The organism is Mesorhizobium sp. M2E.F.Ca.ET.209.01.1.1, assembly GCF_004010375.2.
In the GTDB taxonomy this organism is placed as follows: domain Bacteria; phylum Pseudomonadota; class Alphaproteobacteria; order Rhizobiales; family Rhizobiaceae; genus Mesorhizobium.
This window is the reverse complement of the sequence record NZ_SADP02000006.1, coordinates 56,216-171,558: the sequence shown is the minus strand read 5'-3', so window position 1 is coordinate 171,558 and position 115,343 is coordinate 56,216. Positions and strand designations below refer to the sequence as shown.

Sequence of the window (115,343 nt, the reverse complement as noted above, 5' to 3'; positions counted from 1 at the left end):
ATTCACCTCGTGAATAATAGAAACCTCGATGTGATCTTGCAGATTTTGGCCGACGCCCGGCAAATGCTTGACCAAATCGACGTCATGCCGCTTGAGATCATCGGCATTGCCCAGTCCAGAAAGCATCAGCAGTTTCGGGGTGTTTATTGCGCCTGCCGTTACGATGATCTCCCGAGCAGCATATAATACAGCTCGGCTGCGCTTGAACTGGACCTCTATTCCCACGGCGCGGTGGCCATTGAAGACGATCCGAAGCACCTTCGCATTGGTTTGCACTTGGAGATTTTTGCGCTTGCGGGCTGGTTTCAGGTAACTGACGGCTGTGCTGCCGCGGCGGCCGTTCCGCGAATTGATTTGATAGAAGCCACACCCCTCCTGCTCTCCAGAGTTGAAGTCGGGGTTGTAGGGCAAACCCGCCTGCTGGCATGCCTGCACCCAGATGCGGCTCATTGGATGCGTATATTCTTGGTCGGATACCGGCAGCGGGCCTTCGGTGCCATGCAGTTCGTTGGCGAACCGGTCGTTGGATTCGCATTTTTTGAAATAGGGAAGAACGTCCTTCCAACCCCAGTTGTCGGCCCCTGCCGCTTGCCACTGGTCATAGTCTCGCGGCTGACCCCGCAGATAGACCATGGCGTTAACGGAGCTGCCGCCACCCAGGACCCGAGCCTGAACCATTGTGGGGTTCGGATCGCCCGTGTGACCAATCTTCGGCGTCCATTGATAGCGCCCGACCAAGCTACCCTGGCCAGTCTTGTAGTAGGTGACGGGTAGATGGATCCAGGGGCTGCGGTCGCTAGGCCCCTCCTCGAGAAGCAGCACTGAGACATTAGGGTCTTCGCTGAGGCGTGAAGCCAAGACGCAGCCCGAGGACCCGCCGCCCACGATGATGAAATCAGCTGTGCGTTGCATTGCCAATAAGGAACTCCCATGCAGAAAGGTCTGCGACACAGGGGCCCACTGCGTTACTCCTTGGCCATCTTGGCCAGCGAGCAAGGTCGCCGCGGTGAAGCCGTATATATTGTCCGCGCATGCCCGAGAATGCTTTCCCGTCTATGCGAGCAACTTCACGACGGTTGAGCGGCTATTGGAGCAGTCAGTCATCAGGGCCGGTTGGTTGCTCGCCGTGCCCCTCGATTCCAATGGCAGTCGCTAGATTAGTTTGAGGTCGGCAAAGATGCTCGGCTCAGATAGTCTCAGAGCTTGCCGGCGGTCTCCAGCGTGGTAAACCTCACAGCATCCGCTACATTGGCCTCGATCCCAAGATCGCCTGCTTCGCCGCCATCCTGAGAACGAATTCTTTCGAAGTGAGGTCACGGCAAAATCCCCCAATGCTTAGCGGCTGATCGGAACCGCATCGGTGTGGCAAGGTCATCGGGCATTCCTCTCATTGGCAATTTCGCACTTCCACTCTTTCTGACGCAGTTAGACGTTGGTTGCCGCTGAAGTGGCGGGCCCGAGCTACCTGGGCATCTCCACGGCAGCTGATACATGGAAGACCTGCGCTGAACGCGGTTGATGGCGGCCGCATCAGGATCAAGCGGCAAACGCGTCAGGTTGCGCCATGTATTGCCAAACTGCGAAATTGAGGTCGAGGTGTAGGTGAAGCAGTCTGACCGGAGCTTCGATTCAACACGGACCGACCAAATCGTTACTGGCCGCAGCGCGGCCTATCGGCTTGCTGACACCGGTGCGCAATTTCGGTGTTTGAGTCATCAGCCACTCTCGCCTCCTGGAGCATGACATGACTGAAGAGAATCGAAGCCGCCGTTTGTCCTTCGACGGCAAGTATATTCAGGCCTCCCTCGTCGAGACAGTACGGGATTACGACGCGAACGGCGTCGTGACGAACCTGTCCAATGAAGCGATGATCGTCGATGGCGGGGTCTCCGCTGTGGTTCCGCCGTGGAAATCGACCATTCTGCGAGGCGGCACGATTGCGAGGGCGGAAAGAGTATCAATCGTCGATGTGCCGGACGCGACGAACCTCGGCGGTATCATGTTCGATGGCTGGGACTGGTTCGGCAATCGCCTGGCCGAGTTCCCGCGCACTACGCCACTTTTTATCTCCAAGCACGATGTGGTCGGCCAGGTAGCCCTCAACCCATGGCGATTTTCCAATCACCCGGAACCGCGTGACGAGACGGTACATTATGACATCCAGCTCAATCTCTGGTGGGCACCGGCCAAGACCGATGCCGTCATCCACAACACCCATTCGTTCCTGGAAATTCACACCCAGATCTTCGGGCTTGGAAGGATTCAGATTTTTCACGACCAGGCGGGCGAAAATCTCTATCGCGAGATTTCGACGGCGCCGGGCGACACACACGATCCGATCGTGAGGGTCGCTGATACACGACACTACACCTATCCCTGGCACCGCGGCTGGACAGACGAGGACTGCGTCTGGATGGCGATCGAACTACACCCGAAGACCGCTTGAAACAGGCTTCAAACTGCCGAATAGGAGAAAAATCAGTTGCAAGAAGCCTATGACTACGTGGTTGTCGGCGCAGGCACGGCCGGTTGCATCCTTGCCAACCGCTTATCGGCGAATCCATCAAACCGGGTGCTTTTGCTGGAGGCCGGCGGGCGCGATAACTGGATCTGGTTCCATATTCCCGTGGGGTATCTCTTTGCGATCGGAAACCCACGCTCCGACTGGATGTTCCGGACCGAGGCGGAAGCCGGGCTGAACGGCCGAAGCCTCGCGTATCCGCGCGGCAAAGTGATTGGTGGGTCTTCGGCCATCAACGCGATGATTGCCATGCGCGGCCAAGCCGCTGATTATGATGGCTGGCGCGATCTCGGCCTCCCGGGATGGGGATGGAGCGATGTCCTCCCGGTGTTTCGCCGTATCGAGGACCATTTTCTGGGTTCGGGACCATACCACGGCACCGGCGGCGGCTTTCGGGTCGAAGCGCCGCGGATATCATGGCCGATCCTTGACGCTGTCCGCCAGGCGGCTGTCGAAATGGGCATACCACGTACTGACGATTTTAACACCGGTGACAATGTTGGCGCCGGATATTTCCATGTCAACCAGAGGCGCGGCCGCCGCTGGTCCTCGGCAAGGGGTTTCCTCAAACCGGTGCTCGGCAGGTCCAACCTTACCGTTGTTACGGGCGTAGTCGTCGACAAGCTGGAGATCTCGGCTAAGCGCGTCACAGGGGTCAGATTTAGAAGGGAAAACGGCACCGTCGAAACCGCGCGCGCAAAGGGCGAGGTCATCCTCAGCGCTGGCGCCATCGGTTCCGTGCAGATACTGCATCGCTCAGGCATAGGCCCCGGGGAATGGCTGCAGAAGGCCGGCATCGATTGTGTTGTCGATCGCCAAGGCGTTGGCCGCAACCTTCAAGACCATCTACAGCAACGGGCAATATACAAGGTCAAGGGTGCCCAAACGCTGAACGACATCTACCCCTCGCTGTTTCGCCGGGGATTGATGGGTCTCGATTACGCCATCCGCCGCCGTGGACCGCTTACCATGGCGCCATCGCAGCTCGGCATCTTCACGCAATCCGATCCGACCCAGCAGCGCGCCAACATCGAATTCCACGTCCAGCCGCTCTCCTTGGACAAATTCGGCGAGCCCCTGCATCGCTTCTCGGCGATCACCGTGGCAGCCTGCAACCTGCGCCCGACCTCTCGAGGAACTGTCGTGGTGAGCTCAGCCGATCCGACAGCGGCGCCAGTGATCAGGCCTAACTATCTGAGCACCGAGGAGGACCGCCAGGTCGCCGCGGACGCTATCCGCGTGACGCGACGCCTGATGAAACAAAATGCCCTGCGTCATCTCCAGCCGGAAGAATACCTGCCTGGCCCCTCCGTCGGCGAGGAGGCGCAGGCGTTAGCCAAAGCGGCCGGCGACATCGGCACCACGATCTTTCACCCGGTCGGGACTGCCAAGATGGGGAGGACCTCTGATCATGATGCGGTTGTTGACGCTTCGCTGCGCGTCATCGGTCTTGATGGCCTGCGGGTCATCGACGCCTCGGTCATGCCGTTGATCGTTTCTGGAAATACCAACACGCCGACCGCCATGATTGCGATGAAAGGTGCCGACATTATCCTAAACCAGCCGGGCGGCGTCCGTGGGTAGCGCGATCAACAGATGTCCTGCGGCCAAAATCAAATTCGACGCGTCCAGTCGAGCTATCGTGCATCACTTGGCGCCAGCAGATCTTGCCAATGTGAGATTGCTGGTGAAGCCGCGGGGTGGAAACCATCTTAGCAACGTCGGCAACCACACCCTCCGCGCGGTGGCTTCAAAGCGACAGCGGGAGTTCGCTTCCGGCTTCTGACGCCGCGCAGGATTGAATCGAGACAATGCAGATGAGTCGGATTTTACCGGATGTCATCGTGATCGGCAGTGGGGCCGGCGGTGGTTCGCTGACGAAGCGGCTAGCCGATATCGGTCTCAGGGTGCTCTTGCTGGAGCGTGGTGGTTCGCTGCCACGCGAGCCTGATAACTGGGACGTGGAAAAGGTCTTTCGCCAGAAGAAGTACAGCCCGCTAGAGGTTTGGCAGGATCGGAGTGGCAAGACGTTCCGCCCGTCCAGTTGGTATAATGTGGGTGGTTCTACGAAGTTCTTCGGCACAGTGATGATGCGGCTCCGCAGCCGCGATTTCGAGGCCGTCGAGCACGAAGAAGGCCTGTCCCCCGCTTGGCCCTTCCCTTACAAGGAGCTTGAGCCGTTCTACGCTGACGCCGAGAGGCTTTTCGGCGTTCATGGCGACCCCTCGCAAGATCCTTGGGAGCCGCCACGCTCGGCGCCGCTACCATATCCCGCCGTCGGATCGGAGCCATACGTCGCCAGCGTCGAGAAGCGATTGAGGGGCACTGGCGTTCACCCGTTCCCACTGCCAGTGGCTGTCGACTTGCACCCCGGTGGCAAATGCGTGCGCTGCGCGACGTGCGATGGTTTCCCCTGCTCAGTCGGTGGCAAGAATGACGCCGAAACTCGTTGTGTGGAACCAGCTATCCGTACCGGTCGCGTGGAGCTGTGGACTGATGCGTTCGTCAGGCGTCTTCTGCTTGCGGCCGACGGCCGCACCGTTAATGCCGTTGAGGTGTATCATGAGGGAGAGATCAAGGTCGTCACGGCACGAACCGTTGTGCTGTCGGCCGGTGCGGTCAATTCGGCGTTGATCCTGATGCGTTCCGCGACGGAGTCTTTCCCGAACGGACTTGCCAACAGTTCGGATGTGGTTGGACGTCACTATATGACCCACAACCTGACAACCATGATGGCTATCTCGGGCCGGCTCAATCCAACGAAATTCCAGAAGACGCTCGCTTTCAATGATTTCTACGATGGAGAGCCGGGTTACCCATACCCGATGGGCAATGTGCAGACACTGGGCAAACTACAATCCGGCATGCTCGTCGCCGGCACCAAGTTTTTGCCATCGCCGGTGGCACGGGCCTTGACCCGGCGCAGTTTCGACATACTGACCACATCAGAAGACCTGCCACAGCCGGGCAACCGCGTCATGCTGAGGAATGGTGGTGTGCAGATTTCCGTGCAGGCCAGCAATATGGAATGCCATCGCCGTCTCAACAGACGGGTCAAATCCATCCTTCGCGATGTTGGCTTTCCCCTGATCTTGGCAAAGACGCTCCCCGTCAACTTCACGGCGGCACAATGCGGCACGATCCGCATGGGCGCTGATCCAGCCACTTCGGCGCTGGACCCTCATTGCCGGTCTTGGGATCACACCAATCTGTTCGTAGTCGACGCCTCGTTCATGCCAAGCTCTGGGGCAGTTAATCCCGCGCTTACGATTGCGGCGCAGGCCCTGCGGGTTGCGGAACATATAGCGGTCGCCGATTTTGGCGCTGGCAAGCCTATTCGCGATCGAGCTTAAGCTGCTCCAGGAAAAGATTCGGCGGCCCGATACTGGCTTACCGTCTGGTACCGAAATGCTGTGGCCGCAACGATCAATCTAGGTCTCCACCCATCAAGCATTGGACGGATCATGAAAGACTATGATGCTATCATTGTTGGCAGTGGAGTTGGCGGTGGCGTCGTCGCGCGCCGACTGTCGGAGAAAGGCGCTCGCGTTCTGATGCTGGAACGCGGCGATTTCGTGCCGCGCGAAACCGACAACTGGAGTGTCGACGCAGTCTTCTTTCGCAAGAAGTACAAAGCAAAAGACACTTGGTTTGATAAACGCGGAAAGCCATTCGATCCTGGCATGTATTACAATGTCGGCGGCTCGACGAAATTCTACGGTGGCGCGATGTTCCGCCTGCGGGAGCGCGATTTCGAGGCAATCGAGCATCGTCGCGGCGTATCGCCGGCATGGCCGTACCGTTACGGTGACTTGGCGCCCTACTACGACCAGGCTGAGCGCATCTTCCGGGTCCACGGTGACGATCGCTTCGATCGTACCTCGCCGCGAGGCGCCGCTCCGTTCCCATATGCCGCCGTGCGATCAGAGCCAGCGGTCGAAAAGATGGCGGAGTCTTTTCGTAGCCAGGGCCTGTCGCCATCGTCATTGCCATTGGCCGTAAATTCAGGCGCGGCGGGAAGCTGCATTTTGTGCAATACCTGTGACGGGTTCTCCTGCAAGATTGCTCAGAAGAACGACGCTGAGACATGCGGGGTCGAGCCGGCCTTGAAGACCGGCCGCGTCGATCTCATGACGCGAGCGTTTGCGCGGCACCTCCTACTCACCCCCGATGGGAAGCGGATCTCGCGCATCGAAATCGAACACGCAGGCGAACGCAAGCAGCTGTCAGCGCCGTTGTTTGTGGTTTCCTGCAACGCCGTCAACAGCGCAGCACTTCTGCTTAGATCGGCCGATTCCGCCGCAGTCGCAGGCGTAGCCAACCGCTCCGGGGTCGTTGGTCGCCACTATATGGTTCACAACCAGACGGCTTTGATGGCTTTGTCGCATCGCATAAACGGGACCGTGTTTCAGAAAACACTCGCTATTAACGACTGGTACTTTGGCGATGAGGCATTCAGATGGCCCATGGGGCAAATGCAGATGCTTGGAAAGCTGCAGGGCGGCATGTTGACCGCAAACGTGCCCTATCTGCCGCGTGCGCTGGGTGACCGCATGGCTCGGCACGGCATGGACTGGATCGGTCTTTCGGAAGATCTACCGGATCCAGACAACCGCGTGACCATTGTCGATGGCCAAATCAAACTGTCTGTCACGCTCAACAACTTGGACGGTCATAGGGAACTGGTCCGCCGCATGAAGAAGGCCCTTCAGGGCGCGGGCTACCCAATTGTCGTGACGAAATCGTTGGTCAAACATGCGACCGGCCACCAATGCGGCACGGTGCGGATGGGCGATGATCCTGGCAGCTCGGCGCTTGACCCGTATTGTCGAGCCTGGGATCAGCGGAACCTTTTTGTCGTTGATGCCTCTTTCTTCCCGTCGTCGGCGGCAGTGAACCCTGCCCTAACCATTGCCGCGCAAGCGCTGCGTGCCGCAGATCATATCCTGGCCACCGACTTAGCCTAGCAGCCAACCAGGTTTGAATTGCTCCCAAAATGCTCATGGCTCGTGCAGCAATAGGACGGCCTTTTGCGCTCGCCTCAAACGCGCGTCTCGATAAGAAGCAGTCGGATGCGTCAGTCTGCGTCTAGTATCGGGGTCCTGCGAAATTGTCCTGCGAGAGGCGCTGGCCCAGTGTGCAGAAACCTTGGTAGCGGGCCGCCTGCTAAGAGCTTGCAAGCCGCCGGGCATATGCGGAGCCGTGAATGAGCAGAGATATCAAGTCAGCGGAGGCGCAGATCTCCTTACGGGGACAGATGATGGGCACAGACCAAGCGCTGCCAGCGATGCTGTCCGCTCGCTAAGCTGGCGTGTTGTGGGCGGGCAAGATTCATCTAGCTTTGCACCGTTTCGAAGCTCTTAGCTGACCCGGCACCCGCCACTCTTGAGAGGTATGCTTCTCGGCCTGCACCATGGAAAGTTCTCGGGCCGCGCCGAGCAGCCGGACGTGCGGGTACGCCCCAGCCGCCAGAGGAACATGAATTGACGGCAGCTCACCTGCTGCTGGACGCCAAGTAATTGGAGGAACCAATGAAGCACGACAAAAATGTTAACGGCAAACCAGTCGCACGCGAAATGACTGGCGGCGAGATCATTGTCGACCATCTGATCCGCGAAGGCGTGACGCACGTCTTTGGAATACCGGGCCACGGCGACACGGCACTTATGGACGCCTTCGTGGACCGAAAGGAAGAGATTCAGCTGTTGCCGGCCATGCACGAGCAAAATGCCTCGCACATGGCGGACGGATTCTATCGCTCGTCCGGCAAAGTAGCAGCCGTCGTGACCTCGATCGGGCCAGGCGCCACCAACACGCTGACGGGTATCGCCACTGCCTTTGCCGATTCGCTGCCGCAGCTTGTCATCACAGGCGGTGTCCATACCTACATGATGGGCAGAGGTGTGCTGCAGGAACTTGATCGCCCGCACTCCGACAATTTCCCACGCATGGCTGAGCCGGTCGTGAAACGCTGGTTCAATCCAAGCCATGTCGAGCAGATTCCGAACATGATGGAACAGGCGTTCAACGCCATGCTTGAGGGTCGAAAGGGCCCGGTGTTGCTGAACGTACCCCAGGATGTCCAGGCCGAATCCGCCAATGTCACGCTCGACGACGGATCCAAGCGTCGGACCGGCGCGCGCCTGTTTGGTGACCCGGCGTATATCACGCGAGCGGTGGAACTGCTGTTGGCGGCCGAACGCCCCGTACTGCTGGCCGGCGGCGGCGTTATTCAGGCCGAGGCAACCGAAGAGCTCAGGGCAATCGCGGAGTTTTTGGGCGCGCCGGTTACGACATCCTTCATGGGAAAGGGTGCCTTCCCGGAGGATCATGAGCTATTCGCGTTCGCCTGCGGTGATCTGGGCTCGATCCCTGGAAATGCCATGACACGATCGGCCGACGTTCTCCTGGCGATCGGTTGTCGCTTCTCGGACCGCATCACCTCCTCTTTTAAGCAAGGGATCACGTTCGACATTCCGAAAACCAAGCTGATCCAGGTCGATTTGGACGGCTTTGAGATCGGCAAGAACTATCCGGTGGAGGTGGGGATCCTCGGCGACGCCAAGGCGGTGCTCGGCGCCATCCTGGCGGAACTCAAGGCCAAGGGGCAGCAGCGCGATTATAGGTCCGGCCAACAGTTCAAGGAACTTGAACAGCGCAAGGTAGAGTGGGAAGAGTTCCTAAAGCCGCTGCGGACCGCGAACGTTCAGCCGATGACGGCCTCGCAAGTACTGGTCGAGGCGCGCAAAGCGCTTCCCCGCGACACGATTGTCGTTACTGATTCCTCAAACCCGCAGAACCAAGTCTTCAACGAATTTCCGGTTTACGGTCCGCGCCAGCACATTACGCCGGGTGGCATGTCAGGCATTGGCTTTGCACTTCCCGCCGCCATTGGAGCCAAGCTCGGCAAGCCTGAAGCCCCGGTCTGCGCGGTTTTCGGCGACGGCGCTTTCCTGCAAACAGGTACCGAGCTGGCAACCGCAGCGATGCTGGGCACGCCGGTAATCTTCCTTGTCATCAACAATGGTGGTTGGGGCGCGATCCGCAACCTGCAGCTCAACATGTTTGGGGAAGATCGTGAGATCATCACCAACTTCAAAACGCCGGACGGCCAGAAATGGATGGCGGATATCGCTGGCGTGGCAAAATCCCTTGGATGCGAGGGGGAGCGTGTTGTCGATGCAACCGAGATCGGTCCGGCGATCGAGCGTGCCTTGGCATCCGGCAAGCCTTACGTGATCGACGCGATATGCGCTATCGAGCGCCCCTACTCTAACATGCACGTTACTGGATGGTGGGATATCACCGTCCCCGCCTACCTCGGTGATTTGCGTGCGAAATACGTCAAGGGACGTGGGTTCTGATGTTGCAGGGGCGGGTCTGATACATGGACCCTCCACTGCCTAGGATCCGCCCTTCGGAAGATTCAACACTCGTTTCGAGGTCAAGCCGATAACAAGGTCCTCTCCGGTATCGGACCGCGGCGGCGTCCGGTTCTGTGGCTTTGGATCAAAGAACAGTGCCTTGCGGTCTCGCATTGCTTGAGCGGGTTCGTGGACCAGCATCGCCTTGGCTACGGTTTTCTTGGGAGGCCGCTCGGGAGCTACCGTTGCTCACGCTGCAGCCGGGACAAGGGAGCGCAAAAGCGTTTCTTTGGCAGATGACAGGTGGGCGCCGGCCGCCACCTCGACGCGCGAAAGGTCGTGACTGAGCAAAGCGTCGATATACGCCAAATGCTCGACCAATGCCGCGTGATTGCGCTGCTTCTCGTCGCGCTTGTTCCACTGATAGTGGTAATGGAAGATGAAGGTGATGATGTCGTAGAAGTCGTCAATGAAGCGATTGGGCGAGGCCTCGTTGACAAGTCGATGGAACCGGTTGTCGAGACTGGAGAAGTCATGGAACCGGTGCTCGATCTCGCTAAGCAGGTCGAGATGCGCGCGCTTCAGCGCGTCCAGTTTGGCCCAGAGCGGAGACTGGTCCGGTTGCCTGGCGAAGAGCCGTGCTGACCGAAGCTCGAACATCATCCGGATCTCGAACAGCTCAAGCGCGAAATCCTCTGTGAAACCCTCGAAGATCCAACCCGAGTTCGGCCGCTTCTCGAGCAGACCGAACCGACTGAAGCGGATCAGGAATTCCCGAATTCCGCTGGTTGCGACGCCGAATTGCCGCGCGAGATCAAGCTCGTTGATCAATGTCCCTGGTCTGGTGTCGCCGCGCAGCATCCATTCCATGAACTGCTGTTCGACATGGAGATTGCGCGACATCGTCTCGACATCTGGAAAGTAGTCGGCGGGCTGGATCTGCCTGTCTTCGGCTCTCGACCTCGCTGTAGAGACGATGTCGCGACAAACCAGTTCCTTCAGAACCTTGCGAATGGTCGTGCGGCTTACGCCCAGCCGTCGCCTGAGCTCGTTCTCGGAGGGCAACGGATCCTCGATCTCGCCCTGCACCATGAAATCGAGCGTGCGGTTGAAGGCCTTTTTGAACACAGTGTCGGTTTTCATTAAGGCCAATCCTCCCCAGGCTTGTCCTTTTTGGCGATTTTTTATCCATAAAAAACAACTTGACGCAGCCGCAGATAGTATTGATTTTTATCGATAAGAGGAAGAGCAAAATACAGGGCATAGTACAAGTCGTGGAGCACAACTCCCCGGCGGTGGGGGATCATTTGCCTGGAATAACAAATAATTCTTCGAAAAATTCCGATAGAATTACGGCGCACGCTCAAACCGTTCAGCCGAACAAGCTGTCTGTCTTGCTGTCTATACTGAATTTCGGACCATCGCTGATTCTGTTGCTGCTCATAGCCGTATTGAGCTTGACATCGCCCTACTTTCTCACCCCTCGCAACATCAGCAACATATTAGCGCAGACGGCTGTGATCTCGGTCGTGGCCATGGGGCAGCAGCTGGTGATCCTGACACGGGGCATCGACCTCTCTGTCGGGTCGAATCTGGCCTTGGCGTCGGTTTTGGGCGCCCTGTCATTTCATGCGGGAGCGCCGGCCGCTCTTGTGATCGCGGTAATGATCGTTTCCGGCGCGGCGGTCGGGGCAGTCAATGGCGGCTTCTATGTCTTCGGCCGATTGCCGCACCCTTTCATCATCACGCTTGCCACCTTGAGCATTGCCAAGGGACTGGCGCTGCAGCTTGCCGACGGGCGCGCCATTCCGGGCATGCCGCCCGAGATCAGCGCGCTCGGCACCGACGCGCTCGGCGGGCTGCCCGGCTCGGTTTTCGTGGTGCTCGCGGTGGCGGCTGCGTTCTTCGTGGTTACCAGGACGATGGTGTGGGGCCGATGGATCTACGCCGTGGGCGGTCGGCCGGATGCAGCGCTGCGCATGGGCATCCCGGTGTCGTGGGTGCTGGTTTCGACGTATGTCGTGTCAGGCACCTGCGCCGGCATCGGCGCAGTAATCCTGGCCGGCAGGACCGACGCCGGCTCGCCGCTGTTCGGCAATCTGCTCGAGCTCGACACGATCGCAGCCGTCATCATCGGCGGCGCCAGCTTTCTCGGCGGCCGCGGACATCTTGGCAATGCGCTGATCGGCGCGTTGATGATCGGCGTCATCCGCAACGCGCTCAACCTGCTCAACGTCAACATCTTCTTCCAGCTCATCGTCATCGGCGTGGTCATCGTGATCGCGGTCGAGGGCGACGTCCTTCGCAATCACCTCGAAGGGCGGGTGCGTGTGCTTCAGGCGGGGAAACAATCGTGAGCGCGACCCCTTCCCCACTCCATCGCCACGGCAGCGATGCGGACCGGCCGGTGCTCTCCGTCACGGGGGCGACCAAGCGGTTCGGCTCGGTGCTGGCGCTCAGTGGAATCGACGTCACGGTGCGGCGCGGGGAAATCCTGTGCCTTCTTGGCGACAACGGGGCCGGCAAGTCCACGCTGATCAAATGCATCAGCGGCGTGCACCATCTGGACTCAGGCTCGATCGAGATCGACGGGGTCGTCACGCCCATGCGATCGCCTGCGGAAGCGCGCGCCGCGGGCATCGAGACCGTGTATCAAGACCTTGCGCTGTTCGACAATCTGACACCGGCCCAGAACTTCTTTGCCGGCCGCGAGATCGCGCGGCCGCAATGGCTGCCGCGCGGTTTGCGCTTCCTCAACCAACGACGGATGGATGCCGAGACGGCGTCCCTGCTCGCCAATCTCAAGGTGAAATTGCCGAGAAACGACGCCGTCGTGGCGATGATGTCGGGCGGACAGAGGCAGGCCATCGCCGTGGCGCGATCGACGGTTTTCGCGCGAAAGGTGGTCATCCTTGACGAGCCCACCGCGGCGCTCGGCCTGCGCGAATCCCGACAGGTCCTGGATCTGGTGGCGAGGCTTCGGGACCAGGGCAACGCGGTGATCCTGATCACGCACAACATGGAACATGTGATCGAGCTCGCCGACCGGGCCGTCGTGCTGCGGCAAGGGCGCAAGGTTGGCGAGCTTATCCCAACGCCTGACAACAAGCAGCAGCTGGTCGCCATGATCGTTGGGGCCTGAGGACAACGAATTTGCGGGCTGCAGGGGCAGTCCGCAGGTGAGAGGGTCACCCTTCCTGCGGAAGGGACCCAAAAGGGAGGAACGAGCATGAAATGGCAAGGAAGACTTCTGGGAGGGCTGGCGATCGCAATGGCATTCGCGCTGCCGTCCCATGCGGCCGACAAGATCAAGATCGGCCTGATCACCAAGTTCCCTGTTCCGTTTTATTCGACGATGGAGGAGGCCGCCAAGAAATATGTGGCAGCCCATCCCGAGGTCGAACTGGTGACCGGACAGGGGCAATCGGCGACGGACATCGAAGGCCAGATCGCCCTGATCGAGTCGATGATAACCCAAGGCGTCAAGGGCCTGGCAATTACGCCTGTCGATCCGACCGTGGCGCCGGCTCTCGACAAGGCCGTGGCCGCCGGCATCAAGGTGGTGCTGGTCGACAACAGCATACCCAATTGGAAGGGATCGAGCGCGCTTGTCTCCACCAACAATCTCAACGGCGGCAAGATCGCAGGCGAATACCTCAAGACGGTTCTCAAGGCGGGCGACAAGATCGGCATCCTGCAAGGCGTGCCGGGCGTGCCCGCGCTCGATGATCGCGTCACCGGCATGATGCAGGGCCTGGGCGACCTCAAGGTGGAGGTGGTCGGCAAGGGAGCAACCAACTGCACCCTGGAATTGGGAACTTCGGTCGCCGAGGACATTCTCACCGCCAACCCTGACCTGAAGGCGATCTACGCCGCTTGTGGACCGCCCATCCCAGGCGCGGCAAAGGCGATCGCCAATGCCGGGATCACCAACGACAAGTTCATCCTCGTCGGCTTCGATGCATGCTGCGGGGAAATCGAGGCGATCAAGTCCGGAGCGGAAGACGCCAGCGTCGCCCAGTTCCCTGCCAAGATGGGTGAACTCGGCCTCGACACCGTGGTGAAGGCGATACGCGGAGAGAAGGTCGAAGCCAATGTCGACACCGGCGCAGGTTTGGTGACGCTCGCCAACGTTAAGGACTTCGAATAGCCGAGCCTTTGCCCGGCGGCCCGCAGAAGCGGCCGCCGGGAGGTCCCGACCCATAGCGGCGAGCCGGCGCGGCTAAAAAGCGCCGCCGTCGCTCCTCCGCGCTCGCCTGCACAAGGAGTATCCTGGCCATGAAAGCCGTCGTTTGTCTTGCGCCTGGCGAGCTGGTTCTCAGGGATCTAGCCTGGCCCGTATCGCCACCGGCCGGCTGGGTATTGCTGAGCGTGAGCCATGTCGGGATCTGCGGCACCGACTATCACATCTTCGAAGGCAAGCATCCCTTTCTGACCTATCCTCGCGTGATGGGCCACGAGATTTCCGGCACCGTGGCGGCGGCCGGTGAAGGTGCCGACCTGGCAACCGGCCAGGCGGTAATCGTCAACCCCTATCTGGCCTGCGGCCGCTGCATTGCCTGCCGCCACCACAAGCCAAACTGCTGCGTGGCCATCGAGGTGCTGGGTGTCCATCGTGATGGCGCCATGTGCGAGCAGATTCTGGTGCCCGCCGCCAACCTCTATCCCACCGAAGGGCTTTCCCTGGGCGACGCCGCTGCCGTGGAATTCCTGGCCATCGGCGCGCATGCGGTTCGCCGTTCCACGGCTGGCAAGGGCAAGAGGGCCCTGGTCATTGGCGCCGGCCCCATCGGTCTGGGCACGGCCCTGTTCGCCGCGATAGCCGGGCAGGAGGTCACTCTCCTCGATATCGATCGTGAAAGGCTGGATTTCGCCGAGCAAGGCCTGGGCTTCGTGGTCGTCGACGGCACTGTGGCAACAGCCGCTGAAGCGCTTCGAAGCCGCACCGCCGGCGAGGCTTTTGACGTTGTCTTTGACGCCACCGGCAACAGCGCGTCGATCCGGGCCGCCTTCGCACATGTGGCGCATGGTGGCGCCCTAGTCATGGTCAGCGTGGTGAAGGACGAGATCTCCTTCTCGGATCCCGAGTTCCACAAGCGCGAGATGACGCTGATAGGCAGCCGCAACGCTGCCAGGAAGGACTTCGATCAGGTGATCGCTTCGATCCGGGACGGCGCCATACCGATAGCCAAGCTCGTCACGCATCGTACGACGCTGGCCGATAGCCCGCGCGACATCGCTCATTGGGCACACCATAAAGCCGGATTGATCAAGGCTGTCATAGCCGTTCAGCGCGAGGGCTGACATCGTTCAATGCAGTTTTGCGGGCGGTCGCAGTCAACGACAAGCTTGGCTCCCTGAGTGTCATAGTCCTCAGTTGTCTGCATGCCCAGTCACACTACCACAGCTTACATCCCGTCGACCCGTTCACGGCGGTCCCGAAAGCCCTGGGGGAAGCTGGCCGGGAATGAGTTTGCCGGGATTCATGATGCCGTTCGGGTCAAAAAGACCCTTGATATCCCGCATAATATCTAAGGCGGTCCCATGTTCGGCTTCCATGTATCTAAGTTTTCCCAATCCTATGCCATGTTCCCCGGAGCAGGTTCCTTCCATTGCCAAGGCACGATAGGCCAAGCGGGAACTGATGCCGCTCGCGATCTCGTATTCTTCCTGGCTATCGGGATCGATGACCAGACCGAGATGGAAGTTTCCGTCTCCCGCGTGTCCGTTCAGACACACAAAGAATGGGGCCTTTTCGATGTCAGCCTTTGTCTCCACCACACATTCCGTTAGTCGGGAGATCGGCACACAAGCATCCGTGGGCATCACCTTCGCGCCGGGCCGGCTGGCCAACAACGCATTGTGCATGCGATGGCGCGCGCGCCACAGGGCCGTCCGGCTCTCCTGATCGTTCGCCCAGCGAAATTCGCCTCCTCCCATTTCGGCAGATATTGCCCGGACCGTGGCTATTTGTTCAGCAACAGCTTGTGGCGCACCGGCGAATTCAAAAAACAAGGTGGGCTGAATTCCATAGTCGAGCTTGAAGAAATCGACGCATGCCCGCATCGCGGGCTCGTCCATCAGCTCTGCTCGAGCAATCGGCAAGCCCAGCTGAATAATTTGAGTCACCGTGTCGACCGCAGCTTTCAGCGAGGGATAGCCACACACCGCCGCCACCGTCTCTTCTGGAATGCCATGCACGCGGATGGTGAGTTGCGTGATTACGCCGAGAGTGCCTTCCGAACCGATGAAGAGTTTGGTCAGGTCGTAGCCAGTCGACGATTTTCGCGCCCGACTCCCTGTCTTGATTACCCGGCCATCGGGCAATACCACACGCAAGGACAGCACGTTCTCGCGGATCGTGCCGTATCGCACGGCATTGGTGCCGGAAGCACGCGTAGCGGCCATCCCGCCAATCGTTGCCTCAGCACCAGGATCCACCGGGAAAAACAACCCCAGATCCTTCAGATGCCTATCAAGCACCTGTCGCGTGACGCCCGGTTCGATGACCACGTCCAGATCATCAGGATGCACCGCAAGTATTCGATTCATGCGGCTGACATCCAGGCTGACGCCGCCCTGCACGGCGCTCAAATGACCTTCCAACGAGGTTCCGGCTCCGAAAGGAATGACCGCTACCCCGTGAGCATTGGCGTTCTCGAGAATCGCCGCGACCTCGGCTTCGCTCTCGGCAAAGCAGACGGCGTCTGGTTCTTCCACCGCGTGGAACCCCTCTCCACCACAGTGCTGCTGCCTGATCGCAGTGTTGGTTGTAAAGCGGTCGCCAAGCAGCTTTGTGACCTCGTGGAGAAAGGCAGTCGGCAGCGGATGCTTCGACACTGACATTGGAAATCCCATACTGTGTATGTCTGTCCTGCTCATTTGGCCGGTTGACGTGACCGGCCGGCTCGCTGTTGCGGCGCGATTATCCTTTGACCGCGCCGGCGGTCAGGCCCCGGACGAAGTACCTTCCAGACAGGACATAGACGATCAGCGTGGGAAGCGCCGCTATGAGTGCCGCCGCCATGTCGACGTTATACTGCTTGCGCCCAAGGGTTACGTTCACAACGTTGTTCAACGCGACGGTGATCGGTGAACTTCCCCCAGCGGAAAACGACACGCCGAACAGAAAATCGTTCCATATCGACGTGAACTGCCAGATGCAGCACACGACAGCGATAGGAATGGCCGTAGGCAGGGCAATGCTGAAGAATATCCTGAAGAAACCGGCGCCGTCGACTAAGGCCGCCTTGGTCAGTTCATCAGGGAACGAGACAAAATAGTTTCTGAAAAACATCGTCGTGAATGCGATCCCATAGACCGAGTGAACCAGTATGAGGCCGGCGGTGGACCCTGATAGCCGCAACATTCCAAGCACTCGCGCGATAGGCAGCAACACGGCCTGCAGCGGGAGGAAGCAGCCGAACAACATGACGGCGAAAAAGAGATCCGCTCCGCGGAATTTCCACTTCGTCAGCGTGTAACCGTTGATCGCGCCGATTGCGGTGGATACGAAAACTGCGGGGATCGTGATGATCAGCGAGTTCAGAAAGAAGGGTGAAAGCCCGACACAGTTGGTGCCGATGCAAGCCGTGCTCCAGGCCTTCGACCACGCTTCAAATGTTATCTGTTTAGGCAGCCCGATAAGCGAGCCGGAATAGATCTCGTCCAACGGCTTGAAGGATGTGATCAACATAACCCAGAGCGGAACCAGATAGAGCGTGGCCAGAACGGCCAGGCACCCATACACAAACAGCCTGCCGCCGTGGCGCTCCAGCTTGCGCATTCTACTGCTCATTGCTGGGCTTCCGAAGTTCGGTGTAAAGATACGGGACCATGATCGCCACCACCGCGGCCAGCATCATCATCGCGCTGGCTGCGCCGACCGCCATCTGGTTCCTTTCGAACGTTGCCGAAAACATGAACATTGACGGCATCTCCGTCGCTCCGCCAGGCCCTCCATTCGTCAAGGCGAACGTCAGGTCGAACGTTTTGATAGCTATCTGTCCAAGCAAGACGATCACGCTTAGAAAAGCCGGGCGAAGCATCGGCACGACAACGCTGACATAGATACGGGCCTGAGAAGCCCCCTCCATCTGAGCGGCTTTTATTATCGAGTTGTCGATGCCTCTGAGGCCGGCGAGAAAGATGGCCATCGCAAAGCCCGACGACTGCCATACCGCGGCGATGACAATGGTGTAGAGCGCATAATTCGGGTTCACCAGCCAGTCGAAAGTGAAGGAGGTCCATCCCCAATCACGAACCAATTTCTCAAGGCCGAGACCCGGGTTTAGAACCCACTTCCAAGCAACGCCGGAAACGATGAAGGACAGCGCCATCGGATACAAGAAGACAGTTCTCAGAAAGCCCTCCGCGCGGATGCGCTGATCGAGGAGAATTGCGATAAAGAGACCAAAGAGGGTGGCGATCGAAAGATAGAGTGCCGAGAAGACAAACAAGTTCTCAACGGCTACGTGCCATCTGGGCGTCGACCAAAGGCGGATATATTGCTCCAGCCCCACAAAGTCGTAGATCGGCATCACCTTGGATGAACTGAACGAGACACTGGCGGTCCAGGCGATGAAACCGTAGATCGCTACGAGGATAACCATGCCGCTCGGAGCCAGCACGAGCTTGGGCAACTGGGCGGCAAGGTATCGCTTTATCGCAGTCATCGGAATCATTCGTCTCCTGGATCTGCCAAGCCAATAGTTGCTCAGGCAGCAGGCGGCCCGGAAGGCCGAACGACAGCCTTCCGGTCATCGTGGCTAGCACTTAGCGCGCGTTGTTGATCTCGTCCGCAAGGAGGGTCACTGCGTCCTGGGCGCTCATGTCCGACACGAAGAACTTCGCTGCGACTTCCTTGAAAATCGAGGCGAACTGGGGTTCGGCAGCATAGCCGCCGGACAGAGTGCCAAGGAACGATTTGTGCTCGATCGAGGCCTTGAGGTCCACGGCAGCCTGCTTGGCGCAGTCGTCGAACTTCGACATGTCGACATCAAGCCGAGGTGGAATGGATCCTTTGATCAGGTTGAACTTGATCTGCACTTCCGGATCGAGAAGCACCTTGACCAGTTCGTCCTGCGCGGCTCGCAGGCTCGGTTCGGTGGATTCGAACATGCTGAACGAGTCCATCGCCCAAAGGAAATTCGGCGTCGACGTTGGGGTCGGGAAACAGAGGAAGTCGACACCGGGCTTCAGACCCTTGGCCAGGAATTCGCCTTTTGCCCAGTCGCCCATAACCTGCATACCGGCCTTGCCACTCGCGACCATCTCCGTCGCCACGGCCCAGTCGCGACCCACGAAGTTGTCATCGACCAGCCCTCTCACCTGGCGCAGCTTTTCGAACACCTTGACCATTTCGGGGCTGCGAATGGCCTTGTCGTCCACCTTGAGCGCGACTTGCGTGTAGAATTCCGGTCCATTCAAATCCACGATCAGGCTGTCGAAGATTTTGGCGATCTGCCATGGCTCGTCGCTGGCCGCCAGAGGAATGATCCCAGCCTTGCGGAGTTTCTCGCCCGCCGCAATCAGTTCGTCCCAGGTCTTGGGAACTGAAACGCCTGCTGCGTCGAACGCCTTTTTATTGGCCCAGATCCAGTTCGAACGAAGCAAATCGATCGGCACCTCGACCCACTTGCCGCCGGGGGCCGCCAGGCGCCTGTAGTCGGCCGGAAGCGACTGAACGCCACCGCTCGCGGTCTCCAGATCGGTCAGGTCCCTCAAGACGCCTTCCTTAGCCCAGGTCGCTGCGTCGAACCCAAGCATCTGCATTGCACCAGGCGGATTGCCAGCCACGATGCGAGCGCGGAGCGACTGCTCGGCGTTCGCGCCATTTGCACCTCCTATGGCGGTGTCCTTCCAGACGACGCCGCGCTTTTCTAGCTCTTGCTTGATCGTGTTTACGGCAGCCACCTCACTGTCAGACACCCAATGGTGAATGACCTCGATAGACTTGTCCTCAGCGTGGGCTGCCGCAGAAACCATGCTGCACATGGCTGCGCCCAGTAACAAAAACCGACTACGCATTTCCTCTCCCATTATCTCCGAATTGCGATGCGTACTGGCGCTCAGGCCCTGTGTCCCAGCTTCCGCCCGGTGATCTCGCATCGCGTTTTCCGCTCACCGGTACCGAGGTTCATACAACGAAACAACGCCAGCAATTGCGCACTTTGCAAGAAACTGACGCTATGTGATGCACAAAGGCCGTTGGTGCTGCGATGCCCCAAATCTCAGCCGGGACCGCTCATCGAGATTCCCCTTGACAAGGCGTCTACGGTCGCGCGATTTTGCGACAGTCGATATCGTATTTCACTGAATGAAACAGCGCCCGTGCTCAAGCCCGTCATCGATACGGGGAACGAGTGGTCCCAGCTTGTTTCGCAACAACCCCTCTCACCAGGAACTGCAAAAAATGGTTGAAGCACTAAGGCGCGAAGAAGTTCGAGGCGTCATTACACCAATCGTGACGCCGTTTAGTCGCGATGAGACAATCGATCTCGATTGCTTTGCACGCGAACTTTCGTTCATGGAGGCATCTGGCATCGAGGTGATCATCATTGGCGGCAGCACTGGATCCGGTAACGAGCTGAGCGCCGAGGAACTGGCGTCCTTGACCGGCACGGCGACGAGCAAGAGCAATCTGCGCGTCATCGCCGGCATCATCCCGGACGCGACCAAGGACGCCATTCACCGGGCTCTGCTTGCAAAACAGGCGGGGGCCGCCGCGTTGCTGCTCTGCCCGCCGACTTACAATGGCATGACAGACGAGTCGGCGCTTGCCTTTATCACAGATGTGGCAGCCGCATCCGAGCTGCCAATAGTCTTTTACGATCACTTCAATTACTCCGTCGAACTCTTGAAGAAGGTCGCTCGATTGCCCGAAGTAATTGCTATAAAGTGCGTCTTCCACAACATTGGAGAGCTTGTGCAGACTGTCGGCGATCACGTGACGGTAGCTGCCGGTTACGATCCGATCACACTTGCTGGCTATGTGATGGGCGCGGAGGCTTCGATCTGCGGTATTCACGCCGTATTGCCGAAGCAGAATGTCGAAATCTATCGGGCGTTCAAAGATGGCAATATCGCCGAAGCCATGCAGTTGACCAAAGCCATCGGCCCGATCTGCCGAGAAGTCAGTCAGGCGACCAATTTTCCCACCCGCATAAAATATGCGATCAGCCTGCTTGGCCGGGATGTCGGGACGCCCATCCGTCCGCTGGACCGGATTGGCGAAGCTGATAAAGCGGCTATCGAGGACGCTCTCATGGTCGCCGGATTGCGGTAGCCATTTTTGCTGGCGGGGGAGGTAGATGGTCCCGCTTCGCCAAAGTCTGCACTTTTCACTCGCGATGGGGTCCGACCCTTAAGGGCGAGGGCCGGCATCTCTTTTGCCGGCGAATCCAATTGCCCGCGACAGCTGCCCGGTAACCTCGACCAGATGAGTCCCAACGGACGAAATCGCATCGTCAACGATGCGGGTCGTCGGACCGGAGATACTGATTGCTCCGATCGGGCGACCGGAGGCATCGAATATCGCTGCCCCGACACACCTGCTTCCGATCGTTGCCTCTTCATTGTCCACGGAGTAACCCAGTTCGACGATCTCCGGCAACTCGGCCAGAACCTTGGCTGCACTGGTCAATGTCCGCGGGGTGTAACGGTCAAAACTGCATCGCTGCAGCAATCGGCTGGCCTCGTCGCGATCGAGCCAGGCCAATATGCTTTTGGACAGGGATGATGCATGCCATGGATTTACGGAACCGACCGCCCCGCCCTGCCTCAGCATCTGGGTTGTCTCAATGCTGTCCACGACGACGACTTCCTGCCGGACAAGCAGTGCCAAGTTGATGGTTTCGTTGAAATGTTCATACAATTTCTGCAGATAAGGGCGCGCCACGGCGCGAATGTCACGGCGGTGCAGGGCCTTCTGTCCCAGCATGAACAGGTCGATACCCAACGTGTAGCCGTTCCCATCCACACGCTCGATGACCCCATGGCCGACCAGGCTTGCCAGGTATCGCAACGTCGTTGGTTTACCGAGGTCAACCTCCCTTGCGATCGCGGATAAAGACAGCGGTCCTTCCGCCTTCTCCAGGACGCGCAGTATCGCCATAGTCCGATCGACCGCGTCGAAACGGACTTTCTCGGTCAGATTTTGTGATGGTTCTGTCAACTAGCAAACTCCGAATGAGGCGCATGTGCAGATGCCAGCAAACAAAACTGGCCAGAGCCAATGCCAGCAAGCGCTTAATCAGAGATGTTCAGTGCTGAAGCATTCCCGCTGCCCGCAATGCACAGGGCGGAAGGCACCGACAGTGGGTCAAGCGACTCGTATTTTACACCTGCCAAACAACGATATCACCCACCGAAACATGGGGCAACACAGACAAACGAGGTCCACGATCGCCTGACCGCCACCCGAGGCGCCGGGCGCAGGCCTGTGCCTCACTATCGGTTATCGCAGCGCGGCCGTTAGCGCTTCAAGCCGAGACAGCGTTCGAGAGACCCGCGAACTCGGCACTGTTGCCGAAGATTTGGTCAATCTGCTCCGGGAGCAGAACACCCTCGTCTTCAACGACCTGACGCAAATTTCTCTTGCCTGCCAAAGCGCGTTTTGACAGTTCCGCAGCCTTGCTGTAGCCGATGAGCTTCGCCAACGGCGTGGCCAAGGCAAGGGATTGGTTCAGCAAGGCTTTGCAGCGATCCTCGTCGACTTCGATCCCGTTCACGCAGCGCTCTTTGAAAATCCGCATTCCTCTTGTCAACAACCGCATGGATTGTAGGATGTTCAATACGATCACCGGCTCCATTGCATTCAACTGGAGCTGCCCGGCGCTTGCAGCGAGCGTCACGGCAAGATCATTTCCAATGACCTGGAAACTGAGCTGGTTCATCATCTCAGGAATGACGGGATTGATCTTGCCCGGCATGATGGAAGAGCCGGCCTGTACCGGAGGCAAGCGAATCTCTCCGAGGCCGCCAAGGGGTCCGCTGCTCAGAAGACGCAGATCGTTGCAGATCTTGGTCAGCTTGACCGCAATGCGCTTCAGCATACCTGAAAAGGAAACGAAGCCGCCTGTGTCCGATGTCGCCTCGATGAAGTTGCGGGCAGCAATAAGCTGAATGCCTGATATCTGGGACAGATGAGTGCAAGCGATGTCGGGGAACTCGCGCGGCACGTTGATCGAGGTGCCGATCGCCGACCCCCCGAGGTTGATTTCCAGCAACAATCTCGCGGCCGACTGGAGTTGGACAATGTCCTCGTCAATGAGTTCCGCAAAAGCTTCGAACTCTTGCCCGACCGTCATGGGCACAGCATCCTGAAGCTGGGTCCGGCCGACCTTAAGCGCGTTGGCGTGTTGGAGCGCCTTCGCGCGAAAGGCATCGCGCAAGTTGGCTTGTGCCGAGACGAGCCCGTCGCAGGCTCGCAAAACCGTCAGGCGGATCGCGGTGGGATATACATCGTTGGTCGACTGGGAGAGGTTTACGTCATCGTTGGGGTGCAGCTTTGCGTAGTCGCCAACTTTGGCGCCGAGCTTGATCAGGGCCAGGTTCGTCACGACCTCGTTAATATTCATGTTAGTCGACGTACCGGCTCCGCCCTGCATCATGTCGACGGGGAAGTTCTCGTCGATCCCCCTCAGTTCGATGAGCTCGTCGCAAGCGTCTGAGATGGCCTGCGCCTTTTCAGCTGAGAGCAGTCCGAGTTCCATGTTTGCAAGACCAGCAGCCTTTTTCACCATCGCCATCGACTGGATGAGCTCGGGAAAATCCTTGAGCCGCAGTCCGGAGACGTCGAAATTCTGTTCTGCCCGGCGGGTATGCACGCCGTAGAGCACGTGGCCCGGAATAGCTAGCGGACCGATCAGATCCGATTCGGTACGGTCAGCAAGCATGGTAAAGTTCCCTCAGACAAAACCCTTGGAGTCACGAAAGCAGACCCGAGTATTCGACAAGGCCCGTGAGATTTAATCCCTCACGACCGGCTGATGGCGGCTCCAGCCTTGATGGCGAGCGCTGCGATCGTGAGTGCCGGGTTAACAGCCGCCGATGTCGGAAGGATCGAAGCATCCGCTACATAGAGGTTTTCGATTTCGTGAGAGCGGCACTCAGGCGACACAACCGATGTCTGTGGACTGCTTCCAAGTCGGGCAGTGCCGCATTGGTGAGAGGTCGTCTTTCTGCCGAAGGTTCGCGTAAGAACGATTGGGAAGCCCGCCCTTCGCATCACGCCTCGCGTCCTACGGATCAGCAGCTCGTGCGCTCGCATGTTGCTGCGGACCCAATGCATGACGATGCGGTCATTCTGCACTGTGACCCGGCTCTCTGGATTAGGCAGGTCCTCGCTGGTCAAGAACCAACCATAGCAGTTGCGGGCTATCAGCCCCGCCAGCCAGCGTGGCAGCAGGGGCGCGTTCGCCTTGAGGATGTTGCCCGTGATATGTCCAAGCAATTGCACGTTGCCAAGCGGGAAACCCGTCTCCGGATCGGCATTGTAGAAGTCGTTAAATGCCAGGGTCTTCTGGTAAACCGACGTATTGGCCGACCGCGGATCGATCGCCAGCATTGCAGTGGTGTTGTGGTTCATGAAGTTGCGACCGAGTTGGTCGGAGCCGTTGGCCAGCCCGCGCGGATGCGCGGCATTCGCCGACCGCAGCAAGAGTGCCGCGCTCTGGACCGCGCCAGCCGCAACGGCGAATATGCCAGCGCTGATTCGCCGCTCAACACCATCCTTCAAAAACACTGCAGCTGTCACCGTGCGACCCGTCGGATCGGTTTCCAGCCGCACGACATTGGCCCCGGTCACGAGACTAACGTCGCTGCTATTCAAAGCGGCAGTCAGTGGTCCAACCTCGGCGTCGATCTTGCCGGAACCCGTATTGGGAAAGGCATCCCAGCCGGTCTTGGCGCGGCGAAGCCACTCATTGATGTCGATAGCCAGGGGAAGGCTGGATGGGTGGATCCCAGCCTTTTTCAAGCGAGCGCGCACGGCCGCTATGGCCGGCTCGTCGGGTACCGGCGGAAAACGGTAAGGACTGGTCCGCGGGGGCTCGGTGGGATCCTGCGATGGGTCACCCCGCACCTTGAAAACCGCCTCGGCTCGCTCATACCATGGCTCGAGCTCCTCATAGGTGATCGGCCATCCAGGCGAGCCGCCGTCCATGTGGGGGCGGGGCGAGAAATCCTCCAACCTGTAGCGGTACATCACAGCGCCGAAGAATTTGGAATTGCCTCCGACATAGTAGTAATTGCCGGGCAGGAATGCCTGCCCATCGTCGCCGAGCCACTCTTCGGTCGAACGGTAGAAGCCCTCGAGAAATATCGCCCGGTCATCGCGCGCCTGGGGCGCGTCGCGCAAATGCTCGCCGCGTTCCAGAATCACGATGCGCCTGCCACTGCCGGCCAGGCTGTAGGCCAGGGAAGCGCCGCCGATGCCCGACCCGATGATGACGATGTCAGCTGTTTGATCCAAGTCGATGCCTCAGTCTATGCGTTGCTCATTGTCGGCATCGAACATTACGATCTTGCCGGTATCGACCGCGAGGGTCGCCGAAGCGCGGGCTGCCACAGCCCGTGGCGGCACACGAGCCGTGACCTCGACCCCGCCCGCCTGGAACAGCGCAAGCGTATCGGGGCCCGTAGGCTCGACCACGTCGATATTTACCGTGACCGTTTGCGTGGCTTGTGCGCCGGCGACACTGAACAACTCCGGACGGATGCCGACCAGGATATTGTGCCCAGCGTATTTGGTTGCAGCTTGTGAAGACAAAGGGATGCCCGACAGGCGGGCCGCCGCTCCACCTGGGATATCGATCACAGCGACTGGCCGGCCGTCTTCCACGTCAAGTCTCGCCGGAATGATGTTCATGGAAGGCGACCCAACGAATCTGGCCACATATACGTTGGCCGGCCGGTCGTAGACAGACTGCGGGTCGTCGAGGTGCTGGACAACGCCGTCCTTCATTACGGCCACTCGAGTGGCGAGTGTCATGGCCTCGATCTGGTCGTGAGTGACGTATACGATCGTGGTTCCCAATCGTGCATGAAGACGCTTGATCTCGGTTCGCATGTCGACGCGCAACTTTGCGTCCAAGTTGGATAAAGGTTCGTCGAAAAGGAACAGCTTGGGTTGGCGAACGATCGCGCGCCCCATTGCCACGCGCTGGCGCTGGCCGCCGGAAAGCTGCGAGGGCTTCCTGTCCAGAAGATGCGTCATCTGGAGGAGGTCGGCCGCTGTCTTGACTGCCTTGTCCCGCTCTGCTTGCGACACTCCGCGAATCTTCATGCCGAACTCGATGTTCTGGCGCACGGTCATCGTGGGATAAAGCGCGTAGGACTGGAACACCATCGCGATATCCCGGTCTTTCGGTGACAGATCGTTGACCACCTTGCCGGCGATGCGGATTTCTCCCCCTGAAATGCTCTCGAGGCCCGCGATCATGTTGAGCAGCGTTGACTTCCCGCAGCCCGATGGGCCGAGCAGCACCAGGAAGTCGCCGGTGCCGATGGAGATACTGACTCCTTTCAGGACCTCGAGGTCACCGTAGAGCTTGCGAGCCTGATCGATTTCAAGCGTTGACATGGCATCAGCCTTTCACGGCGCCGGCGGTCAGACCGCGCACGAAGTAGCGTCCAGCGACGACGTAGACGAAGAGAGTGGGGATGGCGGCAATCATGGCGGCCGCCATGTCGACATTGTATTGCTTGCGCCCCATCGTCACGTTGACGATGTTGTTCAGCGCCACGGTGATCGGCGATGATTGCCCTGCCGTGAACGACACGCCGAAAAGAAAGTCGTTCCAGATCTGCGTGAATTGCCAGATGCAGGAGACCACGATGATGGGAAGCGCGGTCGGCAACATGACTGAAAAGAAGATCCGGAAGAACCCGGCTCCGTCGATCTGCGCCGCGCGGGTCAGCTCGTCCGGAATCGTGATGAAATAGTTGCGGAAGAACAGGGTCGTAAAGCTGATGCCGTAGACCGTGTGAACCAGCACGAGACCCGGAATGGTGCCCGAAAGGTGCAGCCGACCAAGCACTTGCGCCATGGGCAGGATGACGGCCTGGAACGGCAAAAAGCAGCCGAAGAGCAACAATCCGAATATGGCGTTCGCGCCGGTGAAACGCCACTTCGTGAGAATATAGCCGTTTATTGCGCCTATCCCCGTGGACAGGATGACGGCGGGCACGACCATGAGGATGGAATTGATGAAATATGGGCGCAGTCCCGTGCAGGCCGTGCCGATGCAGGCCTCCTGCCATGCCTTGTTCCAGGCCTCGAAGGTGATTGCCTGGGGCACACCGATGAAGGAGCCGCCATAAATCTCGTCCAGCGACTTGAGCGATGTGACTATCATCACCCACAGCGGCATCAGGTAGAAGGCGGCAAGCGCTATCAGTGAGCCGTAGATAAACAAACGGCCAATCTGGTTCGAACGGCGGGCCGAGCGTGCTTCAGTGTGCATTGCGATCCTCCCTCAGTTCCGAATAGAGGTAGGGAACGATGATCGCGGCCACCGTCATCAACATCATGATGGCGCTGGCGGCGCCAACGCCCATCTGATTGCGCCGGAAGGTCGCGGCGAACATGAAGGTCGAGGGCATTTCGGTGGCGCTGCCAGGCCCGGCGTTTGTGAGGGCCAGAACCAGGTCGAAGCTCTTGATCGAGATATAGCTCAGTAGGACGATGACGCTCAGAAATGCCGGGCGCAGCATCGGTACGATGACGCTGACATAAATTCTCGGCAGGCTGGCTCCCTCGATCTGCGCGGCCTTTATTATCGAAGTGTCGATCGCCCGCAGCCCGGCCAGGAAAATGGCCATCGCGAACCCCGTCGATTGCCAGACTGCTGCGATTACCACGCAGTAGATCGCAAAGCTCGGCTGTGTGATCCAGTCGAAGACGAAGCCGGTCCAGCCGAGCTCGTTAACGACCTTCTGCAAGCCCAGGGTCGGATTCAAGATCCATTTCCACGCGGTGCCCGTGACAATGAACGACAAGGCCATGGGATAGAGGTAGACGGCTCGCAGGAAGCCCTCCGCCCTCACCTTCTGGTCGAGCAGAATCGCGAGGAACAAGCCGAGCGAGATGGTGATCGCCAGGAACAACGTCGTAAATATGAAGAGGTTGGCGACTGCAGTGTGCCAGCGCGGGGTGGACCACAAACGCACATATTGCTCGAGCCCGACGAAGTCGAACTTCGGCACCATCTGGGACGAAGATAGCGAGATCCAGGCCGTCCAGACGATGAAGAGATAGACGGCAATCAGAACGGCCAGCAGGCTGGGCGACAGCACGAGCCGCGGCAGCCATAGGTCCAATTTGTTTTTGAGCGACATGGGACTAACCAACCTCGCTATTGCCGAGCATTGTTGCGGACGGTGTCCCCGCCGGCACGGTTGCCGGCAGGGCTTTGATGGCTTGGATTAGCGGGCGTTGTTGATCCCGTCGACCAAGGCCTGAACAGCGTCCTTGGACGACATGTCGGTGACGAAGAACTTGCCGACGACGTCGGTGAAGACGCCGGCGAATTGAGGCTGAGCGGCAAAGCCGTCCGTCAGACCGCCGAGCATCGCGCCGTTCTTCACTGCCGCCTCGCGATCGGCATAGCTGCGCTTCGCGCAGTCATCGAAACTGTCGACCGGAACGTCGGAGCGAGCAGGGATCGAACCCTTGAACAGGTTGAACTGCTTCTGCACCTCGGGATCCATGATCGATTCCGCCCAAGCGTCCTGGCCAGCCGTGGTCACAGCATCATCGACTTTGAACATGCCGAAGGCATCGATCACGAACTTGAAGTTGGGCTTGTCGGTCGGCGTGGGGAAACAAAGGAAGTCGACGCCCGGCTTCAAGCCTTTGGCGAGGAACTCACCCTTGGCCCAGTCACCCATGACCTGCATGGCAGCCTTGCCATCCGCGACCATCCCCGTAGCCACTGCCCAGTCACGTCCGGTGAAGCCGTCATCGACAAGCGCGCGGACCTTCCTAAGCTTGTCGAACGTGGCGATCATCTCGGGGCTCGAAAGAGTGCCCTCGTCCAGGTCGACAACGGCCTTCTTGTAGAATTCTGGCCCGTTCACATCCACCAGGATCGCCTCGAAGACTTCGAGGATCTGCCAACTCTCGTCCCCCATGGCCAGCGGGATCACACCGGCGGCCCGGAGCTTATCGCCATTGGCGATCAACTCGTCCCAAGACTTCGGTTCTTTGACGCCGGCCTTGTCGAAAGCGGCCTTGTTCGCCCACAGCCAGTTCTGCCGATGCATGTTGATCGGAACGGAAATAAAGTCGTCGCCGTTTTTGACAAAGGAAAGCAACTGCGGGGCGAGCGCCTTATCCCAGCCGTTCTTGGTATAGAGCTCGTTGAGGGAGCGCAGGACGCCCTGCTTACCCCAGTCGAGGCCCTCATACCCCAAAAACTGCATCGTCGCCGGCGGGTTCCCAGCCGCAAGACGCGTGCGCAGCGCCTGCAGCGCGTTGGCGCCGCTGAGGCCGCCGACCGCGCTATCCTGCCAAGTGTAGCCCTTGGAAGCCAGCTTGTCCGTGACGACCTTTAGCGCCTTGACCTCGCTTTCGGATACCCAGTGATGAATGCCTTCGACCTTGCCCTTGCTTTCGGCCAACGCCGCGACGGGCATGAAGGCGATCGAGGCGGCCAGAATAGTGGTGAGCTTCATTGTAGTTCCCCTTTGTTGCTTGCGTTGGTGGCTTGATGATCCGGCGCGACCCAGTGCGGCCCGTACCGGGGCGGTTACGCATCAGAACGGTTCGGCTGCCGATGCGTATGGAACGTTGCGCCCGCCGTAACGGCGGACGCGGATGTTGGACTGCTCGGCGTGGCCGGCAAAACCCTCCATGATGCAGAGACGTGAGCTGTACTGGCCGACCAGGGCGGATGCTTCGTCGGTCTCAATGCGCTGGTAGGTGCAGGTTTTGAGGAACTTGCCGACCCACAACCCGCCTGTGTAGCGAGCCGCCTTGTTCGTGGGCAGCGTGTGGTTGGTCCCGATAACTTTGTCGCCGAAAGACACGTTGGTGCGGGCGCCCAGAAATAGAGCGCCATAGTTCCTCATTCTGTCCAGGAAATAGTCCGGATCGCGTGTCATGACCTGGACATGCTCGGAAGCGATACGGTCCGCCTCCGCCACCATCTCATCGAGGGTGTCGCACAGGATGATCTCGCCGTGGTCTTCCCATGCCTTGGCTGCGACTGCCGCCGTTGGCAGGATCTTGAGCAGCCGCTCGATCTCGTCGAGGGTGTCGCGGGCAAGTTTCTCAGAATTGGTGATCAGCAGTGCGGGAGAGTTGACACCATGCTCCGCCTGGCCAAGCAGGTCCGTCGCCACGATCTCGCCGTCGACGCTGTCGTCGGCAATCACCAAGGTCTCAGTCGGACCTGCGAAGAGATCAATGCCGACCTTGCCGAACAAGAGCCGCTTGGCCTCGGCGACGTAAGCGTTTCCGGGACCGGCCAGGATGTCTACGGGAGCGATCGTCTCGGTGCCATAGGCCATGGCCGCGATGGCTTGGACGCCACCAAGACAGTAAATCTCGTCCGCGCCGGCAAGGGCCTGGGCAGCGACGATCTTGTCGGCGATCCTGCCGCGAAATGGCGGCGCGCAAGTGATCACGCGTTCGCAGCCTGCCACCCGAGCGGTCAAGACCGTCATGTGAGCGGAGGCGAGGAGCGGATATTTGCCACCCGGGACATAACATCCGACATTCTGGATCGGTATGTTCTTATGCCCCAAAATCACGCCTGGCAGCGTCTCGATCTCTAGATCGCGAAGCGTGGCGCGCTGGGCTTCGGCGAACTTGCGTATCTGGTCCTGAGCGAAATCGAGATCTTCGCGCTCGCGCTTGCTCAACGCGGCGATGCACCCCTCGATCTCCGACTTGGTCAGGCGATAGCTCTCCCGGTCGAACTTGTCGAAGCGGTTAGACAATTCTCGGACCGCCGCGTCGCCGCCTTTCTCGACTTGCGCCAGCAATGCCTGGACCGTCGCGGTGACGGCCTGCTGGCCATCGTCAGCGACACTGCCTTGGGCGGGCTTGAAGGTGCGTATCATGGCAATATCTCTTGCTTTGCGTGCGCGCGTGCGCGCCGCACTACCGAATGTGATTGCTGGCGATGCGGGAGGGCGCTTTGCGCCCTCCAACCGTGCTAGAGGTGTTGCTCGCGTGCGCGCATCTGCGCGTATGCGGCCTGCTCTTTCTCGTAGTAGGCTGGCGACGGGAAATCCCACCAGCCGGTGGCGAACGGCCCCGCGGCATCGCGTGACACGATGACTTCAACGAGAGCAGGCCCGCCGCATTCCAAGGCTGCCTTCAGGCTGGTTTCGAGATCTTCATCCTTCTCGACCTTCCAGGCCTCGAGCCCGAATGCGCGGGCCGAAGCCGTGATATCGGCCGAATAAGGCTGGCCATTGCCCGAGTGATGATTGAATTCGGAAGCAATGTGACGACCCATGAACTTGCGCTGGCCACCGCGGATCGACATGTACCCAGAATTGTTCAGCACCAGGAACACCACATTGATGCCGTTCATCGCGGCAGTTCCCATCTCGGGCAGCGACATCATGAAGTCGCCGTCGCCGACGATCGCCACGACCTGACGGTCCGGGCATGCAAGCTTGGCGCCCAACGCGGCCGGCACTGCCCAGCCCATCGGCGAATAGGAGCCGGAGGTCAGATGGGTGCGCGGCTCGTAGACTGGGAAGCTTTGCTTGACCGAACCCTGGGTGTTGCCCGAGCCGACAACCACAATACCATTGCGATCGAGAACCTTGCGCAAAGCGACCAGTGGTCGCTGGGAGGTGAAGGGCGTTTCGCGGCTATTTTCGCGCGGCGACACCTGGGCGATCCAGTCCGCCTTGGCCTTCTGAACGTCAGCCAGAAACTTCTCGCGTTTGGCCAGCGCCTTCTTGGCATCGCCATCAGAAATGAGCGCCAGGATCGCCTCCAAGGCTACCTTTGCGTCTGATACGATCCCCACCTCGGTGGGATAGGTCTTGCCGATCTCGCGCGGGTCGAGGTCGATATGGATGAGCTTCCCCGGGGGGATCGAGAACGAGACGCCCTTGGCATAGGAAGATGCCGACCAGTCGGTGAAGCGGCAGCCGACCGAAACGACGACATCTGCGGACGCGGTGATCTTGTTGCCGCAGGTCGTACCGGTCTGCCCGACCGCTCCGATGAAGAGTTCGTGATCTTCCGAGATGGCGCCCTTGCCGTTCCAGGTGATCGAAACCGCCGCGCCGACCCGCTCGGCCAAACGCGTCAGTTCGTTCGAAGCGTTGGCCGTGATAGCGCCGCCACCGGCGACGATGACCGGGCGTTCGGCACTCAACAGGACCTTGACCGCCGCCTCGATCGCGCTCGGATCGGGATAGGCCACACCAATGGGAAGGCGCTTTTCCAGCGGATGAATGGTGACATCGGCCGCTTCGACCTGAACGTCCATCGGCACCTCGACATGCACGGGACCAGGGCGGCCGGTGAGCATGGCGTTGAAGGCGCGATGCATGATGCTCGGCAGGACTTGCACGGACTGGGCTTGCCATGCCCGTTTTGTCACCTGCTCGGTGATGCGCGGGAAAGCATTGTCCTGTTGGCGCTCGATCTCCTGCATGGTGCCATGGCCATGCATGTAGGTCTGCGGCGAGCCGGAGACGTAAAACAGCGAGGTGGAATCGCAATAGGCCGTGGCGAGGCCAATAATTGTGTTCGTCGCACCTGGTCCGACCGAAGTGGAACATGCCATGGGCTTGCCACTGGCACGGAAATAACCGTCCGCCATGTGGACAGCGCTTTGTTCGTGCATGACCTGGATGAAAGGCAATTGCGAGCCTTCCTCCAAGAAGGCATCGAACAGAGACCAGATGCCATGGCCGGGAACACCGGCCACGTATTCGACGCCATATTCCTTGAGCGCTTTCGCGACGATCTGCCCGCCGGTCAGTTTCATTGTTCGACCCTCTCGTCTTTTGTTGGCGAGGCGATTGTGGATATGATCCTCGTCCATGTGCCTAGTAAGCAGTCATCTGTGGCTGTGCGACAAGTTCGCAGGGTAGCTTTAATAGACGCGATGTGACGCGCCGAGAAAGAAGCATTGCGACAGATAGGATGGGGCAGCTTCCGTAGGCCGCGAAGGCGGCCGCATGGCAGGCGCTTTTTGATCGGCAGCCATTTTGCCTTCCTTGGCAGCCATTTTGGCGCAATGTGACGCGATTGGAATCATACGTCGCGCACGAATTCGGACTGCCGCGCAGTTCCCCCTGGGGAGGCGATATGTCTTGATCGCGCGGGTAGTCGGCTTGCGACCGCCGAAGCCATGAGCAACCATAGCAACCTGGCGCGGAAGAAGCCTTGGCAATGACGAGGCTTTATGCCGGCCGTGGTGATCCGGCAGGGACTTGGCATTCGGCACAACCCGGTCGTGAATACGAAGTGACGGGCACAAAATGACGATGAAGCGGAACCAGATTATCCTGCATGCTCTCGTAGCGCGACACGGCACGCTGGCCCTTGATGTGGATATTGCGAGCGAGCTTGGTTTTGACGGGCTGGAAGCCTCCGGGGCCAAGATCCGTGCTTTTCTGGACGCCGGCTTCACTGTCCAGGAGCTGCGTCGCTTGATCGGTGACACGTTCATTCCAGGCATCGGATTTCTTCTCGATGTGGAACGCCACGGCAATGCCCGCAAAGCATTGCTGAGGGACGCGGAAGAATTGACGGAACTTGCCGTGTCGGTTGGAGCGAAGGGCATTCAGGTCATCACCGGTCCAGTCAGTCTGGCGGCTCTCGGTCCCGAGGCCAGCACCAGGCACCCGGATCTATACCGAGGCGTCGTCGGGTTGCCGCTCGAGGAGCAGATCGACATCACGGCGTCAGGGCTGGCAGCCGTCGCCGACATCGCCGCCCAACGCAACCTGGTCATCTACCATGAGGCGCTGTCCTGGACCCCACTCAACACGATTGACAGGCAGCTTCTCACCATAAGGAAGGCGGCACGCGACAACATACGCCTCGTCGTCGATTTCTGGCACTGCTACACCTCCGGCGACGGCCCGGAACGCATTTCGCGCTTGGACAAAGACCTCATCTACGGAGTGCACATCTGTGACTCTCTTGCGTTCACCGGCGGCATCCCCAACGAGCCTATTCTCCGCGATGTCGAAACGGGCAAGGGCGTATTGAACCTTAGAGAATGGGTGGCTGCCGTGAAAGCGACCGGTTACGATAGCTGGTGGAGCTGCGAGCTGTTTTGCAACAAGCAGCATCAGATGGACAGCTACGAAGTGGCGCGCGATCTGAAAATCCTGATGCAGGATCTTGTCGCTGGTTAATGATCCGGCGGGATGGAGGGAAGGCCCGAAGGATCTGTCGCAGCCTTCAGCCTATGTGGTCGATAAGCGTGCCTTGGCGGCGAAACGGTTCGAGGGTCTCGGCATCAAGCTGGCGGGCTGCGAGTATATGATCGATCGCATCAGGTCCCGAAACCTGAAAGGGAGCGATTTTCGCCATACGGTCGGCCGTAGCGACAACAATCCGCACGGCGCTTCGGCGACACATGACCCGTTTGATTTCGGCGTCGGCAAGATCGAATGCGGTCAATCCGACGGAAGCGTGGACCGCGCAATCGCTGACAAGAAAGATGTCGGCGTTGAACTGCTCCAATTGCAAAATGGCGGCGGTTCCAAGACAGCATCCTTTGCCTTGGTCATAAAGCCCGCCCACAAGAACGACGCTGGCTTGACGGTGCCCCTCCAGGGCACTCGCGACATGTGGGGAATTTGTTACGATCGTCAAAGACAGGTGCCGAGGTAAAGCGGCGGCAAAAGCAACGCTAAGCGCTGCGTGGTCGGTCATGATCGTCGCGCCTGGTTGAACGAGCTTCGCTGCGGCGGCAGCCAGCGGCGCCAGATCCGTGGTCGAGGTCCTCGACCGCTCAGGCCCGGCTTTGGCCTCCGACGCCCTGGCCAAGGCTCCGCCATAGACCCTGCGGCAAAGTCCGGCCCTGGCAAGATCGCGCAGATCGCGCCGCACAGTGTCTTCAGAGACGCGGAACTCGAGCGCAAGCGCGTTGGCCAGGACTTTGCCATGCTCGGCCAATCTGTCGCGAATGATCTCTTGGCGTTCTTCTGCAAGCATTGTCCAGAAGTCCCTACGGCGACCCTAGCCGGTTGTCTCTTCGGGTCGTGCCCAGCGGATATAAATCCCAAGCGCCCCACCCTGCAACGTCATCGTTAACCGACACCCCCGTTGAACGACAGGACCGCGTGCCTGCGGGCGACTCGGCAGTTGATCCTGCCGACGAGGTTTGGAATGCACTTCAACCCCGGCAGGACCGATTCTTAGCTCATCGCGTGGACGCCGTTGCTCCTCCAGGAGATGCCTGCGTTTGGCGCATTGTTGAGCCCTATGATGTGGTTGCGGCGATCGCAATGGAGCGCTCGCGTCTCATTCGGTCGACCGAACGGCGTCACCGATCGCATCACTGTGCGTCACTGATTGGCGCCGTGCGAACTTGTCGCTCGATTCAGCGAGTGGAAGGATGACTTTAATCATGACGCTGCCGCTGCCGGATTGAGCGACGTGCGACACCTGTCTTTCCAGGCCCGATAAGAGCCGGGCCAATTACGCAAGGGGATCCATGAATCTTCTGACAGACGACATCCCGGGCAGACGTCGCCTTCGCGCGGGCATGTTGGGAGGAGGGCGAGGTTCTTTCTTTGCAAGCCGGCATAGAACTGCCATGCGGCTAACCAATCGCTTCGAATTGGTCGCAGGCTCGTTCTCGTCCGACCGACAAACCAGCATTGAAGCCGGCGAGGCGCTTGGGGTGGCTCGGGACCGCATCTACTTCAGCTTCACTGACATGGCTACCGCTGAAGCGGCACGCGATGATGGCATAGAAGTCGCGATAGTCGTTACCCCTAACCATCTCCATTTCGAGCCATGCAAGTCCTTTCTCGAAGCGGGCATCCCTGTCATCTGCGAAAAGCCGCTGGTCCACTCATCGGAGCAGGCGCGCGAGCTCCAGCGGATCGCGGCGGCAAACGAGACGTTTTTTGCTGTGACATATACGTACACAGGCTATCCGATGGTTCGAGATGCTCGCGCCCGCATCCGCGCGGGCGACATCGGACAGGTTCGCTTCATGCATGTGGAGTATCTTCTGGAATGGCTGGTAAACGACCCCTCGAAGCTGGGCAAAGGCGGGACATGGCGCGGCGACCCCGCAAAGGCGGGACCGACCGGCGCGCTTGGGGACATCGGAACACACGCCTTTAACATCCTCGAATTCGTTTCGGGGCTTCGGTGCACCGCGCTCAGCGCCAATTTGATGCAAACGGTCGATTCCTTCGGACTGGACGACACCGATGTTGTTCAGCTCGAATTCGAGGGAGGCGCCAATGGTGTGTTGTGGTCCTCTCTTGCCGCGCCAGGCCACCGCAACGGGCTGCGTTTCAAGATCGTGGGCTCCAAGGCCACTCTCGAGTGGCGTCAGGAGGCACCGGAAACGCTGACTATGTCTCGGCTCGGCCAAAGCGATCTTACCTACCGTCGAGGCCAGGCCGACATCACCTCAGACGCGAAGCTTGCGACGAGCCTGCCGGCGGGATCCCCCGAAGGCTACCTCGAAGCTCTTGCGGTCCTTTACAGCGACTATGCAACGGCGCTCGAAGCCGGCCGAAACTGGCGAGAAGCGCTCCCCGTGCCGATCCAGGATGTGTACGAAGGGCTGCGGGGCGTTCTGCTGTCCGAGATCAGCGTCAGATCTTCAGCTTCGAAGTCATGGGTTTCGTTCCCCCGCTCCTGAGCAGACATGCCGTAAATTGAATGAATGTCCGATGTCGTTTGAGCTGTCTCGTTCGGACGAAGCCTTGAGGGTGGAAACAATAAGGAATGCACAACGTGGATGAGATCGCACGCGACGCTTATGCAGTACTTCTGCCCGCCTTTGAAAGGGCTGATTTCACGGAAGCCTCGAGGTCTTTCTTCGATGCCGGCGGCGTCGCTTCGCTGCTCGGATCAACGCGCGAGGAATATGTGGCGCGTCGCATGTCTAGAGAGAGGCAGCAAACAGAGACGCGAGAGCTTCTTTTTGACTATCACAACCGCGCCCGGTCGCTTGCTGGCGACGTGCTGATCGCGATCGACTACGAGCTGGGAGGGGTCCATCGCCTCCACAACCTTGCCCCCCAGCTTCCTCATCCGCGCGAGGTCCTGGAAATGAAGGAGGCCGAAATAGAGCATTTTGGAGTCGAGGCAGCCCGCGCAGCAAAGACATGCGGCGTCAACTTCTTCCTGGCACCAGTCCTCGACTTGGTGACGGGGAGCAACCCATGGCTGCGTGACCGCACCTTCTCTGCGGACGCCGACCTCGTCAGTCGGGCCGCCTCTGCGTTCATTCGCGGAGTACAAAGCCAAGGTGTCGCGGCAACGGCGAAGCACTTTCCCGGCCATCCCCATGTTCCCGAGGATCCCCATGACAGCGCCGCCGTTACGGTCACTGCCGCGCTGCATGATCTCAGACCCAATCTTACATGCTTTGACGCGGCCATTGCGGCGGGTGTGCGCGCCATCATGACCGGACCAATACCCGTGGATGCGATCGATCCGGGCGAGCCTTCCTCGACTTCAGCGAAGGTGGTAGCGTTGCTTCGCGAGACCCACCGGTTTCAGGGCCTGATCGTTTCGGACGATCTTGATCTGCCTGGAACGTTGCGTGGCCGGACCGTCCCGGAAACCGCGGTGGCGTCCTTGAAAGCTGGCGTCGAGCTACTTTTGTTGGCTTCCGGTCCCCAGGTCGACGAGGTGGCGAACTGCATCGTCGCGAGTGTCCAGACCGGCAATCTCCGACGAGAGGTCGTCGCGCGAGCAGCGAGCGCAGTTCGTCGGCTGGCTTCGGAAGCGGGACGCTGCCTTCAGGCAGCCTGAGCGGGGTTCGGAAGCGGAGACAGCGCAGATGCTGTCATGGTGACCGGGCTTGTGGTTACTCACATTTTGGAGACTAGATTTTGGCTTGCGCGGGCGCCAAGGTTTGGGGCTGGAATGACATCTGTCCCTAGTATAAACGCTGCGAATCCCACGGTCGCTTCGCCAATGACTTGCATGGCACCGAGGGCCTCTCCCCGTTTCGGACCAGCAGTCTACTCATCCCATGAGCGCCATAGGATCAACGCACGCGGCCGCCGCCGCAGGAGCACCGCACTCGGAACTGCGCGTTCACGAGATCGATGGCTTCGCGTCGCGACAATTCAGCCGGGCCAATTCCTGTTTCCGGCAACACCAACGGAGCGGCAGCCGTCTCTCATCACGGCCAAACACGGCTTTATTTCCGCCAAACCGCAGATGCGAGAATGTAGAATTGGACGGAGCGCCCGCCCCTAAAAGCAGCTGCATGGCATAATCGGAAGGAAATCATGTCGAAGCTACCGGACTCAACATTCTTGCACCGTCTTGCTGATCTGGCGGATGCTGAAACTCTGCCCCGCTATCTGGTCGAGCTAGCCGTCGAGACCAAGCCTAAGCCCGGATATAGATTTGATCCGGTGACCGAGGCGGATCGAGAAGCAGAAATTGCGTTGCGTTCAGCCATAATAGCGGAGTTTCCCGACCACGCCGTACTCGGTGAGGAATTCGGCGAAACCGGCGGCGGCAGCGACTGGCGTTGGGTGCTTGATCCCGTAGATGGAACGCGGCCTTTCATTTGCGGGATTCCCGTCTGGGGGACACTCATCGGTTTGACCAATCGCGGCCACGCCGAAATGGGCATGCTTAGCCAGCCCTACATTGGCGAGCGGTTCTGGGCCGACACGACCGGGGCTTGGCGCCAGCGCGCCGGCGAACCCCAGCGACTCAGGACGCGTAGCATCGACACCCTTTCCGACGCCATTCTCCACACCAACTCGCCCGAACATTTTCACGGCGATCTCAAAGCTGGCTTCGAGCGGCTGAACAGCGCCGTCAAGATGACCCGCTACGGAGGCGAATGTTATGCCTTCGCCATGCTGGCGGCGGGCCGGATCGACTTAGCGCTTGAACCTTCCCTGCAGCCCTACGACATCGTGGCCCTTATCCCGATCATCGAGAAGGCCGGGGGCGTGATCACGCGTCTCGATGGCGGGCGAGCTGAGGAAGGAGGCCCCGTTCTTGCCGCGGCGACGCCGTCGCTGCATCGGTTGGCTCTGAATGAGCTTATCCTGAACGCCTAAAGCGCAAGAAACTGACGTCAAGAACCGACAGCTTACCGGCCACTTTCACGGTGGATACAATAGCCTGTGATTGCTCATGCAGGCTTTGGGCGGTCTGGCGATCAGCCTCACCTGCCGGCGCTGAGTTGCGATGATGTCAACAACCTCGAACGTGGAAGTCCGATCCAGCTGACGTTAGAAGGCGCCCGTCATGCATAATGTCGCTTCACAAACCTTGTCCGTGCGAAGTTGCGCCCCCACAGGGTCAGGGGTTAACTCACGCATACAACAGAACAGCAACGAATTGGGCTTCGGCCTCCATCGGCCAGTCGAATCTGAGGCTTGTCTGACGTCCTCCCAGGACTTCTCGTCACATTGAAGGGCGGGCAACCACGTTGCCCGCCTTCTCTTTGCTGTGATCCTAGTACGTCTAGGGCGCCATCAGATCCGTGACGGACCAGCGGAAGGTGGCGTGGTCGGTTTGTTGGCGATTTCGGGAAGCGATTGAACCGGCAGGGCCACCGGCCGAGCATAAAGCTGACGAGCAATGCACTTCGTGCGCATGTCACATCTGGATCATGTCCGACCCGTCACCCAAATACTGCAGCACTTCCCTGGGGATGCTCGGATCGCTCCTGTCAATCACGGTAAGCTCCTTGAGGTGACTGCGTTGGAGCAGGCCCGGCCCCTTGTAGTGCAAGGCAACCTTAGTAGCATAGGGCTGTCGGAAGGCGTTGGCGGCAATGCCGCTGGCGATGCCGAACATGAAACGCTTCGCGTTTCGTTTAACCTGGGCATAGACACCGAAGGTGAGCTCATTGCTCTGGATGCCTTCGAAATCAGCCGTAAACAGCCGGTCCGCAACTGGGAAGCTGAACCCGTAGTACTTGAAGACGTATTCCGTTCTTCCCGGCCGGTCGAAGCTCGGGAACCTCTCGATATAGTAATGCTGGAGAAAATTGTTATTCCGATAAAGGCAAAATGCCGACTTTAGAATGAAACCTTTGTAGATCGACGAAAACTGATACCGGTCATAGACACCCAGGATTTCCGAATCCTGCACGCTTCCGTCGAAGACAATATTCGACAGGAAGTTGACAAACTCCGGCAAATGGCGCGCGGTTGACATCGCATGAAAAAAGTTGCCGTCAATGAGCGTCCTGAACTCCTCAGGGTTGGAGAAAAGGATCGGCACGCTCAGCCCGAAGAAATTCGCGATCGTGCGCAGATTGGCACTGGACGGCACATGGGCGCCTGACAGATATTTGTTAAACTGTTGCCGGTTGACGTTTAATTTGCGACAAACAGCGGCGACAGACCCGTGGCGATCGCACAAGGTCCTCAAATTTGCCGCGAGCGCCGCGGTATCCCCTGCGATGTGGTTCACCTTGATCGCCTCCCCTATGACGCGAACAGACGCTATCTGTACGTCACTTTAATGCAGACTTCAACGAGATGCGAAGTTGGCTGCAAGAGGCGAATGCGCCCATACTCAGGGCCAGATCAGGAGCGCCCGGCATGGCAACTCACGGCAAGACGGGGTGGTCAGTTATGGGGACCGGGACAATTGCCACGGAGCAGATGGTCGCGGGCATCAGAGCGCAGGGGCATGCTCCGTTGTGGGTGGTCAGCCGCCGAAAGATGGATGCAGCTCATTTCGCTCAGGATCTCGACATTCCGCAATGGACGACCAACCTGTCGGATGCTCTCGGCGATCCTAACGTCCAGTTCACCTATGTCAGTGCCCGTCTGAAGCGGCGGGCCCATTACATCACCGCTGCGGCCAAAGCTCGCAAGAACGTCCTTTGTGATGGACCTATCTCCGAAAACAGCAAAGTAGCCGCTGAGCTTGTGCGTCTGTGCGACAGCGCCGGGATTGTGCTTGCGGTACATCATCCGTTCCGTGCATCGGCCATCCACCAGACCATGCGCAGACTGATCCTGGATGGCGACATCGGCAAGGTGCAATCGATCCTTCTTACCCGCGAGGGACCGTACAAGCCCGCGGCCAAGCGCAGAAAGGACGATCTCGACAGCGAAGGCGACATCTATCTCGACATGTCCGTCGATGACATCGACCTTGCCAGGTTCCTGACGGGTGGAGAACCGCGTGAAGTTTCGGCCATTTGCACTATTGCCAATGGCAGACCCAACCAGATTTCCTATTCGTTTGAACTGAACGATGGCAGCCTGTTTCATGCGTTCGAGAGTTTTGCGATCGCCGACCTGGAAAGCACGGTTGTGGTGGCTGGAGATCGGGGCACGCTGATCGCCCACGGTACGCTGAACGGCAAGGCTTCGGGTACGCTCATGCGTCGGCATGCAGCCAAGAACGAGCTCGTGCCGGTTCGCGACGGAGATTCGCATGTTGCTGCAGTCGAGGACTTTGTCAGCGCCGGGGAGCGAAGGCTGACCTGGCTGGCACGGGGGTCAGATAATGTGGCCGCCCTTCGCGCCGCGGAGGCTGTGGCCAAGGCCGCCTCGAGGCGCCGCACCGCCACAGTTCAAGGAGGGCAGCAAACGAGCGGCCTCCTCAAGCGAGAGCAATCTGCACAGGATGCTGCGGGCCAGTGAAATGCACCGGCTGGGTCCGTCGTGTTCCGAGCGAATCTTTTATTGCGGAACAGGCGGCTATGGCTTCAGAAGGCATGAGCAGGACCGGATCAGGATTGCCTGGTCTCACGGGATGGCTTTCCCGAATACCCCATTGCGCGGGATATCTGACCCGCGATCTCGGCAATTCGCCCTCCGGTCGACGGGACATCCTCGTCAGTAACGCGCGCGACTGGTCCGCTGATGCTGATTGCGCCGAGCGGGCGCCCCGATTGGTCGAAGACGGGCGCGCCGATGCAGCGCCCTCCAATTGCGGACTCCTCGTTGTCGACCGAATAGCCCCGCTCCCGGATAAGGGGAAATTCCGCACGCAGCTGGTCGACGGTGGTGAGGGTGTTATACGTGTAACGGGGCAGCCCCGGCTCCTTCAGCAGAACGTCCACTTCATCCGCATCAAGCCATGCGAGAATCGACTTGCCGAGAGAAGTGGCGTGCCATGGGTTGACTACTCCCACGGATGCTCCCTGACGCAGCGTCTGCATGGCCTCGATACAGTCCACGACGACAACCTCGTGGCGCAGCCAAAGGGCGAAGCTGACGGTCTCATTGAACTGCTCGTGCAAGGTTTCCAGATAGGGATGGGCTACCGTTCGAACGTCCCTGCGGTGGAGTGATTTCTGCCCAAGAATATAAAGCCCAATGCCAAGGACATAGCGATTTCCATTCACCTTTTCGATGAGCCCATGCCCGACGAGACTGGCCACATAACGTGACGTGGTTGGCTGTCCCAGCCCCACCTCTCGTGCGATCATCGACAGCGACATGGGCTGGTCAGACCGCTCAAGAACGCGCAACACTGCAACCGCCCGATCGACAGCGTCGAAGCGGGCACCTTTTTCCTCATCGGTGAACAGGTCGTTTGGCAAGATCGTCCCAGCAAAATCCCGTAGCAATCGTCCCTTGGTGCTCCAAGTCGAGCCGGCCGTCAATTAAGTCGCGGCGCGGCATCCAGCAACATTCTTGTGTAAGAGTGGTTTGGCGAACGCAGGACGTCATTCGTTCGTCCCGCCTCAACGATGCTTCCGTCCTTCATGATTATGATGGATTGTGCAATTTCGGAGACCAGCGGCAGGTTGTGCGTTATGAACAGCATCGCTAGGCCGTCCCTCTTCAAATCGAGCAGAAGCTCGACCACGGCCGCTTGCACTGACACGTCGAGAGCCGAAGTGATTTCGTCACACACCAGAAGCTTCGGTTTGACCGCGAGCGCGCGGGCCACGGCTACGCGTTGACGCTCACCTCCGGATAAATCTGCCGGGTAAAGGTCGGCAACGCGTTGCGGTAACCGCACGCGGTCGAGAAGCGACCGGACTTCGGCGCCGACCCGTGCTCTATCAGCCAGTCCCGTCAGGCGAACAGCACGAGCGATGCTCTGGGCGACAGATTCCTTCGGGTTGAGAGAGCGATCGGGATTTTGGAACACGATCTGCATGGCGCTGAGATCTGCCTTGGAGCGGCTTGAGACAGCGAATGGCATCGAATGGCCCTCGAACGACAAGCTGCCCGAGGCGTTGCTGTGCAAACCTGTCACGCATCGGCCTGTTGTGGTTTTGCCGCTGCCGCTTCCACCGACCAGACCCACGCACTCGCCTTTGCCAACCGAGAATGAAACGCCATGCACGACCTCGACCTGACCATGAGCCGCGCGCAGGTTCTTCACCTCGAGAATGTTCTGAAATTCAATTGCACCCTCGGCCTCGGGCGCCGCCGCTGGACCATCGGTTACCAGTCGTGGAATAGCGTCGAGCAGCATGCGCGTGTAATCGGCGCTCGGTTCGGCGAAAACCTGCCTGCGGCTCCCCTGCTCGACGATCCTGCCAGAAAACATGACGGCCACCCTGTCGGCCACGACGTTCACGACCGCAAGGTCGTGGGTGACGTAGACCACGCTTGCGCTGCTGGACTTGACCAGCCTCGCGATCAGCTCAAGGATCGTCTGCTGGGTGGATACGTCCAGGCCGGTGGTCGGCTCATCCATCACGATGACCTGCGGAGACGTGACGAAGGCCATGGCAATTGCGATGCGTTGCAGTTGACCGCCGCTCAGCTCGAAGGGATAGCGTCTCGAAAACTTTTCATCGTCCGGGAGATCGACGCTCCGCAAAGCATCACGCATCAGTTGCTTCATGCCGGTGCCCGAATGGCCGTGCGCCGCAAGAAGCTCGGCCATTTGCTTGCCGACGGACATGCGGGGGCTGAAGCTCGTCGTCGGATTTTGCGGAACCAGCGATACTTTGCCGCCCTGAAAGGCACGTTTCCTCTGGCCGGAGAGCGAGAGGATGTCGGTACCGCCAATCAAAATCTTGCCGGACGAAATACGCATTCCGGGCCGCGCAAAGCCTAGCAAACTCAAGGCGACCGACGTCTTTCCAGATCCCGATTCACCGATGATGGCCAGGACTTCACCCCGCTTCACGTGAAGGGAGACGTCACTGACGATTTCGCGGCCGTTCAGATCATGCATGTAAAGGGATTGCACAACGAGCGGGATTGCTTCGGTCATTTCAGATCTCTTTCGACCGACCGACCGAGCGCGCGAAGCTGTCGGCAAGCACGTTGACGGCAACGGAGAAGGCAGCAATTGACAGAGCTGGCGCGAGTGCGATCCATGGCGAGATCGTGATGCCAATGCGGTTTTCGCTGATCATCAGACCCCAATCGGCCGCCGGCGGTGGCAGGCCCAAGCCCAGGTAGCTTAGGGAAGCGTAGAGAATGATCGACCCGCAAAGTCGCACTCCGAAGTCGGCCAGGACCGGTGTCAGCACGTTGGGCAGGATGTCGAGGAAGCAGATTGCAGCCCAGCTTTCCCCGCGCGCGAAGGCAGCTTCGACGTATTCGTTCTTTGAGATATCCATGGTGATCAGTCGCACGATACGGAAGATGCGGGGCGAATGCAGGATCACGATCCCTATGATGACTGTGGGCAGGCTTGGCCCCGTCGAGGCGAGAAGGACGAGAAGAAAGATTGCCGGCGGCAGCGCATAGATCACATCGGAAATGGCAATCAGAAGGATATCGAGCGCGCCTCGCCGCAGGCCCGAGTAGATGCCAAGTGGCACCGCCACAACATAGGCCGCCATTGTTGCGCAAAGCGCGACGACGAGCACAGTCCTTCCGCCATAGAGGAAGCGACTGAAAGTGTCGCGCCCCAGGAAGTCGGTTCCAAGCCAATGCTCGTGGGTTATCGGCGCGAATGGAGCGCCGACGATTTCATCGAAGGCGTAGGGACTGAAAAATGGCCCGAGCGAGGCAAGGGCGACTATGATGACGACCAGGACCAGAGCGATACGAGCTGCTGGCTTCGCCAAGGTCAGGCGCAGGACGGAGCGGCGCATACGGTCAATCCCTTCGGCTAGGTCGTACCGCGCGCCACGCGCAGCCTTGGATTAAGAAGAAGGATCAGCGCTTCGGACACCAGGTTGATCAGCACATAGGTAGCCGTGATGATCAGCGTGATGGCGAGCACCGTCGGCATGTCACGGTTGATGACAGCCTCTGAGAGCGCGCTGCCGATGCCCGGCAGTTGAAAGACGGACTCGGTGACCACCACTCCACCAGCCAACCAAGCCGCGTTCAACGCGATCGTCTGGATGGTCGGTGTGATGGTGTTGGGAAGAACGTGGCGCAGCAATACCCGCGCGGGGCTTATGCCCCTCAGCCGCACCATATAAATGTATTCGGCGCTCAGCACTTCCAGGGCCACCGCTCGAACCATTCGAACGACCTGGGCCAGTGTTGTGCCGAGCAGCGTCAGAACCGGCAATATGAACAGGCTGGTTTGGGATGAGAGGGGGAGGCTGTCGTTGATCAGCGATACCGGCGGCAACCAACGAAGATAAACTGCGAAAAGTACGATCAACACCGTGCCGATGACGAACTCAGGCAGGGCAACGGTCACGATCGTCGGAACCGATATCAGGTGGTCAGCCAATCTGTCTTTGTAGATCGCCGCTGCAATGCCGAGCACGAAGGACAGTGGTATTAGCAGAAGCAGCGATGTGACCGTCAGTATCAGGGTGTTGACGGCCCTTGGCCCAATCGCCTCCCAGACCGACCGCCCGGACGGTATCGACCGACCGAAGTCGCCGGTGAGTGCGCCTCCGATCCAGCTCGCATATTGCACGACTGCGGGACGGTCCATGCCGAACTCGCGCCTGAGCGCCTCAACCGCCGAAGGATCAGCTTTGGCACCAAGCGCAGCCCGGGCCGGATCTCCTGGCAGATACTGGGTGGCGGCAAAAACGACGATGGAGACGGCAAAAAGCGTGACGGCAGCCAGGGTTATTCTTGTCAAAAGAAGCTGGAGCAAAGGCTTGTTCAAGGAGCTCACTCTTCACAAAAAAGGGGGTGCCGCCGCAGCCTGGTCGGCCACGGCGGTTTGCAGCCTACGCGAAATAGACGCTTTCGAACTGATAATAGCCAAGATTTCTCTGGGTGGAGGGAACGATGTTCTTGACCTTGGCACTGGAGGCGTCGAGAAGATCACGGAAGCCCCAGATGATGTAAGCTCCCTCATTCCAGAGGACCTTCTGAGCCTCAACGTAATATTCGCGGCGTTTGGGACCGTCGAATGTGGTCCTTGCCTTGCTTACCCACTTATCGAACTCGTCGCTGGTCCAATCCGGTTCGTTCCAGTAAGCCCCCCGCGCATAGCCTTGCCCGAATTGGGATTCGAGAGTGTGTTGTCCCCAATCCGAACTGCCCATCTGCGTCTTTTTGAAGTTCGGGCCGGAATAGTAGCTGTCGGGCGGCACGACGAGGAGCTCGATGTCGACGCCGATCTTCTTCGCCTGGTTGGCGATGAGGGTTGCCGACGCCTGCATGCCTGGAGCGGCATCCGAGGTGTAGAGGGTGATCGCCTGGCTGTTGTCAAAGCCCGCTTGCTTGAGCAGCGATTTCGCCTGGTCGGGGTCGTAAGCGCGTTGCGGCAGCTCGGAAGCATAGTCTGGATCGGTGATGCAGTGCAGGTCGTTACCAATCCTGCCATATCCCGACAGTGCGTTGTCGAGCAGTTGCTGGCGGTCGATCATGAGCCTGAACGCCTGGCGGACGCGCACGTCGGTAAAGGGCTTCAGGTTCGTCATCATGAATTGATCGGTCGTGGCTCCGCTCTTGGAGCGCAGCAGGGTGAGAGCTGGATTTGCTTCAATCAGGCGCGCAAGGCTTCCATCGAGCTGAGCCACGGCATCGACCTGGCCGGCCACCAGCGCATTCATGCGGGCGGTCGGGTCGTTGATCGCGATGAATTCGACCCCATCGAGATAAGGCTGGCCGGGCGTGCGATAGTTATCGCTGCGCGCGAGCGTCACCCGCTGGCCGCGGGACCACGACACGAACTTGAAGGGCCCGGTCCCGATCGGCTTGTCGAAATCTGTCGTGCCGTCCTTCATGAGGAACATGACCTTGCTGCCCAGCACTTGCGGCAGCAGCGCATAGGGCTGTTTCAACGCCACTTCGACGGTATTGGCATCGAGCGCACGCACACCTTTCGGCTCCAGGAGCGGCGCCAGGTTGGGATAGGCATCGGCCTTGTTGTCGGAATTGAGGATGTACTGAATGGTATAGACCACATCCTTTGCCGTGAAAGGTGCGCCATCATGCCAGACCACACCTTTCTTGAGCTTGATTTTCCAAACGTTGCCCTCGGCGTTGTGAGTGAAGTCATCCGCCAACTTGTTGTAGAGATTACCATCCTTGTCGAAGTCCGTGAGCCGGTCGAAGACCGACTGGGCGACGGCGAAATCCATATCACCTGTCGAGATGAAGGGGTTGAGCGACGATTTCGCCCCGGCAGCTCCAAGGCCGACGCGGAGCGTCCCTCCCCGCTTCGGTTCGTCGGCCAGGGCGGGGCGAAGCCCCGCCCCGGCAAGCATCATGCCGGTGCCCAACAACAAGCCTGTCTTCAGCACATCGCGCCGCCCGATAAGCGTCGAATCTGCCTTGGGGGGATACACGTCCTTCCTCATTTCCTCATTCCCTCTGTTTTGATGGTTTGTTTTGGCTCATTAACTCAACGAACGGACGGCAACGCCTGTCACGTCTCAGGCAAGCAGTCCGGCATGCTTGAGAGCCTTCAGGATGTTTTCCTGATCCTCCTTGGCCAAGTCGCCATTGGGCTTGCGCGGTTCACCTACCTTGCGGCCCTGGGCGTTGATCGCGAACTTAATGCGGGCGGGGAAATTGACGCTCTTGGTCATCTCCCGTGCCAGCGGTGCGATCTTGTCCGTCAGCTTGCGTCCGAGGACGTAATCACCGGCGGTGTGCGCGGCAAAGATCGCCCCGTACTGCTTTGGAATGACCGTGTTGATGCCGGAGATCGAAGCCTGCGCGCCGAAAAGAAAGCTCGCAATGTTCACGCTATCGGCGCCGGCAGCGATGGCGACGCGGTCGCCCACCGTCTGGACCAGCTCCGTCACCGGCTCCAGCGCCACTTCCTTCACGCAGATGACCTCCGGCAGCTGAGCAATGCGCTGCATGACGGACGGCGGGTTGAAGAAATGGTTGTAGTAGATGATGGGCAAAGAGGTCGCCCTCCCGACGTCCTGGATGAACTTGTCCAGCCCATCCCCCGAGGGGGTATTGTAGATTGGGGGGCCAAGCATCAGCGCGCAGGCGCCGGCCTGCTGGGCGAGCAGACCACGCTTTATCGCGTCGCGAGTGGTGGTCGTGATTATCCCGGCGATCACGCGCAGCTTGCTGTTTGCCGTGGCTGTTTCGACCAAGAGTCCAAGTTCTTCGGCGGAAAGCTCATCCCCGGAACCGGTGCTTCCGCCGACCACGGCAAGGCGAATGCCAGCGCCTTCCATGAACCGAAGCTCACCCTTGAACAGCTCCAGGTCGAGATCACCATCGGGTCTGAAGGTCGAGACGAGTGGCGGGATGATCCCCTTGATCTCGTCTTTTTGAAGCACAGTCGCCATTGCCAATCCTTATTTCACTCAGTGAAAGTAACTATTACTGGATGAACATCCCGCGAAGTGCCGAGGTTGTCAAGAGGTTTCGCGGCCGTGGCTCCGAATGAACAAGAGCGACGTGCCGCTCCTGGTTTTCAGGCGGCAGGACCCGGTGAGCGTCAGAACTCATTCATTGCGTGGGGCTAAAAAACCCATGGGCTACAAGCGCCGTCAGATGACGATCGTTGTGGCGAAGCCCGCAGCTCGCGGCTGCGAGTTGGCATCGAGCCAGGTGCGCGGCCAAGACGCCAATACCTTGCATTGGTGGGGCGACCGCGCCTGTACTCAAGGCGCGCCAACGCCTCAGTCGATCCTTAAAGATCGTGATCTTGCGGAACGGATCATCCCGAAAACGCTATCCGTTGCATCCGTCACTCGGATCACGATTTCCAGTGTCCCGCCACGTGGCATTACTGGCGCCTTGGCAGGAAACGCGGGGAGGCCATAAAGCCGGTCGCCGTTGGCCCCAATCGAAATCGATGATGAGGGACCAAGCGGGCTGAGCCGCTGTCGTCAACGGCCAATTGCCGTCAGCTATTGTCCGTTGCGCAGATCGCTGATCTTGGCCACAGAAAGCCGGACGTCCGAGAAAACAGCGGTCGTCCCCTCGCCCGTCGGCGATTGAACGCCGAGTCCTACACGCACCGGCCGCCTTTCGACGCCGGGCAGAGTGAACCAGCGCAGGAAATTCCAGTATTTGCCGTCTTCGGAAAAATGGAACGCGATCGTTTCTCCGTCGCAATAGGCACGCAGCCACACATGGTCGCCCGAGTGACGGGGCCCGTCCGAGTCATCGGATGTACCGCGAGTCACCACGCTGACAATGGTGGGCTTGCGCGCGGCGGAAAATTCGAAGGCGATCTTCGCCCAGTTGTCGTCATCGCACTCGATGAAGATCGCGCCGGCGTCGTATGGAGACGCGAATTCGACAGAGACCCTGGCAGACAGTGCAAAATGCTGCTCGTCGATCTCGCGCACCACTCGCGTGACATTCGCGACACGGCTTTTGCCGCTTGGGGCGAAGAACCAGTCCGTGCGAGCATTGGCCCGCAGCCGAACCAGATCGTCCTCAATTACCGCGATACCGTTGTCGGCTCCTTCAACGCGCATGCCGTTGAGCTTCATGTTCTTCCTTTCAATCTTTCAATCTAACAGCTCCGCCGGGAAACCGCCGGCTTAACCAGCTCGAACAATGCTCGGAACCGGGCCCTTGGCGCCGACACTTGATCGCCGGCTGACGCGAGGCACTGACGATCGCCAGAGACCGGTCGAAAAGTCATCAGGGATGGAGTTCTACGGCCAGCCACACCGAATCGGTATCCGCGTAGTAGCGGTGCCAGGGGTAGGTCCACTCATTCTTGCCGGTAACCCTGCAAAACGGGTCGTGCGAGTAACCGACTGGCATCACCACGTCTTCATAAATTGTGGTTTCGTCGCGCAGTCGAAATTTCTGCATCCGTCCCGAGCCATGGATTTGTGTGTGTGTTTCGAGGAAGCGGTGCTCATTGTGGATGAAGCAGTCAGTGTCGCCCGGCGACCACCAAAGGTTCAGCTTGAGCGTGAACGTCTGTGGAGAGCCGGGTGATGCGCGCTCATTGGTGAACACCAGAGGATCGGTGCTGACCGTGCCGATCTCATCCTGCGGGGAAATGAACAGCGGCGTGTCGCGTGGGAAACTCTTTATTCGATTGCCAAGCCAGTCCCAGCCGCGGAACATGCAACCGCCCAGATTGGTGGCTTTTCGCACCTTCAGAAGCGCTGCCCGTTCCGCGGACTTGATCTGCCCGCCCTTCAGCCATGTCGACTTCCAGGCTGGCACGATCGCCGGGTGCTCATCGCCGGTGATCATCGCGCTGGGACTGATGTTTACAACGACGGCATCTTCAACTGGATAGTCGCGGACATCTTCGACGAGCTTGGCGAAGATGAAGTCGTCGGCAAACGAAAGGTCTCTCGTCTGGTTCGGCACGGCTTTGTCGTCCATCATCAAGGTCTACCTGCGCCAGACCACACCACAATGCGGGAGCCAAAAGAAGTGCGCGTCTGGACGATTCTTGTCGTAAGTTGACGCCGCTTCTGCGTCATTTCGCGAAAGGACGCCGCATCCCGCGCGGCCAAGCCGAGCTTGGCGGCTCGGTGTCTGAGCCCTCGGTCCGGGCCAGCATCGAATGCCTAAACCACCGCAAACTTTCTCTCCTAGCGCGTCACCCTGCTTCGACGTTCCATGGTTTGCGAACTTGTCATGTGCTCGCGATGTTTGCCTACTGTGGAAGATCGGCAGGGCCAGCTTCGACATGCGTTCTACAGATGATCGGACAGGACGGAGATCCGTCGGGCCAGAATCTGGCGCGACTCTGCCGCGGAGCTCAGGCTGGAATTCGATCAGAGGATATCGAACCCATGACAAGGTATGGATCGGCGCTCCTGGGGATTCGACCACGAGATGAAATCATGCAGACCACCTGTGACTATATTGTCGTTGGCGGTGGCTCCGCCGGATGCGTGATTGCCGCGCGGCTTTCCGAAGATCCTGATGCCTCTGTCTTCCTGTTGGAGGAAGGCCCGCGCGACTTCAACCCCTACATCCATATACCCGGTGCCTACTACAAGACCGCTCAAGGGTCCCTCTTGAAACGGATTGCCTGGGAGCCGACCGCAGCCCAGTCGCGCACGGAACAGCCGACCATGGTCCAGGCCCGAGTGCTCGGCGGTGGCAGTTCAGTTAACGCAATGATCTATATACGCGGCGCTCCATCCGACTATGCGCGCTGGCAAGCACTCGGCGCCGATGGCTGGAATTATGATGATGTGCTGCCCTACTTTCTGCGGTCGGAAGACAACAACCGGTTCTGCAACCAGACCCACGGCGTAGGGGGACCGCTGGGCGTTTCCGACATCGATCACATCCACCCCCTCACGCGCGCCTGGCTGCAGGCGTGCCAGCAGGCTGGGCTGCCCTATAATCCTGATTTCAATTCGGGCGACCAGGCCGGCTGCGGTCTTTACCAGATCACTGCCAAGAACAGGCGGCGCAGCAGTGCCGCGACGGCGTTCATCAAACCCGCTCGCCACCGACCCAATCTCCAGGTTCGAACGGGATCCACGGTCACGCGGATTATTGTAGAGAAGGGGCGTGCTGTCGGGGTGGAGTATGTGGCGAAGGGCCGCAAATGGGTGCTCATGGCCAGTCGCGAAGTGATTTTGTCGGCAGGTGCGATTGCCTCGCCGAAATTGCTGATGTTGTCGGGAATCGGCCCGGCCGACGCTTTGCGCGGCCATGGCATTCCTGTCGTTGCCGATCTGCCGGGGGTCGGACAGAACCTGCAGGACCACATCGAAGTTTCACTCGTCTATCAGTTGAACGGACCCCACAGCTACGACAAATACAAGAAGCCGCTTTGGAAAGCCGCGGCTGGCCTGAATTATCTGCTGTTCAGGGATGGCCCGGCTTCTTCGAACCTGATCGAGGGAGGCGCGTTCTGGTGGGGCAACGCAAGCGAACCGATCCCGGATGTGCAATATTTCATGGTCGTGGGTGCGGGCATTGAGGAAGGGATTGACGCCGTCCCCGGCGGAAACGGCTGCACGATAAATCTGGGACAAATCCGGCCTCGGTCTCGAGGGGAAGTGACGCTGAAAAGCGCCGATCCTTATGCCAATCCACGCGTGGCGCCACGGTACTTTTCCGATCCCTATGATCTCGATGCGGTGGTTGAAGGGACCATGGGAGCCTTCGAAATCATGGAGCAGCCGGCCATCCGGCGCTACATAGCATCAAGGCAAGTCCCCTCCCCCGCAACAACGACGCCAATCCAAGTAAGAAGGTTTTGCCAAGAGGTAGCGCATGCAGCGCTTCATCCCGTCGGTACCTGCCGCATGGGCCATGACGATATGGCGGTCGTCGACCCGAGGCTCCGCGTTCACGGTGTCGAAGGTCTTCGCGTGGCCGACGCATCCGTCATGCCAACCATCGTCTCGGGCAATACCAACGCCGTTTGCATCATGATCGGCGAAAGAACAGCGGATTTCATCAAGCAAGGAAAGTAGGATCGCCTGACATTGATAGCCGTGAAGATAAGGGCCGACGATCGTCGCTCAGTGCCCTCGGTGACCTGCGCCTCAATTCGCAAGCATTTGGCCCCCCTGAGAGCCACATTCCGTTCCCGTGCGTAGCAGCTGCGAAGCTCTTCAAAGCAGTCGAGAAGTATCGTATGCTATCGCATGGTCGATTCTTTAGTCCAGCTATCCAGGCAGCGGCAGAAGCCAAGCGACAGCCTGCATTGGACAACACCGAGGACGCGGATTACCAGCGAGCGAGTTCGCCACACCCGCGCTCGAGCCATGCCGCACCTTGCGAGGCATGGTCGCGGTTCTTGCTAGCGCACTGCGCCGCCCAGAACGAAACCGGCTTTGAACTGCCTCGAGAGTGCCAGATAGAGGACCACGACAGGCAGTGAATAGATAATGGAGTAAGCCGCGATCGCGCCGTAGTCGATGGACGTGGCATTGACGAAACCAAAGAGCCTGACCGGAGCAGCTTGCTGATTGTCGGAACTGATCAGCACAAGCGGTATCAGGAAGCTCCCCCAAGCGTTTACGAAACCAAACAGAGCTGCCGACGCGAGACCAGGCATTGTCAGTGGAAGTATCACCGACCACAATACGTGCCATGTCTTTGCCCGCTCGATATAGGCGGCCTCTTCCAGATCGCGCGGTATGGCATCGATGAAGTTCTTTATGAGATAGATCTGGAAGGGGAGTGCGGTAACCCCGAGCAGCACCGCCGTCGGGAACATCGTCAGAAGCCCGGCGGAGCTAAACATCTCATACATTGGCACTATGAGGATCGTGATCGGAACGCCCGATAGAAACAGAATGCCCAGCAGGATCGGGCCTTTCCAAACGATGTGATGACGTGAAAAGGAGTAGGCGGCAAAGAAGGCCGCAACCGTACCAATGGTCGACGCGACGAGGGATATCACCAGGCTGTTGCGCAGCGCGGCCAGGTTTCCTGACTCAAGAGAGACGATGTAATGCTCTGCGGTAAGGACTGGCAGCTTCGTCTGAAAAGTTGCGTTCTTATCAACCGAAGCCAGTGCAAGCCATAACATGGGCACCGCAAAGAAAATTGAGAGTGCAGAAATTACGATGTTGCTGAAAACCTTGGAAAAGCTCCAGCGATTGACCTTATTGGGTGTCAGATGAGACCAGGGCGGCAACTCGGTCGATCTGCTAGGCTGAATTTCTCGAGTCATTTAAGTCAGTCCCACTTGCGCGATTTGTATCAGGCTCACCGGCGGGCGCACTATTGTCGGCGGCGGGCCAGCCGGTGAGCGTTTGCGTTGCCATTTCCCGCGTCCGCATCTCGCCCCGCCGTGGCACGCTTGCCGCGGCGGGATAGAGGTATCTCATCGGCGCTGTTTCCCGAGAAGGACGAATAGCCCTCCCAGGACGGCCGAGATCAGGACAATCACGTTGCCGAGCAAGGCTGAATAACCCAAGTTGAAGAACTTGAAGCCTTGCAGATAAGAATAGACCGGCAAGATATTTGTCTGATTTCCAGGGCCTCCGGCGGTCATCAGGTAGACAAGCGTAAAATTGCCAAAGGTGAGAAGTGTCATTAGAAGTGCGGATGTGACGATCGTGGATCTAAGCATCGGCAAGGTCACCTTGAACAACGTCTGGGCGCGAGACGCTCCTTCCAGCCTGGCGGCAGCCAGTATCTCCTCGGGTACGTTGCGAAGCGCGGCCGAGAACATAATCATCGCGAGCCCCGCGAGCGACCAAGAATTCGCCAGGCAAACAATCAGCATGGCTTGGTCATACAGCAAATCATAGTTTGGGTTTCCCAGCAGGGTCGGAATAATTCCGGACTCGGTGCTGCTTGCTTTCCAAACAATGGCAATTGTCGTAGGCGGCAATGTCCATGCGACAATTGCCAAGGCGCCTGCAATCTGGCGGATCAATCGCAAACAATCCTGCATGGCAATTGCCATGACAAGGCCGAGCAGGGTCGCGCCCACTGCTCCCGACCCGACCACAAACAAGACAGTTAGCCAGATCGATTGATAAAAAGTCGCGTCGTGAACCAGGGTATTTACATTTGCCCATCCCGTGAAGCGGTAGTTCACGGCGTGCAGCCCAATGAGCTGAAGGTTTGTAAAGCCCAGATAAATCGCATACACGACGGGCACCAGAAACAAACCAAGCAGCAGCACGGTGGCCGGCGCGAGCAGCACGAGGCTCGCCGGGTTGAAGCGCGCCTTGTCAAGGCGCGCTTCAAGGCGCAATTTTTCGGGCAACCCTAAGGTATTTGCGGGCGCGTTTTGGGTTACCGACATCTGCGCATTCCTCTACGGCTCGACGCGATCGTCGCCGAGTTGGTTGACGACGTATTCCCGCATCGTCTTCACGACGTCATCGATAGGCGTCTCGGGCTTGAGAACCAGAGTTTCCGTAGCCTGCGCTACAGCAAAGCTCCAAACGCTGTATTCAGTGCTGGCCGGCATGCTGTGTGCGTTCGCGATCAGTTTTGAATACTCCACCTGAAACGGCTTCTTGGCAAAGGCCACATAGCCAGGATCCTCGGCATACGCCGGCACTGGGGGCACAAGGCCGCCATATTGGTCGAGCTCAACCATGTTGGCCTTCTTCTGCATGATGTCGATCAGGGACCAGGCCAACTTCATGTTCGAGGCCTTGCTATTGACCGACAGGCTCCACCCACCGAAGGACGCGGCGAAGCCCGGCGCCTGGCCAAGCGATGTTGGCAAAGGAGCGAGTGCGATCGAGTTGTCGGGATCATCCCAGCAGGGCGTGCAGATCGTCTTGTTCCACATGGTCGGCCAATAGTTGCCGGCAAATCCGATGCCGAGCTCGTGCTTTGGCATATGCTGGGCGCCGTTGTTTGGAGCGTTGGCATCCAAGATCTGGGAGGCGGGCGCCAGCAATCCCTCGGCAGCGGCATCGCGGTAGAAGCTCAGCATTTCGCGCATGCCCTTGCTGTCCACCACCCACTTCTTGGTCTTTTCGTCGAAGATGGTCGGGTCGCTGGAAGCCGAGATGAGCAGGCCGGCGCCCATGAGCGTACCCTCCGAACCCTGCGCCGTTCCGGTCATGAGCCATATCGGCCATACGGAGGGGGCGCTCTTCTTGATGGCTCGGGCGGCGTCGAGGATGTCTTTCCACGATTTCGGGCTCCAGTCCTTTGGCAGGCCCGCCTTGGCGAAATTCTCACGATCATAGAGCAGGCCAAAGGTGTTGACGCCTTCGCTCACGGCATAGACCTTGCCGTCAATGGTCCCTTCCTGCTTGATGGGTTCGGGATAGGACTGCCACCAGTCGCGAGACTTCAACTCATCATCCAACGGTGCCAGGAGCCCGCTGCCGGACCATTGACCGGCGCTTTGCGCCGCAATCTGGATCACGTCGGGAGCGGTAGCCGGTGAATTCATAAGAAGGCTGAGCTTGGTGTTGAAATCATCGAAGCTGCCAGGAATCGGGATTGGTTCCAGGGTGGCACCGGGGTTGGCGGCCTCGAACTGGGTTTTCATCTCACCGAACCATTTCTTGGCCAATTTCGGGGAACTCATGAAGTAATCCTGGCTGTAGGCGACCTTCAAAGTGTCACCGGCCATTGCCGAACTGCCGGCAGCAATCGTTGCGCCGAGCATGACCGTCGCGCTAAGCAGCGCAGATCGAAACCCAGAAAGCATTTTGGTCTTCATGGCAAAGGTTCCTTCCATTCTTCAGTTGATTGGCTGAGCGGGACGAAATTCGGATCTTTCCGATTGTCCCGGGGGGTCTTTTCGCAGCGTGTTTCCGGTTACTGCATCGAAGAAATGCAAGTCCACCGGATCGAATACGAGGTCGACCGTCTGACCGATCCGGATAGGTGCGAAGCTCGGGAACTTGGAATTTACTTCGGTTCCTCGGACGTTCACGAGGACGAAGGTCTCCGAGCCGGTCGTTTCAACTCCGCCGACGATGCCCTGCATCTTCTGAGTGCATCTCGACGGGGCGTCCTTCGTCCAGTGTATGTCGTCTGGGCGAATTCCAAGCTCGACGGACGAGGGAAGATCCTTGCCGGCGAGATATTGCCCAGACACGGAAAACTCTGTTCCAAGGCATTTGACGTCCACCGAACCGCCGGTCGCCGAAAGCGCGGCGGGAAGGATATTCATCTTGGGTGACCCGATGAACGTTCCGACAAATTTGTTGGCGGGTGCTCTGTAGAGGTTGGCTGGCGTATCAACTTGCAGAATGCGTCCCTGGTTGAACACTGCGATGCGGTGACCCATCGTCATCGCTTCGACTTGGTCATGGGTCACATAGACCGTGGTCACCCCTACGCGGCGCTGAAGCTCAGCAATCTCGGTCCTCATCCGCGTGCGCAAACCGGCGTCCAGGTTCGAGAGCGGTTCATCGAGCAGGAAGATTCGTGGCTGGCGGATCATCGCACGCCCAAGCGCCACTCGCTGACGTTGGCCACCGGATAGTTCATCCGGACGTCGCCGAAGCAGGGATTCCAGTCCTACGAGAGAGGCTACATGCTTGACGCGCTCGGCTATCTCTGCCTTGGGCTCGCCCCGAACCGTCGGTCCGAAAGCGAGGTTCCGCTCGACAGTCATATGAGGATAAAGAGCGTAGCTTTGGAAAACCATCGCGACGTCGCGTTGGCCAGATGGCAGGAGCGTGATGTCCTTGTCGTCCGACCAGATCCGACCGAAGGAAGGCAACTCAAGCCCGGCAAGCATCTTCAGCGTCGTGGTTTTGCCACAACCGGAAGGCCCGACGAAGACCATGAACTCGCCGTCCCTGACTTCAAGCTGAAGGTCGTATATGGCGGCATAGTTGCCGTAGACCTTCCATACGTTCTCGAAGCGGATCATGGCTGCGATTCCGAAGGCCAAGAGAAATCGGTCGTCCACACGCAAGGCATGAGGGCGCACTCCTTTATTCGACAGGTGCGGGCAACGTTCTTTTACTGCGATCTAGAACGCACTGGACGGCGCGAGCCATGGCAAGACGGCCGACCCTGTGTGGTCAAAACCTCCCTTGTCGATCGCATGCTTTGGTGTCCGGTTCTGCGCGAGGCAGGGATCATGGTTGTTGTTTTCGTAACACCGGAGCGACCCGACTTGCCCGGTATTTGCCGCCGTTTCCGCTCGAACAGCAATTTCGCAGGGGGGCGAATGTTGTTGCAGCAAGACGCGGGGAGTGCGTCACCCTGCTAAAGAAAGCGGTCAATTCGGGGATTTTGCGCCCAGCTGACGCTTTCCTACGTTATCACATTTAGGTGAACGAGTCTTAAGTTCCAAATGGTCGGCAGGTGCGGAACTGGATCGCCTATCGGCAAGCCAGGATCCTTACCGCGTCGCTATGCGTCGGCTATCGGTGACTTGCGAAATTGCTCGAGTATCCGCTCTTGCCGATGACTGGTGACATTAGAGCGAAGGTTACCAGTTCTCATTGGCTTTCCCGCTGGAGAGGCAAAGCTTTGCTTCGCACGGGCAGCGGCGGTTGACGAAGATGAGGATAGCGGGCGGAGGTCGTCGAAAGTGAAGGAAAGCTCGACCATCCCCTCGGCCATCCGAATCAGCCGCTTCTTTTGCAGTCTCTTTTTCCTGGGTGGCGGCGTCGGCATTGGTGCCTGGGCATCCTCCCTACCAGTGCTCAGCGTTCAGATGAACCTCGCCAAGGGTCAACTTGGACTCGTCCTGATTTGCTTCGCTCTGGGCGCGATCGCGATGATGACAAACGTCGGCCGCTTGGTGGTGATTGTTCCGAGCGGTCTACTCAGCCTAATGGGTTCGCTCACATTCGGCTTCGCGCTGTTGGCGCTTCCTTGGGCCGGAGGAGCCCTTTCCATGGCAATGATTGTGTTCCTTGCCGGTGCCGGATTTGGAACGCTGGACGTGTCGATGAACACAGACGCCTCGGCCTTGGAGCGTCTTATGCGCCGGCAGGTGATGTCCTCATTCCATGCCATGTTTAGTTTTGGAAGCTTGGCCGGCGCTGTGGTTGTGGGGCGGATACTGTCAGGTGGCGGCGATTTAAGCCGTTGCCTTGGGGTTACCGGAATTGGAGTTGCGACGGTTGCGCTCTTCGCCTGGGCTGGATGGAACCAGTTCAGCTGGATCCACGCCCCTGCCGCCGCTTTCGAGGCTGGGGACGCTCGATCCCAAAGTTCCTTCAACAAGCATCTTTATCTCCTGGGCGGTCTAGCATTTTTTGCAATGCTGGCCGAGGGAGGAATGATCGATTGGAGCGCGATCTATATCGTGACGCAATCGGGTGGATCGGAAAGCGCGGGAGCTTACGGCTTCGCAGCGTTCTCGACGATGATGGCAATCGGGCGCCTGTTCGGCGACGCCATCGCCAACACAATCGGCCAGGTGCGAACACTGCGCTACTGCGCGGTCGTTTGCGCATGTTCAGTGCTCGCAATGGTCCTCATGGGCGGCAATCTTATTATTGTTTTCGTGGCGCTCACAGTTTGTGGTCTTGGCCTCGCCAACATCGTGCCCACCCTTTTTGCGGCCGCAGGCCGTGTGGGCGGCAAGTCTGCTGCTCGTGCCATGTCAACTGTGACGACAATCGGATATGCTGGACTGCTGTTGGGGCCAGGATTGCTAGGGCTGATCGCTCAAATCTCCTCGCTCGCGGCCAGCTTCGGCGTCATCGCGCTTGCATTTGTCGCAATTTCTTTGTTGGCGCGATCTCTGATGCACAGAAGCTGACTACACCGACCGTCACTTTGAAGATCGGTCTAGTCCGCGTACGCCGTAAAGAGTTGACACAGCCACTCCTCATCGTCCAACGTATGCGCCTCACCAGGGGAGTCCCGGCAAGGGGCTGAGATACTGCTATCGCGCGCAGTGACCCGTTGAACCTGATCCAGTTCATACTGGCGTAGGGACGGTGCGAGGTTTCGCGGGTCGGCAATCCGGCTTCGGTATTCGGGCAGTGCCCGCGTCCTGCGCGAAGCGTCACTTCCTCCTCATCGCGTGGACTGGGTCTCCGTTGCACTTGAGCAAGGAGGCTCACTCATGAATGCCCACACCCCGACCGTCACCGTCGGCGAATTGCCCGCTTCGAAGAAGGTCCACAAACCTGGCCAACTTCACCCGGGCCTGCGTGTCCCGATGCGCGAGATCTCGGTTCACCCGAGCGCCGGCGAGCCGCCGGTCACGGTCTACGACGCGTCCGGTCCCTATACCGACACGACGGTGAAGACCGAGATCGAGCGCGGCTTGCCGCGGCTGCGCGAGGCATGGATAGAGGCGCGCTGCGATGTCGAACGCTACGAGGGCCGCACGATCAGGCCCGAGGACAACGGCTTCGTCTCCGCCGATCGGCTGACGCCGGAGTTCCCGGTGCGTAACAGGCCATTGCGCGCCACCGGCGGCCGTGCCGTCACCCAGCTTGCCTATGCGCGCGCCGGCATCATCACGCCCGAAATGGAGTTCGTCGCCATCCGCGAAAACCTCGGCCGCGAGCAGTTACGTTCGAAACTTCAACGTGATGGCGAGAGCTTCGGCGCCGCGATCCCGGATTTCGTGACGCCGGAATTCGTTCGCGACGAGGTGTCGCGCGGCCGCGCCATCATCCCGTCCAACATCAACCACCCCGAAAGCGAGCCGATGATCATCGGCCGCAATTTCCTGGTGAAGATCAACGCCAATATCGGCAACTCCGCCGTCACCTCGTCGATGGCCGAGGAGGTCGAGAAGATGGTGTGGGCCATCCGCTGGGGAGCCGATACGGTGATGGACCTCTCGACCGGGCGCAACATCCACAACATCCGCGAATGGATCGTGCGCAATTCGCCGGTGCCGATCGGCACGGTGCCGATCTACCAGGCGCTGGAGAAGGTCGGCGGGATCGCCGAGGCGCTGACCTGGGAGGTTTTCCGCGATACACTGGTCGAGCAGGCCGAACAGGGCGTGGATTATTTCACGATCCATGCCGGCGTGCGCCTGCCCTACATTCCGCTGACCGTCGACCGTGTCACCGGCATCGTGTCGCGCGGCGGCTCGATCATGGCCAAGTGGTGTCTGCATCACCATAAAGAGAGTTTCCTCTACGAGCATTTCGAGGAGATCTGCGACATCGCCAGGGCCTATGACGTGGCGTTTTCGCTCGGCGACGGCCTTCGCCCCGGCTCCATCGCCGATGCCAACGACGCCGCCCAGTTCGCCGAATTGGAAACGCTTGGAGAGCTCACCAAGATCGCCTGGGCCAAGGACTGCCAGGTGATGATCGAGGGCCCCGGCCATGTTCCCATGCACAAGATCAAGCAGAACATGGACAAGCAGCTCGCGGTCTGTGGCGAAGCGCCCTTCTACACGCTTGGGCCGCTCACCACCGACATCGCGCCAGGCTATGACCACATCACGTCAGGCATCGGCGCGGCGATGATCGGCTGGTTCGGAACGGCGATGCTTTGCTATGTCACGCCGAAGGAGCATCTCGGCCTGCCCGACCGCGACGACGTCAAGACCGGCGTCATCACCTACAAGATCGCCGCACATGCTGCAGACCTCGCCAAGGGCCATCCAGCCGCTAAGGTCAGGGACGATGCGCTGTCCAGGGCGCGCTTCGAGTTCCGGTGGGAGGACCAGTTCAACCTGTCGCTCGATCCCCAGACGGCGCGCGCCTTCCACGACGAAACCCTGCCGAAAGAGGCGCACAAGGTGGCGCATTTCTGCTCCATGTGCGGCCCCAAATTCTGCTCGATGCGGATCTCGCACGACATAAGGGCGGAAGCGCAGAAGGAAGGGCTCGCGGCTATGGCGGCCAAGTACCGGGATGGCGGCGATCTTTACATGCCCGTGGACGGCACCTTGGAGCGCACGGATACGCCATGAAGGTGCTCATTCGCGGCGCTGGCGTCGCCGGATTGACGCTCGCGCACGAGCTGGCAACGCGCGGTGCCGATGTGACCCTGGTCGAAAAGCGCGAGGAGATCGCCGGCAATGCCTCCTGGCAGGCCGGCGGAATGCTCGCGCCTTGGTGCGAGCGCGAGAGCGCTGATGAGGCGGTGCTCACACTCGGACGCGACGCGGCCGACTGGTGGGACGCGGCATTGCCCGGCCATGTCTCGCGAAACGGGACATTGGTGCTGGCGCCTGCCCGCGATGTCGGCGAGCTGGACCGGTTCGGCCGCCGCACATCCGGCTTCAGACAGCTCGACGCCGGTGAGATCGCGGCCTTCGAACCAGCCCTCGCCGGCCGGTTCGGGCGCGGGCTGTTCTTTGCTGACGAAGCGCATCTCGACCCGCGCAAGGCGTTGCTTGCGCTGGGCGACAAGTTGCTCGGCTTGGGCGCGCGTTTCGAATTCGGCCGCAGCATCGTGTCGGCTATCGCGGATATCGAGGTGGACTGCACCGGCATCGCCGACAAACGCCCGGATTTGCGCGGTGTCCGCGGCGAGATGCTCATCCTGCGAACAGCGGAGATCTCGCTAGCCCGGCCAGTACGCCTGCTTCATCCTCGGATCCCGATCTACGTGGTGCCGCGTTCGGAAAACCTCTTCATGGTCGGCGCGACGATGATCGAATGCGATGCCACGGGTCCAATCACCGCGCGTTCCACCATGGAGTTGCTCAGTGCCGCATACGCTCTGCACCCGGCCTTTGGCGAAGCCGAGCTGGTTGAAACGGGTGCGGGCGTGCGCCCCGCATTCGCTGACAACCTGCCGAGCGTCGAGCGCGACGGAAGCAACATTCGCATCAACGGTCTCTACCGCCATGGCTTCCTGCTGGCGCCGGCCATGGCGCGGCAGGCCGCCAACATCATCCTGGGAAATCCAGCAGCAAAGGAGTCCGCTCTTGAAGCTCATCGTTAACAGCAAGAGCCACGACGTCGCGGCCGAGACGCTTGCCGCCCTGCTGACCGAACTCGATTTTGAAGGTGGCTGGCTCGCCACGGCGCTGAACGGCGAGGTCGTGCCGGCAAAGGAACGCGACCGCTGCCGGCTCACTGAGGGCGATCGCATCGAGATCCTCTCTCCGATGCAGGGAGGTTGATCCAAATGATCGAACTCTACGGACAAAAATTCTCATCGCGCCTTCTGCTTGGCACGGCGCTCTACCCCTCACCTGCCGTCATGGCCGAGGCTGTCAAGGCGTCCGGCGCAGAGATCGTCACCGTGTCGCTTCGCCGCGAGACCTCCGGCGGCAAGGCCGGCGGTCAGTTCTGGTCGCTGGTCCAGTCGCTGGGCGTTCGCGTCCTGCCCAACACCGCCGGCTGCCATTCGGTGCGGGAGGCAGTCACGACGGCACAGATGGCGCGTGAGGTGTTCGGCACCAAATGGATCAAGCTCGAAGTGATCGGCAACCACGATACGCTGCAGCCTGATGTCTTCGGGCTGGTCGAAGCGGCAAGGATCCTTGCCTCGGAAGGCTTCGAGGTCTTCCCATACACGACCGACGATCTCGTCGTTGCCGAGCGGCTGCTTGAGGCCGGCTGCCGGCTGCTGATGCCCTGGTGCGCGCCGATCGGCTCCGCGCGCGGGGCGCAAAACCCCGATGCGCTTAGAAGCCTGCGCGGCCATTTCCCCAACGTGCCGCTGATCGTCGACGCTGGCATCGGCCGCCCTTCGCACGCCGCAGCCGTTATGGAGCTCGGCTACGACGCAGTGCTGCTCAACACGGCCGTGGCCAAGGCCGGCGATCCCGTGGCCATGGCCGCGGCGTTTGGCAAGGCGATCGAAGCTGGCTGGGGGGCCCATTGCGCCGGCCTGCTCGAGCCGCGCGACATGGCCGTCCCCTCTACCCCAGTCATCGGCATGGCAGCATTGTCATGAAGCTCGATCCGTTCTACCTGATCGTCGATTCCGCCGCCTGGGTCCAACGTCTCGTGCCGCTTGGCGTGAAGCTTGTGCAACTGCGCATCAAGGACCTGGACGAAGCTTCGCTGCGCCGCGAGATCCGCGCTTCGAAGGCGGTATGCGACCGCCGCGGCTGTCAGCTCATCGTCAACGACTACTGGCGTATCGCGATCGAGGAGGATTGCGATTTCGTCCATCTCGGCCAGGAAGATCTGGCCGCCGCCGATGTGAAGGCCATCCGCAGGGCGGGTGTGAGGCTTGGCCTGAGCACCCACGACGACGCCGAACTTGAGACCGCGCTGCAGGCCGAGCCCGACTATGTCGCGCTTGGCCCGATCTACCCAACCATCCTCAAGGCGATGAAATGGGCACCGCAGGGGCTTGAGCGCATCGCTTTGTGGAAGCAGCGCGTAGGCAACATCCCGCTCGTAGCCATCGGCGGGCTCACCGCCGAGCGAATTGCAAATGTCTTCGCGCACGGCGCGCAAAGTGCGGCGGTCGTCACCGACATCACTCGCAACATGCGCCCCGAGGCACGCACGGCCGAATGGCTGGCGGCGACAGCCCAATGGCGATGACGCCGCACGTGCTCGTCGTAGCTGGTTCGGATTCGAGCGGCGGCGCCGGACTAGCCCGCGACGTCGAGACCTTATCTGCGCTTGGACAGCGCAGCTGCCTCGCCGTCACGGCCGTCACGGTACAGACGCACGAGGACGTCGAGCGCATCGAATACATTTCGCCGGACCTCATCGCCGCCCAGATGGGCGCTGCCTTTGCGGCCAACCAAATCGCTGCGGTCAAGGTTGGCATGCTGGGCAGAGCCGCGGCGATCGAGGCCGTCGCCTCGATTTTGGCGCGCAACCGCCACGTGCCTGTCGTGCTCGACCCTGTGCTGGCCTCCACGTCGGGGCGAGCGCTCTTAGAGGAGGACGCCGTCGACGCGATGCGTCGCGATCTCATGCCGGTATGCCGGCTGGTTACACCCAATCTACTCGAGCTGGCGGCGCTGACAGGGTCGGTCTTGGCGTCAAACGACGAAGCGGCCTGCCAGCAGGGCAAGCAATTATCGGGCGCTGTGGGAACCGCCGTGCTGGTAAAAGGCGGACATGCGCAGGGAAGGCAAGCCGCTGACCTGCTTGTTCCACCGGACGGCCCGGCCATTCGGTTCGTCTCGACGCGCCTGAAGTGCAGCATGCGGGGCACGGGTTGCATGCTCTCCACCGCTGTCGCAGCCTTTCTTGCCCTCGGCGCTTCACTGGAAGAGAGCGTTCGTGGTGCCAAGCAATATGTTTTCGACAAGTTTGCTCGAGCGGAAGCCCAAGGAGAGGCAGCCCACCACTCTCAGCGATGTGTTCGTTGAGGAAAAAACGCACTTGCGCTCACTTTCCGCTGCAAGGTCAGTCCAGACGAGCGGCCGGCCGGAATGAAAGGACGGTCGCGACAAACATGCAAGACGGGACGACGGGATCAGCCAGGACGGAGAAAATCTCAAATTTGGCCCACGAAGTCGGAAGATGACGATTTCCGACCGCGTTGGTGTCGAGGGTGGAGGGCCAACGATCTTCTTTCGCGGCTACCCGAGGGTCTCGAATCTACCCTTCAACAATATTGTCGCCGCCTGGCCAGTCGGATTGGCGATTTGCCGTTCCAATATTTCGACCAGTTTTCGTCCGACGTCCGCCATATCCACTGAATGAATTCCGATCTTCGCCGGGAGAAAGCGCGAAAGATGCGTGTTGTCGCGCGTCACGATATGGACATCGCGGCCCGGCACCAAGCCTCGTCTACCAAGAGCCCGCAATGCTCCGAGAAGGCCGAGTTCGTTGGCACAGGCCAAGCCAGTTGGCGGATCAGGCGATCCGAGCACGCGATCGAACCAGTCAGTGCTTGCTTCCATCGTGAATGTCGCATGGCCGATCAGCTCAGGGTCAATCACGTTGCCCGCCTCATTCATGGCCCTCTCATAGCCCAAGAGACGCATTGTGCTTGCCTGATCCTCAGGAACCAGCAACTGCAAGGCAATTCGACGACAACCTTTCTTCGTGAGGCGCCGAGTTGCGTCATAGGCAATCTGCTCATTATCGACGTCGACGTATGGGTAAGCTAGGTCCAGGTCAGTCCTTCCAAAAGTGACGAAAGGTACATCCTCGTCGAGCAGCAGCTTAATTCGGGGATCGGCCGAGACCATTCGGGTGATGATCAGGCCATCCGCACTGCGCGCCCGAAGGAGGCGCCGCAAGGTTTCGACGGGGTCTTCCTCCGGTGTGGTGGAATAGACGCTGAGACTGTAGCCCAACTGTCTCGCCGCCAGTGTCATGCCTTCGATCAAAGGGAGCTTCGCCAAATCCGACAGATAATCGCGTGTCTCCATCGGCAGCACCGCGGTCAGTGTCGAGGTCCGCCCGGTTTTTAGCGCGCGACCGTGCTGGTTCGGCACGTAGCCCACTCGCGCCGCCTCCTCCTTGACGCGGGCGACGGTCGAGGGATGCACTTCCGGCCCATCCTTCAGAGCGCGCGCTACCGTCGTCACCGAAAGGGAAAGCTCCGCCGCGATCTGTTTCAGGTTGGCCATTTCGCCCGTCTTCCACTCCGAACGTGTCGGCTGATTTGCTGAACACCGTAACGTTACCGGATTCGATCAAACGTTCAAACAAAGCTGACCGCGTTCCAGCCGAGCCACTTGACTCTCGGTGTTTTCACGGTAACCGTAACGTTACGATTTGCGAAAAAGGGCCTATTTCCGTCGGCTTCGGCAAATCCGGAGGAGGAGAAACCATGTCTTTTAAACTTCGAATTTCAGTGGCCGTCATTGCAGTGTCGGCCGCATTGCCCGTCTATGCCCAATCCGTCACGATCACGACCGCTGGCGGCGACTATGGCAAAGCCATGCAGGAGGCCATGTGGGCTCCCGCGGCAAAGGAGCTGGGCTACGACGTGAGGGAGGAAACGCAAAGCGATGGTTTTGCCGCACTCAAGATGCAAGTCACGTCTGGAGCCGTCACGACAGACATCATTCACCTCGGTTCCCCGGAAGGCGCGCAGGCAGCCGCGCAGTCTCTGCTGGAGCCGCTCGACGGCAATATAATCGATCTCAACGCGGTGCCGGCCGGCGCAAGATCCGACTACTGCTACCCGTTCGACTCTTACGGCACGGTCATGTCGTGGAACACGAAAACTTATGGCACCAATCCGCCGAAGACATGGGCCGAGTTCTGGGACGTCGGCAAATTCCCAGGCCGCCGAGCCCTGCGCTCAAACGCGCAGGACTTGATCGAAATCGCGCTGCTTTCCGACGGCGTGGCCCCGGCGGACGTTTACTCGGTGCTCAGCACGCCTGAGGGTTTGCAGCGGGCGATCAAGCGGCTCGAGGCAATCAAGCCAAGCGTTGCGGTTTGGTGGACTTCCGGCGCCCAGTCTGCCCAACTGCTGAAGGATGCCGAAGCGGATCTGGTCGTTACCTGGAACGGTCGGGCTCAAACCGTGAAAGCCGATGGCGGCATGGTGGATTATTCCTTCAAGGGTTCGGTAATCGGTACGGACTGCCTTGCCGTGCCGAAGGGTGCCCCGAACAAGGAAGCGGCCATGAAGCTGATCGCCGCGATGACGCAGCCGGCACGCGTGGCCAAGCTGACCGACTTCATCGCCTATGGCCCGGTCAACCCGGCAGCTTACAAGGCGGGGCTCATCCCTGACGAGCGACTGAAGACATTGGCGACCGCTCCTGAGAACGCGGGCACTTCCGTCTTCTCGAATCCCGATTGGTGGCTCAAGAACGGCGAGGCTGCCCAGAAGGCCTTCGACGAGATGATGAGCCGCTGAGTTCGAGTCTGCCGGTCTGGGAGGGGAACCAGGAAGATGAAATCGTTTCCCATCACCGTCGAAAGCGTGCGCAAGGCGTACGGCTCCTACCTGGCGCTGGATGGCGTCTCGCTCGAAATTGAGGCGGGCGAATTCCTGACGCTGCTGGGGCCATCCGGATCCGGCAAGACCACCTTGCTCATGGCGGTCGCGGGTTTTGTCCTGCTCGACAATGGCAAGATCTTGTTGGGAGGTCGCGACATCACCCGTTTGCCCCCTAACAAAAGGGAGCTCGGCATCGTTTTTCAGAACTATGCCTTGTTTCCGCACATGAACGTGCTCGCAAACGTTGAGTATCCACTAGCATTGAGGAAGATCCCGCGAGTGGACGCTCGCCGGCGGGCGCTTGACGCCCTGGCCCGCGTAAAGTTGGAAGGCTTTGCGCAACGAGACATCGCTGCTCTGTCGGGAGGCCAGCGTCAAAGGGTGGCGCTGGCGAGGGCGATCGTGTTCAAACCACGCGTGATGCTGATGGACGAGCCGCTGTCGGCGCTCGACAAGAACCTGCGCGAAGCCATGCAATATGAGATCCGGCGCCTGCACGACGACCTGGGCATCACGACGATCTATGTGACCCACGATCAGCGGGAAGCGCTGACGATGTCAGATCGTATTGCGGTGATGAATTCCGGCCGCATCGAGCAGATCGATACGCCTGAGCGCGTCTATCACCGCCCGCTCACCCGCTTCGTTGCGGAGTTCATGGGCGAGGCCAATATTGTTCCACCGGGCTCAGTCCGCAGGATCGACGGCGTTGATGCGTTACGAGAAACATTGATGATCCGCGCAGAGAGCTTCCATCTAGATCCAGCGTTTGCCGGGCCAGACGGAGTGGCGCTCGAAGGCGTGCTGCGGGCCAAGTCGTTCCGGGGCGAGAACTGGCTTTTGACGCTCGAGCTCGACACCAGGCAAGAGGTTTTGATAAGCGTTCCGGCAACCCTCGCCGCGGGCTGCGCCGACCTTGCTCCAGGTCAGCGAGTGGCCGCGTTCGCACCGGCGGCCAAAGTTCACGCAATAGCGGGGGCGAAGGTGTGAAAGTCGCCATGGATCCGGCACTGGCAGCCGATGCGCGCAGAGAGCGCCGGTTCTTCCTTTCTCTTTCGTTACCGGCTCTGGTTATCGTTGGGTCAGCGGCGATCCTGCCGATCCTTTGGATTGTCCGGCAATCATTCCTGACCACCGCGGGCGAATACAGCGTCGGAAATTACGAGAAGGTGCTTTCAAGTGGACTGACCTGGTCGGCTCTCCTGACCACTCTCGAGCTCTCGATAGGGACGCTGGCGGTCTGCATGCTTCTCGGTCTCCCCCTGGCGCTTGCGCTCGCCAGCGCCAGACCAAGAGTAGCCAACCTGTTGATGGCATTCATCATGCTGCCGCTGTGGACCTCGATCCTGGTGCGCACCTATGGCTGGCTCGTGCTCCTGCGCCGCGACGGCCTTGTCAACGCGGTATTGACAGGTTCGGGCCTGACGACGGAGCCGCTGCCGCTGGTCTACAATTTCACGGGGACGCTGATCGGCATGGTGCACTACATGCTGCCGCTTTTTGTGCTGCCTGTTTATGCCGCGATGCGCGATATCGACCCCAACCTCACCCGCGCCGCCGCGAGCATGGGAGCCGGTCTTGGCCTGGCGATCCGCACGGTCATCCTGCCCCTTTCGGCGGGGGGCATCGTCTCGGGCTCGATGATCGTCTTCATCTACACGCTCGGCTTCTTCATCACGCCGGCGGTTCTTGGCGGCGGCAAGGTCAATCCGATCTCGATCCGGATCGAGCGAACGCTGTCGACTTTTCAGGACTGGGGTGCGGCGAGCGTGCTAGGCCTTCTCCTGCTCGTTCTCCTGGCGCTGGTGGGCGTGACGTTCTGGGCAGCGCGTCTCCTGCTGACGCAGAACAAACTCGGTGTGGCTCATGCTTGACGCCTATCCGGAGAACAGGCTGGCGCTCGCCCTTCTTTGGGCCTTTTCCGCGCTCGTGTTGGCATTCCTGATCCTGCCCACCATCGTAGTGGTGCCGCTTTCGTTCTCAGCGTCCGATCTTCTCGAATTTCCTCCCCGTGCATACTCTTTGCGCTGGTACGAGAACTTCTTCGGTTCAGCGACATGGATGGCCGCGCTCAGGACCAGCATCACGCTGGGAACGTTGACGGCGCTGATCGCGGTGCCTTCGGCGTTGCTCGCCTGCATCTCCATGAATCGTCTCGGCGGAAAGACCGCAGTGACCCTTCAGGGCATCCTGCTCACTCCATCGGTCACGCCGGGCATCCTATTGGCGATCGGTCTCTTCATTGTGCTGGCGGTGCAGCATCTGGTCGGAACGCTGTTCGGTGTGCTGGTCGGACATGTCGTCTTGGCCATTCCGGTCGCGTGCATCGTCCTGTTGCCTGCTCTGGCCCGCTTTGACTGGAACCAGGTCCAGGCGGCGCGTAGCCTGGGAGCCAGTTGGGCACGCGCGATCGGCGGCATAATCGTTCCGCAACTCAGGATCAGCCTGCTGTCGGCGATATTGATGGCGTTCCTGACGTCGCTCGACGAGTCGGTCATTTCGATCTTCGTCGCCAGTGGCCAAAACAGCACGCTCCCGAAGCTAATGTTCCTGTCGCTGCGCGACCAGATCGATCCGACCATCGCGGCGATCTCGACATTGTGGACCGCCATCGTCGTGATCGTCGTCCTCTTCGTGACCCTTCGCCAAAAATCTTGACCGAGAATCGAATATGACTGCTGACCTTCAGGCCGCCGATGACCAGGCGGATCGAGTAATGGATATACCCCAGGTAGGGCTGGGGATTATCACGGGATCGGCAAACTGGGGGCTGGCCTTTCCGGAAGATATCGGCGTCGAGGGCGTTCGGACCCTAGAAAGGGATATCAGCTTTGAAACGCCCTTTGGCCGCACCGACAACTGGAAGCTGCTCGAGTTCGACGCCTCCATCACCGCCGAAGGCAAGCCGAAACGCGCCTTGTGCATGTATTCGCATGGCAATCCGCGGAGCCATATCGACCATTCCTGCCACTGTCGCGCCTTTTGGGTATTGATGGCCGCGGGTGTGCGTCAGGTCCTGGCGTGCTCGACCATCGGCGCGGTGAACAAAGCGATCCAGCCCGGTGATATGGTGATCAACGCCGATATCATCGAGCTCACGCAAACGCCGTTTTCACTGCTGCCCGGTCGTCAAACCTTCGACTGCTCGGGCAAGCAGATCGTTTGCCCAAGATGCGCGGCGGTTCTGGTCGAGACCGCCCGCCGTCATTGGCCGCCCGAATGCCGCGTTCATGGCATCGAACAGCAATTGGTGGCTGCCCACTGCTACGGGCCGCGACTGACAAGCCCGGCCGAAGCCCTGGCGTTTCGCAGCATGGGGGCAGACGTACTCAACCACTCGATCGCCCCCGAGGCCACCCTGTCGCGCGAAATCGGCGCTTGTTTCGTACCTTGTGCATTCGTCACGGCTGGGTTCAACGACTACATGGATCGAAACCGTCAAAAACTCCTGCAGGAGGACGTTCTGCCTACCCTCTCCATGAAGGCCTCGCGGATCGCTTTGGAGACCGCCGCCAGACTGCCGGCTTACCCGGAATGCTCATGCCAGGGTCTGAAGTCGCCTCAGCCAGAAGAACGCTCCAGCCGCTTCTAGCGAGCGCTTAACCCTTTGGAGCCGTCCTCCAAGGCCCGGTGGTCTCAAGCCCGAGCAGCTTCAGAGCAACTGAGCCAGATTGCCGTCTGGATGCAGGGCCTGGTTTCCTTTCATGCACTGGGTTTTCTGTAATGAGTGGGTGCTGCGTTAACGGAACCAGCGCGAGAGCGAACGATAATCGACTTCGGTGCCAATCTCTCCTCTACTGCAATAGCCATTCGATGGCCTCCGCCAAGCCGCCCTCATCGCAGGTGTCTCCACAAAAGTGTCCCCATGTCGCGAATTGGAGCGATTGCGTTGGCGACCGTCAGCCGCACCTTTGCCCAACGCAGAAGAGACAAGTCATTGGCCGCATCTCCTGCGGCGGCACAGCGCTCGGCTGGCACGCCAAGCGTTTTGGCAACCATGTCCGCGGCTAGTTGCTTGGACGTCCCCCCGAACGCCGCGAGGCGAGCGCGCTGTGGCAAGCACTATGCGCAGACCCGCATCGGGGGCCATAGCAAGCGCAGCCACGACGCGGTGGTGAAGCTTATAGTCGTGAGTCAGCAGCGTCCTGTTCACATCGCAAAACAGAACGAGATCGACATCGAGGCTCCGAAGGCAGTTGCACCAACTGCAGCGTTTCTAAAAAAGCGGGGATATGCCACCGGCCGTCGGCGAAAGCCGAGCAATTTGTCTCGTAGTCGATTCAGACGCTTGGAAAACCACCTAACGGATCGATAGCTTCATTTCGGTTCGCGCAATTCTGAAAACCTTTACAAATTAGCTCTATCCAAGGTAGGTCCACACGAGCGAGACCCGTTCCAAGAAGGGTCGATCACGCCCATTCTAACCGATCGGATGGTGTCGCCGAAAGGCGCGACACGTCACCGGAGACCAAATCTTGTTCGGAAGTCCGAAGCGCTCCGCGGGGCAGCCTGCCGTCACGTCTACAGAGGCCCGCAAGATCCGCACGGCGATCTTCTCCACTTTTTTCGTACACGGCAGCGCTTTCGGCACATGGTCTTCGCTCATACCGGCGATCAGGGTGCGCCTTTCGATATCCGATAGTGAATTCGGCTGGTCTCTGTTCATGATTGTCGTCGGTTCGCTTTTTGCAATGCTGGCCAGTCGGTCCTTGATTGCGCGTTTTGGCAGCAGACAAGTGGTTCGCGTCGCAAGCCCGCTCCTCCTGACGACGGTCGTCCTGGCCACATTCACACATGTCCCTTTGGTATTCGCCCTCGTCTTGCTGGTCCTCGGACTTGCGGGCAATTCCATGGACGTCGCCATGAACGCGCAGGCCGTCGAGGCTGAGCGCTCCTCCGAAAAAGCCCTTATGTCCTCATTCCATGCCATGTGGAGCCTCGGCGGCCTTACTGGAGCGGTTTTGGGAGGCCTGCTTGTCAAGAACGCAGGAAGCTCCTTCGGCGCCCTGATTGCCGCTTTGTTGCTCTCGGTGCTTTTTGCGATGAACCAGGGCAAGCTACTTGCCGCAAGACCACGTCAGGAGGGAACGGCAGCCCGGCCACTCAGTGCCAAGTGGTTGCTCATTGTCGCGGGCCTGCTTGCTGGCGTCTGTATGTCGACAGACGCAGCGGTCCGTGACTGGAGCCCTCTTTACCTCACTGGCAATTTTGCGCTCGATCTCGGCTACTCGGGGCTTGGCTACGGCGCATTTGCAAGTTCGATGGCAATCTGCCGGCTGGCTGGCGATCGCGTAAGGACCTCGGTTGGGGAAAAGCAACTTCTCGCGATCTCGGTATCCCTAGCAATCATCGGCCTTGCGATCGTCGCCTTTGCCAACCTCGCGGCAATGGCGCTATCCGGCTTTGTCTTGCTCGGCATCGGGGTGGCCAACATCTTCCCCACATTGCTGAGCATGGCAGGACGGCGCGGCGACGCATCAGGCATCGTGGTCGTGTTCGCGACCGGGTATGCAATTGCACTGGCCGCGGCGCCCAGCTTCGGGACATTGGCCGAGGCAACCTCCCTGGCCAACATCTACCTTCTGCTGGCAGCTATGTTTGCGTTAGCTGGAGCCGCTTCAATTCGTGTCGCCAACCGATTCTGAATGCGGATTTGACTCTAAGAAAGGTAAGCTGTTTCGGTCGCTGTCACTTTTCATCCAATGATGAGGATCGCTGTCGAATGATTACAGACGCTTGCGCTTGACGTCTTTACGTGAACACTTTCTTGTTCACCGCCACCCGGCATGGGATTTCTTCAATCAGAACCAGGACTGCTTCTGAACGATGTTTGCGAGGGGCCTGCCCTGGACAAAGGCCAAGCAGTTGTCACGCAGTATTGTGTACCGACGCTTCTCAAGATACGGGCCGAACCCTGCCATGTGAGGCGTGATCAGCACGTTTGGTATGCCCCAAAGCGCATGGCCTTCCGGAAGTGGCTCCTGATCGAACACGTCAAGCGCCGCTCCTGCCAGGCTTCCCTCCTTGAGCGCGACGACCAGATCGTCAAGTCGGGTGGTCAACCCCCTGCCGATATTGATGAAAAAGCCCGACGTTTTCATACGTCGAAACCGATCGAGGTTCATCATGCCTTCGGTATGCGGAGTATGAGGTACAGTAAGGATCACGAAATCCGCAGACGGAAGCAAATCATTCAAAGCTTCGACGCCGTGAATTTCGGCAAAGCCAGGCGGCACCGAGGTGCGTCGTGCATCGATCCCGACAATTCGCGTGCCGAAAGCCGAAAGCATGCGTCCAGCTTCTGCCCCGATGCCGCCCACGCCAACGATGAGGGCCGTCGCTTCCGGAAGGAACACGACCCCGCTATTCAAAGGCTTGGGAGCCCATCGACCCTTCAGTTGCTCAGTGTGATAGTAAGGCAGATCCCGCGAAAGCGAGAGAACGAAAGCCAGGATGTGCGCGCCAATATGGTCATTATAGACTTCCCGCGTGTTGGTTACGATCACCGGATGCTCTATGAGAGCCTCGTGGAAATAGCCAGGCGGCGGAGCGATCTGCCGGGAGTGAAGCCAGCGCAGTTTCCGGGCATGTTGAAGCAGTTCCGGAGAGAGCGCTCCAAAAGCTGCGTCAGCATCCGCCAGGTACGCGATCGCTTCCGCTTCTGTCTCGGGGACATGAACGACCATACCCTCGACGTCACGCCGCAACTGCGCTCCGAAAGCTCGCGACACATCTGACTGAGGTGGAACGAAGACGAAATTTATCATGACACTGGATATCTTCGAAAGTTGGCATGGCTTCGCCTTTACGCAAAAAGACGGGCCGGGTTGGTACTCATCGTCAGCCTGAGTCGCTCTTCGGTCTCACACCAATCTCGGACCAGCCGCATTGAAAGCGCATCGTCGACGGCTCCGAACGGCGCTGGTTCGTCTACACGGGCTCCCCGCCTGGAGTGCGGCCAGTCCGATCCCCAAAGCACCCTTTCTGGATTGGCATCGATGAGTCGCTTTGCAAAAGGGATCATCTCATCTGGAGACTTGGCCAGCCGATCCGCGAGCGACAGCTTCACATAGGAGCCACGGCTGACCATGTCGGTAAGCTCGGCGAAGCCCCGTTGATCGAGACCGTATTCGGCTCGGGCAAGGCCAAAATGATCGACGACAACTGGCACCGGCAGACTGGCGACTACTTTGCCAACAGCGGCTATCACTGCGAGGTTGGTGTATATCTGTATGTGCCACCCCAACCCGTCGATCTGCCTGGCAGCATCCTGCAGCCTTTTACGCGCTAGCGCGGGATGGTCTCTGAGCGCAGTTGTTTCAAGGTTGAGACGCACACCTCGAACGCCCGCGGAGTGGTAATCGCGAAGGGTGGAGATGTTCGTCTCCGGATTGAGCGACACAATTCCCCGCGCGCTTCCGTCGAAACGCTGGAGCGCATCTATCAGGCAGCTGTTGTCGTTGCCGTACACACTCGGCTGGACAATTACTGTACGGTCGATGCCGTGGCGTAGCCTGAAACTCTTGAGGGCATCTGCGTCCGCCAGCCCCGGCGTATATGTCCTTGAGGGGTCGAAGGGAAATTGCCGCGGGTCGCCAAAGACATGGACATGGCAATCCCAGGTGAGATCCTGACTCTCAGGCATCCGTTACCCTTCGAAATTTTCCTGCGAAGTATGCCAGCGGCACACTTCCAAGCAGCGCCATGTCTTTCACCCTCCCGACCAGAATACGATGATCACCTCCGTCGTAGACCGCGCCCACCTCGCAATCGGCATAAGCGAGGACGCCCTCAATCAAGATTGATCCGCTCTCGAGCCGCCTTGAGGCAAGGCCCTCGAACTTCTCGCCCTTCTTGCTGGCAAAACGCATCGCGATAGCTTCCTGACCTTGCGCCATGAAATTGATGCAAAAGCGGCCGCTGGAAATGATCGAAGGCAGCGTGTTCGATTTGTTGTCGACGCTGATAAGAAACTGAAGCGGCTCAACCGAAAGCGACATGACGGCGCTCATCGTCAGCCCCACCGGCTCATCCGATTCACTGACACTCGTAATCACTGCGACGCCACTCGGCCAATGCCCGGCGATCGAACGGAAAACGTCACGCGCAACTTCCGGGTTGTTCATGAGATTTGACGATCCTGTTAGCGGATGTGCATTCGAAGGGCATGCATTCATGACTGTCTTCCCTCATTGCCTGACGGTTTTGTTGCCTTCCATGTCGCGGTTGCAAAGGCGTAGAGTGCCTCCGTGGAGGCGTTGCGCGCCTCCGATCTGACGTAATTGATCGACTTGCCTGCCCTGAGAAATGACGCCCGACATACCACCATCTCGCCCACTAACGCCGGGGCTAGATACTGAATCTTCATTTCGAGAGTGGCCGCCGGAGACGCGTGGGTTTTGAAGAGAAGATGGCCCATGGATACGTCGATCGCCGTTGCCATAATTCCTCCGTGGAGAGTGCCCACGGGATTGGTTAGCTCCGGCACTACTTCGAACGTGACGTCGCATCCCCCGGTTGGGTATTCGATCCTTAGCCCGAGAAGCCTTGAAATGAAGAAGTCCCCGAATTCATGGCGATCGCTCGCACCTATTCGTTCGATGAGCCCTCGTGTGTCTGGCCTTGGGGGCATTGTCATCGCCACAGGTTCTCAGCCAGATCGAAACTGCCCACTCGCAGATCGGGTTTTGCCTTTTTCAGGTCGGGCTTCGAAATCTTGAGGGAGACAGTGAGCGGAAACTCGTCGACGTACTCGATGTATCTCGGCAGCTTATAAGTAGCCAGTCGACTGCGGCAGTGCTCAAGGATCGCTTTTGGCGATACCTCGCTGTTCGAAAACCCGGGCTGTAGGCGGATGTATAGTTTTACCTCTTCCCCACGGTAATCATCGGGCACGGGAAGTGCCGCGACCTCCAGTATGCCGGCGAGTTTACCGACTTCCTCCTCCAACTCGGTCGCCGAGATGTTTTCATTGCTTCGCCTGATGACGTCTTTGGCACGGGCAACCCAGAAGTAGTAACCGTCACTGTCTTGACGGAACAGATCGCCGGTCTTGAACCATCCCATGTCGAAGGCATCGGCGGAAGCCTCAGGCAATTTGTAATAGCCCGTCAGCATTCCCGACCCTCGAACTTGTAGCTCGCCGACACTTCCCCGCGAAACTTCGTTGCCAAGCGCGTCCACGATACGGCAGGACCGAAAGGCTGCGGGAAGGCCAACTGAGCCGGATCCAACCATGGTTGTCGCCTGCGTCGGCATCACGATCGTCGAACCCATTTCCGTCGAGCCGTAGATTTCGCGGATTGGGGCTCGGATTTTTCTCTCGGCTTCCGCATGCAACTCTTTGGGAAGAGCGCAGCACGCCATCCATTTCAACCGAGACTGGACATCGAGTGAGAAGTCCGGTCGTTTGGCGATCAAGTTTGACAGGGAGGAAAACTCGACTTCGTAACCAGCAACTCGTTCTGCAAAATGATTGAGCGTAGGCTTGCTGGCCACCAGCACTGTGGCGGCTTGTGTCAGGGCCATTGCCAGTCGCCATTGCCCGCCCATGTAATAGATGGGATTTTCGATCAGAACGTTTGTAACTCGGGGGCCTTGCAGAGAACGCACGTGTCCCATCATGGTGTGCCAACGATGCGGCAAGAGCGCGGGCTTGGGGCGACCGCTTGAACCTGAGGTGTAGAGAATGCTCGCCGGCGCATCGATATCGGGGCTTGCGACCGGAGTTTCTCGGTACCCCTGCCCAGCTAGGTCGGCGTTGAAGGATCGGCCGACCTTCTGCCCGGCCCCGGTCCCGACCACTATTATCCGCTCCGAGGGGAGTAGAAAGCGCTTCCAATCGGACACCCAATCCCGCCGCCCTTCATCAAGGACGAGGAATTCCGAGTCCGACGTATCCAGGATGTACTCGAGCTCTTTTTCAGTCAGGCTTGGATTGACGCCGACCGCAACCGCCCCGATACGGGAGAGGGCGATCCAGATAGCAATGATTTCGACGCAGTTCGACAACGCGATGGCAACATGCGTGCCTCTCTTAACTCCGAGCGAGGAGAGCAACGCCACTACCCGCCAGACGAGGCCGTTGAGACCACGATACGTAAGGACCCTCCCCTGCCCGTCGATCTCCCTTAACGCCGTCTGCTGAGGATACCTGTCGGCATTAAGCCTGAGCAGTTCGCTCAGACTGGCCGCGAGGGTTCCGGCTTCGATAACTCGCCGACCATTTTCAATAAGCTCGATTTCCTCGCGCGGGGTCATAACTTCTATGCTCCGACTCTATTCTGATTTGCGAGCTGCGATAGAAGCTTGAGGGTATCCGGAGTGCTCTTGCCCGTGCTCCAGACGACATGAGTGGAACTAGCGCTGGCGAAGCGCCTTTTCCGTTCGTCCAAATGCTCGCCACAGGCTTGGGTAAAGGGCTCCAACGCGCCGAGCGCTGACGCTGCCGATGGCTCGACCGGATATCCGTGCTTGCCGAGCTTGGCCGAAAGTTCCAGCATATCGACGTCTGCGACAGTGACGCAGGCTTCGACCATCTCAGCGACTTGAGCGACCGCGAAGAGCGACGCCGAAGGCACCGCCAAGCCGTCTGCGATGGTCTTGTTGTTGAGCCCGATATCGTAGACAGAGGTCGGGTTATTTTTGCCCGACATCAACTGGACAAGAAAACATGGCGACTGAGTGGGCTCTACAAAAACGCAAGCGCAGTTGTCCCCGAAAATCGCCTTGAGCCCGAACGTCAATCCGCCCGGAGCGCCGCCTACGCCACACGGCAGATAAACCACGAGGGGACGGGTTTCGTCGATGCTGATCCCGCGCGACGCCAATTGGTCGGCGAGAAGCCGCGCGCCGTACGAATAGCCTAGAAACAGGCGCGAGGAACTCTCGTCGTCAATCAGATAGGCCGCATCGTCATGCGCCGCCGACTTCCGGGCGGCCGCTACCGCCTGCCTATAGTCGCCGCTATGCTCGACTACTTCGACACCCAGCTCGAGGAGCCTACCCTTCTTGAAAGGTGTGGCGTCTACGGAAATGTGGACTTCGGCTTGAAAACCCAACGCTTGCGCCGTGCGCGCCACGCTGTAGGCAAGGTTGCCCGTGCTTCCAACGACAATTCTTCGCGTCCGAAGATTTGAACGCAGCAGCGCCCAGTCGGGCGTTGCGGGGTCAAACGGAATGCCATCTATGGCTGCACGATCGTCGGCGTGCTGCAATACTTCGAACACACCCCCACGCGCCTTAATAGACGAACCTATCGCCAAGTCATGATCCGCCTTGAGAAAGGTGTTTTTCCGGCCCGCAATTGAGCTGATGTCCGCAAGCTCCGAGTCGATTACGCCCGACTCCGGGACTTCTCCAGGGAATAGAGCCGCAAGCACCGCCCGGTAGCTTTTCCAGGATGCTGCGGCGGCCTCCAAATCCGTCGCCGTAATCGAAGCGTGCGTGACCGCTTCTACAAAGGGCCGCCAACGACCATTCTGCCACACCATCGGGTAGCCGGCCTTCAGCGAGTTCAGTTCGTCCTGCACCACCGTTAAAGACGACCCTGCTCCCGCGAACTGCGGCAACATTTCCTGCATGGTTCGTTCCTCGTTTTTGACGAGAGAGTTGGTGGTTTTCCTAAAGCCAAACATATCTGACAACCACGGACATATCTAGAAAATTATTGCCTATAGGAAAATTTAGAACCACAGGAAATAATTGCGACTGGCCCTTCGTGGACGAGACTGAAGCTAGGCCTGCATGGTCAACGTGCGTCTTCCAGTACCATTGCGGCGGCCTTTTCGCCGATCATTATCGTGGGTGCATTTGTGTTTCCGACGATAATCCGCGGCATGATCGACGCGTCGGCGACGCGAAGTCCCTCGACCCCCCTCACTTTAAGGCGAGGATCGACTACGGCTGCGTTATCGACGCCCATCTTGCATGAGCTGGTCGGATGCAGGTTCGACATACCTCGATTGCGGATGTCGGCCTCAATCTCGTCATCGGTGTTCACCGTCGGGCCGGGCAGCACCTCTTCGACGACGAATTCTCTCAATGCAGCCTGACGCGCGATTTTGCGGGACAGTTTGATGCCGCGCTTCAGCGTCTCCATATCTTCGTCGTGCTTGAGGAAATTAAAGCGTATTTCCGGCTTGTCCTGGAAGTTCGAACTTCTGATCCGCACCATGCCGCGGCTTTGGGGCGCCAGATGCACAGGGCTTAAAGAGAACGCCGAAAACGGATGCGGGACGACGCCGGCGGCCGTTCGTGATTTCGCCCCCCAGGTCCCCATGTGGATTTGGAGATCTGGGCGGTCCAATCGCTCGTCGCTTCGCACAAAGCCGCCGATGTGCATTCCGGTACCGCGCATCGGCCCCCGGCCAAATAGGTACTGGAGCGCGGCTACACCGCGCCTAAGATAGCTGTTTGCGATGTCGTTCAGGGTCATCGCCGCGGAAGACCTGTAGATGATCGACGTCCAGAAGTGATCCTGCAGGTTCTCACCAACGCCGGGCAGGTCGACCTCGATCGCCAGCCCGTGGCGTCGAAGGAGGTCGCCCGGGCCGATGCCGGAGAGCTGGAGGATATGCGGGCTGTGAAACGCACCCCCGGAGACGACGATTTCACGGCGGACGAATACCGTCTCAGTCCCGCCCTCCCGAAACACTTCCACTGCTACGGCGCGGTGATTTTTAAACAAGATCCGCTTCACGTTGGAATTGGTCTGGACAACGAGGTTCTTCCTCGACCGAGCCGGGCGCAGGTAAGCTGCCGAGGTATTTGCTCGGCGCCCGTCGTTGATGGCGAATTGATAAAGTCCATAACCATCCTGCACGGCTCCGTTGAAATCCGGATTATGTGGGATGCCGGATTCTCCGTACGCCTTAAGTGCCGCCCTGACCAGCGGGTTCGGTGGCGACTGATCGGACACCGTCAGCGGACCTTCGTTCCCGTGATATTCGTCGAATATCCTCATGTTGGATTCTGCCTTCCTGAAGAATGGAAGGACGTCGTCGTACGACCAGCCGATGCATCCCATCTGGCGCCAGTCATCATAGTCAAGGCGATTACCACGGACATAGATCATGCCGTTGATGCTGCTGGTGCCACCAAGTACACGGCCCCGAGGCTGGAAGGAGGTCCGGTTGTTGAGCTCGGGCTCCGGCTCGCTCTCCAGGTTCCAGTTATACTTCGGATTGTTGTAAAGGAGCGGGTGACCGAGAGGTATCTTGATCAGTGGGCTCCTATCTTCGGGTCCGGCTTCGAGCAGAAGTACGCTGTATTTACCCGACTCACTGAGTCTGGCCGCCACGACCGCGCCGCCCGAACCTGCGCCCACCACGATGAAATCAAAAGTCTTTGAATGCGACACCGCATTTTCTCCGGGGAAAGGGCAAGCACGCAGCTTGTTAGTTGATGACGCAGACGTCGTCGGGCGACCAGCCGAACTTGACCGTCCGGCCCGTCTCGTAAAGCTGAAACCCAGTGTGGGGCAGCGCGCGCGAAACGAGGCTCTGTCCAGCCGGTGCAGTGATGCGATACCTAACGCTCCCGGCGGTGTATAAGGATTCGGTAATGACGCCCTCGTAGACGTTGGGCAACCGGGCCGCTTCCTGGCCGATCATCACATTTTCCGGGCGAATACAGACATATTTTCCGCCGCGGGCGGCGTTGGCCGGATTGATCCTCATCGAAAGGCCTCCTTCGATGGTAGCTGAAGCCTCGGAGCCTGCCGACAAGCCGGTAATCGCAAACACAGAGGCTTCACCGAGAAAGCCCGCGACAAATCGGCTTGTCGGACGCTCATAAAGCTCTCGCGGAGTGCCGATCTGCACCATGGCTCCATCCTTCATTATGCCGATACGGTCCGCCAGAAACGCAGCTTCCTGCTGATCATGCGTGACGTAGATGACCGTTATGCCGAGTTCCTGCTGGAAGCGTTTGATTTCTTCCTGCATTTCGTCTCGCAGGTTCTTGTCCAAGGCGCCGAGCGGCTCATCCATCAACAGTAGCGAGGGCTGGTAGATTGCCGCTCTCGCGAGCGCGACACGCTGCTGTTGTCCACCCGATAGCATCCCGGGTTTGCGATCACGGTACTGTTCCAACCGCACCATCGCCAGCGAATGTCTAACTCGTTCGGTGACCTCTGACTTTTGCAGGCCGCGCATCTTCAAGGGGAACGCAATATTCTCCGCAACGGTCATGTGGGGGAAGAGCGCGTAGTTCTGGAAGACCATGCCGATGTTGCGTCGATACATCGGCTCGGAAAGGATGTCCTTCCCATTGACCTCGACTCTGCCGGCTGTGGGCTGCACGTATCCCGCCAAAATGCCCAACAACGTGGATTTTCCAGAACCGCTCGGACCAATGATCGCAAAGAACCCGCCCGACGCCACATCGACGCTGGTCGGGGCCACGGCGACAATGGGATAATATTCTTTGGTGAGTTCTCTGATGGCAACAGCGCAACCAGCCTTGATTTTTCCAATACCCATCATCATGCGCCTGAGACCTTGTATTTCTGTTGGCTGAACCGTCGCACAATCGTGGCGCTAAGGATCAGCAACAGCGTAAACGTGAGAAGGGCAGTGGCCGCGGCTGCGATTTCGGGCGTCACTTGATAATTCAACTGCTGCCACAGGAGCAGTGGTAGCGTTCTGGTCGACGGACTTGTCAGGAAAATTGCGAGGACGAGTTCGTCGATCGAGAAAGCCAACGCGAAGACGAAGCCCGAGAAAACGCTAGGGCCGATCATAGGCAGGGTGATGTGCCGGAAAGTCTGGCGAGGGGAAGCCCCGAGGCTCATCGCCGCGTACTCGATGCGATCAGAATATCCCTGCAACGCCCCGCACACAGCGATGAATGGAAAGGGTATCGATACCGCAGCGTGCGCCAGGATTACCGCCCAGTACGTGCCGTTCAACGACAGCAGCACGCTGATGGGATAAAGACCGATCGCCAGGATGATCTGTGGCAAGATCGCCGGAGCCATCATCAAGGTCGACAGGAGGTCCTTGCCTGGGATTGCTCCACGAATAACGGCTATCGCCACCAGTGTTCCGGCGACGGTAGCCAAAAATGCCGCCGACACGCCGATGGTCAGGCTGTTTATGATCGCGCTCTGGTAGTCCGAATTCGCGAGGAACGACCGATACCAACGGAATGAATAGGCGGTTGGTGGAAACGAAAGATACGACTGATCCGATAGCGACAGTATGACGATGATCGCCAGAGGCACGAGCATCGCAAGCAACAGCAGCATCGTCATGGCGCGAACGGATAACCGTAAGATCTTCCACAGGACACCTTCGTTCTTCATGCGATGCCTCCGCTGGTTGCGGCGGCGCGGCGCACCATTTTGTAAATAAGGAACAATGCTGCGGTTAGAACGAGCGCGACCGTCGCCAGGGCGGACGCAAGAGGCCAGTTCAGAAGTCGAGATGCCTGCTGGTTGATGAGGATGGACAACATCGTTCGAGACCCTCCGAGAAGCGAGGGAGTGACAAAGAAGCCCAGGGAGGAGATAAAGACCAGTATCGATCCGACCATTGCGCCGGGCAGAGACAGCGGAAAATAGACCCGGACGATTTGCCAGAATGGGTTGGCTCCCAATATGGCTGCCGCTCGCATGTAACTCGGGTCGATAGTCCTCATCGTGTTGATGAGGGGGATCACCATGAAAGGTATCTGGATATAGACCATCGCGAGGATCATCCCCACTCCGTTATCGAGCAGGCGCAGTGGCTGGCTGAGGATCCCAATCGCCAGCAGACTTTCATTGAGCGGACCTTTACGCGCCAGAATGATCATCCAGGCAAAAGTCCGGATGACTGTGCTGACCCAGAATGGAAGGAATATCAAAGCAACACAGATAGCAGCGATCTTCTTGGGTAGATGGGTCACGACAAAGGCAACCGGATACCCGATAACGAGAGTGATCCCCGTGACTACAGCGGAAACATAGAAGGTGTAGGCCATCACGGTTCTGATGCCGGGGCTCGCGAACACGATCCTGTACTGCTCTAACGGCCCCGTATCGCCGGAAAAACTCTTGCCGATAATTAGCACGGAAGGCCAAACAAAGAACGGCAGGATTAGAAACGCGGCGGGCAACAGTAGCCATAGATGGCCGTTCAAACCACGGGAACGTCGCTTTTCCAGATGTCCACCCATAGCTAATTCCCAAAGCCTTGCCGATTTGCCTGAACGGCTCCTTGTTGATCGCGCCAGCAAACTTGGGCCGCGCGGAGCTTCACTCATGACACCTCAATAGAGGCTAGCCCTTCTTCGATTCTGTCGCGTACTTAGTGATCTGGGCGTCGACCGCTCGCCTACGTTCGGCTTCGTTGTTCGAGGCATTACGCGCCATCTCGCTCAGCGAGGCGTTGCGATTGGCATTCACCTTCGTGAAGTGTGGAATGACATAGCGCGCGTAGAGTTCGTAGGATCGACGCGTCTGATCCCAATCCGCCCAATTGTGTGCCATCTGAAGGAAGACTCCGAAATCTCCCTGGCGGCCGATCAGGCGCTCGATCAAAGCAATCGCATCGTCGGGCGTGCCGATTGCGGCGCCGCCGATTCCGTTCATGTAGGCGACCGGATCGCCGTCGACGGGGAAACGGCCCGGCGCGACGCTGTTCGAGTAGTCCATGTAGTCGCGAAGGCCGAACTGAACGTTCTTGGCCGCCTGCTCGCGGGTCTCGGCGATGTGAATGGGTGCGACGAGACGAAGCCCTCGCGGGTCCATTTTCTTGCCATTGGCTTCCGCGACCTGGTTGGCGATTTCCCAGTTCGTCTTAAGGGCGTCAAAGCCGGCGCGATCAGCCGCGGCCACGCAAAGCATGGAAAACCCGAATTTTCCAGCTGCCTTCGCACCAGACGGTGAAATCGAGCTGGCGAGGGCTATTTCAGGGTGTGGGAGCTGGAATGGTGCAAAATGCAGCCGTGCGTCCTTCAGGACGAACCAGTCGGAGGTGTGGCTAACGGTCTCGCCCCGGAAAAGACGCACGATGACTTCGAGTGCTTCCGCCATCCGGTCGCGAGTGTGCTGAGGGTCGATGCCGAGCATCCTCGCATCCGTGACAAGCAGCCCAGGGCCAACGCCAAAGATGACCCGTCCCTGCGTCATGTGGTCGAGTTGGACGATCCGGTTCGCGACCATCAAGGGGTTATGGTAGGGCAGCGATACCACGCCCGTTCCGAGCCGGATCCTGCGAGTCCGCTCCGCGACGGCGGCCAGCAGAATTTCCGGTGACGAGATGATCTCGAATCCTCCCGAATGGTGCTCTCCGACCCAAGCTTCGTCAAAGCCAAGCTCATCCGCCCAGCGAATGATCTCCATGTCTCGGTGCAGCGAGATTGTCGGGCTTTCGGTTACCGTGTGGAACGGCGGTAGGAAGAGCCCGTGCTTTAAAGGCAGGTGAGACATGCGTTTTTCCTTCGTCACTTTATTTTCTTGAGTATGGGTCAATATGCATGCGGACCTCGGCCGCCTGCTTGCGGGTCCAGCCGTATTGGGCGGCCCTTTCGATCATCGCGTCGAAACGGGTGAGCCAGTTGACATCTTGAGGGCCGAGTCGTCGCAACTGCTGGACTGGCACCCAGACGTGACTGAGGTCTTCGAGGCTACCCCACTCAGACAGGCCGGATCGGATATCCTCATCCGATAAGCCCGCGGGCCAGCTCGCATCCAGCCTTAGGGAAAGTGCCTTGAAATCGTCTGGAGCTAACAGCGCAGCTGTCAGGTCCCTGCCCAGACTAACGATCACACAGACCCTCCCCGTTTTCATTTTCGGCGCTTTTAGCGTCCTTGATGAAGGGCATTCAAAGCTTTCGGAACATTGCGTGTCAAGAAATATCTTTCCCATAAGAAAAAAACTAGACGCCCAGAACAAATTCGGTAAAAGTGCGATCCGAAAAATGGGGCCCCCAATGTACGAAACGCTTCTTGTCGAAGTCGATGATCGTGTCGCCGTGATCACCATCAACCGCTCGGACCGAATGAACGCGATCAATGATCAGTTGACGGTCGAATACCGGCAACTGATCGCTGACCTCGATCGCAACGAGGATGTCCGGGTGATCATTTTGAGGGGCGCCGGAGGCCGCGCATTCTCGGCCGGATACGATTTAAAGGAGTATCCCGGGGCCAAACGGAACATCGAACAGATCAATGATCGGTATCTGGATCAGCAGCAATTCCTTCTGTCGAACTGGCGCTGCAGTAAACCTGTGATTGCCATGATCGACGGGTTTTGTTTGGCGGGCGGCCTTGAGTTGGCGTTGTGTTGCGACATTAGATATTGCTCCGACCGATCCCGAATCGGCGTCTTGGAGGCTCGGTTCGCGGGCGCGATCGGCACGATGATGGCTCCCTGGATACTCGGGAGCAGATGCCGCGAGCTTATCTATACCGGCGACGTCCTGGATGCGCACGAAGCTTTGGAAGTGGGCCTGGTCGAGCGCGTTTTTCCGGCGGCCTCGCTCTTTGAAGAGACTTTGCTTATTGCAAAGCGGATGTCACGTGTCGCCGCGAATTGCCAACGGTGGAACAAGCGCTCGATCAATCAAAGCTTTGAGACTATGGGCCTGTTCACGGCCTTGCGCCACGGCGCGGATATGGCCGCCATGATGCGGACCGCCGGGTCGCCCGAACGCGACGCCTTCGACGAGCTTCGGACGAATGTAAGTCTTCAAGCCGCGTTGGAATGGCGCAAGCAGCAGTTCGCCCCATTCGAAAAGCGCAAGACCGAACCCTCCGACGAAGAATGAAACTGAAGGCGCGCACTGCGCGCGGGGCCGGCGTCGGGAACAATTGCGAGCGGGGAAAAGGAGAAGTGAAGTGCCTCAAGAACCGTCCGTGCGAACCGACTACTCGTTCCTACGGGGAACCAAAAAACTTCTCATAGACGGAGAGTGGGTCGAACCAGCATCTGGCGGCACCTATCCCTCTATCAACCCCGCGACCCGGACAACCATTGTCGATGTTGCCATGGGCGACGAGGAGGACATCAATCGCGCTGTCGCGGCGGCGCGTCGCGCCTTCGAGACAGGTCCGTGGACCACGATGACACCATACGATCGCCAGAACCTCCTCTTGAGGCTTGCCGATCTCGTGGATGCGAACTTCGAGGAACTCGCTGTACTTGCGACGATCGACATGGGCGCGCCGATCTCACGTCAGATGGGATTTCGTAAACGCGCGGTCGGTCTGCTTCGGTACTACGCGGCGATGGCGGTATCCATACACGGCGAAACAATCCAGAATTCCCATGGCGGCGACATTTTTTCCTATTCGCTTCGTGAACCCATCGGCGTCGTCGGAGCGATAACCCCCTGGAATGGTCCGATCCCCTCAACCATCTGGAAGCTGGGCCCCGTGCTGGCAACCGGCTGCACCATGGTGCTGAAGCCCGCGGAAGAGGCTCCCCTTGTGCCGTTACGATTGGGTGAACTGACCCTGGAGGCAGGAATACCGAAGGGCGTGTTCAATATTGTCACCGGGTCCGGAACGGTAGCGGGCGCAAGGCTCGTGGAACATCCGGCAGTCGACAAGATCGCGTTCACCGGAAGCCATGTGACTGGTCAACGGATAATGAAGGCTGCCGCGCCAACGATGAAGCGACTGACCATGGAACTCGGCGGCAAGTCGCCGAACATCGTCTTCGCCGACGCCAATCTGGGTAGAGCGATACCAGGGGCTGCGCAGGCCATCTTCAACAATAGTGGACAGATTTGCAGTGCCGGTTCGCGCCTCTTTGCCGAACGGTCGGTTTACGACCAGGTGGTCGATGGCGTTGCCGAATACGGCAGGAATCTCAAGATCGGAAACGGCCTTCATCCCTCTACGCAAATCGGTCCGCTCGTTTCGATGAAACAACTGGACCGCGTCTGTGGCTTCTTTGAAAGCGGTATCAGCGAAGGAGCGCGACTTGTCTCGGGAGGATGCCGCCTTATCGACGGCGAATTATCTGGGGGAAATTTTGTCGCTCCAACGGTATTCGCGGACGTTAGCCCCGACGCGGCCATCGGGCGGGAAGAAATATTCGGTCCTGTGCTGACCGTCTTTCCTTTCGACAGCCTGGAAGAGGTCGTCGCTTTTGCGAACAACACCGTTTTTGGCCTTGGCGCGGGCGTCTGGTCTAGCCGGCTTGACACCGTGCATGCATTGGCAAGACGTATCAAGTCCGGAGTTGTCTGGGCGAACTCATACCAACTTGCCGATCCGGCGGTTCCCTTTGGGGGATACAAAATGAGCGGCTTCGGGCGGGAGTCGGGTCGTCAGCACGTTGAAGAATACACAAATGTCAAATCGGTCTGGATTGCGCCGTCGGACTGAGTTGCCGACCCCATGGGCCTCAAGGCTCCATGCTCCCGAGTGGGCAAACACGGAGACTACAGTGTGAAGATCAAGAGTATCAGGTCCTACGTTGTAGATAACGGAACGAAGAAACACTGGATATTTGTTCGTATCGAGACGGACGCCGGCATTGTTGGCTGGGGCGAAGCGTATTCGCAATCGGACAGAGAAAATGCCATTGTCAGTCACCTCGTCCAATTCGGCCGATACCTGGTCGGCCGCGATCCGTTTCAGATCAAGTACGCAGTGACCATGCTGCGCGACGATTACGTGCATCGCCGCGGATCGATGGAGTTCTACAGTGCGCTCTCCGGGCTCGAGATAGCGCTTTGGGATATCGTCGGGCAGGCCTGCAATCAGCCTGTTCACAACCTTCTCGGAGGACGATACCGCGACAGGATCAGGGTCTATGCGAATGGCTGGGCTTACGAGGCAAAAACGCCCTTTGACATAGCGAAGGCGGCCGAGGCTGTCGTCAGCCGGGGGTTCACGGCTCTAAAGTTTGATCCATTTCCCCTGCCCGTGCGCACCTACATCGACAAGGATGTCGAGCGGCATGCCGTGTCAATGGTGTCGGCGGTACGCGACGCCGTCGGCGACGACGTAGAAATGCTCATTGAATGCAGCCGACGTTTCAGCCCCAACATCGCTTCCCGTTTCGCCAAGGCAATCGCGCAACTGCACCCTTATTGGATCGAGGAGCCTGTACCTGCGTTCGATCTGGAGGGACTGCAAGAAGTGCGGCAGGTTTCGGATTCTCCGATTGTGGCGGGCGAGACCCTATACACCAAGGACGACTTTCGCTCACTTTTCGCAGCTCGCGGCGCAGACATCATCAATCCCGACATCTCGGTGTGCGGAGGCCTTCTGGAGCTGAAGGAGATCGCAGCTACCGCGGAATCGCACCATGTCGGTGTCAGCCCGCACAACTACAATTCGACGACGGTCTCACTTGCCGCCACCATGCAGGCGAGCGCGGGAATGCCGAACTTCCTGCTGACCGAGTATTTCCTAAGTTTCGATAAGGTCGGTTGCGAGATTTGCGATGTGCCACTCATTCCCGTGAACGGCTTCATCGACTTGCCCGAACGGCCGGGCATCGGGATCGCGCTGAAAGAAGACGAGCTGCTAAAGCGCGCGGCGATCGGCACGCCGTTCAGGACGCTGCGCACGGTGTCTGCAGAGACGTAGTCCACTGCGAGCGATCGATAGCAACGATGGAAGGCGCTGGCCGATGGGTCCGCGCCTTTGTTTGGGCAGTTGTGGTCGAAAATACGTTCACGACAGCAGCGAATGCCTAACCCAGCTGTTGGCATTCTGTTCGAAATTATGACCACCTCTTCCCGCCGCAGGTTTCCACACTGCGGCGGGATACGTTCAGTTAGCAATCTCTAACCGACCACCCAGTTGTTGAACCGGTCGAAGACCTCCTTGCCGTTCTTGACCCAGTAGTCGATGTCGATCATCGTTCCCTTGGGGAAATTCTCCGGCGAGTTAGGGATTTCCGCCAGTCGAGCAGGGGACAGCTGGGCGAACGCTTCCTGGTTTGTCGGGCCGTAGGCGATGTTTTCGGCAAAGATCGCCTGATTCTTGGGATCGACGCAGTGGGCGACAAATTCCATGGAGAGCGCCTTATCTCGGACGCCTTTAGGGACGCAAAGGTCTCCGTAGGTGAACAGTGCATTATTGAAAGTGTAATCGACGGGCGCACCCTTGGCCTTCAGCGGCTGGATACGGCCGTTCCAGACCATGCCAAAATCGACTTGGTTGTCGCTTACGAGCTGCGCTGCCTGCGCGCCGGACTCGAACCACGAAATGTCCGAACGAATTCCGTCTAAAGCCTTGAAGGCCGCATCGAGGTCGATCGGATAGAGCTTCTTGGGGTCGACACCGGATCCCAACGCCGCAAGCTCTAGAGTCTGGTTCGCGCTCTTCCAGAGCGTTCGCTGACCCTTCATTTTCGGATCGAAGAACTCCTTCCAATTCTTCGGTATTGCCATACTCTTCGCGGCGTCGACGTTCCAGGCGATCACCGAAGCAGCAATGTAGATGTTGGTCCAGTATGGGTTTGCAGAGCCATTCTGAAGACCTTTGGTCGGAACGATCTTATAGTCAATTTCTTCAAGAAGTCCCAACCCGGCGGCGGGGGCAGCCTCCGCTGCATCGAGATCCGAAACGTCGATATCGACTGACTTCGCGTCGACCATTGCTTTGAGCTTTGCCGAGTCCAGGTAGGGCGCGCTGATGACTTTGATCCCGGTCTTCTGCTCGAAGGTGTCGAAATATGCAGCCTTGAACGCGGCTTCGAGCGCGCCACCGCTGTTTGCAACGGTGATCGTTTTGGATTGCGCTCGAACAATGCTGGGGGCGCCAAGGGTCGCAGCGGCCGCCAGGCCCGCACCAGCCTTGAGCATATCGCGTCGGCTCATTTTCAGTCTATTTTTTTGCATGATCATCGCAGTCCCCTTTGGTTGAGTTAGCTCTCGTTTCCTACCCACGCATGCCACCGCCTCGCACCCATGGTTTGCAGACTGAACATTCCTATGGGAAAAATGTCAAGGATTTCTCCTATCGGAAAACGTAGAGGGGAAATTTTCCCTTCCTCCCGGTTGCGGTGGACCGAAAGGAGCGAAACTGGGTAACGTGCGCACCCGCATTTGCGTCGAGTGCGTTATGTCCCCGTTTGCGGTTTGCCAACGCCAATTCCCAAGGATTCTGCGGACGGAAGAGCCTTCTCGCGGTAGTTTGTTTGCCGCGCTGCGGCCAGGGAAAGTGGCTCAAACGCATACCGCAGGTGTCGTCTGCCCCTAGCGAACCAAATTTGATTATAGTAAAACGATTTTTCGTGTGAGAACTATCTTTTCGGCCGCAAGGCAAAGCGGAGCAAGTAATGAAAAAACCTATGGAACAGGACGGTAGCGAGTTCAATCTCGGGGCCCATATCAAACACCTGCGCCGGAAGAAGCGCTGGACACTTGAGACATTGGGTGAAGCTTCGGGGCTGTCCATATCCGCTCTTTCGAAGATCGAAAACGCGCAGGTGTCGACATCATTCGACACCGTGGTGAAGATCGCTCACGGACTTGGAATGCCTGTTGCGGAGCTTTTCGAGAGTACAGAGCATAATTCAGCTCCAGGTGTGGAAGCGCCGAAACACTATACTGCAAGGAGGGTCTCCACCCGCCGCGGTGAAGGGCAGCCGTTTGCGTCGGACTACTATGATTATGAAGTCCATTCGTCCGAACTTCTTCACAAAGGCATGATCCCGTTGGTCATGACAATTCGCACGCGTGAGGTTCCACCGCGGGCTAATTGGTCAGTACACGACGGCGAAGAATTCATCTTCGTCGTGAGCGGGGAACTAGAACTGCACACCAGCCTCTACTCTCCTCTCGTGCTCAAAGCTGGAGACAGCGCTTACATCGATAGCACGATGGGACATGCGTTCGTGTCCAGGAGCGAGGACGATGCAGTGATGCTATCAGTGTGCCTCACCGAACGTCTGCAATTCAACGACGAAGTCGTCGGCAGGGACGGAGGACGCTAGGTGTGTAGTCCCTGAGTGTGATGGTGCATCATTAACGCTGAGTCGTCAGCAAGAGGATGCACTATGGCAAGTGTTCTTCACGGCAGCGCCCGCACGACGCCGTGTCTTCGAGCCGAGTTCCAAGCGTCGCAAGAGAGCACCCGGTCCCTTGCCGCCCGCTACAACTTAGATCCGAAGACAGTGGCCAAGTGGCGTAATCGAACCACGACAGCCGACGCACCGATGGGACCCAAGACGCCAAAGAGCACGGTGCTGACACCGGCCGAAGAAGCTATGGTGGTCGCGTTCCGCCAGAAGACGTTATTGCCGCTGGATGACGTGCTTGGTTGCCTGAGGGATACTATCCCCAACCTCAGCCGTAGCGCCTTGCACCGCTGCCTCCAGCGCCATGGCATATCCCGACTGCCGGTTGAGGCGGTCAAGGATCAGCGCAAAAGGTTCAAGACCTACGAGATCGGCTATGTCCATATCGACAGCTGCGAACTGCGGCACTCCGACGGCAAGCTGATCATGTTCCTGGCGATCGACAGGGTTTCGAAGTTCACCTACGTCGAGTTCCATGATTGCGCCGGCAAGATGGAAGGCGCAGCCTTCCTCAAGAACGTGGTCGAAGTCTTCCCTTACCAGATCCACACCGTGCTCACCGACAACGGCATGGCCTTCGCCGATCTGCCCAAGAACCGCGATCATCCCAGCCGACGCTTCCTGGGGCCGCACATCTTCGACCGCGTCTGCATCGTCAATGGCATCGAACACCGGCTGACTAAGCCCTATCATCCTTGGACTAATGGTCAGGCCGAGCGGATGAACCGAACGATCAAGGACGCCACGGTCAAGGTCTACCATTACGACGATCTGGAGAGCCTCAAGGCCCATATCACGGCCTTCGTTGCCGCCTACAACTTCGCCAAACACCTCAAGGCTCTGCGATGGCGAACACCCTACCAGGTCATATGCGACGCATGGACTAAGGACCCGTCAATCTTCAAAATCAACCCGCACCATCTCATTCCGGGACCACACACCTAGTGTTCAGTTCCGGCATTTGCTGAAGCGGGTCGTAGGGTGAGAGCCCCCTTGAAGGTTGAGCCTTCGGTCGAAGTTGGAGGCCGCGGCGAAGTCGAGACGGCTGCCGAGCAAAGTGCAAAAATCAAAAGCTAGCGCGACCGCCGATAATTTCGGCCACCAATGTCGGATAGATTTACCTGCCTACGGCTTCCTCCAAGCCTGTCGGGAGTGCGCGCCGGTCGATTTCTAATGCAAGAGATCGGATGCCGCAGCCGCTCTTTTGGCGGCTACTCACGTTTGGCCGCTTGCGGCCGCAACCCGGCATCATCCGGGAGTCGTTGACAGATACGTGTAAACGTTTACTATTCATGCGTCGAGGATCGCGAATACGACCGCTTTCCCGGTTTCTCAAAGGCGCGCCATGAACGCACACAATCGTACGCTCACTGTATTCTTGCGCGTTGCGAAATTTTCCTGGCCTTTCCTCGCCCTTCTCATCTTTGCAAAACTGTTTCCAACCACGATGTCGATGCTTGCCGAACAAAGCGCTGAACGCGGCATGATTGCTCAGGCGCAGTCCTCAGCGGCTGAGCACTATCTCGCGGTCCTGCTCGACAAGAATAAATAGCGGACCGACGATCCCGATTTTTCGCTTAAGCCGGCAGGTTTTCCAGGCCGGGCCTTCCGCCGACTGGCACCCCGCGATAAAGACGTCCAGCTTTGGTCAGGTCGCTTTGCATCAATTCATCTACCAGACTCGCATCCTCGACGAGGCCGCTTCTACCGGCACGTCGCCGTGTTAACGTTCTTCCCCGCAGCCGTGACAGATGAAATACCTCAGGGACCTGACAGACGAAGCGCTGATAGAAGCTGTCCAACGCCAGACGTTCAGATATTTCTGGGACGGCGCCCACCCCGCAAGCGGCATGGCGCGCGACCGACAGCGGCTTGCTCCCCGGTCCGACAATGATCTCGTGGCGATAGGCGGCACAGGTTTCGGGGTGATGGCGATCATCGTGGCTGTCGAACGCAGTTGGATCGCTCGCGATGACGCGGTGGAGCATCTCAGCCGGATAACCTGTTTCCTGGAAAAGGTCAGCCGACATCACGGGATGTTTCCGCACTTCGTCGATGGTCGGAGCGGGAGAACTATTCGATTTGCTCGCAACGACGACGGCGGCGATTGCGTGGAGACCGCTTTGTTGTTCCAGGGCCTTCTTTGCGCGCGCCAGTACTTTAGCCGAAGATCCTTTGCTGAAGTGCGCCTGCGTGAGCGGATAGATCGATTATGGCTATCAATCGAATGGAATTGGTACTGCCGCGACGAAGAAATGCTCTACTGGCACTGGAGTCCTGGCTGCGGATGGGCGATGAATTGCCCCGTGTCGGGATGGAACGAAGGACTGCTGTCTTATGTGCTGGCAGCTGGTTCCGACACCCATCCGATCAGGGCCTGCGCCTATCACAGGGGGTTCGCCCGCGAAGGCCAGATGTCCAACGGGAAGAGTTTCTACGGCACAGTGCTTCCACTTGGGCCGGACTACGGTGGGCCCCTGTTTTTGGCCCAGTATTCGTTCTGCGGGCTGGACCCTCGGCGCCTGAGGGATCGATATGCGTGTTACTGGCAACAGAATGTAGCCCACACGCGCATCAATTACGAACATTGCGCTCGCAACCCGCACGGGCATTCCGGCTATGGCGCCGATTGCTGGGGACTAACGTCAGGCCATGGGCCCTACGGCTACGTTGCGCACGCGCCAGACCATGACAGGGGCGTTATTACCCCAAGCGCAGCCTTGTCCAGCCTTCCCTACGCGCCGGTGGAATCCATGCGGGCGTTGAGATACTTCCTCACAAAGCCGCTTCGCATCTGGGGAAATTTTGGATTTGTCGACAGCTTCAGCGAGAACCTGAGTTGGTTCGCTCGAACCTATCTGGCGATTAATCAGGGGCCGATCATAGCGATGATCGAGAACCACCGCAGCGGGCTGATCTGGGAACTCTTCATGAGCGCGCCTGAGGTGCGTGAAGGCTTGAGCGTGTTGGGCTTCGTCGAGACCTGGGCCAGCTGACTGCGACATCCACAATGACTAGCGAACCCTGCGCCACAACGGCCGTGACCGTAGCAGGGCCTAAAAGGACTAAGAGGATTTTCAGCAGCTCAAAATCATAATTCCCATTGAGCCGGGGCATGTAAACGTTTACAAAGCTCCTATACTGGAACGGGCTCGCCGATCATGAATGGAAGTCAATCCTCACCCACCGGGCAAGGCCTTCACAGCCTGATCAACCAGGCCGAGATGGTCGTCGATCTGGAAGCGGTGCGAGAGAACTACAGGCGCTTGAGCGCCATTGCTGGAGATGCCGATTGCGCGGCCGTCGTGAAGGGCGACGCCTATGGGCATGGCATGGTCGCGTGCGCGCTCGCGCTTTGGCAAGCGGGAGCCAGGACCTTTTTTGTCGCAACCGCCAAAGACGGCGTGGCGCTTCGAACCGTGCTCCAGGAGGCAAAAATCTGTGTTCTGGGCGGTTTTCTGCCTGAGGAAACGGAGGCATTTGCCGGTTCGAACCTGCTTCCCGTCCTCAACAGCCGCAACCAGATCGAGGAATGGCACAAGGCGGCGAATAGGATTGGGCGTCCCCTCGGCTCAATCATCCATTTCGACACCGGCATGAACCGGCTTGGGCTGCTTGCGGACGATACCGCATGGCTTCGCGAGAACTTGTCGCTCCTGTCCAGAATCCCTCCCCTCCTCTATATGTCGCACCTCTCGGCTGCCGACGATCTCGATTTCGAGCGGTGCGAATTCCAGCGGAACGCTTTCCTCAAAGCAGTCAGCGGGCTGCCTGCCGCGAAGCTGTCGCTGGCCAATTCGGCTGGCGTCTTTCTGGGAGAGAACTATCTGTTCGACATGGTGCGCCCCGGCAAAGCAACGTTCGGGATCAATCCGCTGACCGGCCGCAAAAACCCAATGTTGCAACCGGCCAGCGTGATAGCCCCGATCATCCAGGTCAAGACGATGAAGCGCGGTTCGCCGGTCGGCTACAGCTCGACATATCGGCTGGTCGAGCAGGCTAAGATCGCGACCGTCGCGATCGGCTATGCCAACGGCTACTGCAGAGCCGGTTCAAGCCGCGCCACCGTCTTTGTTCAAGGTTTCGCAGCCCAGGTTGTCGGGCGCGTCTCGATGGATCTTCTGACAGTGGATGTCTCGGCCGTTCCAGACTGGGCGCTGGTGCCGGGGAGCCCAGTTGAAATTCTTGGCCCGAATGTTCGCGACCACGACCTCGCGGAGGCCTGCGGGACGATTGAGCACGAGGTCTTGATCTCACTTGGCCGTGGTTGTGCACGCCGTTACGTCAATGAATAGCTCGCGCCATCGTGTTGGGTGCCTAGCATGGACCCGCTCCCAGGCTGTGCCAGGCACTCGGCCGCCAATGGGCACCTGACGTGCTCGTTGGCGGCCCCGAAATCACAGGCAGCGGGTCGGGTTGCTGCCAATCCGCGATCATCATGACAGACCCGCCCTCGGACGAACCCCCAATCTACCGCAGCTTCCCCGATCTTGTCGCAACGCTCGAACCCATTCTGTTGCACAACGGAACGTCGGATGACGTCGCTCGCGTGCTGGCCACGAACTGTGCGAGCGCCGAACGCGATGGCTCGCAAAGCCACGGCCTGTTCAGGATGCCGGGTTATGTGAAGAATCTCAGGAGCGGCTTTGTCGACGGTCGCGCCGTCCCGCACATTCGTGACGCAGGAACCGCCTACCTGCACGTGGACGCCGGCAACGGGTATGCCAGACCGGCGCTGGAAGCGGCCATGCCGCGAGCCATCGAAAAAGCCCGATCGGCCGGCGCGTGCGTGCTGGCCATCGGCAATGCCCACCATAACGGGCCGCTGTGGCTTGATGTCGAGCCATTCGCGGAGGTGGGACTGGTCGCGCTCGGCGTCGTCAACAGCGTCACTTATGTCGTCCCTCATGGGGGTCGCAAGCGGCTCTATGGCACAAATCCGATGGCCTTTGCCGTGCCGCGGATGGATGGGCAGGTGCTGCTGTTCGACCAGGCGACAGCAGCGATGGCTCATGGCGAGGTGGCGGTTGCGGCGCGCGAGAACAAGCTTCTTCCGGAGGGCATCGGCCTCGACGCCGCAGGGCTGCCGACCCGCAGCCCAAAGGCGATACTGGAGGGCGGAGCGCTGCTCCCGTTCGGCGGGCACAAGGGTTCGTCCATCGCCATGATGATCGACATTCTTGCCGGGGCGTTGACCGGTAGCAACTTTTCCCATCAGGTCGACTGGTCGGCCCATCCCGGCGCGGAATCGGCTCACACGGGCGAAACAATTATCCTGATCGATCCGACCAGGGGAACCGGCTCGCTTGGGATGTTCACGCAGCGGATCGAGGATCTGGTCGCAGCGATGGTCGACGCCGGACAGACGCGCCTTCCAGGCGAACGCCGGCTTGCCGCCCGCAAGTTGGCAGCCGAACGCGGCATCGCCATTGCGCCCGCGATGTGGAAGCAGCTGATGGCCCTCTAAAGCGAGCGGCCAATCGCACGACAGCCGTTCCGGTTACCGGGTCACCCAGACAAGCAGATACATGGCTGCTGTCGCGACAACCACCCAGAACCAGCCCCATAGGCGGGATCCCCCCTCGGTTCGGCTGCCCTTCCTTTTTTTTGGCACCTCGTCGTTGCCACACATTCCCAAATCTGGTGGCCGTCGTTCAGATGTCATTGAGCACCCGCAGCGCTGCCTCATGCAGGATGGCGTTTGCCGATGCCAGGATGTTTCCACCTCGCTCCGCGCGGCCCCCGTCGAAGCGGGTGACCACACCGCCGGCGGCCTCGATGACCGGGATCAGCGCTGCGATATTGCAGGCTTGCAAGGAAAGTTCCACGCAAAGGTCGATCTGGCCGGCTGCCAGCATGGCGAATGCGTAGCAGTCGCCGCCGTACCGCGTGAATTTGACCGACGAGGCGAGCCGAGCAAAGCCCCTGCCCGGACGGCGTGCGAACGGTTCAGGAGAATTCGTGTGGCAAATCGACTCCGAGAGAAGCTGGACGCCACTTGTTTTCAAAACCGTCTCGCCCTGGGCAGAGCAACACACCGATCTAGTGCCATCGGACCAGAAGCATTCCCCGGTATCGGGCTGGCTCATCATGCCCATCGTGGGGCGGCCATTTATCGTGAGACCTATCAGGGTCCCCCAGACCGGAAGCCCACACAGGAAAGCTTTTGCTCCATTGATCGGATCGATGACCCACTGTACCGGCCCTGATCCTGAGGGCCCGAATTGGTCGCCCAGCATTGCGTGCATTGGATAGTCGGCGGCTATGATCCCCCGAATGGCTTTTTCGGCCGCGCGAGCCGCCTCGCTCACGGGCCCATATGCGATGTCGGTCGTGTTCTTGGCATTATGCGACCCTCTTGTGCGAAATCTCGGCAGCGTCTCGGCGGCAGCCGCATCGGCCAGCCTGCGGAAGAATTCGAAGTCCGGCAGCGCCTCGTCGTCCCCTCGACGGGCAGCGCCAAGCGAGAGGCGCGCCTGCATCAGAGCCCCCTCTCCTCAAGAAGGCTATTGAGGCGCGCGCCGGTTTCCACCAGCTGACTGCCGTATTGCGTGAGAAGGGATTGCTGCGCCTCTGTTCCGGCACATGACAAGGCACCGAATATCGCGGCAAGTCTCTCGCTCAGCGCCCTGCCTTCCTCCAGCGTTGGCCGGTCGGCAATGACGGCGGCAAGCTGATCGCGCGAAGGCTTTCCGATGCCGGGAACCGTGCGGGATCCACCGTCGATGTAGCCTGAGGGCAGTTCGCCCTTGCGGTTGACAATCCGACGGTTGAGAATAGCGTCGAGAATCTGATCCACGGCCTGTTTGGCGCCGGCCACTCGAGAGGGGTGATCGGTGTCGGCGGCCGCGTGCGGCAGAAGCTCCAGCTTGCCTGGAAACTTGAGAGCCAGCTGACGATACGGGACCAGCGGGCCGACGAAGGAGGATGTCTGGCCGTCGAAGAAGATGTCGGCGTCGACCGCGACATGGCGGACCTTTCCGCAATCAAGGGCGGCTGCCAGCGCCGAAGCATCGATGATCTCTCCGCGGTCGTAATTTATGACCACGGCACCATCGTTGAGAAGTGAGAGTATCTCGCCGTCGATCAGTCCCACATTTGCGAAGCGTCCTCGAGCTTGGTCGAATGCGCCGAGGCCGGTGTGGGGGCTTATGAAGTCGGCGCCGCGCGCGGCGTCCTGAAGCGTCGGTGCATATTTGAGGCCCTCGGCCTCTATCCACTCGCGGTGAATTGCGCGGGCATGCACACAGACACGCATGCGCAACGCCTTGCAAAGCTTGGCCAACTCCCTGCCGATATTGCCATATCCAATGATGGCGACCTTCTTGCCTTCGATCTTTTCGGTAGGGAATTCGCGGAGGTTCCTCGCGGTATCGAAATGCCCGTCGACTACCCTTTGATGCAATTCATCGACGGGAAGATCGGGAACCACCTTCAGCATCGCCTTGAGCGCCATCTGCGCCGTGGCCCGGCTGTTGAAGCTTGGCGTGTTCATCAAAGGCGCAGGGCCGCCGCCGTTGGGTCCTCCCCAGGATCTGGACTGCATGTTGCCGGTGCCCGCGCCGATGCGCACGCCGCCCTCTGAAAAGACCGCTTCTTCCGGGATTGCCGTAGCTGCCGCAATGACGGCGTCGTACTGACCTTTGTCGGTCTGCTGCAGGATCTCGTCGGCGGTGCTTAGGTCCGGCTGATAGGAGAAATGGACGCGGCCCGGCTCAAGCGCTTCACGGCAGACAGCCCCAAGGTGGAAGACGCCTCCCCTTGCCTCCATGTGCGCGCGCACCTCGCTATGGTCAAGCGTGCCCTCTGGCCCAAATCGCAATCCGATCGGATCAGCGACAAGCACGGTATAGGTTCGGCTGGCATCGCCGTTGCGGCCGCTCTCGATTGTGCTCGGTGACGAAGGAAAGCGTTCTCCGAGCTTGGCGAGTTCCTCCTCGATCACCGCGACCTTGGCCCTGAGATAGGCATATTGCAGATTGTCCAGCAGCGCGACGACATCGTCTGGGGCGCGAACCCCGCCGATCCAGGCGCGATAGTCGCCCGGCGTGCCCGGGAACGCGTTGACGTAACGGGCGACGTCCAGCCCGGGCTCGTGATTTCCGTCAGGATGGGTGATCCCTTCGTAGCCAAGCAGTTGCTTGGAGCGCGCAATGATGCGTGCGTGCAGACCCGAACTCTCCAAGGCTGGGTCCACCACCTTCAACAGCGTCACAGCGGCGCCGCGGCGTTCAGGCTCGGGGACGCTGAGCCGAAGCACCGGACTGCGCGACACCCACTCGTTGATGGCGTCCCGATTGGCTGTTGAGCGTCGATTGAGATTCTCCACCGAGCCGAGCCGCCTCTCGGAGCGCAGTAGGCCGAAAGTCGTCTCTGCGAATGCGAGCGCGGAGTAGGTATTGATAACGCCGCCCAGCATCTTGTCGCCCTGCGGATCGTAAAGCGGTCCGACCGCGACCGAGCGATCGCCGCTCAAAGGCCGTTTGGGATCTGCCGGCACAGCGATTTTGAGCTGGCGAGGAATTGCCCAGGAAGGATCCCGCTGGTTGCGCTCGATCAGCCGCAGCGCTTGCAGCGTGAACGTCGCGACAAAGTAACCGGAGACGCCGCCGATCGCCTTCTGGAACGGCATGAACATGCAGGTCCTTGCCAGAAGTTCCCGCACGACGTGGTCGCCCCAAGGCATTGCTCCAAGCAGCGATGTGGCGTCCAGGACGGCGTGATGGTTTTCTGGGTCGCTGCGGAGCCATTCCAGGAGGTTGGAGATATCCTGCGATGTGTAGGTGGTGGCGCCAGTCGTTTCATGACCGACGCCGATGAAGAGTTCGATCCCCAAGCCGCGCAGATAGCCGGCGGATGGAATGGTCCCTTCTGTTGGCGAGAAGTGTACGCGCCGTTCGTCGCCTCGCTTTGAATAGCGATGCAGTTCGACAAGCTGGGCACCCCAAGACTGGCGGAAGAAGCCGCCGGAGCCTGCCGCTTCCGATTCCGGCGCTGGCGTATCGACGTAGACCCCTTGCTTGTCGTTGCTCGCGTTCATCAGGTGCATGACGCAAGCGGTGAAGCCGCTATGTCCTCCTCCAAGTCCGACCGCCATCTGGTTCGACTTGGGGAACCCGAAGTAGCGATGTATCTCGCGCATCATGTCGAGCAGGATCTTGTCGGCCGGATAGCCGCGATGCATGCTGCGGCCGATCTCCGCGGTGGTGAAGGGGCCGATATCGTTGCCTCTGTCGTCGAGCTTCCTGTAGTTGCGTTCCAGCCAGGCATCGAACTCGAAACGCAGGAGCCGCGCATCAACCTCGTCGGCGGTGAGGTCGGTGATGGGGCCGACGCCAAAAAATGGGTTGGCGGTTCGTCTTGGGCGCCCGGCGGCCGTCAGCCGCAGCGCGGCAAGCCGCTCTGCCCTTAGCGTTTCTTTGGACGTCATCAGCCTACCTCAAAGCAATGGGGATCCACCTGCGAAGCCGCAGGCGCGTTCAGTTCCCGATCGGGAATGTGCTGGCCAGCGCAGACGCTGGCCAGGCGATGTCGTCAGCGCAGTTGGATCCACACGGCTTTCGTCTCCGTGTACTGATCGTGCGCGGCCAGGCCCTTGTCCTTGCCGCCGAAGCCGGACTCCTTGTAGCCGCCAAACGGCACGGCAAAGTCGCCTTCCGAATAGCAGTTCACCGAAACAGTTCCTGCGCGGATTTGCTTGGCGACGCGGTGGGCGGTGTTGAGATCGTCGGTATAGAGGGACGCGGCGAGGCCGTAGTTGGTGTCGTTTGCCAGGCGCACCGCCTCAGCCTCATCCTTGAAAGTGATCACCGACAGCACCGGGCCGAAGATTTCCTCACGGGCGATCTTCATATTGTTGGAAACACCATCGAAAATGGTCGGCTCGACGAAGCTGCCGCCCGTACCCGCCAGTATCTGGCTTCCGCCCAGGGCGATCCTGGCGCCTTCCTTGCGTCCGGTTTCGATGTAGGAGAGCACCTTGGCAAGATGCTCCTGCTCGATCATGGCTCCAATGCGCGTTGTGCGCTCGAGCGGGTCGCCAACAGTCCAGGATTGGAAGACTGGCTTCAATTCCTCGAGCAGGCGGTCCTTGATGCTCTCATGGACGATGAGGCGCGAGCCGGCCGAGCAGTTCTCGCCCTGGCAGAAAAGAATCCCGGTCGCGACGTTCTCGACTATCGGAGCGAAATTCCTGACATCGCCCATCACGATGGCAGGGCTCTTGCCGCCGCACTCGAGGATGATGCGCTTCATGTTTGAGTCTGCCGAATATTTGAGGAATAGCCGACCCACCTCTCCCGATCCCGTGAAGCTGACGCAATCGATGTCTCTGTGGAGGCCTATGGCCTGACCGGCAGTCGGTCCCAGGCCAGGAACGACGTTGAACACGCCATCAGGTATGCCTGCCTCGGATGCCAGCGCCGCCAGCCTGATCAATGACAGGGATGTCTGCTCGGCCGGCTTCAGGACCAGGGAGTTGCCCCCGGCCAGGGCGGGCGCCAGCTTCCACATGGCGACGAATAGCGGGAAGTTCCAGGGGATCACGCCGCCGACGACGCCGATCGGCTCGCGCACGATCATCGACACGACGTCGCGTGGCGCCGGAGACACCTGGTCGTAGATCTTGTCGGTCGCCTCCGCATGCCAGCGCAATGTCTCGATGGAGTCGGGCAAGTCGACATTGATGGAATCGTTGATAGGCTTCCCGCAGTCGAGCGTTTCGATGAGCGCCAGCTCGGCGCTGTGTTTCTCGATCAGATCCGCAAAGCGCAGCAGGACTTTCTTGCGTTCTCGCGGCGGCAGGCCCGACCAGGTGCCGGCTTCGAAGCTGCGGCGCGCCGCCTTGACCGCGAGATCGACGTCCTCCGCCCCGCCGGCAGCCACGTTGGCCAGCAACTTGCCTGTTGCCGGATTCACCGTCTCGAAGGTCTCGCCCGATTTGGCCGCGACATAGGCGCCATCAATGAAGGCCCTGGTCTCGAATTTCAGTGTCTTGGCTTCAGCGTGGAAGTCTGTGTGGACATTCATGTTAAACTCCTGCAGATCGCATTGAAGGGTGTTGATCAGGCGCTGGGCCAGGTGTCGGAAAGCGTGTACCCGGTGGGGAATGGATCGCTCGGATCGAGCACAAACTGGTGGAAGCCGGTGATCCAGGCCCGCCCGCTGATCGCGACGGAGACGGCATCGAGGTCGCCCACCTTAGAAGTCTGAAATATCTCGCCCTCGAACTTTGTCCCGATGATCGATTCGTGGATGAATTTTTCGCCGGGCGCGATCTCGCCGCGGGCATGGAGGAGCGCCAGCCGCGCGCAAGTCCCGGTGCCACAGGGCGAGCGGTCGAGGCGGCCAGGCGAGACGATCACGCCGTTGCGCGATGTCTTTACCCGGTCGCTGACCGTGAGCGGGCCGGCGAAAAGTGTCTGGTTTATGGTGTGAATTGCCGGGTTTTCAGGATGGATGGAAGGCAGCTGCTCGGCCGCCGCGCGCTTGATCTTTTCCCCGACGTCGGACAGGTCGCGCGCTTCCGACGGCTCAATCGCGAAGCCGCAGTCGCGGGCATCGACGATCACGTAGATCATCCCGCCATAGGAGACGTCGACGCGAAGAGAGCCAATGCCAGCGACCTCGATCATCCGGTCGCGATGCATGACGAAGGACGGCTGGTTACGGAACTTCACGCTTTCGCATTTTCCGTTGCGGCATTGCGCTTCGACCTCGATCAGCCCCGCCGGCGCCTCGAGCGCCAATTTGGTGACGGGCTCCTGCATGGCGATGACGCCCGTCTCAAGCAGCACGGTCACCGTGCAGATGGTGTTTGTCCCCGACATCGGCGGATAGGACGCCGGCTCGATGATCACGTACCCCATCTGGGCGTTAGGGTTGGACGAGGGCAGGACGAGGTTGGTGCACAGCGTGACTTTGCCGCGCGGCTCGTGGAGAAGGAACGCGCGAAGATCGTCGCCCTTTGTCTCCAGCCAGCGCGCCTTTTCGAACATCGTCTTGCCAGGAACGTCAATGACGCCACCGGTGATGACGTCGTTGGGCTCGCCTTCAGCATGGGCGCCGACAACGTTGATCATCCGCGATAACCGCATGTGTCATCCTCCTTGTTCAGTCGGTGCGAGGCGATCCGAGGGTGCATCCGAATGACGGCCGGTAAATCCCAAGCATGCCGCAGCCGGCCGACGGCATCCAGGCCTGCCCCGGGGAGACGGTGTCCCCGGGACAAGGGCGCTCGCCTCAGGCGGCGGCGCCGAGGGCTTCGTCGACCAGCTTCACCTCCGCCTCGGTGAGCGGCAGGACAGGAAGCCGGCACTCGCCGACGGGGCGTCCCGTCTTGGTGCTCGCTGCCTTGGCGACGGGGTTGAAAGGAGACGTCCAAAGCAGCAGCGACAGCGGGCGCAGCTTCAGCCAAAGAGCCGCCGCCTCGGCGAGGTTCCTGGCTTGAACGAGATCGTAGAGCTTGACCAGCTGCTTCGGGACGGCGTTGCCGGATCCGGTGAAGACGCCGGGCGCGCCGCTGACAAGGCTGTAGAAATTCAGATAGTCGCAACCATTGAACACCTTGGCGCCCTGGGCCGAGAGTTGATCGATGCGCATCATGTTCGACGTGCTGTCCTTGATGTATTTGACGTTGTCGATCTCGCTGAAGCGCTTGAAGACATCAGGCGTGATGTCGAAGCCGGTGTACTGGGGAATGTTGTAGACCATGATGGGGGTCGCGACGGCCTTGGAAATCTGCTCGTAGTGGTAGCGCACTCCCGGTTCGCCTGGCCCCTCGAAGAAGGGCGGCAGGATGAGTAACGCGTCCGCGCCAGCGTCCCGCGCGTGCTTCGAATTGTCGATCGCGTCTTCGGTGCGCAGGGCAGACGTCTGGACAATAAGCTTGGCCCGGCCATTGATCCGCTTGCCCGCGATTTCGGCGATGCGCCGCTTCTCGGTCTCAGTGAGGAAAGGAAACTCTCCGGTCCCACCATTCACGGCGATGATGTGAATCCCCGCGTCGATCAGCGAGTCTATATTTGCCGCCAATGCGCCCTCGTCGAGCGCAGCGCCATTGTCCTTGAATGGCGTGCAGATCGGCACGCAGATGCCTTTTAGTTCACTCACGTCTTTGCTCCTTTAGCGCGACTGATTTGACCGTTGAACTTGCGGCGCTACCTCATTCCGCCTGGGAATGACTTGACGCCATAAGCTATAGATTTCGCTGTATACTTCCTGTTAGCAACCAGCGATCCGGAACCACATTGCCAACTATGGGTTTCCATAGTTGTAATCGTTTTCATGCTATAGATCAAGCGCTTGCTGCATTTGATGCTCGTGCTCCTCAGGCGGTGTGGTAAGGCTGCGGGTCGGCGGGCAACGGCGCTATCCCGCGAATGGCGTCCGCGACTTTTTCAGCCATCATGATGACCGGGGCGTTGAGGTTGCCGCTGACGATCTCGGGCATGATCGAGGCATCAACCACCCTCAGGCCCTCAATGCCATGTACCTTTGCTTCCTTGTCGACGACCGCGTCGTCCCCCTCGCCCATTCTGCAGGTGCAGCATGGATGGTAGTTGGTGCCGGCAATACCGCGCAGCCAATTGGCGATATCGTCGTCGGTGGCGATCGAAGGGCCAGGCGTTTCTTCCACGCCGCGAAACTCGTCCCATGCTTTCTGACGGACCACGTTGCGGATCGCCTTCACAGCCTGAACCGCCTGCAGCATGTCGTCAGGGTGCTCGAGATAGTTGAACACAAATTTCGGCGCCGCCCTTGGATCGGCCGACTCGACCCAGACGCGTCCCTCGCTTTTGGGCCTCATCAGACTTAGGAAATACTGGAAGCCATTCTCGAGCTTGACATTGCCGTGCTGGAATTCACCCAGCATTGGCACGAACTCGAACTGGACGTTGGGTATCGTCTCCTCTTCCCTCGTGCGCATGAAGGTACCCACCTCGAAGAAATTGGTCGCGCCAAGTCCCTTCTTGAAGAGGAGCCACTGGAGTCCGAGCTTCGCCTTGCCGAAGGTGGAGAGTTCCTTTGCGGCCGACACGTTCTTGGTCGCACGGTACATGACAGGGGCCGCGACATGGTCCTTCAGCCCGCGTCCGACGCCGGGCAGATGATGTTTGAGCGCAATCCCAGCCTTCCTGAGGTCATCGGCAGGACCAATGCCGGACAGCAGCAGCAGTTGCGGGGAATTCAGCGCTCCCCCGCACAGGATTGTTTCGCGTTCCGGCTCAAATTGCTGGGCGCCGGCTTTTGTGGTCACAGCAACCCGAACGACGCGCTTATTGCTCGTTTCGATGCCCGTGACCCTCGCGCCGGTGAGTACGGTGAGGTTGGGCTTGCGGGGCTGGGCATGAATATAGGCCTGCGAGGTGCTCCAGCGAATGCCGTCATGGACGTTGCGCTGGGTGATGTGAACACCTTCCTGCTGATACGCATTGTGGTCAGCAACATGCTTTAGACCGCTCTCCACCCCCGCCCGCAGGAAGGCGTGGTAGAGAGGATTTTCCGCCTTGCAGGTCTCGATCCGCATCGGCCCGGAGCCGCCGCGATAAGCGTTCGCTCCCTTGTCGAATGTCTCGGCTTTCTTGAAATAGGGCAGACATTGTGCATAGGACCATCCGTCAGCTCCGATGCTTGCCCAGTTGTCATAGTCCCAAGGATTGCCGCGGACCCAATTCATGCCATTGATTGAGGACGAGCCGCCCAGCACGCGCCCTCTCGCCTCATGTATGACCCGCCCCTGCAAGTGCGGTTCCGGCTCCGAATTGTAGAACCAGTTGAAGCGGTCGTTCATCAGCGGAAAACCAAGGGCCGCCGGCATCCGGATATAGATGTGCTGATCGGACGGCCCCGCTTCCAGGAGCAGAACCGTGGTCGACGGGTCCTCGGCCAGCCGGGACGCGATCACGGAGCCTGCCGAGCCGGAACCTATGACGATATAGTCAAACGCCTTCTTATCCGTCACCGGAGCACTCCTTACGATCTTGCCGAGGCTGTCAGGGTGTGCGGCAGGGCGTGGGTGCGTTTCCCAAGCTTGATGAAGGTCGACTTCACCTCGGTGAACTCGAGCAAGCCGTCCAACCCATTTTCACGACCGATCCCGCTTTGCTTGAAGCCGCCGAAGGGCATCTGGACCGCGGTCTCGAGAAATGTGTTCACGTAGACCGTTCCGCTGCGAAGTTCGCGCGAAACGCGTATCGCCTTGTCGATGTCCTTCGTCCATAGCCCGTTGCCCAGACCATAGTTCGTGTCATTGGCGAGCGCGATTGCTTCCTCGACGCTGCGGAAACGCGTGACCGCAAGCACGGGGCCGAAAATCTCTTCGCGAAAGATTGTCATGTCGGGGGTGACGTTGGAAAAGATGGTAGGGGCAACATAATAGCCCATGCCGAGGCCGTTTTCGGTGACACGGTTGCCACCGAGGAGAAGCGTCGCGCCCTCGTCTATCCCGCTCTTGATGTATGCCAGCACCTGATCCATGTGTTTTTCATGGATCAGCGCTCCGACGTCTGCCTGCTCATCGGTCGGCAGGCCGAGGCGGATCTTCTTCGAACGCTCTACAAGCTTCTCCAGGAAGCTGTCCGCAATGCTATCCTCAACGAGAAGCCTGGTGCCCTGGACGCATTCTTCGCCCTGGTTGAGGATGTAGCCGAGCAGGATGCCATCCAGCGCCGCGTCGATATCGGCATCGGCAAAGACGATATTCGCCGCCTTTCCGCCTAGCTCGAGGCCAACGCGCTTGACCTGCTCGGCCGCGCGCTGCGCGATCCTGATCCCGACTGATGTCGATCCGGTAAACGAGATCATGTCGACATCTCTGTGCCCGGTCAGGATCTCGCCGACGGTGCGGCCCGAGCCGGTTACCACATTGATGACGCCATTTGGAATGCCAGCCTCCGTCGCCAGCTTGGCGATTTCGAGCGTCGAACCAGAGGTCAGTTCCGACGGCTTGATCACCACCGTACAGCCGGCCGCGAGCGCGAAGGGCAGCTTCTGGAACAGGGTCACCATAGGGAAATTCCACGGTGTGATCATTGCGATCACACCGCGCGGCTCACGGGTCACAAGACCCAGATTTGCGTCACCGACATTTGAGACCAGGTCTCCTGGGATTTGCCAGGCAAGCGCTGCCGCGTAGCGCGCGAGCTCAATGGACCACTCGATCTCAGCCTTAGCGAAGCGGATCGGCTTGCCAACCTCTTCCGCCTCAATAAGGGCCAGCCGGCCGGTGTCACGGATCATCAAGTCGATCCAGCGTCCGAGTGCCTTGGCTCTTTCGGCGCCAGGCAGCGATGACCAGACAGATCTCGTGTCGAAGGCTTTGCGGGCGACCCCGACAGCAGCCTTCACCGCGTGCTCGTCGCTTTGCGCGAAACGGGCCAATAGCCTGCCATGAGCTGGCGATTTGCGTTCCACCTTTCGATCGGCGCCTGCCCAACCGCCGTCGATCCAATTGTCGTATTCACGCACGTCCATCGATCCATTTCCTTCGGTCAGTTTGGCGCAACAAGCCGGCTCTTGCCTGGCGCAACGAGCACGCCGACGACGTCGCCGACCCTCGCCTCTGTTCGATCGGTAACGACGATGAACTTATGGCCACCGCAGTCGACATACACATTGGTGGTCTGCCCAAGCGGCTCGACGAAATCGACGCTTGCCGACGCGGCGCCCTCGGCGCCGTCACCAACGATCAAGAGATGCTCAGGGCGGACTCCAACGAAGAATTGTCCCTGGGCGTCGGCAAAGCTGCTTGCCTTGTCGGCGACTTCTCCTGACAAACTGTCGGCAAAGGGCTGGACGGAGGCGGCAATTCCCTTCTTGCGGTCGAAATGGGCGGGGAACAGATTCATGGGCGGAGAACCGATGAAGTCGGCCACAAACTCGGTTCTTGGCCTGTCGTAGATCTCCAGCGGCGTTGCCACCTGGACCATGTCACCTTTACGCATGACGGCGATCCGGTCGGCCATCGACATCGCTTCGATCTGGTCATGGGTCACGTAGACAGTGGTGATGCCGAGGCTGGTGACCAGCTTCTTGATCTCGGTGCGCATTGTGGCACGCAGCTTCGCATCGAGGTTCGACAGCGGCTCGTCCATCAGGAAGACGCGGGGATTGCGCACCAAAGCCCGCGCCAGGGAGACGCGCTGCCGTTGCCCGCCGGAGATCTGCGCAGGTTTGCGATTCAGATACTCGGCAATTCCGAGTTTTTCCGCGGTTGCATGCACTTTCTTTCTGCGCTCGCCCTCGGCGATCTTGCGCACCTTGAGAGGGAACTCGATGTTCTGGAACACGGACAGGTGCGGATAAAGACCATAGTCCTGGAACGCCATCGCGATATCGCGGTGACGAGGCTCCTCATATGTCACGTCGCGGCCGTTGATCTTGATCTGGCCGTCGCTGGGAAGCTCCAGTCCGGCAATCATGCGCAATGTCGTCGTCTTGCCGCAACCGGAGGGACCCAGCATGACGAAGAATTCGCCGTCCTTGATGTCGACCGACACGCCGTTCACGGCAGTGAAGGCGCCAAAGCGCTTGTAGACTGATCTGACTTCAATACCCATCGTCGTTCCTCATCCCTTCACGGCGCCAAGCGTCAGGCCCCTGACAAGATATTTTTGCATCAACAGGACGAGCACGACGATCGGCAACGACATCAACACACCGGCGGCCGAGCCCAATCCCCACGAGATCGCCTTGGCCTTGATCGAGCTCGCCGCGATCACTGGCAGCGTCCGCGCCTCCGAAGAGGTCAGAATGCTGGCCAGCAGGAACTCATTCCAGGCGAACATGAATATGATCACCATCGTCGCCGCGAGCCCGGGCAAGAGCAGCGGCAAGGTCACGCGCCAGAAGCACTCGAACCGACTGCAGCCGTCTATCAGGGCAGCCTCTTCGATCGACTGCGGAATTTCCTGGATGAACACCCGCATTACCCACACCACGAACGGCAATCCGTTCAGCGTGTAGACGGCGATCAGCAGCCACGGCGTGTCGAAGATCCCCAGTTGCTTGGCGATGATGAACAGCGGGATGACGCTCACCATCGGCGGCAGCATGCGGATCGACAGAACCTCAAAGGCGATGAAGTTCTTGTTCTTGACGTCGAAACGCGCCAGTCCGTAGGCGGCGAGCGTGCCTGCGATCATTGCAAACAGCGTGGCCAGGCAGACGATGAATGCGCTGTTGATCAAGGCATCCATCGCATTCAACTCTGTGAAAAGCTTGCGGTAGCTCTCCAATGTCGGAGCAAAAACCCACCTCGGCGGATATGCCGATATGTCTGCATCCGACTTCAACGAAGAAAGCGTCATCCAGACGATGGGGAAAGCAAAGAAGGCGGTCGCCATCAGGGCCAGCGCATAGTAGCCGATGCCGCTGAGGATGGACCCGCGTCGCGTGATCGAGCTTGACATCAGCGGGCCTCCTTTTCGTTCACCATGCGCATGAAGCCCGTGTATTTCACGAAGATGAGAACCACGGCGAGGATGATGAGGAGCGTCAGCCAGGATAGCGCAGCACCATAGCCGAGGCTGAAGAAGCGGAAATTTACCCTTGCCAGGTAGATGCTGAGCAGGTCGGTGGCGAAATCGGGACCGCCACGCGTAATGATGTAGACCGTGTCGTAGGTGCGGATGGCATCGACGATCCTGAGCAGGCTCGCGATCACGATCACGGGTTTCAGCATCGGCAGCGTGACCATGAAGAAGGTCTGGATCGGCGAGGCGCCGTCGATCGCCGCCGCCTCGAAGGGGCTCTTGGGCAGGGCCGAAAGGCCGGCGAAGATGATCAGGAACATGAACGGGGTCCACTGCCAGACATCTACAAGTAGCATCGAGGCCATGGCGCTGGCCTTCTCGCCGGCCCATGGCTGCGGCGGAATGCCGACGAGGCTCAAAACGTAATTGAGCACGCCAAGGTCGGGCATCATCATGATGCGCCAGGTGATGCCGACCGCGATCGGTGTGATCAGCATGGGGACGATGATGATGGTCCTTAGCAGCGTGAAACCGGGGAGCCTGACGTTGAAGAGGAGGGCCAGCAGCACGGCCAAGGTGAGAGACAGCCCCACGGACAAGACGGTGAATAGCAGCGTCAGCAGGATCGAATGCAGGAACTGGGCGTCCGACACCGCATCGGCATAGTTGGCGAGGCCGACAAATCCCTGGAACTTGTCCGGATCCGAGGGGCGATAGCCGGTGAGGCTCATATAGAGCGAGTGCAGGAGCGGAAAGAGACCGACAACCGTCATGATGATCATGGTCGGCGCGAGCAGGATCATGCCGGTGTAACGCTCTCCGGCACGCTTGGCCCGGTCGGTCGCGACGGGCAAACCCTCTAAGCTGACTGTCATGGTCCTTGATCCCGAAGGCGCCGAGCGGGCATCTGCCCGCACAGCGCGTTCCTGTTCTACGAGCGCTGGAATATCCAGGCGCTTGCGGGCGGCGACTTCAGCCCTTGACGAGCTTTCCCACCCGATCGACGGCATCGACCATCGCGGTCTTGGGGGTCTTTCGCCCAGTCACGCCGGCGAGGACTTCCTCGTAGATTGCCCGCTGCACTTCCACCGCATTGGTCAGGCGATAAGGCGGGATCGCGATCGGCTGCGTCCCGCGGGTCTTGAAATCCTCAAAGACATGAAGGCCGGGAATCTTCTTGACCATGTCCGGATTTTCGAGATCCGGCTTGTAGCAGATCGAGGTTTCACCCGCTTCCGAGAAATACTTGTAGCCGCCGTCGGCGAGCCAGGCCAAAAACCTGTAGCCGTCGGCCTGCTTTTTGCTGGCGGCGTTAAGCACCACGGTCCAGCCGCCAATCATCGACTGCTGGAACTTCTCGGTCGGCGCCACCGCATAGCCGAACTTGCCGGCATGCGGCCCGCCCTCAATGCCGGAGAGCGCGTCCGACCATGAAATGATCATGGCCGCGGTTCCCTGACCGATCGCGGACTGACCTTCCGGGTAGTCGAACCCGGAGACGCCTTGAGGGCAATACTGCAAGACCTCCTTCAACCTTTCGATGGCATGCTCGCCCTGTCCTTCCGAATTGAAGACGGGCTCATTGGCATCGTTGAAGCAGCCGTCGTCGGTAGGCGCGAGCTTCGTCATTCCCATGACGCGCGTCATCCAGTCGCCGGACATGTGGGCGTCCTGCCCTCCCAGGCAAAGCGTGTTTCCGGCGACGTCTGAGCTGTGCAGCTTCTTGGCGGCCGCGACATACTCGTCCCAGGTGACGGGCACCTTATCGATACCGGCTTTCTCGAATAGGTCCTTGCGATAGATGAAGACCGGAATCGTCATGGCGAGCGGCAGGCCGTAGTGCTTGCCCTGGTAGATGGAGTATTGCAGCGATCCCTCGGTGACGTTCCCATATTTGATCTCGGGAAGATCCGGATTGGCGGCTTTGATGTCCTCCATCGTCGGCGCCCACTTGTTGCGCTGCGGCTGCCGGACCCAGAGGCTGTCGGTGGTGATGATGTCGAACGTTTCCGAACCCTGAGAGAGTTCGATCAGCATCTTTTCGTAGTGAGATTCATAAGGGTTGGATTCCCCGGTGATCTTCGCGGCTTTGTATGCCTTCGCCACCTGATCGGTGAGGGCCCCTGCCCAGACTGAATTGCTATTGAGGATATTGAGCGTCACTTCCTCCGCATATGCCGACGAGGCGCGATAGGCGGCCAAGGCGGCAGCAAGGCCGGCAGAGGCCTTCAGGAAGTTGCGACGAGACACTGGCAGTCTGATCGACGCGGTCAATTTGTTGATCCTCCGTTTTTATGCGAGGCGGGGCAAAAGCCGGCCTCGGCGCTCCCATTCATGTAAACGTTTTCATTTTTTGCGAGCCGAACGGTGATGTCAAGCCCAAACCCGCAGCAACATAGAAATTTCTGTAAACGATTACATATTGGAGCGTTTTATGGCTTGTCAAGCGAGGTGAAGTCGAGGACAAAAGCTATAGGTGAACAAAAGCCAACGAAATGGTGCGGCTTATGCCGGGCAAAAGAGCCAAACAGCCCAAGTTGAAGAAGAAGGCAGGCGTCTTCGACGTTGCCCGCGAGGCCGGGGTTTCGGTAGCCACTGTGTCGCGGGCGTTCAATTTGCCTGACCTTGTCAGCGAGGATGTTCGCCGACGGGTCCTGGCGACTGCGCAGAATCTCGGCTACGCGGCCAACCCGGCGGCAAAAGCACTGCGCTCTCGCAAGACCCATATCGTGGGAGCGGCGATCCCGACCCTGGACTATGCGATCTTTGCAAAGATGATCAATCATTTTCAGGATAGCTTTGCGCAGCACGGCTATATGACGATCGTTGCAACAACTGGCTTTGAACACGCCAATGTTTTCGAGAAGGTCAAAACATTGGTGGATCGCGGCGCTGAGGCGCTTCTTCTGGTTGGCGCGATCGAGGACCCGGCGCTCGTGAGCTATCTCAAGCAACCGCATATCCCGGTGGTGACGACCTACTCATATCTACCCGACGAGATCGTACCCTGCATTGGATTTGACAATTACGCGGCTACGCAAAGCGCGATGGAATACCTTGCCGATCTGGGGCACAGAAATTTCGCCATGATTGCCGGCAACCCAAAGGGTAGCGATCGCCAGCGGGCTCGGATCGCCGCCTACAAGGATTTCGTCGGATCGAGAAATCTCCATGGGGCAGCGAATATAATCATTCGCAATTTCACCATCCGGGACGGAACAGAGGCGATACGCGCCATCCTGGACAAATACCCGGAGACCACGGCAGTAGTCTGCAACACCGACGTCATGGCGTTTGGAGCCTTGAGCGAAAGTCGGCGGCTCGGAATCCGGGTTCCCCAGGACATCTCGATCGTCGGTTTCGATGATGCAGAGTATGCCGCGCAGTTGGAGCCCCCCTTGACGACCATAGCCGTGCCTGCCGAGGAAATGGGCAGGCTGGCGGCCGAAATGCTCCACAGCTCGCTGTCGAACGGTGAGCCCCCTCGCTTTGTCAGGCTCGATTCGCACCTGATCGTGAGAAAATCAGCGTGCCCGCCGCGTGCTTTGAAGCAGTTGCGCCTGGCCGCGGCCGTCTGACTATCCACATCCGCTGGCACCTCACCTCGATGTCGAGTGGGCACACAAGCACCTTCATGTCCCATAAGCCGCATCTTCCCTCTCGACCCGCAGCGATCATATTCGATTTCGATGGCGTCATCCTTGACTCTGCCGAGATCAAAGCAGAGGCATTCGCTGAAATCTATTCCGGCTATGGGCGGCAGTGGAGGGAACCCATCCTCCGCTACCAGCGGCTGCATGGCGGTATTTCACGCCGGGAGAAGTTCGACCATTTCGACAAACAGATAGTGGGTCGCGCCCCGACCGAGGAGCGATCGGCGCTGCTGTCGAAGAGGTTCTCAGAAATCGTTTTTGAGAAGATCCTCGCTGCGCCTTTCATTCCCGGCGCGCGGGAACTGCTTGACAAAGCGACTGGGCGTTCCAGGCTTTTCGTCGTTTCCGGAACCCCGCAGCGAGAACTGGTCGAGGTCATCCGTCAGCGAGCCCTTGATCACTATTTCGAGCTGGTCATCGGCGCGCCGACGAAAAAACGCGAGGCCTTCGCGCGGATCTTGCACATGGGGCTTTCGCGCGAAACCGTGGTGGCGGTCGGCGATTCAATCACGGAATGTTCCGCTGCCTGTGAGCTGGGAATCGCATTCCTCGGAATTCGAGGCGGGCCATCGCCAACCGCCTTTCCGGAAGGTATCGTAACGCTCCCGGACCTGCGCGATGCAAGCAACCTGCTCGGCTTCGGCAGCCTGCCCCCAAGCTGACCACCGTCCGCGTGGCCGAGATGCTGCCGCCGAGAAAGGGTGCACCGGTACTGGAAGGCACATACATTCCCGAATCGACAATCTTAATGCGCCTCGACTGAACTCGTTTTTACCGAGGGCGCGCTTGATCCGAACGGTCGACGCGGCAATCCAGAAATGGGGTCTCGGCAGAGAGTTCGCATTGACACAATCCGCCAATGGCGTAAACGTTTACATAGCCACGCATCCACCGGGTTAGCTGCTGACCAGTGCACGCCCCCCACCCCGGGGACGGCTATCGGCCGGCTAATGCTGATAAAGCAGTTGCCTGATCTCATGATAGATGTCGCGTGCCGTCCGGTCCGCGGTGATATCGACGAGGTCCCGAGGTCGAGCGAAAGGGATCGAGAATTCCTTGGCGATCTTGCCGTCTTTGAAAACAAGGATCCGGTCGGCCAAGGTGATCGCCTCGTTCAGATCGTGGGTGACGAAGACAACGCTCTTCTTGTCAGCGGCCCACATGCGCACGAACTCCTCGTGAAGCGATTCACGCGTCTGTGCGTCGAGCGCCGAAAAAGGCTCGTCCATCAACAGTATCTTCGGCGAAGGCGCCCAGGTGCGAGCGAGCGCCACACGCTGCCGCTGGCCCTGGGAGAGCTGACTTGGATAATTATCGGCAAAGCGCTTCAAACTGACGAGGTCCAGATAGTCTCGGGCCAAGGCCCGTCTTTCGCTTTTTGCGAAACCGCGCACTTCCAGCCCGAACTCTACATTCTTGAGTGCAGTTCGCCATGGCAGCAAAGCATCGCGCGCGAACATGTAGCCGAGCTGTGGACGCGCGGCGACGGGCGGTTGGGCAAGCACGCTCACTTCGCCGATCGTTGCAGTGTGGAGCCCGGCTAGGACATTGAGCGCAGTGGTCTTGCCGGAACCGCTACGTCCGACGAGAACCAGGAACTCTCCCTCTCGCAGTTCCAACGACACATCATCCAGACCGCGCACTGGTCCCGACGTGGTCTGGAACTCCATCACGACGTCGGAAATCCTGGCGGCGACACCATCGGTTCCCGCGGCAGGCGATATGCTTGGTGCCATCGTCCTTGGTCCTCGCGGGTTAGAGCGCTCGCGCACCGAGCAGATAGCGTTCGAGCAGAGCCATGCCGGCATTGAGCAAGGAAGCGATCACGGCCAGCACGATGCAGA

General features: G+C 59.3%; 99 protein-coding genes, 1 pseudogene and 1 riboswitch (2 of these 101 running past the window's edge). Of the genes and pseudogenes, 41 read left to right on the top strand and 59 right to left on the bottom strand.

All coding sequences use genetic code 11. From position 1 onward, the window contains the following. Nucleotides 1–912, bottom strand: partial view of a GMC family oxidoreductase N-terminal domain-containing protein gene (locus EN852_RS14070; protein ID WP_127875861.1) — the 5' portion only. The gene continues 699 nt to the left of window position 1, outside the view; only the first 912 of its 1,611 coding nucleotides appear in the window; the start codon lies at nucleotides 910–912; the stop codon falls past the left edge of the window. 832 nt (nucleotides 913–1,744) lie between these two features. Between EN852_RS14070 and EN852_RS14065 the strand changes: the two genes are divergently transcribed. The 5 genes from EN852_RS14065 (at nucleotide 1,745) to EN852_RS14045 (ending at nucleotide 9,885) form a co-directional block, all read left to right on the top strand. Beyond that, nucleotides 1,745–2,446: a hypothetical protein gene (locus tag EN852_RS14065; protein WP_127875753.1), complete on the top strand. Its 702-nt coding sequence runs from the start codon at nucleotides 1,745–1,747 to the stop codon at nucleotides 2,444–2,446. A gap of 36 nt (nucleotides 2,447–2,482) precedes the next feature. Then, nucleotides 2,483–4,105 (top strand): GMC family oxidoreductase N-terminal domain-containing protein, encoded by a 1,623-nt coding sequence (locus EN852_RS14060; RefSeq protein ID WP_127875754.1) that lies wholly within the window; start codon nucleotides 2,483–2,485, stop codon nucleotides 4,103–4,105. 227 nt (nucleotides 4,106–4,332) lie between these two features. Next, nucleotides 4,333–5,874, top strand: a complete 1,542-nt coding sequence (locus tag EN852_RS14055) for a GMC family oxidoreductase (protein ID WP_127875755.1) — start codon at nucleotides 4,333–4,335, stop codon at nucleotides 5,872–5,874. 111 nt (nucleotides 5,875–5,985) lie between these two features. Continuing rightward, nucleotides 5,986–7,488 carry a GMC family oxidoreductase gene (locus EN852_RS14050; RefSeq protein ID WP_127875756.1) on the top strand — a complete coding sequence of 501 codons (1,503 nt, stop codon included), beginning with the start codon at nucleotides 5,986–5,988 and terminating at the stop codon, nucleotides 7,486–7,488. A 564-nt stretch (nucleotides 7,489–8,052) separates the two neighbouring features. Then, on the top strand, nucleotides 8,053–9,885 hold the full coding sequence (locus tag EN852_RS14045; protein WP_210238244.1) for a thiamine pyrophosphate-binding protein: 1,833 nt from the start codon (nucleotides 8,053–8,055) through the stop codon (nucleotides 9,883–9,885). 249 nt (nucleotides 9,886–10,134) lie between these two features. Here EN852_RS14045 and EN852_RS14040 read toward each other — a convergent pair whose 3' ends face one another. Then, nucleotides 10,135–11,028 carry a GntR family transcriptional regulator gene (locus EN852_RS14040; protein ID WP_127875757.1) on the bottom strand — a complete coding sequence of 298 codons (894 nt, stop codon included), beginning with the start codon at nucleotides 11,026–11,028 and terminating at the stop codon, nucleotides 10,135–10,137. Between the two features lie 59 nt (nucleotides 11,029–11,087). On the opposite strand from EN852_RS14040, the gene EN852_RS14035 reads away from it, so the two are divergent. The 4 genes from EN852_RS14035 to EN852_RS14020 all read left to right on the top strand — a co-directional run bounded on the left by EN852_RS14035 (nucleotide 11,088) and on the right by EN852_RS14020 (nucleotide 15,189). Next, nucleotides 11,088–12,242, top strand: coding sequence for an ABC transporter permease (locus EN852_RS14035; protein WP_246694284.1), 1,155 nt, complete (start codon nucleotides 11,088–11,090; stop codon nucleotides 12,240–12,242). Continuing rightward, on the top strand, nucleotides 12,239–13,027 hold the full coding sequence (locus tag EN852_RS14030) for an ATP-binding cassette domain-containing protein (RefSeq protein WP_127875758.1): 789 nt from the start codon (nucleotides 12,239–12,241) through the stop codon (nucleotides 13,025–13,027). Before EN852_RS14035 ends, EN852_RS14030 begins: the two co-directional genes overlap by 4 nt. Nucleotides 13,028–13,114: 87 nt before the next feature. After that, a complete protein-coding gene (locus EN852_RS14025) occupies nucleotides 13,115–14,035 on the top strand; it encodes a sugar ABC transporter substrate-binding protein (protein WP_127875759.1) in 921 nt (306 codons plus the stop codon). A 128-nt stretch (nucleotides 14,036–14,163) separates the two neighbouring features. Further along, nucleotides 14,164–15,189, top strand: coding sequence for a zinc-binding alcohol dehydrogenase family protein (locus EN852_RS14020; RefSeq protein ID WP_127868134.1), 1,026 nt, complete (start codon nucleotides 14,164–14,166; stop codon nucleotides 15,187–15,189). A 123-nt stretch (nucleotides 15,190–15,312) separates the two neighbouring features. On the opposite strand, the gene EN852_RS14015 is transcribed toward EN852_RS14020, so the two are convergent. The 4 genes from EN852_RS14015 to EN852_RS14000 form a co-directional block, all read right to left on the bottom strand. Further along, nucleotides 15,313–16,731: an FAD-linked oxidase C-terminal domain-containing protein gene (locus EN852_RS14015; protein WP_246694283.1), complete on the bottom strand. Its 1,419-nt coding sequence runs from the start codon at nucleotides 16,729–16,731 to the stop codon at nucleotides 15,313–15,315. Nucleotides 16,732–16,810: 79 nt separating this feature from the next. Then, nucleotides 16,811–17,683 carry a carbohydrate ABC transporter permease gene (locus EN852_RS14010; RefSeq protein ID WP_127875761.1) on the bottom strand — a complete coding sequence of 291 codons (873 nt, stop codon included), beginning with the start codon at nucleotides 17,681–17,683 and terminating at the stop codon, nucleotides 16,811–16,813. Beyond that, nucleotides 17,673–18,560: a sugar ABC transporter permease gene (locus tag EN852_RS14005; protein ID WP_127875762.1), complete on the bottom strand. Its 888-nt coding sequence runs from the start codon at nucleotides 18,558–18,560 to the stop codon at nucleotides 17,673–17,675. Before EN852_RS14005 ends, EN852_RS14010 begins: the two co-directional genes overlap by 11 nt. 100 nt (nucleotides 18,561–18,660) lie before the next feature. Then, the gene (locus tag EN852_RS14000; RefSeq protein ID WP_127875763.1) at nucleotides 18,661–19,914 is read right to left on the bottom strand and encodes an ABC transporter substrate-binding protein; all 1,254 of its coding nucleotides are present in this window, start codon (nucleotides 19,912–19,914) and stop codon (nucleotides 18,661–18,663) included. A gap of 385 nt (nucleotides 19,915–20,299) precedes the next feature. Between EN852_RS14000 and EN852_RS13995 the strand changes: the two genes are divergently transcribed. Further along, the gene (locus EN852_RS13995) at nucleotides 20,300–21,172 is read left to right on the top strand and encodes a dihydrodipicolinate synthase family protein (protein ID WP_189401902.1); all 873 of its coding nucleotides are present in this window, start codon (nucleotides 20,300–20,302) and stop codon (nucleotides 21,170–21,172) included. A gap of 78 nt (nucleotides 21,173–21,250) precedes the next feature. Here the strand turns inward: EN852_RS13995 and EN852_RS13990 are convergent, their stop codons facing one another. The 9 genes from EN852_RS13990 to EN852_RS13950 all read right to left on the bottom strand — a co-directional run bounded on the left by EN852_RS13990 (nucleotide 21,251) and on the right by EN852_RS13950 (nucleotide 32,855). Beyond that, on the bottom strand, nucleotides 21,251–22,060 hold the full coding sequence (locus tag EN852_RS13990; RefSeq protein ID WP_245519758.1) for an IclR family transcriptional regulator: 810 nt from the start codon (nucleotides 22,058–22,060) through the stop codon (nucleotides 21,251–21,253). A gap of 307 nt (nucleotides 22,061–22,367) precedes the next feature. Beyond that, nucleotides 22,368–23,783 carry an aspartate ammonia-lyase gene (locus EN852_RS13985; protein WP_127875764.1) on the bottom strand — a complete coding sequence of 472 codons (1,416 nt, stop codon included), beginning with the start codon at nucleotides 23,781–23,783 and terminating at the stop codon, nucleotides 22,368–22,370. An 80-nt stretch (nucleotides 23,784–23,863) separates the two neighbouring features. Next, nucleotides 23,864–25,360 carry a GMC family oxidoreductase gene (locus EN852_RS13980; RefSeq protein ID WP_127864791.1) on the bottom strand — a complete coding sequence of 499 codons (1,497 nt, stop codon included), beginning with the start codon at nucleotides 25,358–25,360 and terminating at the stop codon, nucleotides 23,864–23,866. A 9-nt stretch (nucleotides 25,361–25,369) separates the two neighbouring features. After that, nucleotides 25,370–26,470 carry a sn-glycerol-3-phosphate ABC transporter ATP-binding protein UgpC gene (gene ugpC, locus EN852_RS13975; RefSeq protein ID WP_127875765.1) on the bottom strand — a complete coding sequence of 367 codons (1,101 nt, stop codon included), beginning with the start codon at nucleotides 26,468–26,470 and terminating at the stop codon, nucleotides 25,370–25,372. A 4-nt stretch (nucleotides 26,471–26,474) separates the two neighbouring features. Further along, on the bottom strand, nucleotides 26,475–27,353 hold the full coding sequence (locus EN852_RS13970) for a carbohydrate ABC transporter permease (protein WP_127864789.1): 879 nt from the start codon (nucleotides 27,351–27,353) through the stop codon (nucleotides 26,475–26,477). Further along, a complete protein-coding gene (locus EN852_RS13965; RefSeq protein WP_127864788.1) occupies nucleotides 27,343–28,227 on the bottom strand; it encodes a sugar ABC transporter permease in 885 nt (294 codons plus the stop codon). Before EN852_RS13965 ends, EN852_RS13970 begins: the two co-directional genes overlap by 11 nt. A gap of 87 nt (nucleotides 28,228–28,314) precedes the next feature. Next, nucleotides 28,315–29,565: an ABC transporter substrate-binding protein gene (locus EN852_RS13960; RefSeq protein WP_127864787.1), complete on the bottom strand. Its 1,251-nt coding sequence runs from the start codon at nucleotides 29,563–29,565 to the stop codon at nucleotides 28,315–28,317. A gap of 81 nt (nucleotides 29,566–29,646) precedes the next feature. After that, complete coding sequence (gene hisD, locus EN852_RS13955) at nucleotides 29,647–30,957, bottom strand: histidinol dehydrogenase (RefSeq protein ID WP_127864868.1); 1,311 nt, start codon at nucleotides 30,955–30,957, stop codon at nucleotides 29,647–29,649. A gap of 95 nt (nucleotides 30,958–31,052) precedes the next feature. Further along, nucleotides 31,053–32,855: a thiamine pyrophosphate-binding protein gene (locus tag EN852_RS13950; RefSeq protein ID WP_127875766.1), complete on the bottom strand. Its 1,803-nt coding sequence runs from the start codon at nucleotides 32,853–32,855 to the stop codon at nucleotides 31,053–31,055. A gap of 496 nt (nucleotides 32,856–33,351) precedes the next feature. Here EN852_RS13950 and EN852_RS13945 point away from each other — a divergent pair, with 496 nt between their 5' ends. Continuing rightward, nucleotides 33,352–34,236: a sugar phosphate isomerase/epimerase family protein gene (locus tag EN852_RS13945; protein WP_127864785.1), complete on the top strand. Its 885-nt coding sequence runs from the start codon at nucleotides 33,352–33,354 to the stop codon at nucleotides 34,234–34,236. 46 nt (nucleotides 34,237–34,282) lie between these two features. Here the strand turns inward: EN852_RS13945 and EN852_RS13940 are convergent, their stop codons facing one another. After that, nucleotides 34,283–35,041 (bottom strand): DeoR/GlpR family DNA-binding transcription regulator, encoded by a 759-nt coding sequence (locus EN852_RS13940; RefSeq protein WP_127864784.1) that lies wholly within the window; start codon nucleotides 35,039–35,041, stop codon nucleotides 34,283–34,285. 502 nt (nucleotides 35,042–35,543) lie between these two features. On the opposite strand from EN852_RS13940, the gene EN852_RS13935 reads away from it, so the two are divergent. The 3 genes from EN852_RS13935 to hisN all read left to right on the top strand — a co-directional run bounded on the left by EN852_RS13935 (nucleotide 35,544) and on the right by hisN (nucleotide 39,111). After that, nucleotides 35,544–36,713, top strand: a complete 1,170-nt coding sequence (locus EN852_RS13935) for a Gfo/Idh/MocA family oxidoreductase (RefSeq protein WP_127875767.1) — start codon at nucleotides 35,544–35,546, stop codon at nucleotides 36,711–36,713. A gap of 95 nt (nucleotides 36,714–36,808) precedes the next feature. Then, a complete protein-coding gene (locus EN852_RS13930; protein WP_189545920.1) occupies nucleotides 36,809–37,834 on the top strand; it encodes a glycoside hydrolase family 3 protein in 1,026 nt (341 codons plus the stop codon). 485 nt (nucleotides 37,835–38,319) lie between these two features. Beyond that, nucleotides 38,320–39,111: a histidinol-phosphatase gene (hisN, locus tag EN852_RS13925; protein ID WP_127864781.1), complete on the top strand. Its 792-nt coding sequence runs from the start codon at nucleotides 38,320–38,322 to the stop codon at nucleotides 39,109–39,111. 544 nt (nucleotides 39,112–39,655) lie between these two features. Here hisN and EN852_RS13920 read toward each other — a convergent pair. Next, nucleotides 39,656–40,477 carry a helix-turn-helix transcriptional regulator gene (locus tag EN852_RS13920; RefSeq protein WP_127875769.1) on the bottom strand — a complete coding sequence of 274 codons (822 nt, stop codon included), beginning with the start codon at nucleotides 40,475–40,477 and terminating at the stop codon, nucleotides 39,656–39,658. 131 nt (nucleotides 40,478–40,608) lie between these two features. Between EN852_RS13920 and EN852_RS13915 the strand changes: the two genes are divergently transcribed. Then, complete coding sequence (locus EN852_RS13915; RefSeq protein WP_245519787.1) at nucleotides 40,609–41,664, top strand: Gfo/Idh/MocA family oxidoreductase; 1,056 nt, start codon at nucleotides 40,609–40,611, stop codon at nucleotides 41,662–41,664. Between the two features lie 89 nt (nucleotides 41,665–41,753). Here the strand turns inward: EN852_RS13915 and EN852_RS13910 are convergent, their stop codons facing one another. The 7 genes and pseudogenes from EN852_RS13910 to EN852_RS13885 form a co-directional block, all read right to left on the bottom strand. Beyond that, nucleotides 41,754–42,569 carry an IclR family transcriptional regulator gene (locus EN852_RS13910; protein ID WP_245519786.1) on the bottom strand — a complete coding sequence of 272 codons (816 nt, stop codon included), beginning with the start codon at nucleotides 42,567–42,569 and terminating at the stop codon, nucleotides 41,754–41,756. A 59-nt stretch (nucleotides 42,570–42,628) separates the two neighbouring features. Beyond that, the gene (locus EN852_RS13905) at nucleotides 42,629–44,206 is read right to left on the bottom strand and encodes an ABC transporter ATP-binding protein (RefSeq protein ID WP_246694281.1); all 1,578 of its coding nucleotides are present in this window, start codon (nucleotides 44,204–44,206) and stop codon (nucleotides 42,629–42,631) included. 1 nt (nucleotide 44,207) lies between these two features. Then, on the bottom strand, nucleotides 44,208–44,810 hold the full coding sequence (locus EN852_RS13900) for an ABC transporter permease (RefSeq protein ID WP_245519784.1): 603 nt from the start codon (nucleotides 44,808–44,810) through the stop codon (nucleotides 44,208–44,210). Between the two features lie 156 nt (nucleotides 44,811–44,966). Beyond that, nucleotides 44,967–45,038, bottom strand: a pseudogene (locus tag EN852_RS43325) (hypothetical protein); the annotation flags it as partial. Nucleotides 45,039–45,055: 17 nt separating this feature from the next. After that, on the bottom strand, nucleotides 45,056–46,024 hold the full coding sequence (locus EN852_RS13895; RefSeq protein ID WP_127864779.1) for an ABC transporter permease: 969 nt from the start codon (nucleotides 46,022–46,024) through the stop codon (nucleotides 45,056–45,058). 64 nt (nucleotides 46,025–46,088) lie between these two features. Beyond that, nucleotides 46,089–47,669, bottom strand: a complete 1,581-nt coding sequence (locus tag EN852_RS13890) for an ABC transporter substrate-binding protein (RefSeq protein WP_245519782.1) — start codon at nucleotides 47,667–47,669, stop codon at nucleotides 46,089–46,091. 75 nt (nucleotides 47,670–47,744) lie between these two features. After that, nucleotides 47,745–48,623 (bottom strand): dihydrodipicolinate synthase family protein, encoded by an 879-nt coding sequence (locus EN852_RS13885; RefSeq protein WP_127864778.1) that lies wholly within the window; start codon nucleotides 48,621–48,623, stop codon nucleotides 47,745–47,747. A gap of 97 nt (nucleotides 48,624–48,720) precedes the next feature. Here EN852_RS13885 and EN852_RS13880 point away from each other — a divergent pair, with 97 nt between their 5' ends. Continuing rightward, the gene (locus tag EN852_RS13880; RefSeq protein WP_127864777.1) at nucleotides 48,721–49,104 is read left to right on the top strand and encodes a hypothetical protein; all 384 of its coding nucleotides are present in this window, start codon (nucleotides 48,721–48,723) and stop codon (nucleotides 49,102–49,104) included. Nucleotides 49,105–49,190: 86 nt separating this feature from the next. Here EN852_RS13880 and EN852_RS13875 read toward each other — a convergent pair whose 3' ends face one another. Together EN852_RS13875 and EN852_RS13870 are read right to left on the bottom strand one after the other, a co-directional pair. Beyond that, nucleotides 49,191–49,781 (bottom strand): DUF1349 domain-containing protein, encoded by a 591-nt coding sequence (locus EN852_RS13875; protein WP_245519781.1) that lies wholly within the window; start codon nucleotides 49,779–49,781, stop codon nucleotides 49,191–49,193. Nucleotides 49,782–49,935: 154 nt separating this feature from the next. Further along, nucleotides 49,936–50,643, bottom strand: coding sequence for a hypothetical protein (locus EN852_RS13870; protein WP_245519780.1), 708 nt, complete (start codon nucleotides 50,641–50,643; stop codon nucleotides 49,936–49,938). A 464-nt stretch (nucleotides 50,644–51,107) separates the two neighbouring features. Between EN852_RS13870 and EN852_RS13865 the strand changes: the two genes are divergently transcribed. Continuing rightward, nucleotides 51,108–52,703: a GMC family oxidoreductase N-terminal domain-containing protein gene (locus EN852_RS13865; protein ID WP_246694280.1), complete on the top strand. Its 1,596-nt coding sequence runs from the start codon at nucleotides 51,108–51,110 to the stop codon at nucleotides 52,701–52,703. 329 nt (nucleotides 52,704–53,032) lie between these two features. On the opposite strand, the gene EN852_RS13860 is transcribed toward EN852_RS13865, so the two are convergent. The 4 genes from EN852_RS13860 to EN852_RS13845 form a co-directional block, all read right to left on the bottom strand. Next, nucleotides 53,033–53,911, bottom strand: a complete 879-nt coding sequence (locus EN852_RS13860) for a carbohydrate ABC transporter permease (protein ID WP_127864775.1) — start codon at nucleotides 53,909–53,911, stop codon at nucleotides 53,033–53,035. Between the two features lie 153 nt (nucleotides 53,912–54,064). Beyond that, nucleotides 54,065–54,997, bottom strand: coding sequence for a sugar ABC transporter permease (locus EN852_RS13855; RefSeq protein ID WP_127864774.1), 933 nt, complete (start codon nucleotides 54,995–54,997; stop codon nucleotides 54,065–54,067). A 12-nt stretch (nucleotides 54,998–55,009) separates the two neighbouring features. Continuing rightward, nucleotides 55,010–56,383: an extracellular solute-binding protein gene (locus EN852_RS13850; RefSeq protein ID WP_246694279.1), complete on the bottom strand. Its 1,374-nt coding sequence runs from the start codon at nucleotides 56,381–56,383 to the stop codon at nucleotides 55,010–55,012. Between the two features lie 21 nt (nucleotides 56,384–56,404). Further along, nucleotides 56,405–57,547: an ABC transporter ATP-binding protein gene (locus EN852_RS13845; protein WP_127864773.1), complete on the bottom strand. Its 1,143-nt coding sequence runs from the start codon at nucleotides 57,545–57,547 to the stop codon at nucleotides 56,405–56,407. A 669-nt stretch (nucleotides 57,548–58,216) separates the two neighbouring features. Between EN852_RS13845 and EN852_RS13840 the strand changes: the two genes are divergently transcribed. The 7 genes from EN852_RS13840 to EN852_RS13810 all read left to right on the top strand — a co-directional run bounded on the left by EN852_RS13840 (nucleotide 58,217) and on the right by EN852_RS13810 (nucleotide 64,852). After that, nucleotides 58,217–59,398 (top strand): MFS transporter, encoded by a 1,182-nt coding sequence (locus tag EN852_RS13840; RefSeq protein ID WP_127875771.1) that lies wholly within the window; start codon nucleotides 58,217–58,219, stop codon nucleotides 59,396–59,398. 85 nt (nucleotides 59,399–59,483) lie between these two features. Next, a riboswitch (TPP riboswitch) is annotated at nucleotides 59,484–59,595 on the top strand. 112 nt (nucleotides 59,596–59,707) lie between these two features. Next, nucleotides 59,708–61,528 carry a phosphomethylpyrimidine synthase ThiC gene (gene thiC / locus EN852_RS13835; RefSeq protein WP_127875772.1) on the top strand — a complete coding sequence of 607 codons (1,821 nt, stop codon included), beginning with the start codon at nucleotides 59,708–59,710 and terminating at the stop codon, nucleotides 61,526–61,528. Continuing rightward, entirely contained in the window at nucleotides 61,525–62,508 is a 984-nt protein-coding gene (thiO, locus tag EN852_RS13830; RefSeq protein ID WP_127875773.1) for a glycine oxidase ThiO, read from the top strand. The genes thiC and thiO overlap by 4 nt, the downstream gene beginning before the upstream one ends. Further along, nucleotides 62,492–62,689 carry a sulfur carrier protein ThiS gene (thiS, locus tag EN852_RS13825; protein WP_127864769.1) on the top strand — a complete coding sequence of 66 codons (198 nt, stop codon included), beginning with the start codon at nucleotides 62,492–62,494 and terminating at the stop codon, nucleotides 62,687–62,689. Before thiO ends, thiS begins: the two co-directional genes overlap by 17 nt. 5 nt (nucleotides 62,690–62,694) lie before the next feature. Further along, nucleotides 62,695–63,468, top strand: a complete 774-nt coding sequence (locus tag EN852_RS13820; RefSeq protein ID WP_127875774.1) for a thiazole synthase — start codon at nucleotides 62,695–62,697, stop codon at nucleotides 63,466–63,468. Beyond that, a complete protein-coding gene (locus EN852_RS13815) occupies nucleotides 63,465–64,070 on the top strand; it encodes a thiamine phosphate synthase (RefSeq protein WP_127864767.1) in 606 nt (201 codons plus the stop codon). The genes EN852_RS13820 and EN852_RS13815 overlap by 4 nt, the downstream gene beginning before the upstream one ends. Further along, the gene (locus EN852_RS13810) at nucleotides 64,061–64,852 is read left to right on the top strand and encodes a hydroxymethylpyrimidine/phosphomethylpyrimidine kinase (RefSeq protein WP_127864766.1); all 792 of its coding nucleotides are present in this window, start codon (nucleotides 64,061–64,063) and stop codon (nucleotides 64,850–64,852) included. The genes EN852_RS13815 and EN852_RS13810 overlap by 10 nt, the downstream gene beginning before the upstream one ends. Nucleotides 64,853–65,065: 213 nt before the next feature. Here EN852_RS13810 and EN852_RS13805 read toward each other — a convergent pair whose 3' ends face one another. Then, nucleotides 65,066–66,064, bottom strand: coding sequence for a LacI family DNA-binding transcriptional regulator (locus tag EN852_RS13805; protein WP_127875775.1), 999 nt, complete (start codon nucleotides 66,062–66,064; stop codon nucleotides 65,066–65,068). 35 nt (nucleotides 66,065–66,099) lie between these two features. On the opposite strand from EN852_RS13805, the gene EN852_RS13800 reads away from it, so the two are divergent. Genes EN852_RS13800 through EN852_RS13780 form a run of 5 tightly spaced genes read left to right on the top strand, consistent with a single transcriptional unit; the run spans nucleotide 66,100 to nucleotide 70,987 of the window. After that, on the top strand, nucleotides 66,100–67,311 hold the full coding sequence (locus tag EN852_RS13800; protein ID WP_245519777.1) for an ABC transporter substrate-binding protein: 1,212 nt from the start codon (nucleotides 66,100–66,102) through the stop codon (nucleotides 67,309–67,311). 36 nt (nucleotides 67,312–67,347) lie between these two features. Next, nucleotides 67,348–68,385 (top strand): ABC transporter ATP-binding protein, encoded by a 1,038-nt coding sequence (locus EN852_RS13795; RefSeq protein ID WP_127875776.1) that lies wholly within the window; start codon nucleotides 67,348–67,350, stop codon nucleotides 68,383–68,385. An 8-nt stretch (nucleotides 68,386–68,393) separates the two neighbouring features. Beyond that, nucleotides 68,394–69,269, top strand: a complete 876-nt coding sequence (locus tag EN852_RS13790) for an ABC transporter permease (RefSeq protein ID WP_127864764.1) — start codon at nucleotides 68,394–68,396, stop codon at nucleotides 69,267–69,269. Further along, complete coding sequence (locus EN852_RS13785; protein WP_127421430.1) at nucleotides 69,262–70,053, top strand: ABC transporter permease; 792 nt, start codon at nucleotides 69,262–69,264, stop codon at nucleotides 70,051–70,053. The genes EN852_RS13790 and EN852_RS13785 overlap by 8 nt, the downstream gene beginning before the upstream one ends. Nucleotides 70,054–70,066: 13 nt before the next feature. Then, the gene (locus tag EN852_RS13780; RefSeq protein ID WP_127875777.1) at nucleotides 70,067–70,987 is read left to right on the top strand and encodes a 5'-methylthioadenosine phosphorylase; all 921 of its coding nucleotides are present in this window, start codon (nucleotides 70,067–70,069) and stop codon (nucleotides 70,985–70,987) included. Between the two features lie 242 nt (nucleotides 70,988–71,229). Here the strand turns inward: EN852_RS13780 and EN852_RS42315 are convergent, their stop codons facing one another. After that, the gene (locus tag EN852_RS42315) at nucleotides 71,230–71,394 is read right to left on the bottom strand and encodes an HAD hydrolase family protein (RefSeq protein ID WP_245519776.1); all 165 of its coding nucleotides are present in this window, start codon (nucleotides 71,392–71,394) and stop codon (nucleotides 71,230–71,232) included. After that, the gene (locus EN852_RS42310; RefSeq protein WP_246694293.1) at nucleotides 71,330–71,500 is read right to left on the bottom strand and encodes a hypothetical protein; all 171 of its coding nucleotides are present in this window, start codon (nucleotides 71,498–71,500) and stop codon (nucleotides 71,330–71,332) included. Before EN852_RS42310 ends, EN852_RS42315 begins: the two co-directional genes overlap by 65 nt. Nucleotides 71,501–71,870: 370 nt before the next feature. Here EN852_RS42310 and EN852_RS13770 point away from each other — a divergent pair, with 370 nt between their 5' ends. After that, entirely contained in the window at nucleotides 71,871–73,040 is a 1,170-nt protein-coding gene (locus EN852_RS13770) for an MFS transporter (protein ID WP_189545918.1), read from the top strand. Nucleotides 73,041–73,196: 156 nt separating this feature from the next. On the opposite strand, the gene EN852_RS13765 is transcribed toward EN852_RS13770, so the two are convergent. The 12 genes from EN852_RS13765 to EN852_RS13710 all read right to left on the bottom strand — a co-directional run bounded on the left by EN852_RS13765 (nucleotide 73,197) and on the right by EN852_RS13710 (nucleotide 85,151). Continuing rightward, nucleotides 73,197–74,162: a D-2-hydroxyacid dehydrogenase gene (locus EN852_RS13765; RefSeq protein WP_127875779.1), complete on the bottom strand. Its 966-nt coding sequence runs from the start codon at nucleotides 74,160–74,162 to the stop codon at nucleotides 73,197–73,199. 38 nt (nucleotides 74,163–74,200) lie between these two features. Next, nucleotides 74,201–75,040: an amidohydrolase family protein gene (locus EN852_RS13760; RefSeq protein WP_127864760.1), complete on the bottom strand. Its 840-nt coding sequence runs from the start codon at nucleotides 75,038–75,040 to the stop codon at nucleotides 74,201–74,203. Beyond that, nucleotides 75,033–75,521: a flavin reductase family protein gene (locus EN852_RS13755; RefSeq protein ID WP_189401907.1), complete on the bottom strand. Its 489-nt coding sequence runs from the start codon at nucleotides 75,519–75,521 to the stop codon at nucleotides 75,033–75,035. Before EN852_RS13755 ends, EN852_RS13760 begins: the two co-directional genes overlap by 8 nt. Before the next feature lie 47 nt (nucleotides 75,522–75,568). Continuing rightward, a complete protein-coding gene (locus EN852_RS13750; protein ID WP_127875866.1) occupies nucleotides 75,569–76,027 on the bottom strand; it encodes a PaaI family thioesterase in 459 nt (152 codons plus the stop codon). Between the two features lie 2 nt (nucleotides 76,028–76,029). After that, nucleotides 76,030–77,655, bottom strand: coding sequence for a class I adenylate-forming enzyme family protein (locus EN852_RS13745; RefSeq protein WP_127875780.1), 1,626 nt, complete (start codon nucleotides 77,653–77,655; stop codon nucleotides 76,030–76,032). A 5-nt stretch (nucleotides 77,656–77,660) separates the two neighbouring features. Next, nucleotides 77,661–78,977 (bottom strand): D-serine ammonia-lyase, encoded by a 1,317-nt coding sequence (locus tag EN852_RS13740; RefSeq protein WP_189545916.1) that lies wholly within the window; start codon nucleotides 78,975–78,977, stop codon nucleotides 77,661–77,663. A 167-nt stretch (nucleotides 78,978–79,144) separates the two neighbouring features. Then, complete coding sequence (locus EN852_RS13735) at nucleotides 79,145–80,755, bottom strand: GMC family oxidoreductase N-terminal domain-containing protein (RefSeq protein ID WP_127875782.1); 1,611 nt, start codon at nucleotides 80,753–80,755, stop codon at nucleotides 79,145–79,147. A 37-nt stretch (nucleotides 80,756–80,792) separates the two neighbouring features. After that, the gene (locus EN852_RS13730; RefSeq protein ID WP_127875783.1) at nucleotides 80,793–81,884 is read right to left on the bottom strand and encodes an ABC transporter ATP-binding protein; all 1,092 of its coding nucleotides are present in this window, start codon (nucleotides 81,882–81,884) and stop codon (nucleotides 80,793–80,795) included. Then, nucleotides 81,881–82,702, bottom strand: a complete 822-nt coding sequence (locus EN852_RS13725) for an ABC transporter permease (RefSeq protein WP_127864755.1) — start codon at nucleotides 82,700–82,702, stop codon at nucleotides 81,881–81,883. Before EN852_RS13725 ends, EN852_RS13730 begins: the two co-directional genes overlap by 4 nt. Next, the gene (locus EN852_RS13720) at nucleotides 82,699–83,643 is read right to left on the bottom strand and encodes an ABC transporter permease (RefSeq protein ID WP_127864754.1); all 945 of its coding nucleotides are present in this window, start codon (nucleotides 83,641–83,643) and stop codon (nucleotides 82,699–82,701) included. Before EN852_RS13720 ends, EN852_RS13725 begins: the two co-directional genes overlap by 4 nt. A 16-nt stretch (nucleotides 83,644–83,659) precedes the next feature. Continuing rightward, nucleotides 83,660–84,829 carry an LLM class flavin-dependent oxidoreductase gene (locus tag EN852_RS13715; protein WP_127875784.1) on the bottom strand — a complete coding sequence of 390 codons (1,170 nt, stop codon included), beginning with the start codon at nucleotides 84,827–84,829 and terminating at the stop codon, nucleotides 83,660–83,662. A gap of 1 nt (nucleotide 84,830) precedes the next feature. Further along, on the bottom strand, nucleotides 84,831–85,151 hold the full coding sequence (locus tag EN852_RS13710; protein WP_127864752.1) for a hypothetical protein: 321 nt from the start codon (nucleotides 85,149–85,151) through the stop codon (nucleotides 84,831–84,833). A 163-nt stretch (nucleotides 85,152–85,314) separates the two neighbouring features. Here EN852_RS13710 and EN852_RS13705 point away from each other — a divergent pair, with 163 nt between their 5' ends. The 3 genes from EN852_RS13705 (at nucleotide 85,315) to EN852_RS13695 (ending at nucleotide 88,933) form a co-directional block, all read left to right on the top strand. After that, on the top strand, nucleotides 85,315–86,154 hold the full coding sequence (locus EN852_RS13705) for an enoyl-CoA hydratase/isomerase family protein (RefSeq protein ID WP_189401911.1): 840 nt from the start codon (nucleotides 85,315–85,317) through the stop codon (nucleotides 86,152–86,154). Between the two features lie 70 nt (nucleotides 86,155–86,224). Next, nucleotides 86,225–87,721 carry an aldehyde dehydrogenase family protein gene (locus EN852_RS13700; protein ID WP_127875785.1) on the top strand — a complete coding sequence of 499 codons (1,497 nt, stop codon included), beginning with the start codon at nucleotides 86,225–86,227 and terminating at the stop codon, nucleotides 87,719–87,721. Between the two features lie 63 nt (nucleotides 87,722–87,784). Beyond that, nucleotides 87,785–88,933 carry a mandelate racemase/muconate lactonizing enzyme family protein gene (locus EN852_RS13695; protein ID WP_189401913.1) on the top strand — a complete coding sequence of 383 codons (1,149 nt, stop codon included), beginning with the start codon at nucleotides 87,785–87,787 and terminating at the stop codon, nucleotides 88,931–88,933. Nucleotides 88,934–89,133: 200 nt separating this feature from the next. On the opposite strand, the gene EN852_RS13690 is transcribed toward EN852_RS13695, so the two are convergent. Beyond that, nucleotides 89,134–90,198 (bottom strand): ABC transporter substrate-binding protein, encoded by a 1,065-nt coding sequence (locus tag EN852_RS13690; RefSeq protein ID WP_127864858.1) that lies wholly within the window; start codon nucleotides 90,196–90,198, stop codon nucleotides 89,134–89,136. Nucleotides 90,199–90,632: 434 nt separating this feature from the next. Between EN852_RS13690 and EN852_RS13685 the strand changes: the two genes are divergently transcribed. From EN852_RS13685 to EN852_RS13660, 6 genes are all read left to right on the top strand, one after another. After that, nucleotides 90,633–91,289 carry an XRE family transcriptional regulator gene (locus EN852_RS13685; protein ID WP_127875786.1) on the top strand — a complete coding sequence of 219 codons (657 nt, stop codon included), beginning with the start codon at nucleotides 90,633–90,635 and terminating at the stop codon, nucleotides 91,287–91,289. Between the two features lie 63 nt (nucleotides 91,290–91,352). Then, entirely contained in the window at nucleotides 91,353–92,318 is a 966-nt protein-coding gene (locus EN852_RS13680; protein WP_127875787.1) for an IS481 family transposase, read from the top strand. 400 nt (nucleotides 92,319–92,718) lie between these two features. Continuing rightward, a complete protein-coding gene (locus EN852_RS13675; protein WP_127864747.1) occupies nucleotides 92,719–92,925 on the top strand; it encodes a hypothetical protein in 207 nt (68 codons plus the stop codon). 199 nt (nucleotides 92,926–93,124) lie between these two features. Next, entirely contained in the window at nucleotides 93,125–94,369 is a 1,245-nt protein-coding gene (locus tag EN852_RS13670; RefSeq protein WP_127875788.1) for a glucoamylase family protein, read from the top strand. A gap of 165 nt (nucleotides 94,370–94,534) precedes the next feature. Beyond that, nucleotides 94,535–95,668, top strand: coding sequence for an alanine racemase (gene alr / locus EN852_RS13665; protein WP_127875789.1), 1,134 nt, complete (start codon nucleotides 94,535–94,537; stop codon nucleotides 95,666–95,668). Between the two features lie 80 nt (nucleotides 95,669–95,748). Then, complete coding sequence (locus EN852_RS13660) at nucleotides 95,749–96,840, top strand: Ldh family oxidoreductase (protein ID WP_246694278.1); 1,092 nt, start codon at nucleotides 95,749–95,751, stop codon at nucleotides 96,838–96,840. A gap of 187 nt (nucleotides 96,841–97,027) precedes the next feature. Here the strand turns inward: EN852_RS13660 and EN852_RS13655 are convergent, their stop codons facing one another. From EN852_RS13655 to EN852_RS13605, 11 genes are all read right to left on the bottom strand, one after another. Beyond that, nucleotides 97,028–97,855: an inositol monophosphatase family protein gene (locus EN852_RS13655; protein WP_127875790.1), complete on the bottom strand. Its 828-nt coding sequence runs from the start codon at nucleotides 97,853–97,855 to the stop codon at nucleotides 97,028–97,030. Then, nucleotides 97,855–100,803 carry an NAD(P)-dependent oxidoreductase gene (locus EN852_RS13650; protein ID WP_127875791.1) on the bottom strand — a complete coding sequence of 983 codons (2,949 nt, stop codon included), beginning with the start codon at nucleotides 100,801–100,803 and terminating at the stop codon, nucleotides 97,855–97,857. Before EN852_RS13650 ends, EN852_RS13655 begins: the two co-directional genes overlap by 1 nt. Before the next feature lie 104 nt (nucleotides 100,804–100,907). After that, a complete protein-coding gene (locus EN852_RS13645; RefSeq protein WP_127404834.1) occupies nucleotides 100,908–102,401 on the bottom strand; it encodes an aldehyde dehydrogenase in 1,494 nt (497 codons plus the stop codon). 35 nt (nucleotides 102,402–102,436) lie between these two features. Beyond that, nucleotides 102,437–103,468 carry a proline racemase family protein gene (locus EN852_RS13640; protein WP_127875792.1) on the bottom strand — a complete coding sequence of 344 codons (1,032 nt, stop codon included), beginning with the start codon at nucleotides 103,466–103,468 and terminating at the stop codon, nucleotides 102,437–102,439. 145 nt (nucleotides 103,469–103,613) lie between these two features. Next, nucleotides 103,614–104,483, bottom strand: a complete 870-nt coding sequence (locus EN852_RS13635; protein ID WP_127228013.1) for a dihydrodipicolinate synthase family protein — start codon at nucleotides 104,481–104,483, stop codon at nucleotides 103,614–103,616. Between the two features lie 217 nt (nucleotides 104,484–104,700). Beyond that, nucleotides 104,701–106,335, bottom strand: coding sequence for a choline dehydrogenase (locus EN852_RS13630; protein WP_189545914.1), 1,635 nt, complete (start codon nucleotides 106,333–106,335; stop codon nucleotides 104,701–104,703). A gap of 11 nt (nucleotides 106,336–106,346) precedes the next feature. Beyond that, the gene (locus tag EN852_RS13625; RefSeq protein ID WP_127875794.1) at nucleotides 106,347–107,846 is read right to left on the bottom strand and encodes an aldehyde dehydrogenase family protein; all 1,500 of its coding nucleotides are present in this window, start codon (nucleotides 107,844–107,846) and stop codon (nucleotides 106,347–106,349) included. A gap of 17 nt (nucleotides 107,847–107,863) precedes the next feature. After that, nucleotides 107,864–108,931, bottom strand: coding sequence for an ABC transporter ATP-binding protein (locus EN852_RS13620; RefSeq protein WP_127875795.1), 1,068 nt, complete (start codon nucleotides 108,929–108,931; stop codon nucleotides 107,864–107,866). A gap of 9 nt (nucleotides 108,932–108,940) precedes the next feature. Next, on the bottom strand, nucleotides 108,941–109,783 hold the full coding sequence (locus tag EN852_RS13615) for a carbohydrate ABC transporter permease (protein ID WP_127228017.1): 843 nt from the start codon (nucleotides 109,781–109,783) through the stop codon (nucleotides 108,941–108,943). Continuing rightward, nucleotides 109,783–110,721, bottom strand: coding sequence for a sugar ABC transporter permease (locus EN852_RS13610; RefSeq protein ID WP_127228018.1), 939 nt, complete (start codon nucleotides 110,719–110,721; stop codon nucleotides 109,783–109,785). The genes EN852_RS13615 and EN852_RS13610 overlap by 1 nt, the downstream gene beginning before the upstream one ends. Nucleotides 110,722–110,818: 97 nt before the next feature. Further along, on the bottom strand, nucleotides 110,819–112,120 hold the full coding sequence (locus EN852_RS13605; protein WP_135879544.1) for an extracellular solute-binding protein: 1,302 nt from the start codon (nucleotides 112,118–112,120) through the stop codon (nucleotides 110,819–110,821). A 233-nt stretch (nucleotides 112,121–112,353) separates the two neighbouring features. Here EN852_RS13605 and EN852_RS13600 point away from each other — a divergent pair, with 233 nt between their 5' ends. Together EN852_RS13600 and EN852_RS13595 are read left to right on the top strand one after the other, a co-directional pair. Then, nucleotides 112,354–113,424, top strand: coding sequence for a substrate-binding domain-containing protein (locus EN852_RS13600; protein ID WP_189545912.1), 1,071 nt, complete (start codon nucleotides 112,354–112,356; stop codon nucleotides 113,422–113,424). A gap of 56 nt (nucleotides 113,425–113,480) precedes the next feature. Further along, nucleotides 113,481–114,161, top strand: a complete 681-nt coding sequence (locus EN852_RS13595; protein ID WP_189545910.1) for an HAD hydrolase-like protein — start codon at nucleotides 113,481–113,483, stop codon at nucleotides 114,159–114,161. Nucleotides 114,162–114,446: 285 nt separating this feature from the next. On the opposite strand, the gene EN852_RS13590 is transcribed toward EN852_RS13595, so the two are convergent. Both EN852_RS13590 and EN852_RS13585 read right to left on the bottom strand, forming a co-directional pair. After that, a complete protein-coding gene (locus tag EN852_RS13590) occupies nucleotides 114,447–115,169 on the bottom strand; it encodes an ABC transporter ATP-binding protein (protein ID WP_246694291.1) in 723 nt (240 codons plus the stop codon). Between the two features lie 85 nt (nucleotides 115,170–115,254). Further along, nucleotides 115,255–115,343: the 3' end of an ABC transporter permease gene (locus tag EN852_RS13585; RefSeq protein ID WP_127228126.1), read on the bottom strand. 592 nt of this gene lie beyond the right edge of the window; only the last 89 of its 681 coding nucleotides appear in the window; its start codon lies off the right edge, out of view; its stop codon occupies nucleotides 115,255–115,257.

Excerpts from the sequence above, each read along its gene's own strand:
- EN852_RS13815 (WP_127864767.1), top strand. The coding sequence starts at position 63,465 with ATGAAGCTCGATCCGTTCTACCTGATCGTCGATTCCGCCGCCTGGGTC.
- EN852_RS13625 (WP_127875794.1), bottom strand. The coding sequence starts at position 107,846 with ATGGACGTGCGTGAATACGACAATTGGATCGACGGCGGTTGGGCAGGC.
- EN852_RS13810 (WP_127864766.1), top strand. The coding sequence starts at position 64,061 with ATGGCGATGACGCCGCACGTGCTCGTCGTAGCTGGTTCGGATTCGAGC.
- EN852_RS13845 (WP_127864773.1), bottom strand. The coding sequence starts at position 57,547 with ATGATCCGCTTCGAGAACGTATGGAAGGTCTACGGCAACTATGCCGCC.
- EN852_RS14005 (WP_127875762.1), bottom strand. The coding sequence starts at position 18,560 with ATGACTGCGATAAAGCGATACCTTGCCGCCCAGTTGCCCAAGCTCGTG.
- EN852_RS13850 (WP_246694279.1), bottom strand. The coding sequence starts at position 56,383 with ATGAAGACCAAAATGCTTTCTGGGTTTCGATCTGCGCTGCTTAGCGCG.
- EN852_RS14020 (WP_127868134.1), top strand. The coding sequence starts at position 14,164 with ATGAAAGCCGTCGTTTGTCTTGCGCCTGGCGAGCTGGTTCTCAGGGAT.
- EN852_RS13885 (WP_127864778.1), bottom strand. The coding sequence starts at position 48,623 with ATGGCGACTGTGCTTCAAAAAGACGAGATCAAGGGGATCATCCCGCCA.
- thiO (WP_127875773.1), top strand. The coding sequence starts at position 61,525 with ATGAAGGTGCTCATTCGCGGCGCTGGCGTCGCCGGATTGACGCTCGCG.
- EN852_RS13675 (WP_127864747.1), top strand. The coding sequence starts at position 92,719 with ATGAACGCACACAATCGTACGCTCACTGTATTCTTGCGCGTTGCGAAA.
- ugpC (WP_127875765.1), bottom strand. The coding sequence starts at position 26,470 with ATGTCAACGCTTGAAATCGATCAGGCTCGCAAGCTCTACGGTGACCTC.
- EN852_RS13820 (WP_127875774.1), top strand. The coding sequence starts at position 62,695 with ATGATCGAACTCTACGGACAAAAATTCTCATCGCGCCTTCTGCTTGGC.
- EN852_RS13655 (WP_127875790.1), bottom strand. The coding sequence starts at position 97,855 with ATGCAGGCGCGCCTCTCGCTTGGCGCTGCCCGTCGAGGGGACGACGAG.
- EN852_RS13680 (WP_127875787.1), top strand. The coding sequence starts at position 91,353 with ATGGCAAGTGTTCTTCACGGCAGCGCCCGCACGACGCCGTGTCTTCGA.
- EN852_RS13970 (WP_127864789.1), bottom strand. The coding sequence starts at position 27,353 with ATGCACACTGAAGCACGCTCGGCCCGCCGTTCGAACCAGATTGGCCGT.
- thiC (WP_127875772.1), top strand. The coding sequence starts at position 59,708 with ATGAATGCCCACACCCCGACCGTCACCGTCGGCGAATTGCCCGCTTCG.
- EN852_RS42315 (WP_245519776.1), bottom strand. The coding sequence starts at position 71,394 with ATGGTTGCCAAAACGCTTGGCGTGCCAGCCGAGCGCTGTGCCGCCGCA.
- alr (WP_127875789.1), top strand. The coding sequence starts at position 94,535 with ATGAATGGAAGTCAATCCTCACCCACCGGGCAAGGCCTTCACAGCCTG.
- EN852_RS13755 (WP_189401907.1), bottom strand. The coding sequence starts at position 75,521 with ATGAACAACCCGGAAGTTGCGCGTGACGTTTTCCGTTCGATCGCCGGG.
- EN852_RS14045 (WP_210238244.1), top strand. The coding sequence starts at position 8,053 with ATGAAGCACGACAAAAATGTTAACGGCAAACCAGTCGCACGCGAAATG.
- EN852_RS13935 (WP_127875767.1), top strand. The coding sequence starts at position 35,544 with ATGAATCTTCTGACAGACGACATCCCGGGCAGACGTCGCCTTCGCGCG.
- EN852_RS13960 (WP_127864787.1), bottom strand. The coding sequence starts at position 29,565 with ATGAAGCTCACCACTATTCTGGCCGCCTCGATCGCCTTCATGCCCGTC.
- EN852_RS13790 (WP_127864764.1), top strand. The coding sequence starts at position 68,394 with ATGGATCCGGCACTGGCAGCCGATGCGCGCAGAGAGCGCCGGTTCTTC.
- EN852_RS13805 (WP_127875775.1), bottom strand. The coding sequence starts at position 66,064 with ATGGCCAACCTGAAACAGATCGCGGCGGAGCTTTCCCTTTCGGTGACG.
- EN852_RS13720 (WP_127864754.1), bottom strand. The coding sequence starts at position 83,643 with ATGAGTGAAGCTCCGCGCGGCCCAAGTTTGCTGGCGCGATCAACAAGG.
- EN852_RS13945 (WP_127864785.1), top strand. The coding sequence starts at position 33,352 with ATGACGATGAAGCGGAACCAGATTATCCTGCATGCTCTCGTAGCGCGA.
- EN852_RS13905 (WP_246694281.1), bottom strand. The coding sequence starts at position 44,206 with ATGACCGAAGCAATCCCGCTCGTTGTGCAATCCCTTTACATGCATGAT.
- EN852_RS13890 (WP_245519782.1), bottom strand. The coding sequence starts at position 47,669 with ATGAGGAAGGACGTGTATCCCCCCAAGGCAGATTCGACGCTTATCGGG.
- EN852_RS14010 (WP_127875761.1), bottom strand. The coding sequence starts at position 17,683 with ATGAGCAGTAGAATGCGCAAGCTGGAGCGCCACGGCGGCAGGCTGTTT.
- EN852_RS13685 (WP_127875786.1), top strand. The coding sequence starts at position 90,633 with ATGAAAAAACCTATGGAACAGGACGGTAGCGAGTTCAATCTCGGGGCC.
- EN852_RS13620 (WP_127875795.1), bottom strand. The coding sequence starts at position 108,931 with ATGGGTATTGAAGTCAGATCAGTCTACAAGCGCTTTGGCGCCTTCACT.
- EN852_RS14025 (WP_127875759.1), top strand. The coding sequence starts at position 13,115 with ATGAAATGGCAAGGAAGACTTCTGGGAGGGCTGGCGATCGCAATGGCA.
- EN852_RS13750 (WP_127875866.1), bottom strand. The coding sequence starts at position 76,027 with ATGCCCCCAAGGCCAGACACACGAGGGCTCATCGAACGAATAGGTGCG.
- EN852_RS13590 (WP_246694291.1), bottom strand. The coding sequence starts at position 115,169 with ATGGAGTTCCAGACCACGTCGGGACCAGTGCGCGGTCTGGATGATGTG.
- EN852_RS14015 (WP_246694283.1), bottom strand. The coding sequence starts at position 16,731 with ATGTCAGTGTCGAAGCATCCGCTGCCGACTGCCTTTCTCCACGAGGTC.
- EN852_RS13670 (WP_127875788.1), top strand. The coding sequence starts at position 93,125 with ATGAAATACCTCAGGGACCTGACAGACGAAGCGCTGATAGAAGCTGTC.
- EN852_RS13915 (WP_245519787.1), top strand. The coding sequence starts at position 40,609 with ATGGCAACTCACGGCAAGACGGGGTGGTCAGTTATGGGGACCGGGACA.
- EN852_RS13860 (WP_127864775.1), bottom strand. The coding sequence starts at position 53,911 with ATGACTCGAGAAATTCAGCCTAGCAGATCGACCGAGTTGCCGCCCTGG.
- EN852_RS13650 (WP_127875791.1), bottom strand. The coding sequence starts at position 100,803 with ATGACGTCCAAAGAAACGCTAAGGGCAGAGCGGCTTGCCGCGCTGCGG.
- EN852_RS13730 (WP_127875783.1), bottom strand. The coding sequence starts at position 81,884 with ATGATGATGGGTATTGGAAAAATCAAGGCTGGTTGCGCTGTTGCCATC.
- EN852_RS13640 (WP_127875792.1), bottom strand. The coding sequence starts at position 103,468 with ATGCGGTTATCGCGGATGATCAACGTTGTCGGCGCCCATGCTGAAGGC.
- hisD (WP_127864868.1), bottom strand. The coding sequence starts at position 30,957 with ATGATACGCACCTTCAAGCCCGCCCAAGGCAGTGTCGCTGACGATGGC.
- EN852_RS13765 (WP_127875779.1), bottom strand. The coding sequence starts at position 74,162 with ATGATAAATTTCGTCTTCGTTCCACCTCAGTCAGATGTGTCGCGAGCT.
- EN852_RS13870 (WP_245519780.1), bottom strand. The coding sequence starts at position 50,643 with ATGATGGACGACAAAGCCGTGCCGAACCAGACGAGAGACCTTTCGTTT.
- EN852_RS14000 (WP_127875763.1), bottom strand. The coding sequence starts at position 19,914 with ATGCGTAGTCGGTTTTTGTTACTGGGCGCAGCCATGTGCAGCATGGTT.
- EN852_RS13855 (WP_127864774.1), bottom strand. The coding sequence starts at position 54,997 with ATGTCGGTAACCCAAAACGCGCCCGCAAATACCTTAGGGTTGCCCGAA.
- EN852_RS14040 (WP_127875757.1), bottom strand. The coding sequence starts at position 11,028 with ATGAAAACCGACACTGTGTTCAAAAAGGCCTTCAACCGCACGCTCGAT.
- EN852_RS13645 (WP_127404834.1), bottom strand. The coding sequence starts at position 102,401 with ATGAATGTCCACACAGACTTCCACGCTGAAGCCAAGACACTGAAATTC.
- EN852_RS13865 (WP_246694280.1), top strand. The coding sequence starts at position 51,108 with ATGCAGACCACCTGTGACTATATTGTCGTTGGCGGTGGCTCCGCCGGA.
- EN852_RS13880 (WP_127864777.1), top strand. The coding sequence starts at position 48,721 with ATGAACAAGAGCGACGTGCCGCTCCTGGTTTTCAGGCGGCAGGACCCG.
- EN852_RS13985 (WP_127875764.1), bottom strand. The coding sequence starts at position 23,783 with ATGCTTGCTGACCGTACCGAATCGGATCTGATCGGTCCGCTAGCTATT.
- EN852_RS13875 (WP_245519781.1), bottom strand. The coding sequence starts at position 49,781 with ATGAAGCTCAACGGCATGCGCGTTGAAGGAGCCGACAACGGTATCGCG.
- EN852_RS13950 (WP_127875766.1), bottom strand. The coding sequence starts at position 32,855 with ATGAAACTGACCGGCGGGCAGATCGTCGCGAAAGCGCTCAAGGAATAT.
- EN852_RS13995 (WP_189401902.1), top strand. The coding sequence starts at position 20,300 with ATGGTTGAAGCACTAAGGCGCGAAGAAGTTCGAGGCGTCATTACACCA.
- hisN (WP_127864781.1), top strand. The coding sequence starts at position 38,320 with ATGTCGAAGCTACCGGACTCAACATTCTTGCACCGTCTTGCTGATCTG.
- EN852_RS13795 (WP_127875776.1), top strand. The coding sequence starts at position 67,348 with ATGAAATCGTTTCCCATCACCGTCGAAAGCGTGCGCAAGGCGTACGGC.
- EN852_RS13780 (WP_127875777.1), top strand. The coding sequence starts at position 70,067 with ATGACTGCTGACCTTCAGGCCGCCGATGACCAGGCGGATCGAGTAATG.
- EN852_RS13615 (WP_127228017.1), bottom strand. The coding sequence starts at position 109,783 with ATGTCAAGCTCGATCACGCGACGCGGGTCCATCCTCAGCGGCATCGGC.
- EN852_RS13740 (WP_189545916.1), bottom strand. The coding sequence starts at position 78,977 with ATGCAGGAAATGTTGCCGCAGTTCGCGGGAGCAGGGTCGTCTTTAACG.
- EN852_RS13610 (WP_127228018.1), bottom strand. The coding sequence starts at position 110,721 with ATGACAGTCAGCTTAGAGGGTTTGCCCGTCGCGACCGACCGGGCCAAG.
- EN852_RS13690 (WP_127864858.1), bottom strand. The coding sequence starts at position 90,198 with ATGATCATGCAAAAAAATAGACTGAAAATGAGCCGACGCGATATGCTC.
- EN852_RS14055 (WP_127875755.1), top strand. The coding sequence starts at position 4,333 with ATGCAGATGAGTCGGATTTTACCGGATGTCATCGTGATCGGCAGTGGG.
- EN852_RS13785 (WP_127421430.1), top strand. The coding sequence starts at position 69,262 with ATGCTTGACGCCTATCCGGAGAACAGGCTGGCGCTCGCCCTTCTTTGG.
- EN852_RS13745 (WP_127875780.1), bottom strand. The coding sequence starts at position 77,655 with ATGACCCCGCGCGAGGAAATCGAGCTTATTGAAAATGGTCGGCGAGTT.
- EN852_RS13940 (WP_127864784.1), bottom strand. The coding sequence starts at position 35,041 with ATGCTTGCAGAAGAACGCCAAGAGATCATTCGCGACAGATTGGCCGAG.
- EN852_RS13595 (WP_189545910.1), top strand. The coding sequence starts at position 113,481 with ATGTCCCATAAGCCGCATCTTCCCTCTCGACCCGCAGCGATCATATTC.
- EN852_RS14050 (WP_127875756.1), top strand. The coding sequence starts at position 5,986 with ATGAAAGACTATGATGCTATCATTGTTGGCAGTGGAGTTGGCGGTGGC.
- EN852_RS13600 (WP_189545912.1), top strand. The coding sequence starts at position 112,354 with ATGCCGGGCAAAAGAGCCAAACAGCCCAAGTTGAAGAAGAAGGCAGGC.
- EN852_RS13725 (WP_127864755.1), bottom strand. The coding sequence starts at position 82,702 with ATGAAGAACGAAGGTGTCCTGTGGAAGATCTTACGGTTATCCGTTCGC.
- EN852_RS14065 (WP_127875753.1), top strand. The coding sequence starts at position 1,745 with ATGACTGAAGAGAATCGAAGCCGCCGTTTGTCCTTCGACGGCAAGTAT.
- EN852_RS13965 (WP_127864788.1), bottom strand. The coding sequence starts at position 28,227 with ATGTCGCTCAAAAACAAATTGGACCTATGGCTGCCGCGGCTCGTGCTG.
- EN852_RS13705 (WP_189401911.1), top strand. The coding sequence starts at position 85,315 with ATGTACGAAACGCTTCTTGTCGAAGTCGATGATCGTGTCGCCGTGATC.
- EN852_RS13760 (WP_127864760.1), bottom strand. The coding sequence starts at position 75,040 with ATGCCTGAGAGTCAGGATCTCACCTGGGATTGCCATGTCCATGTCTTT.